This is a genomic window from Microbacterium sp. 4NA327F11 (assembly GCF_005503465.1).
GTDB classification, from domain to species: Bacteria; Actinomycetota; Actinomycetes; order Actinomycetales; family Microbacteriaceae; genus Microbacterium; species Microbacterium ginsengisoli.
Genome location: NZ_SCOB01000004.1, coordinates 1 through 112,280 on the forward strand (window position 1 = coordinate 1; position 112,280 = coordinate 112,280).

At 70.8% G+C, this 112,280-nt stretch carries 110 protein-coding genes, 2 tRNA genes and 1 pseudogene (1 of these 113 running past the window's edge); 45 read left to right on the top strand and 68 right to left on the bottom strand.

The annotated features are described in order from the left end of the window. The 6 genes from FFS51_RS03700 to FFS51_RS03725 all read left to right on the top strand — a co-directional run. Positions 1 to 118: integrase core domain-containing protein (locus FFS51_RS03700; RefSeq protein WP_137877579.1), on the top strand; the 118-nt coding region annotated here is incomplete at its 5' end. 66 nt (positions 119 to 184) lie between these two features. Continuing rightward, positions 185 to 1,171, top strand: a complete 987-nt coding sequence (locus tag FFS51_RS03705) for an AAA family ATPase (protein WP_056519207.1) — start codon at positions 185 to 187, stop codon at positions 1,169 to 1,171. 10 nt (positions 1,172 to 1,181) lie between these two features. Continuing rightward, positions 1,182 to 2,441, top strand: coding sequence for a DUF58 domain-containing protein (locus tag FFS51_RS03710; protein WP_137877580.1), 1,260 nt, complete (start codon positions 1,182 to 1,184; stop codon positions 2,439 to 2,441). Then, positions 2,438 to 4,729, top strand: coding sequence for a transglutaminase TgpA family protein (locus tag FFS51_RS03715; protein ID WP_171006094.1), 2,292 nt, complete (start codon positions 2,438 to 2,440; stop codon positions 4,727 to 4,729). The genes FFS51_RS03710 and FFS51_RS03715 overlap by 4 nt, the downstream gene beginning before the upstream one ends. Before the next feature lie 105 nt (positions 4,730 to 4,834). Further along, positions 4,835 to 5,449 (top strand): hypothetical protein, encoded by a 615-nt coding sequence (locus FFS51_RS03720; RefSeq protein WP_137877582.1) that lies wholly within the window; start codon positions 4,835 to 4,837, stop codon positions 5,447 to 5,449. A gap of 58 nt (positions 5,450 to 5,507) precedes the next feature. Continuing rightward, positions 5,508 to 5,595 (top strand) — tRNA-Ser (locus FFS51_RS03725). A gap of 58 nt (positions 5,596 to 5,653) precedes the next feature. On the opposite strand, the gene FFS51_RS03730 is transcribed toward FFS51_RS03725, so the two are convergent. Continuing rightward, positions 5,654 to 6,358 (bottom strand): cation-transporting ATPase, encoded by a 705-nt coding sequence (locus tag FFS51_RS03730; RefSeq protein WP_137877583.1) that lies wholly within the window; start codon positions 6,356 to 6,358, stop codon positions 5,654 to 5,656. A 326-nt stretch (positions 6,359 to 6,684) separates the two neighbouring features. Here FFS51_RS03730 and FFS51_RS03735 point away from each other — a divergent pair, with 326 nt between their 5' ends. Beyond that, on the top strand, positions 6,685 to 7,185 hold the full coding sequence (locus tag FFS51_RS03735) for a hypothetical protein (RefSeq protein WP_137877584.1): 501 nt from the start codon (positions 6,685 to 6,687) through the stop codon (positions 7,183 to 7,185). On the opposite strand, the gene FFS51_RS03740 is transcribed toward FFS51_RS03735, so the two are convergent. Both FFS51_RS03740 and FFS51_RS03745 read right to left on the bottom strand, forming a co-directional pair. After that, positions 7,182 to 8,897: an ABC1 kinase family protein gene (locus tag FFS51_RS03740; protein WP_137877585.1), complete on the bottom strand. Its 1,716-nt coding sequence runs from the start codon at positions 8,895 to 8,897 to the stop codon at positions 7,182 to 7,184. The two genes, FFS51_RS03735 and FFS51_RS03740, sit on opposite strands and share 4 nt — an antisense overlap. 38 nt (positions 8,898 to 8,935) lie before the next feature. Then, positions 8,936 to 9,511 carry a PadR family transcriptional regulator gene (locus FFS51_RS03745; RefSeq protein ID WP_045247339.1) on the bottom strand — a complete coding sequence of 192 codons (576 nt, stop codon included), beginning with the start codon at positions 9,509 to 9,511 and terminating at the stop codon, positions 8,936 to 8,938. A gap of 139 nt (positions 9,512 to 9,650) precedes the next feature. Here FFS51_RS03745 and FFS51_RS03750 point away from each other — a divergent pair, with 139 nt between their 5' ends. Continuing rightward, entirely contained in the window at positions 9,651 to 10,313 is a 663-nt protein-coding gene (locus tag FFS51_RS03750) for an LON peptidase substrate-binding domain-containing protein (protein WP_056210024.1), read from the top strand. 44 nt (positions 10,314 to 10,357) lie between these two features. On the opposite strand, the gene FFS51_RS03755 is transcribed toward FFS51_RS03750, so the two are convergent. From FFS51_RS03755 to FFS51_RS03770, 4 genes are all read right to left on the bottom strand, one after another. After that, positions 10,358 to 11,446, bottom strand: coding sequence for a DNA glycosylase AlkZ-like family protein (locus FFS51_RS03755; protein ID WP_249352647.1), 1,089 nt, complete (start codon positions 11,444 to 11,446; stop codon positions 10,358 to 10,360). Next, on the bottom strand, positions 11,443 to 11,928 hold the full coding sequence (locus FFS51_RS03760) for a hypothetical protein (protein WP_137877586.1): 486 nt from the start codon (positions 11,926 to 11,928) through the stop codon (positions 11,443 to 11,445). Before FFS51_RS03760 ends, FFS51_RS03755 begins: the two co-directional genes overlap by 4 nt. A gap of 61 nt (positions 11,929 to 11,989) precedes the next feature. Next, positions 11,990 to 12,610 (bottom strand): cation efflux transmembrane domain-containing protein, encoded by a 621-nt coding sequence (locus tag FFS51_RS03765; protein ID WP_249352648.1) that lies wholly within the window; start codon positions 12,608 to 12,610, stop codon positions 11,990 to 11,992. Next, positions 12,607 to 13,503, bottom strand: a complete 897-nt coding sequence (locus FFS51_RS03770; RefSeq protein WP_249352649.1) for a cation diffusion facilitator family transporter — start codon at positions 13,501 to 13,503, stop codon at positions 12,607 to 12,609. Before FFS51_RS03770 ends, FFS51_RS03765 begins: the two co-directional genes overlap by 4 nt. Positions 13,504 to 13,551: 48 nt before the next feature. Between FFS51_RS03770 and FFS51_RS14880 the strand changes: the two genes are divergently transcribed. Further along, positions 13,552 to 13,770, top strand: a complete 219-nt coding sequence (locus FFS51_RS14880; protein ID WP_249352650.1) for a hypothetical protein — start codon at positions 13,552 to 13,554, stop codon at positions 13,768 to 13,770. Here FFS51_RS14880 and FFS51_RS03775 read toward each other — a convergent pair. Both FFS51_RS03775 and FFS51_RS03780 read right to left on the bottom strand, forming a co-directional pair. Continuing rightward, on the bottom strand, positions 13,740 to 14,105 hold the full coding sequence (locus FFS51_RS03775) for an ArsR/SmtB family transcription factor (RefSeq protein WP_045247288.1): 366 nt from the start codon (positions 14,103 to 14,105) through the stop codon (positions 13,740 to 13,742). The two genes, FFS51_RS14880 and FFS51_RS03775, sit on opposite strands and share 31 nt — an antisense overlap. Positions 14,106 to 14,169: 64 nt before the next feature. Continuing rightward, positions 14,170 to 14,553 (bottom strand): DUF3054 domain-containing protein, encoded by a 384-nt coding sequence (locus tag FFS51_RS03780; protein WP_137877588.1) that lies wholly within the window; start codon positions 14,551 to 14,553, stop codon positions 14,170 to 14,172. Between the two features lie 76 nt (positions 14,554 to 14,629). Here FFS51_RS03780 and FFS51_RS14625 point away from each other — a divergent pair, with 76 nt between their 5' ends. Further along, on the top strand, positions 14,630 to 14,788 hold the full coding sequence (locus FFS51_RS14625) for a hypothetical protein (protein ID WP_048809123.1): 159 nt from the start codon (positions 14,630 to 14,632) through the stop codon (positions 14,786 to 14,788). Between the two features lie 48 nt (positions 14,789 to 14,836). Here the strand turns inward: FFS51_RS14625 and FFS51_RS03785 are convergent, their stop codons facing one another. After that, complete coding sequence (locus FFS51_RS03785; RefSeq protein WP_045247290.1) at positions 14,837 to 15,904, bottom strand: 2,3-butanediol dehydrogenase; 1,068 nt, start codon at positions 15,902 to 15,904, stop codon at positions 14,837 to 14,839. A gap of 233 nt (positions 15,905 to 16,137) precedes the next feature. Between FFS51_RS03785 and FFS51_RS03790 the strand changes: the two genes are divergently transcribed. Further along, the gene (locus FFS51_RS03790) at positions 16,138 to 17,595 is read left to right on the top strand and encodes an HNH endonuclease signature motif containing protein (RefSeq protein ID WP_137877589.1); all 1,458 of its coding nucleotides are present in this window, start codon (positions 16,138 to 16,140) and stop codon (positions 17,593 to 17,595) included. Here FFS51_RS03790 and FFS51_RS03795 read toward each other — a convergent pair. From FFS51_RS03795 to FFS51_RS03805, 3 genes are all read right to left on the bottom strand, one after another. Beyond that, positions 17,570 to 19,771 carry an ArnT family glycosyltransferase gene (locus FFS51_RS03795; protein ID WP_137877590.1) on the bottom strand — a complete coding sequence of 734 codons (2,202 nt, stop codon included), beginning with the start codon at positions 19,769 to 19,771 and terminating at the stop codon, positions 17,570 to 17,572. The two genes, FFS51_RS03790 and FFS51_RS03795, sit on opposite strands and share 26 nt — an antisense overlap. A 75-nt stretch (positions 19,772 to 19,846) precedes the next feature. Then, entirely contained in the window at positions 19,847 to 21,259 is a 1,413-nt protein-coding gene (locus FFS51_RS03800; RefSeq protein ID WP_249352651.1) for an MFS transporter, read from the bottom strand. Beyond that, positions 21,256 to 21,693, bottom strand: coding sequence for a MarR family winged helix-turn-helix transcriptional regulator (locus tag FFS51_RS03805; protein ID WP_056207504.1), 438 nt, complete (start codon positions 21,691 to 21,693; stop codon positions 21,256 to 21,258). Before FFS51_RS03805 ends, FFS51_RS03800 begins: the two co-directional genes overlap by 4 nt. Positions 21,694 to 21,753: 60 nt before the next feature. Here FFS51_RS03805 and FFS51_RS03810 point away from each other — a divergent pair, with 60 nt between their 5' ends. Continuing rightward, positions 21,754 to 22,320, top strand: a complete 567-nt coding sequence (locus tag FFS51_RS03810; RefSeq protein WP_056207506.1) for a cysteine hydrolase family protein — start codon at positions 21,754 to 21,756, stop codon at positions 22,318 to 22,320. A 77-nt stretch (positions 22,321 to 22,397) separates the two neighbouring features. On the opposite strand, the gene FFS51_RS03815 is transcribed toward FFS51_RS03810, so the two are convergent. Beyond that, positions 22,398 to 23,324 (bottom strand): diacylglycerol/lipid kinase family protein, encoded by a 927-nt coding sequence (locus FFS51_RS03815; protein WP_056519435.1) that lies wholly within the window; start codon positions 23,322 to 23,324, stop codon positions 22,398 to 22,400. Between the two features lie 51 nt (positions 23,325 to 23,375). Here FFS51_RS03815 and FFS51_RS03820 point away from each other — a divergent pair, with 51 nt between their 5' ends. Continuing rightward, positions 23,376 to 23,978 (top strand): helix-turn-helix transcriptional regulator, encoded by a 603-nt coding sequence (locus FFS51_RS03820; protein WP_056207508.1) that lies wholly within the window; start codon positions 23,376 to 23,378, stop codon positions 23,976 to 23,978. 24 nt (positions 23,979 to 24,002) lie between these two features. On the opposite strand, the gene moaA is transcribed toward FFS51_RS03820, so the two are convergent. Continuing rightward, the gene (moaA, locus tag FFS51_RS03825; RefSeq protein WP_056207510.1) at positions 24,003 to 24,998 is read right to left on the bottom strand and encodes a GTP 3',8-cyclase MoaA; all 996 of its coding nucleotides are present in this window, start codon (positions 24,996 to 24,998) and stop codon (positions 24,003 to 24,005) included. 190 nt (positions 24,999 to 25,188) lie between these two features. Between moaA and FFS51_RS03830 the strand changes: the two genes are divergently transcribed. The 6 genes from FFS51_RS03830 (at position 25,189) to FFS51_RS03855 (ending at position 32,592) form a co-directional block, all read left to right on the top strand. Next, positions 25,189 to 26,634 carry a cytochrome ubiquinol oxidase subunit I gene (locus FFS51_RS03830; RefSeq protein ID WP_056207512.1) on the top strand — a complete coding sequence of 482 codons (1,446 nt, stop codon included), beginning with the start codon at positions 25,189 to 25,191 and terminating at the stop codon, positions 26,632 to 26,634. A gap of 18 nt (positions 26,635 to 26,652) precedes the next feature. Further along, positions 26,653 to 27,684: a cytochrome d ubiquinol oxidase subunit II gene (cydB, locus tag FFS51_RS03835; RefSeq protein WP_045247298.1), complete on the top strand. Its 1,032-nt coding sequence runs from the start codon at positions 26,653 to 26,655 to the stop codon at positions 27,682 to 27,684. Positions 27,685 to 27,811: 127 nt separating this feature from the next. Then, entirely contained in the window at positions 27,812 to 29,476 is a 1,665-nt protein-coding gene (gene cydD, locus FFS51_RS03840; protein WP_082486360.1) for a thiol reductant ABC exporter subunit CydD, read from the top strand. Then, positions 29,473 to 31,185 carry a thiol reductant ABC exporter subunit CydC gene (cydC, locus tag FFS51_RS03845; RefSeq protein WP_056207516.1) on the top strand — a complete coding sequence of 571 codons (1,713 nt, stop codon included), beginning with the start codon at positions 29,473 to 29,475 and terminating at the stop codon, positions 31,183 to 31,185. Before cydD ends, cydC begins: the two co-directional genes overlap by 4 nt. Further along, positions 31,182 to 31,718: a GNAT family N-acetyltransferase gene (locus tag FFS51_RS03850; RefSeq protein WP_056207517.1), complete on the top strand. Its 537-nt coding sequence runs from the start codon at positions 31,182 to 31,184 to the stop codon at positions 31,716 to 31,718. The genes cydC and FFS51_RS03850 overlap by 4 nt, the downstream gene beginning before the upstream one ends. An 88-nt stretch (positions 31,719 to 31,806) precedes the next feature. Then, positions 31,807 to 32,592: a helix-turn-helix domain-containing protein gene (locus tag FFS51_RS03855; protein ID WP_171006095.1), complete on the top strand. Its 786-nt coding sequence runs from the start codon at positions 31,807 to 31,809 to the stop codon at positions 32,590 to 32,592. Positions 32,593 to 32,609: 17 nt separating this feature from the next. On the opposite strand, the gene FFS51_RS03860 is transcribed toward FFS51_RS03855, so the two are convergent. Then, positions 32,610 to 33,209, bottom strand: a complete 600-nt coding sequence (locus tag FFS51_RS03860) for a GNAT family N-acetyltransferase (protein WP_137877592.1) — start codon at positions 33,207 to 33,209, stop codon at positions 32,610 to 32,612. Between the two features lie 179 nt (positions 33,210 to 33,388). Here FFS51_RS03860 and FFS51_RS03865 point away from each other — a divergent pair, with 179 nt between their 5' ends. Continuing rightward, on the top strand, positions 33,389 to 33,811 hold the full coding sequence (locus FFS51_RS03865; RefSeq protein WP_137877593.1) for a helix-turn-helix domain-containing protein: 423 nt from the start codon (positions 33,389 to 33,391) through the stop codon (positions 33,809 to 33,811). On the opposite strand, the gene FFS51_RS03870 is transcribed toward FFS51_RS03865, so the two are convergent. From FFS51_RS03870 to FFS51_RS03885, 4 genes are read right to left on the bottom strand one after another with little or no spacing between them, the layout of a single operon-like run. Continuing rightward, positions 33,812 to 34,558, bottom strand: coding sequence for an ABC transporter ATP-binding protein (locus FFS51_RS03870; protein ID WP_048809127.1), 747 nt, complete (start codon positions 34,556 to 34,558; stop codon positions 33,812 to 33,814). After that, entirely contained in the window at positions 34,555 to 35,373 is an 819-nt protein-coding gene (locus FFS51_RS03875; RefSeq protein ID WP_048809128.1) for an ABC transporter permease, read from the bottom strand. Before FFS51_RS03875 ends, FFS51_RS03870 begins: the two co-directional genes overlap by 4 nt. Next, positions 35,370 to 36,170, bottom strand: coding sequence for a molybdate ABC transporter substrate-binding protein (gene modA, locus FFS51_RS03880; protein WP_045247304.1), 801 nt, complete (start codon positions 36,168 to 36,170; stop codon positions 35,370 to 35,372). Before modA ends, FFS51_RS03875 begins: the two co-directional genes overlap by 4 nt. A 31-nt stretch (positions 36,171 to 36,201) precedes the next feature. Further along, entirely contained in the window at positions 36,202 to 36,594 is a 393-nt protein-coding gene (locus tag FFS51_RS03885) for a TOBE domain-containing protein (RefSeq protein WP_045247305.1), read from the bottom strand. Positions 36,595 to 36,692: 98 nt separating this feature from the next. On the opposite strand from FFS51_RS03885, the gene FFS51_RS03890 reads away from it, so the two are divergent. From FFS51_RS03890 to FFS51_RS03905, 4 genes are read left to right on the top strand one after another with little or no spacing between them, the layout of a single operon-like run. Continuing rightward, positions 36,693 to 37,466, top strand: coding sequence for a HesA/MoeB/ThiF family protein (locus FFS51_RS03890; RefSeq protein ID WP_045247348.1), 774 nt, complete (start codon positions 36,693 to 36,695; stop codon positions 37,464 to 37,466). Further along, entirely contained in the window at positions 37,463 to 38,695 is a 1,233-nt protein-coding gene (locus FFS51_RS03895) for a molybdopterin molybdotransferase MoeA (protein ID WP_045247306.1), read from the top strand. The genes FFS51_RS03890 and FFS51_RS03895 overlap by 4 nt, the downstream gene beginning before the upstream one ends. Positions 38,696 to 38,748: 53 nt before the next feature. Then, a complete protein-coding gene (gene moaC / locus FFS51_RS03900) occupies positions 38,749 to 39,255 on the top strand; it encodes a cyclic pyranopterin monophosphate synthase MoaC (protein WP_045247307.1) in 507 nt (168 codons plus the stop codon). Continuing rightward, positions 39,252 to 39,488, top strand: coding sequence for a MoaD/ThiS family protein (locus FFS51_RS03905; protein ID WP_045247308.1), 237 nt, complete (start codon positions 39,252 to 39,254; stop codon positions 39,486 to 39,488). The genes moaC and FFS51_RS03905 overlap by 4 nt, the downstream gene beginning before the upstream one ends. Positions 39,489 to 39,514: 26 nt before the next feature. On the opposite strand, the gene FFS51_RS03910 is transcribed toward FFS51_RS03905, so the two are convergent. The 12 genes from FFS51_RS03910 to FFS51_RS03965 all read right to left on the bottom strand — a co-directional run bounded on the left by FFS51_RS03910 (position 39,515) and on the right by FFS51_RS03965 (position 53,017). Then, the gene (locus FFS51_RS03910) at positions 39,515 to 39,964 is read right to left on the bottom strand and encodes a molybdenum cofactor biosynthesis protein MoaE (RefSeq protein WP_235557443.1); all 450 of its coding nucleotides are present in this window, start codon (positions 39,962 to 39,964) and stop codon (positions 39,515 to 39,517) included. Further along, the gene (locus tag FFS51_RS03915) at positions 39,961 to 40,437 is read right to left on the bottom strand and encodes a MogA/MoaB family molybdenum cofactor biosynthesis protein (RefSeq protein WP_045247309.1); all 477 of its coding nucleotides are present in this window, start codon (positions 40,435 to 40,437) and stop codon (positions 39,961 to 39,963) included. Before FFS51_RS03915 ends, FFS51_RS03910 begins: the two co-directional genes overlap by 4 nt. Positions 40,438 to 40,457: 20 nt before the next feature. Next, on the bottom strand, positions 40,458 to 42,041 hold the full coding sequence (locus tag FFS51_RS03920; RefSeq protein ID WP_084603832.1) for an SDR family oxidoreductase: 1,584 nt from the start codon (positions 42,039 to 42,041) through the stop codon (positions 40,458 to 40,460). Between the two features lie 53 nt (positions 42,042 to 42,094). Next, positions 42,095 to 43,438 carry a multidrug effflux MFS transporter gene (locus FFS51_RS03925; RefSeq protein WP_431463267.1) on the bottom strand — a complete coding sequence of 448 codons (1,344 nt, stop codon included), beginning with the start codon at positions 43,436 to 43,438 and terminating at the stop codon, positions 42,095 to 42,097. Between the two features lie 205 nt (positions 43,439 to 43,643). Further along, positions 43,644 to 45,167, bottom strand: a complete 1,524-nt coding sequence (locus FFS51_RS03930) for an MFS transporter (RefSeq protein ID WP_137877594.1) — start codon at positions 45,165 to 45,167, stop codon at positions 43,644 to 43,646. Positions 45,168 to 45,201: 34 nt separating this feature from the next. After that, positions 45,202 to 46,938: an amidohydrolase gene (locus FFS51_RS03935; protein ID WP_137877595.1), complete on the bottom strand. Its 1,737-nt coding sequence runs from the start codon at positions 46,936 to 46,938 to the stop codon at positions 45,202 to 45,204. A 44-nt stretch (positions 46,939 to 46,982) separates the two neighbouring features. Further along, on the bottom strand, positions 46,983 to 47,660 hold the full coding sequence (locus FFS51_RS03940; RefSeq protein ID WP_056207530.1) for a GAP family protein: 678 nt from the start codon (positions 47,658 to 47,660) through the stop codon (positions 46,983 to 46,985). Positions 47,661 to 47,841: 181 nt separating this feature from the next. Further along, entirely contained in the window at positions 47,842 to 48,321 is a 480-nt protein-coding gene (locus tag FFS51_RS03945) for a hypothetical protein (RefSeq protein WP_212742774.1), read from the bottom strand. A 323-nt stretch (positions 48,322 to 48,644) separates the two neighbouring features. After that, positions 48,645 to 49,184: a hypothetical protein gene (locus FFS51_RS03950; protein WP_137877597.1), complete on the bottom strand. Its 540-nt coding sequence runs from the start codon at positions 49,182 to 49,184 to the stop codon at positions 48,645 to 48,647. Between the two features lie 124 nt (positions 49,185 to 49,308). Next, positions 49,309 to 50,280: a carbohydrate ABC transporter permease gene (locus FFS51_RS03955; protein WP_045247314.1), complete on the bottom strand. Its 972-nt coding sequence runs from the start codon at positions 50,278 to 50,280 to the stop codon at positions 49,309 to 49,311. Further along, positions 50,280 to 51,596, bottom strand: a complete 1,317-nt coding sequence (locus FFS51_RS03960) for a carbohydrate ABC transporter permease (protein WP_137877598.1) — start codon at positions 51,594 to 51,596, stop codon at positions 50,280 to 50,282. The genes FFS51_RS03955 and FFS51_RS03960 overlap by 1 nt, the downstream gene beginning before the upstream one ends. Before the next feature lie 92 nt (positions 51,597 to 51,688). Further along, complete coding sequence (locus tag FFS51_RS03965) at positions 51,689 to 53,017, bottom strand: ABC transporter substrate-binding protein (RefSeq protein ID WP_045247316.1); 1,329 nt, start codon at positions 53,015 to 53,017, stop codon at positions 51,689 to 51,691. A gap of 304 nt (positions 53,018 to 53,321) precedes the next feature. Between FFS51_RS03965 and FFS51_RS03970 the strand changes: the two genes are divergently transcribed. Further along, positions 53,322 to 54,338 (top strand): LacI family DNA-binding transcriptional regulator, encoded by a 1,017-nt coding sequence (locus FFS51_RS03970; RefSeq protein ID WP_045247317.1) that lies wholly within the window; start codon positions 53,322 to 53,324, stop codon positions 54,336 to 54,338. 60 nt (positions 54,339 to 54,398) lie between these two features. Here FFS51_RS03970 and FFS51_RS03975 read toward each other — a convergent pair whose 3' ends face one another. The 3 genes from FFS51_RS03975 to rplJ all read right to left on the bottom strand — a co-directional run bounded on the left by FFS51_RS03975 (position 54,399) and on the right by rplJ (position 60,520). Further along, positions 54,399 to 59,315: an ExeM/NucH family extracellular endonuclease gene (locus FFS51_RS03975; protein WP_137877653.1), complete on the bottom strand. Its 4,917-nt coding sequence runs from the start codon at positions 59,313 to 59,315 to the stop codon at positions 54,399 to 54,401. 255 nt (positions 59,316 to 59,570) lie between these two features. Next, entirely contained in the window at positions 59,571 to 59,963 is a 393-nt protein-coding gene (rplL, locus tag FFS51_RS03980; RefSeq protein WP_045247318.1) for a 50S ribosomal protein L7/L12, read from the bottom strand. 41 nt (positions 59,964 to 60,004) lie between these two features. Continuing rightward, positions 60,005 to 60,520, bottom strand: coding sequence for a 50S ribosomal protein L10 (gene rplJ, locus FFS51_RS03985; RefSeq protein WP_045247319.1), 516 nt, complete (start codon positions 60,518 to 60,520; stop codon positions 60,005 to 60,007). A gap of 318 nt (positions 60,521 to 60,838) precedes the next feature. Between rplJ and FFS51_RS03990 the strand changes: the two genes are divergently transcribed. From FFS51_RS03990 to FFS51_RS04005, 4 genes are all read left to right on the top strand, one after another. Further along, positions 60,839 to 61,498 carry a YqaJ viral recombinase family protein gene (locus FFS51_RS03990; protein ID WP_137877599.1) on the top strand — a complete coding sequence of 220 codons (660 nt, stop codon included), beginning with the start codon at positions 60,839 to 60,841 and terminating at the stop codon, positions 61,496 to 61,498. A gap of 241 nt (positions 61,499 to 61,739) precedes the next feature. Continuing rightward, positions 61,740 to 63,356: an MDR family MFS transporter gene (locus FFS51_RS03995; protein ID WP_489433925.1), complete on the top strand. Its 1,617-nt coding sequence runs from the start codon at positions 61,740 to 61,742 to the stop codon at positions 63,354 to 63,356. Beyond that, positions 63,353 to 63,844 (top strand): MarR family winged helix-turn-helix transcriptional regulator, encoded by a 492-nt coding sequence (locus FFS51_RS04000; RefSeq protein WP_048809138.1) that lies wholly within the window; start codon positions 63,353 to 63,355, stop codon positions 63,842 to 63,844. Before FFS51_RS03995 ends, FFS51_RS04000 begins: the two co-directional genes overlap by 4 nt. A 196-nt stretch (positions 63,845 to 64,040) precedes the next feature. Continuing rightward, a complete protein-coding gene (locus tag FFS51_RS04005; protein WP_431463268.1) occupies positions 64,041 to 65,072 on the top strand; it encodes an NADP-dependent oxidoreductase in 1,032 nt (343 codons plus the stop codon). Positions 65,073 to 65,090: 18 nt separating this feature from the next. Here the strand turns inward: FFS51_RS04005 and FFS51_RS04010 are convergent, their stop codons facing one another. Then, positions 65,091 to 65,984: a LysR family transcriptional regulator ArgP gene (locus FFS51_RS04010; RefSeq protein WP_137877600.1), complete on the bottom strand. Its 894-nt coding sequence runs from the start codon at positions 65,982 to 65,984 to the stop codon at positions 65,091 to 65,093. Between the two features lie 68 nt (positions 65,985 to 66,052). Between FFS51_RS04010 and FFS51_RS04015 the strand changes: the two genes are divergently transcribed. After that, complete coding sequence (locus FFS51_RS04015) at positions 66,053 to 66,700, top strand: LysE/ArgO family amino acid transporter (RefSeq protein ID WP_137877601.1); 648 nt, start codon at positions 66,053 to 66,055, stop codon at positions 66,698 to 66,700. Between the two features lie 67 nt (positions 66,701 to 66,767). Here FFS51_RS04015 and rplA read toward each other — a convergent pair whose 3' ends face one another. The 6 genes from rplA to FFS51_RS04045 form a co-directional block, all read right to left on the bottom strand. Further along, entirely contained in the window at positions 66,768 to 67,460 is a 693-nt protein-coding gene (gene rplA / locus FFS51_RS04020; protein ID WP_137877602.1) for a 50S ribosomal protein L1, read from the bottom strand. 14 nt (positions 67,461 to 67,474) lie between these two features. Then, entirely contained in the window at positions 67,475 to 67,906 is a 432-nt protein-coding gene (gene rplK / locus FFS51_RS04025; RefSeq protein WP_045247325.1) for a 50S ribosomal protein L11, read from the bottom strand. An 82-nt stretch (positions 67,907 to 67,988) separates the two neighbouring features. Continuing rightward, complete coding sequence (gene nusG, locus FFS51_RS04030) at positions 67,989 to 68,990, bottom strand: transcription termination/antitermination protein NusG (protein ID WP_137877603.1); 1,002 nt, start codon at positions 68,988 to 68,990, stop codon at positions 67,989 to 67,991. Positions 68,991 to 69,028: 38 nt separating this feature from the next. Then, a complete protein-coding gene (secE, locus tag FFS51_RS04035; protein ID WP_045247327.1) occupies positions 69,029 to 69,295 on the bottom strand; it encodes a preprotein translocase subunit SecE in 267 nt (88 codons plus the stop codon). A gap of 45 nt (positions 69,296 to 69,340) precedes the next feature. After that, positions 69,341 to 69,413, bottom strand: a tRNA-Trp gene (locus FFS51_RS04040). A gap of 146 nt (positions 69,414 to 69,559) precedes the next feature. Further along, positions 69,560 to 69,994 carry a pyridoxamine 5'-phosphate oxidase family protein gene (locus FFS51_RS04045; protein WP_045247359.1) on the bottom strand — a complete coding sequence of 145 codons (435 nt, stop codon included), beginning with the start codon at positions 69,992 to 69,994 and terminating at the stop codon, positions 69,560 to 69,562. A gap of 72 nt (positions 69,995 to 70,066) precedes the next feature. Between FFS51_RS04045 and FFS51_RS04050 the strand changes: the two genes are divergently transcribed. Continuing rightward, positions 70,067 to 70,693 (top strand): hypothetical protein, encoded by a 627-nt coding sequence (locus FFS51_RS04050; protein WP_045247360.1) that lies wholly within the window; start codon positions 70,067 to 70,069, stop codon positions 70,691 to 70,693. Positions 70,694 to 70,695: 2 nt separating this feature from the next. Here the strand turns inward: FFS51_RS04050 and FFS51_RS04055 are convergent, their stop codons facing one another. The 3 genes from FFS51_RS04055 to gabT are packed head-to-tail and all read right to left on the bottom strand — an operon-like array spanning position 70,696 to position 74,812. Further along, positions 70,696 to 72,060 (bottom strand): NAD-dependent succinate-semialdehyde dehydrogenase, encoded by a 1,365-nt coding sequence (locus tag FFS51_RS04055; RefSeq protein WP_045247328.1) that lies wholly within the window; start codon positions 72,058 to 72,060, stop codon positions 70,696 to 70,698. Positions 72,061 to 72,079: 19 nt separating this feature from the next. After that, complete coding sequence (locus FFS51_RS04060) at positions 72,080 to 73,450, bottom strand: flavin monoamine oxidase family protein (RefSeq protein WP_045247329.1); 1,371 nt, start codon at positions 73,448 to 73,450, stop codon at positions 72,080 to 72,082. Between the two features lie 6 nt (positions 73,451 to 73,456). After that, positions 73,457 to 74,812, bottom strand: coding sequence for a 4-aminobutyrate--2-oxoglutarate transaminase (gene gabT / locus FFS51_RS04065; protein WP_137877604.1), 1,356 nt, complete (start codon positions 74,810 to 74,812; stop codon positions 73,457 to 73,459). Positions 74,813 to 74,935: 123 nt separating this feature from the next. Between gabT and FFS51_RS04070 the strand changes: the two genes are divergently transcribed. From FFS51_RS04070 to FFS51_RS04080, 3 genes are all read left to right on the top strand, one after another. Continuing rightward, entirely contained in the window at positions 74,936 to 76,501 is a 1,566-nt protein-coding gene (locus tag FFS51_RS04070) for a PucR family transcriptional regulator (protein ID WP_137877605.1), read from the top strand. A gap of 198 nt (positions 76,502 to 76,699) precedes the next feature. Then, positions 76,700 to 78,031 carry an aspartate aminotransferase family protein gene (locus FFS51_RS04075; RefSeq protein WP_235557445.1) on the top strand — a complete coding sequence of 444 codons (1,332 nt, stop codon included), beginning with the start codon at positions 76,700 to 76,702 and terminating at the stop codon, positions 78,029 to 78,031. A 155-nt stretch (positions 78,032 to 78,186) separates the two neighbouring features. After that, positions 78,187 to 79,917 (top strand): APC family permease, encoded by a 1,731-nt coding sequence (locus FFS51_RS04080; protein ID WP_137877606.1) that lies wholly within the window; start codon positions 78,187 to 78,189, stop codon positions 79,915 to 79,917. A gap of 5 nt (positions 79,918 to 79,922) precedes the next feature. On the opposite strand, the gene FFS51_RS04085 is transcribed toward FFS51_RS04080, so the two are convergent. Beyond that, positions 79,923 to 80,672, bottom strand: coding sequence for a DeoR/GlpR family DNA-binding transcription regulator (locus FFS51_RS04085; RefSeq protein ID WP_137877607.1), 750 nt, complete (start codon positions 80,670 to 80,672; stop codon positions 79,923 to 79,925). A gap of 117 nt (positions 80,673 to 80,789) precedes the next feature. After that, the gene (locus FFS51_RS04090; protein WP_137877608.1) at positions 80,790 to 82,256 is read right to left on the bottom strand and encodes a helix-turn-helix transcriptional regulator; all 1,467 of its coding nucleotides are present in this window, start codon (positions 82,254 to 82,256) and stop codon (positions 80,790 to 80,792) included. Positions 82,257 to 82,400: 144 nt separating this feature from the next. On the opposite strand from FFS51_RS04090, the gene aceA reads away from it, so the two are divergent. The 3 genes from aceA (at position 82,401) to FFS51_RS04105 (ending at position 86,973) form a co-directional block, all read left to right on the top strand. Then, a complete protein-coding gene (gene aceA, locus FFS51_RS04095; RefSeq protein ID WP_137877609.1) occupies positions 82,401 to 83,717 on the top strand; it encodes an isocitrate lyase in 1,317 nt (438 codons plus the stop codon). 102 nt (positions 83,718 to 83,819) lie between these two features. Further along, positions 83,820 to 85,481: a malate synthase A gene (gene aceB / locus FFS51_RS04100; protein ID WP_137877610.1), complete on the top strand. Its 1,662-nt coding sequence runs from the start codon at positions 83,820 to 83,822 to the stop codon at positions 85,479 to 85,481. 115 nt (positions 85,482 to 85,596) lie between these two features. Then, positions 85,597 to 86,973, top strand: coding sequence for an NAD(P)/FAD-dependent oxidoreductase (locus tag FFS51_RS04105; RefSeq protein ID WP_137877611.1), 1,377 nt, complete (start codon positions 85,597 to 85,599; stop codon positions 86,971 to 86,973). Positions 86,974 to 87,027: 54 nt separating this feature from the next. On the opposite strand, the gene FFS51_RS04110 is transcribed toward FFS51_RS04105, so the two are convergent. Genes FFS51_RS04110 through FFS51_RS04170 form a run of 14 tightly spaced genes read right to left on the bottom strand, consistent with a single transcriptional unit; the run spans position 87,028 to position 99,147 of the window. Further along, positions 87,028 to 87,762, bottom strand: a complete 735-nt coding sequence (locus FFS51_RS04110; protein WP_137877612.1) for a DUF6390 family protein — start codon at positions 87,760 to 87,762, stop codon at positions 87,028 to 87,030. Beyond that, a complete protein-coding gene (gene hypD, locus FFS51_RS04115) occupies positions 87,759 to 88,889 on the bottom strand; it encodes a hydrogenase formation protein HypD (protein ID WP_056207556.1) in 1,131 nt (376 codons plus the stop codon). The genes FFS51_RS04110 and hypD overlap by 4 nt, the downstream gene beginning before the upstream one ends. Continuing rightward, positions 88,889 to 89,161, bottom strand: coding sequence for a HypC/HybG/HupF family hydrogenase formation chaperone (locus tag FFS51_RS04120; protein WP_045247836.1), 273 nt, complete (start codon positions 89,159 to 89,161; stop codon positions 88,889 to 88,891). The genes hypD and FFS51_RS04120 overlap by 1 nt, the downstream gene beginning before the upstream one ends. Before the next feature lie 28 nt (positions 89,162 to 89,189). Beyond that, on the bottom strand, positions 89,190 to 90,302 hold the full coding sequence (hypE, locus tag FFS51_RS04125) for a hydrogenase expression/formation protein HypE (RefSeq protein WP_137877613.1): 1,113 nt from the start codon (positions 90,300 to 90,302) through the stop codon (positions 89,190 to 89,192). After that, a complete protein-coding gene (locus FFS51_RS04130) occupies positions 90,299 to 90,916 on the bottom strand; it encodes a hypothetical protein (RefSeq protein WP_056519404.1) in 618 nt (205 codons plus the stop codon). The genes hypE and FFS51_RS04130 overlap by 4 nt, the downstream gene beginning before the upstream one ends. After that, a complete protein-coding gene (locus FFS51_RS04135; RefSeq protein ID WP_045247835.1) occupies positions 90,913 to 91,164 on the bottom strand; it encodes a HypC/HybG/HupF family hydrogenase formation chaperone in 252 nt (83 codons plus the stop codon). The genes FFS51_RS04130 and FFS51_RS04135 overlap by 4 nt, the downstream gene beginning before the upstream one ends. Next, complete coding sequence (gene hypF / locus FFS51_RS04140) at positions 91,121 to 93,469, bottom strand: carbamoyltransferase HypF (protein WP_048809027.1); 2,349 nt, start codon at positions 93,467 to 93,469, stop codon at positions 91,121 to 91,123. The genes FFS51_RS04135 and hypF overlap by 44 nt, the downstream gene beginning before the upstream one ends. 7 nt (positions 93,470 to 93,476) lie before the next feature. Continuing rightward, the gene (locus FFS51_RS04145; protein ID WP_137877614.1) at positions 93,477 to 93,911 is read right to left on the bottom strand and encodes a NifU-related iron-sulfur-binding protein; all 435 of its coding nucleotides are present in this window, start codon (positions 93,909 to 93,911) and stop codon (positions 93,477 to 93,479) included. A gap of 16 nt (positions 93,912 to 93,927) precedes the next feature. Beyond that, a complete protein-coding gene (locus FFS51_RS04150; protein ID WP_137877615.1) occupies positions 93,928 to 95,115 on the bottom strand; it encodes a hypothetical protein in 1,188 nt (395 codons plus the stop codon). Further along, complete coding sequence (locus tag FFS51_RS14630) at positions 95,112 to 95,429, bottom strand: hypothetical protein (protein ID WP_048809026.1); 318 nt, start codon at positions 95,427 to 95,429, stop codon at positions 95,112 to 95,114. The genes FFS51_RS04150 and FFS51_RS14630 overlap by 4 nt, the downstream gene beginning before the upstream one ends. After that, on the bottom strand, positions 95,422 to 95,946 hold the full coding sequence (locus FFS51_RS14635; protein WP_212742775.1) for a hydrogenase maturation protease: 525 nt from the start codon (positions 95,944 to 95,946) through the stop codon (positions 95,422 to 95,424). The genes FFS51_RS14630 and FFS51_RS14635 overlap by 8 nt, the downstream gene beginning before the upstream one ends. 1 nt (position 95,947) lies before the next feature. Next, complete coding sequence (locus FFS51_RS04160) at positions 95,948 to 97,558, bottom strand: nickel-dependent hydrogenase large subunit (protein ID WP_137877616.1); 1,611 nt, start codon at positions 97,556 to 97,558, stop codon at positions 95,948 to 95,950. Between the two features lie 24 nt (positions 97,559 to 97,582). After that, positions 97,583 to 98,554, bottom strand: coding sequence for an NADH-quinone oxidoreductase subunit B family protein (locus FFS51_RS04165; protein ID WP_045247832.1), 972 nt, complete (start codon positions 98,552 to 98,554; stop codon positions 97,583 to 97,585). Beyond that, positions 98,551 to 99,147, bottom strand: a complete 597-nt coding sequence (locus tag FFS51_RS04170; RefSeq protein ID WP_045247831.1) for a DUF1641 domain-containing protein — start codon at positions 99,145 to 99,147, stop codon at positions 98,551 to 98,553. Before FFS51_RS04170 ends, FFS51_RS04165 begins: the two co-directional genes overlap by 4 nt. Positions 99,148 to 99,291: 144 nt before the next feature. Between FFS51_RS04170 and FFS51_RS04175 the strand changes: the two genes are divergently transcribed. The 4 genes and pseudogenes from FFS51_RS04175 to FFS51_RS04190 all read left to right on the top strand — a co-directional run. Beyond that, positions 99,292 to 100,287 carry an AraC family transcriptional regulator gene (locus tag FFS51_RS04175; RefSeq protein WP_171006097.1) on the top strand — a complete coding sequence of 332 codons (996 nt, stop codon included), beginning with the start codon at positions 99,292 to 99,294 and terminating at the stop codon, positions 100,285 to 100,287. Positions 100,288 to 100,421: 134 nt separating this feature from the next. Continuing rightward, complete coding sequence (locus tag FFS51_RS04180; RefSeq protein ID WP_045247830.1) at positions 100,422 to 100,787, top strand: hydrogenase maturation nickel metallochaperone HypA; 366 nt, start codon at positions 100,422 to 100,424, stop codon at positions 100,785 to 100,787. Between the two features lie 25 nt (positions 100,788 to 100,812). Then, positions 100,813 to 101,616, top strand: a complete 804-nt coding sequence (hypB, locus tag FFS51_RS04185; protein WP_245610976.1) for a hydrogenase nickel incorporation protein HypB — start codon at positions 100,813 to 100,815, stop codon at positions 101,614 to 101,616. Between the two features lies 1 nt (position 101,617). Then, a pseudogene (locus FFS51_RS04190) lies at positions 101,618 to 101,776 on the top strand (aminotransferase class I/II-fold pyridoxal phosphate-dependent enzyme); the annotation flags it as partial. 97 nt (positions 101,777 to 101,873) lie between these two features. Here FFS51_RS04190 and FFS51_RS04195 read toward each other — a convergent pair. Continuing rightward, positions 101,874 to 102,671 carry a DeoR/GlpR family DNA-binding transcription regulator gene (locus tag FFS51_RS04195; RefSeq protein WP_045247827.1) on the bottom strand — a complete coding sequence of 266 codons (798 nt, stop codon included), beginning with the start codon at positions 102,669 to 102,671 and terminating at the stop codon, positions 101,874 to 101,876. 82 nt (positions 102,672 to 102,753) lie between these two features. Between FFS51_RS04195 and FFS51_RS04200 the strand changes: the two genes are divergently transcribed. From FFS51_RS04200 to FFS51_RS04215, 4 genes are all read left to right on the top strand, one after another. Beyond that, positions 102,754 to 103,401, top strand: coding sequence for a bifunctional 4-hydroxy-2-oxoglutarate aldolase/2-dehydro-3-deoxy-phosphogluconate aldolase (locus tag FFS51_RS04200; protein WP_045247826.1), 648 nt, complete (start codon positions 102,754 to 102,756; stop codon positions 103,399 to 103,401). A gap of 69 nt (positions 103,402 to 103,470) precedes the next feature. Then, complete coding sequence (locus FFS51_RS04205; RefSeq protein WP_045247825.1) at positions 103,471 to 104,763, top strand: MFS transporter; 1,293 nt, start codon at positions 103,471 to 103,473, stop codon at positions 104,761 to 104,763. 51 nt (positions 104,764 to 104,814) lie between these two features. After that, positions 104,815 to 105,393 carry a P-loop nucleotide/nucleoside kinase family protein gene (locus FFS51_RS04210; protein WP_045247824.1) on the top strand — a complete coding sequence of 193 codons (579 nt, stop codon included), beginning with the start codon at positions 104,815 to 104,817 and terminating at the stop codon, positions 105,391 to 105,393. A 28-nt stretch (positions 105,394 to 105,421) separates the two neighbouring features. Further along, positions 105,422 to 106,627, top strand: coding sequence for a pyridoxal phosphate-dependent aminotransferase (locus FFS51_RS04215; protein WP_056207570.1), 1,206 nt, complete (start codon positions 105,422 to 105,424; stop codon positions 106,625 to 106,627). A gap of 70 nt (positions 106,628 to 106,697) precedes the next feature. Here FFS51_RS04215 and FFS51_RS04220 read toward each other — a convergent pair whose 3' ends face one another. The 6 genes from FFS51_RS04220 to FFS51_RS04245 form a co-directional block, all read right to left on the bottom strand. Next, on the bottom strand, positions 106,698 to 108,245 hold the full coding sequence (locus FFS51_RS04220; RefSeq protein WP_137877619.1) for a trypsin-like peptidase domain-containing protein: 1,548 nt from the start codon (positions 108,243 to 108,245) through the stop codon (positions 106,698 to 106,700). Then, on the bottom strand, positions 108,242 to 109,378 hold the full coding sequence (locus FFS51_RS04225; protein WP_137877620.1) for a UDP-N-acetylmuramate dehydrogenase: 1,137 nt from the start codon (positions 109,376 to 109,378) through the stop codon (positions 108,242 to 108,244). The genes FFS51_RS04220 and FFS51_RS04225 overlap by 4 nt, the downstream gene beginning before the upstream one ends. Before the next feature lie 3 nt (positions 109,379 to 109,381). Continuing rightward, a complete protein-coding gene (locus FFS51_RS04230) occupies positions 109,382 to 109,786 on the bottom strand; it encodes a MaoC/PaaZ C-terminal domain-containing protein (RefSeq protein WP_045247820.1) in 405 nt (134 codons plus the stop codon). Continuing rightward, positions 109,783 to 110,229: a MaoC family dehydratase N-terminal domain-containing protein gene (locus tag FFS51_RS04235; RefSeq protein WP_045247819.1), complete on the bottom strand. Its 447-nt coding sequence runs from the start codon at positions 110,227 to 110,229 to the stop codon at positions 109,783 to 109,785. The genes FFS51_RS04230 and FFS51_RS04235 overlap by 4 nt, the downstream gene beginning before the upstream one ends. Positions 110,230 to 110,326: 97 nt before the next feature. After that, complete coding sequence (locus FFS51_RS04240) at positions 110,327 to 111,202, bottom strand: sulfite exporter TauE/SafE family protein (protein ID WP_349303917.1); 876 nt, start codon at positions 111,200 to 111,202, stop codon at positions 110,327 to 110,329. Beyond that, a protein-coding gene (locus tag FFS51_RS04245; protein WP_137877622.1) for a chloride channel protein crosses the window boundary here: on the bottom strand, positions 111,156 to 112,280 show its 3' portion. 171 nt of this gene lie beyond the right edge of the window; 1,125 of the gene's 1,296 nt are visible here — the last part of the coding sequence; its start codon lies beyond the right edge, outside the window; its stop codon occupies positions 111,156 to 111,158. The genes FFS51_RS04240 and FFS51_RS04245 overlap by 47 nt, the downstream gene beginning before the upstream one ends.

Genomic DNA, 112,280 nt, shown 5'->3' on the forward strand with positions numbered 1-112,280 from the left:
GCGAGCCGCGGCATACGAGACCTGGCTGCATCACTACAATCACCACAGACCCCACACCGGGATCGGCGGCCAGACCCCCTCAGCCCGCGTTCACAACGTCACGGGGAAGTACACCTAGACCGCGGCTCCGCCCGGCCTAAGAAGCGGCTCTCCCCCGGGAGCCCCACCGATGTCGGGAGCACGTATGACGGATGTGACCGAGGCGCCCGCGACGCTGGATGCGGCACGATTCGCCGAGCTGACGGGCGCGATCGTGCAGGCCGTGGGGTCGGTCATCGACGGAAAGCCGGATGCCGTGCGAGCAGCGCTGGTGACGCTCCTCGCCGAAGGGCACCTGCTCATCGAGGACGTTCCGGGCGTCGGCAAGACGATGCTCGCCCGCGCGCTGTCGGCCGCGATCGACGCCCGGGTGCGTCGCATCCAGTTCACCCCTGACCTCCTGCCGAGCGATGTGACCGGCGTCTCGGTGTTCAACCCCGCGACCCGGGATTTCGAGTTCACCCCGGGCGCGATCTTCGCCGACGTCGTGATCGCCGACGAGATCAACAGGTCATCGCCGAAGACGCAGTCGGCGCTGCTGGAGGCGATGGCCGAGGGTCAGGTGACGGTCGACGGCCGCACCCATCTCCTGCCCTCGCCGTTCTTCGTCGTGGCGACGCAGAACCCCCTCGACATGGAGGGGACGTACGCCCTCCCCGAGGCGCAGCGCGACCGGTTCATGATGCGCATCTCGATGGGGTACCCCGATGCCGCAGCCGAGGCCGAGATGCTGCGCCAGCGCGACACCGCCAATCCGATCGACCTCGTCACCCCGGTCGTGGGGCTCGCCGAGCTCGACGAGCTGATCCGGTGGGCGCGGCGGGTGCATGTCTCCCCCGCGGTCGAGGAGTACGCCGTGTCGCTCGCTGCGGCGACGCGCTCTCACCCCGAGCTCCGGCTCGGGGCCTCGCCGCGCGCGACGCTCGCTCTCGTCCGGGCCGCGAAGGTGTGGGCAGCGCTGGATACCCGCACATTCGTCATCCCGGACGACGTCGCGACGCTCATCTCCCCCGTGTTCGCGCACCGGCTCATCCCGACACGGGTCTCCGGCGGTGCCGGCGACGACCGGGTGCGGACAGTGATCGACGAGATCGTGCAGACCGTGCGCGTGCCGCTCGGCGTGCGGGTCTGACCACGTCGCCGTGCGATCCTGGCCCTTGACCCTGCGGGGCACCGGTGCCCTCGTCGTCGCGCTCGGATGCCTCATCGCCGCCCCGATGCTCGGACTCGAGGAGCTCGTGTGGTTCGCCGTGCTGCTGATCGCAGCCGTGCTGTGGGGCGCCGTCACCCAGTTCGGCCTGCGTCGTCGCCTCGACGCAACGCGGCAGGTCGTGCCCGCCCTGCCGGCCGTCGGCGAGCAGGCGCGGGTGCGCGTGCACGCCACTGTGCACGGCTCGCTGCCGGTGCCGCCCGGGCAGTGGCGGGACCGCCTCCCCCGAAGCCTCGCCGGGGATGCCCGCGGCGTATTCCCCGCTCTGCGACCCGGGTCGGGGTCGCGCACGATCGAGCTGAGGTACGGCGTGCGCCCGCGGGTGCGCGGCATCCATCGACTCGGCCGCCTGCAGGTGACCTCGACGGATCCGTTCGGCCTGGTGCGGCGCTCGCAGGCCGCCGGTGAGGCGACCGACATCGTGGTGACGCCCGAGCTCGTCGATGTGCCGGCCCTCGCCGCGATGGCGGTGCAGACCGGGGGCGCGTTGCCTGCGGCGACGAGCCGGCTGGGCCAGGGTGCGGACAATCTCATCCCCCGGGCATGGGCACCTGGCGACTCGATGCGTCGCATCCACTGGCGCGCGACCGCCCACCGTGACGAGCTCATGGTGCGTCAGGAGGAGCAGGAGGCCGCTCCCGAGGCGACGGTCGTGATCGACCTGGATGCTGCGCGCTGGCCGGCGCGGGCGAGTGCACCCGGCGGCGACCGGGGCTTCGAGGCAGCGGTCTCGGCGTGCCTGTCGATCACGACCCGTCTGGCGCGAGAGGGCTTCGCGGTGAGCGTCGTCGACGTGCACGGCACCCCCCTCGCGGAACGAATCGACCCCGAGGAGCACAGCGGTCTCGGCGATCTCGCCTTCCTCCTCGCGACCGTGGCGCCGACCGGCACGGGGGGAGGGCTGCATCGGCTCGCCGAACGGTTCACGGGCGGCCTCACGGGCCCCGTGATCCTCCTCGCCGGCAGCCTGGATCTCTCGGATGCCGCGCCTCTCGCGACGATCGCCCCGCACTCCACCCTGCCGATCCTGCTGACCGCGGCGCCCGAGTCCGGCGCGCTGCCCGCGGTCCGCGCACGCGGATGGCGCGCAGCCGCGCTGACGGGCGCCGAACCGCTCGCGACGGTGTGGCAGGAGCTCGAGCGGCGCGCGGCGGCATCCGAGTCGGCGGCGACGGAGGGCGAAAGCGCATGAGCGACGACCCCACCGCACACGACCGGGTGTTCGCGACACGGGACGCATCTGTGGCTCGACGTCCGCGTCGCACCGCGCGGGGCACGTTCCGTCTCACCGTGGGAGCGTTCGTCGCGCTCGTCGCGGCGCTCCTTCCCCTGCTGCGAGTGATCACTCCCGGCTTCTGGCTCGCCGCCGCGCTCGGTCTCGCCGCGCTCGTGCTGACGATCGGGTACCTCCTGCGCGTGCGCGGGGTGCCGGCATGGGCGGTCAGCCTGATCGAGCTCGTCGTGTGGATGCTCGGCGTCACCGGCCTCTTCTTCGCCGGTCAGGCGTGGCTGCTCGTCATCCCCTCGCCGGCGGTCTTCGCCGCCGTGCCCGAGGTGCTCTCGCGCGCGGCGCAGGACATCATCACCGGCTACGCGCCGCTGGATGCCTCGGCCGCGATCGCGTTCCTCCTCGTCTCTTCGGTCGCACTACTCGCGATCGCGCTCGACCACATCGTCGTGACCGCGCGGATGCCGCTTCTCGCCGTGGTCGCGCTGCTGACCGTGGCCCTCATCCCGACGGTGTCGGTGCAGCGGTCGATGCCGACGTGGGAGTTGGTGACGCTCGGGGCGACCTTCCTGCTGCTGTTCCGGTTCGAGACCCGCACCCGCCGGGAGCCGGAGCGACCGGGCGCGGTGCGCACGGCAGCCGGGTTCGTGCTGGGCGCGGCCGCCCTCGTGACCACGCTGATCGTTGCGCCGCTGCTCCCGACGCTGAACCCGGTCGTCCTCGTGCCCGGTTCGGTCTCGGTCGGCGTGGACGCCTCGATCGATCTGGGCCGGAACCTGCGCAATCCCGCCTCCACCGAGATCCTCACGGTGACGACCGACACCGGATCGGCGCCGTACCTGAGACTCGCGACGCTCTCCCTCCTGCAGGGGTCGGGCACCTGGGTGCCCGACGCGCCGTCGACGACGGCGATCGGATCCGACGGCACGTTCCCGGCTCAGGCGCTCGGGAGCACCATCACGACGACCGAGGCGCAGACGCAGATCGACATCAGCCGCCTCGACACCACCTGGCTGCCCGTGCCGTACCCCGCGGCATCCATCAGCGGCCTGACCGGATCGTGGGCGATCGCCGACCAGAACCTCACCGTCGAGTCCCAGGGCGGATCGACCCGCGGCCAGCAGTACACCGTGACGACGACGAGTCCGCAGCCCACCCTCGAGCAGATCGAGGCCGCACCGGCCCGCTCGACGAACTCGATCTACACCGTGCTGCCGCAGAACCTGCCGACGATCATCACCTCCGACGCGCAGCAGGTCACCGCGGGGGCGACGAGCGCCTACGACAAGCTGATCGCGCTGCAGACGTGGTTCCGTGGCGACGAGTTCACCTATTCGCTCAACGCGCCGGTCGAGCAGGGGTTCGACGGATCCAGCGCCGACGCCGTCGCGCGATTCCTGCAGGTCAAGTCGGGCTACTGCGTGCACTACGCCTCGGCGTTCACGCTGATGGCGCGCTCCCTCGGCATCCCCACGCGCATCGTGATCGGCTACCTGCCGGGGACGTATTCGTCGTCGACTCCGGACACGGTGACCTACAAGGTCGTCAGCGACCAGCTGCACGCCTGGCCGGAAGCGTACTTCCAGGGCATCGGGTGGGTGCGCTTCGAGCCGACGAAGAGCCTCGGCGTCTCGACGAGCTTCGCACCGGGGTCGGGTACGTCCGGCACCGTCGACAACTCGGGCTCGACACCGCAGCCGACCGCCTCGAGCGCGCCGACCGCCGCCCCGAGCGACCAGCCGTCGACCGCACCCACCACGGGCACGACGACGTCGACCACCTCGACGAGCGGACCGGCGATCGCTGCCATCGTTCCCTGGGCGCTGGGTGCGGTGCTCGTCATCGCCGTTCTCGCGGTGCCGGGCGTGCTGGGCGCCGCACGCGCGAGACGGCTGCGCGCAGCTGCGGCCCGTGGGGACGCCGTCGCCGCATGGAGTTGGGTGCAGGATGCCGCGCGCGATGTGGGAGTGCCCGTGAGCGCAGCGGCGTCGCCTCGTGAGTTCGGCGCCGCGCTCATCGCGCAGCCCGGCGTGCCGCCCGACGCGGTGTGGAGACTCGTCGACGCGGTCGAGCGGGCGGCATACGCCCCGCCACCCGCGCCGACGGGGCGTCGCGCCCGGCGTGCCGCGAGCGGCGACCCGGCGACGGCGGATGCGGCCGCTGCGGTGCGTTCCGGCGTGCTCGGGTCGGTCGCACCCGCGCGCCGGCTGATCGCCCGAGTCTGGCCCCGGTCGTTGTGGGCGCGGGAGTGAGTGCGACTCTTCCGAGCGGCCGATCCGCTCGGTAGTCTCGGTCGAATCCGAGCGGGGGCGAAGGTGCGGGGGCTCATGGGGGTCGGACGAGCGAGGGTGCCGGGGGTGCCGGTCGATTTCCGTGTGCCGCGGGGATGGCCGACGCCCAACGATCGGTGGGTGCGGGAGAACGCGATGTGGGTGCCACCTCCGGGCTGGACTCCGCTGCCGGGCCTACGGCCTGCGCCCGCCGGATGGCGGTTCTGGCGACCGAATCGGCTGTGGCCGATCGTCGCCCGAACCCACCTCAAGCGCTCGCGCACCTGGTGGGCGGTAGCCGACGGACTGCTGCTGCTCACCTTCGCCTGCGGCGTGTTGACCGCGCGCGTCCACGACGCGGGTCTCACCATCTTGGTGACCCAGGCGCTGGCGGTGGCGACGGTCGTCGTGATGACCGCCGCCGCGAGAATCCGATGGCAGGCGCAGCGCCTGGCGCAGGTGGTCTTCGCCTCGCTGGCGGCAGCGGGCCGGCAGCGGCGGCTCGACGATGCGCGTCAGGCAGCTGCATTCGGCGAGAAGAGCATCGATGACGTCGCCGTGGCTCACGATGCGGCGGCATTCTCGGAAGGCCCCCACACAGCCTTCGCACCTGAGCGGCGTGCGTTCATCGCACGCACGGCGCTCATCGTGTTCGCTGTGCTCGTCTTCGGTGTCGTCATCCTGTCGGCGGTGACGCGGTGAGGCCCTGCGCAGCGCGTGCGGTGAGGCTCGGCTAGGATGATCGAGGCCTTCGGGCCATGGAGGATTCGCCTAGTGGCCTATGGCGCACGCTTGGAAAGCGTGTTGGGTGAAAGCCCTCGGGGGTTCGAATCCCCCATCCTCCGCCATCGAACCGGCTGTCGCGCTTCCGAGCGCGGCAGCCGGTTCGTCGTGGAGTCGGCGCTGTCAGCGACCGAAGATGTCGCCGAGCCCCACATCGCCGAGCTGGTCGCCGATTCCGCCGAGCTGGTCGCCGATGCCGGTGACCTGATCCCCGAGGCCGCCGACGACTCCGTCGGCCCCGGCGGCGATCCCCTCGACGTCGACGCCCTGCGCGAGCTGATCGACGTCGACACCGAGACCCGCAGCGTGCTCGAGGAGGGGCGCGGCGACGGCGCTCAGCATCGCGCCGCCCGCAACCGCGCCGAGCAGGCCCAGAGCGGCCCCGCCGGCGCCGACGGCCGCGGCCCCGCCGCCCGCACGAGCGAGGATGCCCCGCATGCGGCCGGGGCGCTGCGCCTCCGCCCGGCCGGCCGCCCGCGCGAGGTCGCCGGGCGATGAGGAGCGCGGCTGCTCGTGCACGGGCAGCTCGGTGCGCATGCGTCGCTCGATCACTCCGCGCTGGTCGGGTGTGAGCCGGGCGAACGCGTCGCGGTGGATCTGCTCGATGTGCTGCGGGTCGGCGGTCTGCATCAGGTAGTCGTAGCGCGCGATCGCCTGACGATCGGCGGCCGATGCAGTCGTCGCGTCGCGCCCGGGGACCGGCGGCGGGGTGAGCGGATCACGAGCGGATGCCGCGCCCTGCCCTCCGACCGAGCGGCGCACCTCGCGCACCGCGTCGGAGTTCAGGGCGTTCTTGGCGAGGTCGAACAGACGGGAGAAGGAGCTCATCTCGAACCTTTCGTGGCGATGGGTGCGGCCGCGGCATCCATTCGTCGAAGGCGCGAGCGCACGACATCGATCGCCCTGCGGGCGGTGCGGTCGATGAGTGGCAAGGGATGCTCCGGGGACGGCGTGCAACGGACGCCAAGGTCTCCTCCACCCAGGGTGGGCCGGCGCACCGGGTCACGATCGCGTGACCGTAATGACGGCGTCGCCGCAGACGGGAGTACTCCCCTTGCTGGCCTCCACGGTAGGGGGTCGGCCTGGACAACGGCTCCACACCCAGGCCGGAGCCTCGGCACCCATCAACCTTCAGCATGGCTTAAGCTAGCACCATGTCACTCGAACCGATGCTGCGCCGACTCGACCGGATCGCGGGCGGCCGTGCCGCCGATCATCGCGTCGAGCCGTCGACCGACCCCCAGGTGCGGCGCGCCTTCACCGTGATCGCCTGGCTGCTCGTCGTGTGCTTCCTGCTCGGCATCGCGACCGTCGTCACGGGGGTCGTCCTGCTCGCCGTCGGCGCCGAGGTGACGATCGCCGTGTGGATGCGCTGCCTCGTCGTGCTCGGCATCTCCACGACGCTCTTCTACTTCCTCTGGCGCGCCCGCGCCGGCTGGTACTGGGCCTACCGCCGCCTGCAGCTGTTCAGCCGCATCTTTCCCGTCATCGCGCTGGTGCTCGCGGCGATCCCCGGGCTCTATCCGCTGTGGGTGATCACCGAGCAGATCGTGTTCGCGCTGATCCTCATCGGCGTCTCCGACTACCTGCAGACCGACTACATGCGCGCGGCGTTCCCGAAGCCGGCCGGGCGCGAGCCGGGGACTGAGGCCTAGCGCCTCCCGCCGATCAGGGCGCCGAGGAACGGCACGACCGACACGATCATGACGACCGTGCCGAACACCGGATCCTGCAGATGCAGCACAGCGCCGGTGATCAGCAGCGCGGCGAACACGACCGCCGCGATGAGACGGCGCCCCATGCGCTCGAGCCTGCTCACCCGACGCTCGATCCGAGAGGTGTCGAGCGCGACCCTGCCCTGCTCGAACCGCGTCACAAGGCCGTCGACGCGCTGCGGCAGCCGCACGGCCGTCGTGACCCACGAGAGCGCCTGGGTGGCGACATCCTGCACGAGGTTGCCGCGCTCGTCGCGCAGCAGTTTCGACGCATACGGCTCGACGGAGTTCCACAGGTTGAAGTCGGCGACGAGGGAGCTGCACACCCCGGAGGTGAGGGACATCGCGCGGATGATGAGCAGGAAGTTCTCGGGCAGCTGGAACGGCAGCGACCGCACGACATCGCCGAACTCGGTCGCGAAATCACGGAACTCGCGCGGATCGACCTCGCGCAGCTGAGCGAACCCCATGCCGCCGAATCGCGAGAACAGCTGCGTCAGGGCGCGCTCGAGCTCGCCAGTGTCGGCCGATGGCAGCAGCACGCCGACGTCCTGGATCGCGGCGACGAGACCCTTCCCGTCGCGCGATGCGACGGCGATGAGGAGCTTCCGCAGACCCGAGCGGATGCCGCTGGGAACCTCGCCCATCATCCCGAAGTCGATGAACGTGAGCTTCCACGCGGGCGCGGGCGCCGCGGTGCCGGATGCTGCGGGCTCACCCGGAGCCGCGGCATCCGCCGCTCGCACCGGCGTCACGAAGATGTTGCCCGGGTGCGGGTCGGCGTGGAAGAAGCCGTGGGTGAACAGCTGCTCGAACATCACCTCGGCGAACACGGGCGCGACCTCCGCCGGGTCGATGCCGGCGGCGCGCAGAGCGTCCGCGTCGGTGATCTTGATCGCGGTGACGTCGGCGAGGGTCAGCACGCGCCGCGTGGTGCGCTCCCAGACGACCTCGGGGGTCGCGACCCGGGGGTCGTCGGCGAAGTTCTCGGCGAAGCGTTCGGCGCTGGCCGCCTCGTGCAGATAGTCGATCTCCTCGAGGCTCGTCGCCGCGAACTCCTCGACGAGGTGGGGCATGTCGACGCGATCCGAGACGATGCGCACATGGCTGAGCCAGCGGCCCACCCGCCGCAGCGCGGCGAGATCGACGTCGACGATGCGGTCGATACCGGGGCGCTGCACCTTCACGACGACGTCGGTGAGACCGATGTCGTCGGCGACGGCGCCCGCGAGACGGGCACGGTGCGCCTGTCCCAGGGATGCCGCGGCCACCGGCACCTCGTCGACCCACGCGAACGCGGCGTCGAGCGGCACCCCGAGCTCCGCCTCGGCGAGGGCACGGATGTCGACGAACGGCACCGCCGGCACCTCGTCCTGCAGTCCCTCGAGCTCCTTCGTGATCTCGGGCGGCAGCACGTCGAGGCGTGACGACATGAACTGTCCGACCTTGATCATGAGCCCGCCGAGGTCGACGGCGAGGTCGTGGAAGCGACGCGCGAAGCGGCGCATCCGCTCTGCTCGTCCGCGCGCAGCGAGACGCTCGAGACCGACGCGCGGGAGGAAGAGCTCGAACCACCACGTGCGTGCGAGCTGGCGCGCCGCGAACCAGAGGATGCGGCGGTAACGGGCGCGCGTGTCTGCGACGTCAGGCATTGATTCTCCTTGACGCCGACGGGCCGGCGGCACGCCGGTCAGGCCTGGGCGAGGATCGAGTAGAGCTTACGCCGCGCCTCATCGAGCACCGCGGCAGCCTCCTCCGCCTGCTCCTTCGTGCCGCTGCGGGCGACCTGCGCGGCCGCCTGCGCCAGCTCGACCGCGGCCTTGGGCAGCACGCCGAAGCCCGAGGCGTCCTTGATGCTCGGCGCCTCCCAGGGCGCGGACTTCTCGGACGCCTCCTCGGCAGCCTCGCGGCCCGCGTCGGTGAGGGAATAGGTCTTGCGACCGTTCGACTCCTCGGCGCTGATGAGGCCCTCGTCGGCGAGGAGCTGCAGCGTCGGGTAGACCGAGCCGGCGCTCGGCTTCCATGCCCCGCCGGACCGCTCGGCGATCTCGCTGATGATCTGGTAGCCGTGCATGGGCTGCTCGGCGAGGAGCGCCAGCACCGCGGCGCGCACATCGCCGCGACCCATGCGCATGCCGACACGCTTGTCGAAGGCACCGCGCAACTGCTCGAACTGCTCCCACACGTTGCCGCCCGGCCCGCGTCCGCCGAACCCCCGGGGTCCGCCGCCGAACCCGCCGAAGCCGCCACCGAATCCACCGCTCATGATGCCCTCCAGGCCCACTCGACTATCGAACGATGGTTAACGATATATCGAGATGTGTCGAAGCGGAAGGGGGTGATCGGCTGTCTGCGAATCCACCCGCGGCGGCCCGCGGCATCCGTCCCGCTGGTTGACTGAGGCCATGGATGCCGCGGCGATGTTCCCCCTCGGGACCGTGCTGTTCCCGCACACGCCGCTACTGCTGCGCATCTTCGAGCCCCGCTACCTCACGATGCTCGGTCGCCTCCTCGACGACGAGGAGCCGCAGTTCGGCGTCGTGCTGATCGCGCGCGGCCGGGAGGCCGGCGGCGGCGAGGAGCGCGAGGGCATCGCCACGATGGCACGCATCGTGAAGGTCGACCCGAGCGGCACCGATGCCCTGCACGTCATCGCCGTCGGCGGCGAGCGCGTCGTCGTCGACCGCTGGCTCGACGACGACCCGTACCCGCAGGCGGATGCGTCACCCCTTCCCCGGCTCACGTGGGACGAGGCGCTCGCGCCGCTGCGCGCCGAGGCCGAGCGCACCGTGCGGCGCGTGCTCACCCGCGCGGCGGAGTTCCGCGACCTGCAGTGGGACGCCGACACCGAGCTGTCCGACGACCCGGTCGAGTCCGCCTGGCAGCTGGCCGCGATCGCACCGCTCGGCGAGTTCGACCGCTACACGCTGCTGCGCTCGACCACGATGGGCGGGCTGCTGCGCGGCATCCTCGATCTGACCCTCGACGTGGAGCCCGTCGTCACCGCGCCGCCCATCGACATCGAGGACGCCTTCGGCGGCGAACCGGGCGACCCCCGGGGCGACTGAGACGCGGGCACCCCGGAACGGTCGCGACCGCCACACGGGAGCGCTCAGCGCAGGCCGACCACCGGCATCCCGAGCCACTCGCCGAGATCGAACAGCTCGGCCCTCACCATCTCGGTCTCATCCTCGTCGAACGGCACCAGCTCGTGCAGCGCATTCACCCGCAGCACGTTCTCGCTGCGATCGATCTGCGCGTCGAGCAAGCCGATGAACCGGTCGCCCACAAGGATCGGATGCGCGAAGAAGCCGTAGACGCGCTGGTTCTTCGGCTTGAACTGCTCGAGCACGAAGTCGAAGTCGAAGAGCTCCCGCAGCCGGGGCCGGTCGAACAGCGTCGTGTCGTACGGGTTCAGAATCGCCACCCGTCCGCCGGCGTCCTCGTCGAGGGCGGCGAGCGCGGTCGGGTCGACCCGCCATTTCCACGACGAGCCCTCGACCGTCGCCGCGAGCCCCGCGGTACCGGCTCCGCTCCAGGGCGACTTCTGCTTGGCGAGCCCCGCGGCCTGCAGGCGTCGCCCTTCGTAAAGGCGCGCCGCCTCCTCTTCGCCGTACTGCGGCAGGTCAGACGGGAACACCCGCTCGGCGAGATCCCACACCTTCGTGCGCCCCTCGCGCCGCACGACGGCGACCTCGCCCGTGCGCATCAGGAACTCAAGCATGTGCGGCACCTGGTTCGGCCCGTACCACCCGCTGTCGCTGTGGCGGGCGACCTGCGCGGTGTCGGGGATCTCGCTCGCCTTCAGCGGCCCCTCGCCTCGCAGCCGCGCGAGCACCTCGTGCTTGAACGTCGGGTTGGCGGCCAACCACTCCTTGGTGCGGTCCCGCAGCGGCATCGCCCGCATGCGCGGCAGCATGAGCGGCAGCAGGCTCACCGGGCGGAACGTGCCGTCGTACTCGAACAGCAGCCGGTCGATCTCGACCGCCTTCTGCAGCTGACCCGACTCGTACGACCAGCCGATGCGCGACCACATCATGGTGTTCTCGCACGTGGAGATCACGCTCGTCGGGTCGATCTTGATGATCGCCAGCTGCTCGGCGACCTCGACGACGTCGCCCGGACGCTCCGCGTCGAGCAGCGCCGCACGCACGGCGATGCGCCGCGCCTCGTCGTTCGACAGCTGCACCGTGTCGGTCACGCCGCTCCCTCCTCGGGCGCGGAGACCGCGGCATCCAGCCTGTTCAGCTCACCCGCCAGCAGCCCGTAGGTGCGCGTGTGCGCGAGCCGAGCGTGACGGGTCATGTAGCCGACGAGCGGTGCCGGAGCGGTCACCTCGGTGACCTCGCTCACGAGCGTGCCCGCCTCGGTCGGCGTCGCGGACGTCGTCGTGGTGAGCGTGCACCCCGGCGCCGCGCGCACGTCACCGATGAGAAGCGTCGGCGAGACGCGCGTCATGCGCGCCGGGAACCGGATCGAATAAGGGATGCCCCACACCGTCGGCCGCTCGACGATCACCCAGTCGGCCCAGACACCCCGCCCGTCCTGGCCGCGGGCGACGACGTCGGCCGAGTGGAGGTAGGGATGCATGCCGCGGTGCCCGTCGAGTTTCGCGAGGAAGTCGACCGCGCGCTCCGGCACGCCCGGCACGAGGGTGCTCAGCTCGAAGGATCGGATCGCCACGCGTCCAGCATGGCGGCGGCGTGCGACATCCGGAAGCAGGCACTCGGATGCCGCGGCCGTCTCAGCTCTCGCGGAAGATGTGCACGGCCTCGCGGACGGCGTAGAAGACGATGACGACACCGACGACGGCATCCGTCCACCACCAGCCGAGCACCGCATCGAGCAGCAGCCCCGCGAGCACGCTCGCCGCCAGGATCCCGTCGATCAGGGTGACCCTGCCCTCGGTGACCACGACCTCGTTGCCGATGCGGCGCCCGACCGCGCTCTTCCCCGCGGCGAGAGCGAACATCACCGCGGCGGTGACGGCCGTCCAGATGATCCCGCCGAGGCTCGGCGCCGGTCGATGCACTGTCACGAGCGCCACGATCGACTGCACGGCGAGGTAGCCCGCGAGGAGCACGAACGCCAGCCCGATGAGTCGCAGCGCCCGACGACGCCGCACCTCACCCGTGCCGCGCAGCTCCCAGAGCACCACGGCGCTCGCGCCGATCTCGATCAGGCTGTCGAGCCCGAAGCCGGCGAGCGCGACGGAGCTCGCCGACCACGCGAGAACGGCCAGCACGACGACGCCGACCACGTTCCACAGCAACGTCGTCCACTCGAGCGCGACCGCGATACGGATGCCGCGACGATCGCTGCGCTCCGACATCCCGCCGGGCGGGGTGACGCCCGGATGGGTCACGACGACTCCTCGTGGACGTGTCCGGCAGCTGTCGTCATGACGGGCGTGACCATCTCGACCTGGAGGTCGTCGAGGCTCCGGAGTGTCGTGCGCGCCCGCTCTCGGGCGTGCCCGGCGATCGCCTGCGCATCGGCGAGGGAGGCGGCATCCGTCTCGAGTCGCACAGCCCCCTGCAGCCGGTGCCCGACCCAACGCAGCTGCACGCGTGCCACGCCGCGAACCCCGGGTGTCTCGCCGACGGCACGGTGGAGCGAGTCGACGAGCTCGGGCTCGATGCCGTCGAGCAGCCGGCGACCGACGCTGCGCACGGTTCCCCAGAGCAGCACGACGATCGCCGCGGAGATCGCGAGGCCCACGAGCGGGTCGGCGAGCGGGAACCCAGCGAGCACGCCGAGCCCGCCGATCACGACCGCGAGCGAGGTGAAGCCGTCGGTGCGGGCGTGCACGCCGTCGGCGACGAGCGCCGCCGAGCCGATGCGCCTCCCGACACGGATGCGGTAGACGGCCACGACCTCGTTGCCGGCGAACCCGATGAGCCCCGCGGCGATCACCCAGCCGATGTTCTCGAGCGGCTGCGGGTGGATCATGCGATCGATCGACTGCCAGGCCGCGACAACGGCGGACAGGAGCACGACGAACACGATGAACAGTCCCGCGAGGTCCTCGGCCCGCCCGAGCCCGTAGGTGTAGCGGCGCGACGCCGCCCGGCGTCCCAGCACGAACGCCACCCACAGCGGCACGGCGGTGAGCGCGTCGGAGAAGTTGTGCACGGTGTCGGCGAGCAGAGCCACCGACCCGCTGATCGCGACGACAGCCGCCTGCAGCACGGTCGTGGCGAGCAACAGGAACAGGCTCACCTTGAGGGCCCGGATTCCGGCGCTACTCGCCTCCATCGCGTCGTCGATCGAGTCCGCCGCATCGTGGGTGTGCGGGACGAAGAGGTGGGTGATGAAGCCGCGGATGCCACCATGGGGGTGGTCATGATGATGCGGATGGTCATGACCGTGACCGTGCGGGTGGTCATGGTCGTGCGGGTGGTCGTGGTCGCGCGGGTGGTCGTGCGCGTGGCCGCGGTGATGCCCCTGAGGATCCTCGGCGCTGCGACCGTCTGCGGCTCGCCGCGGCGCGGTCACGAGCTGACCCTGTCGGCGTGGTGGTGACGCGGGGTGCCGCCGAGCGAGTGCTCCGCCTGGAAGATCGCGTCGCGCACCAGCTGCGACGCATGTTCGTTCTCCAGCCGGTAGAACACGCGCTGGCCCTCGTGACGGGTGGCGACGATGCGCGCGAGCCGCAGTTTCGCGAGGTGCTGCGATACGGCGGCGGCCGGCTTGTCGAGGATGTCGGCGAGGTGGTTCACCGAGAGCTCTCCCGCATCCGTGAGGGCGAGCACGATGCGCACCCGCGTCGCGTCGGCGAGCATCCCGAACACCTCGACCGCCAGCTCGACGTACGGACTCTCGGTCGAGAAGCCGCATCCTTGCTTATCTGCACTCATACGCAGATACGTTAGTCGACGCATCGGTCGCCCGCGACGCCGCGGCGTCGAGGGGCACGGGACCTCAGCGGGTCGAGCGCCGCCCGCCGCGGATCGCGCGCACGGCGAATCGCCAGCCCACCAGGAACACGAACAACACGATGCTCGCGACGATGATGAACGCGAGCTCGACGCCCTGCGAGGACACGACGCGCAGCAGCATCCCGATCACGACCGTCGTCACCCACAGGCCGACGCCGGTACGCACCGGTGCGAGCGGCGCCCGCCAGCCGCGGGTCACGAGCCAGCCCGCGAAAGCGCCGACCAGGAAAGGCCACGACGTCGTCACGAGCCCCGCGAGGACGTCCTCGTGGTGACTGGCGCGCCCGATCGCGGCGAAGACCACGACCAGCACGAGATCGACGATGAGCGCGACGGTGACGGTGCGCGGGGCGGGACGGGGCGACATGGATACTCCTCGACGGTCGACTCGATCATCTTCCCCGATCCAGCCTCTGGGCGCGACGGAGGTGGGACCATGAAGCATGGACGCACTCGCGCAGTTCGGTCAGGGCCTCGCCCTCACCCTCGCCGCGTTCATCGACGCGGTGCTCACGAACCCCGGCCCCTGGGTCGCCGCCCTCACGACCCTCGGTTCGCTCGCGACCTTCCTGTTCGTCGCGCGCACCGCCCGCCGACACTGACACGGCCCACGACGATCACTCGCCGCGGGCCGAGTCGGCATCACGCGATCAGGCGCGCGGGTCCACCAGGATCTTCACCGCGGTCTCGTTGCGGTTGATGAGGGTATCGAACCCCTGGTCGATCAGGTCGTCGAGGCCGATCTTGCCGGTGATGAACGGCTTCAGGTCGACCTTGCCCTGCTGCACCAGCGCGATGGTCTCGGGGTGGCTGTTGACGTAGGCGATCGTGCCGCGCAGGTCCACCTCCTTGAGCACGAGCTTCTGCATGTCGAGCGTGCCCGGGTGCCCCCAGATCGACACGACGACGATGACGCCGGTCGGCTTGATCGCGTCGAAGAGCGTGTCGAGGGCGGGCTGCACGGATGTCGCCTCGAATGCGACATCCGCTCCGACACCATTCGTGAGGGCCTTCACCTCGGCGACGACGTCGACCTCGCGCGGGTCGAACACGTGCGCGGCGACGCCCGTGTCGAGCGCCTTCTGGCGGCGCAGCGAGCTCGGCTCGGAGATCGCGACCGTGATGCCCTGCGCGCGAAGCACCGCGGCGGTCAGCAGGCCGATGGGGCCGGCGCCGGTGATCAGGGCGAAGTCGCCCGCCTTCGCGCCCGAGCGCTGGTAGGCGTGGTATCCCACCGAGAGGGGCTCGATGAGCGCGGCCTCGTCGAGCGGGATGGTGTCGCCGATGGGGTGCACCCAGCGGCGCTTCACGACGATCTTCTCGGCGAGTCCGCCGCCGCGGCCGGCGAGGCCGATGAAGTTCATGTCGTGCGAGAGGTGGTACGCGTTGTTGGCTGAGCTCGTGTCGACCTCGTCGCCGATGATGTAGGGCTCGACGACGACGTGATCGCCGACAGCGAGATCGTCGACACCCTCGCCGACCGCGTAGACGACGCCGGACATCTCGTGACCGAGCGTCACAGGAGCCGACTCGTGGGAGATCGGGTGCGGGTGACCGTGAGGGGGGACGAAGATCGGCCCGTCGAGGTACTCGTGCAGGTCGGTTCCGCAGATGCCGCAGAACGCGACGTCGATGCCGACGGTTCCGGGTTCGACGACCGGCTCGGGGATGTCCTCGATGCGGATGTCGCCGCGGTCGTAGTAGCGCGCAGCCTTCATGGTCGCTCAGCTCCTTTGCATAGTGGAGCGGTCGATGATCATGCCTCGCGGCCGCCCCCAGTGGCTGACGGGATCCTCCGTCTTCTCCACGCTATCCCCGCGGGCGGGAGCGAGCTCGGGACCGGATGGATGCAAGGTTGCATTCTGTTGCATCGTTTATATATACGTAGATCACACACTGTGGAGCAGCCGCTAGTCGAAGCAATGTCGGAACCCCGTGCAACACTCGAGACATGACCGATCAGCAGCGTGACGCCGAGCAGCGGGCCACCGCGCGGCTCGCCGCGCTGCTCCCCCGACTCGAGCGCACGCGGCGCGAGATCGCCCGTCTGCAGGCGCTCGAGGTTCGCCAGCTCGCCGAGGCCGAGGCCATCGCGGCCGAGTGGACGGATGCCGCGGCCCCCTCCGATGCCGACCTTCCGCATCGTGCGGTGGCCGCGGAGATCGGCGCGGCGTGGCGAGTCTCCGACCGCACCGTGCAACGGCGGCTGGGCGAGGCCCGCACGATCGCGGGCGACTACCCCGCCACACTCGATGCGCTCGCAGAGGGTCGCATCGCGCTGGCCCACGTGCGCGTGATCGTCGACGCGGGCCTGCCGATCACCCACCCCGAGCTGCGCCACGAGTTCGAGAACGCGGTGCTCGACTACGCCGAGAGCACGTCGGCCTCACGCCTCGCCCCGGTGGCCCGACGACGTGCCGAGCGGTTCTGCGACGAGACCGTGTCCGCGCGCCACGCGCGCGCACGTGCCGACCGCTCGGTGCGGGTCACGCCGCTCGATGACGGAATGGCCGAGCTCGTCGCCGTGCTGCCGTCGATGCTCGCGTTCGGCGTACATGATCGCCTCACCCGGCTCGCGCACGCGCAGAGCGAGACCGAGGCTGCCGCGCGTGCTGACGATGCGGCGACCCTGCCCGCACCACGCGCGGTCGATCAGCTCCGCGCAGACATCCTCGCCGACCTGCTGCTGACCGCCGACCCCGCGGCTCACATCGATCGAGTGACGGATGCCGCGGCCATCCGCGCGCACGTGCAGGTCACGGTGCCCGTGCTCACGCTGATGGGCGGCGAGGTCGATGACCCGTTCGAGTGTGCGGTGGGCGCCGGCCTCGTGCCGATCGATGCGCCCACGGCACGGGCGCTGGCCGCAGAAGCACCCGGGTGGGACCGCATCCTGACCCACCCGCTCACGGGCGCAGTGCTCGGCGTCGATCGCTACCGGCCGAGCGACCAGATGCGTCGACATCTCGCCGTGAGAGACCGGCACTGCAGGTTCCCCGGATGTCGCGTCCCCCTCTCAGCCTGCGACATCGATCACACGCTCGATCACCAGTTCGGCGGGGAGACGCGCGCCGACAACCTGGCGCACCTGTGCCGACGACACCACACGCTGAAGCATCACTCGCCCTGGACTGTGGTGCAGCGGGGCGACGGCGTGCTCACCTGGACGAGCCCGACGGGTCGCTGCTACGGCGATGCGCCGGCGAGCCGGGTGTTCTTCGCCCCCGATGTCGACGGTGATCCCGTCGATCTGCCCCTGTGGGATGTGGAGAGTCAGCGGGCCGGGAGTCTACGCACGGAGCGGAGGCCCCACACTCGCACCGTTCCGCCGTGGGTCACCCTCAGCGATCCGGTGGTGGGCGATACCGTCACAGCTGAACCGGTCATGGTCGGCACTGCCACAGCGTGAACGAACGGTCGGGGCGCGTCGTCGCGGACGCGGACGACGCGGCGGACGCGGCATCCGCTTCTGCTGTCAGCCCGTTCAGCACCGGAGACAGGCTCTCGGCGACCGACGACCGGGTGTCGGCGAGAAGCCCGAGGGCTCCCGCCGAGACGGACGCATCGGTGCCCCACGTGCGCACCACGGTGCAGCGCTGCTGCGCGACGAACTGTGCGACCGGGTCCTTCGCGCCGGCACCGGCCTTCACGACGAACCAGCGCACCGAGCCGTTGTCGACGAGATCCTTCAACTGCGCGGTCGTGAAGACCGGCACCGCGCCGGAGTATCCGCCGTCGGTGAGCACCGCCTGCCCCGTGGTGTCGATGATGTCCGCCGAGATCGCCCAGGAATCCGTGACGATCGGAGCCCCCGTGCCGGCGGCGGGAGCGGGTGCACCACTCGCATCGGCGGCGATCACCCGCAGCAGGTCGTCGACCGGCGTGGATGCCGTGGGGGCACCACCCCAGAGGTTCGGCGGCGAGACGTGGAACGACTCGGTCGCACCGGGGTCGACAACCGATGAGTCGGATGCCGCCGCCACAGGGAACCCGTAGACATCGGCCGTCCGCGCGGGGCGCGGTGAGGCAACCCCGGCCACCGCGGCGGGGGGTCGCCAACCGAGGTACGCGTCGATTCCCGAGCCGTCACGACCGGCATCCAGGGCCTGCACGCTCCACAGCGCCGGACCTGCCAGTAGCGCCAGACCGGCGACCGCGGCGACAGCAGTGGAGGCGGCGCGCGGCGACAACACCGCCCCCGACCGCACCTCGTGGGTGAGGACGACCGCGGCGCCACAGATGCTCACCGCCCCCATCGGCACGGCGAGCACCGCCGGCATCGCTCCCCACGACGCCAGCGCGACCGCCCAGACCGTCTGGCCGGCGAGCAACGCGGGAAGCACGAGACGGTCCCTGCGGCGACCTGAGCGCTGCAGCGTCCACGCGCGGGAGAACGCGATCGCGGCAAGGAGGGCCAACTGCACCCCGAGCGCGGCGAGGTACGCCGTGTGCGGCATGACGCTCGCCGTCAGCACCGCCGCCGCGACGGCAAGCCAGAGCGTGACCGCAACCGTCGTGGCGAAAGCTGCCCTCTCGGCCGCGGACCGATGGTCACGACGCGGCCACCACCGGGCGAAGGCGAGCACGATGCCTGCCGCCGCCGCCGGGTAGAGCCACCCGATCTGAGTGAGGTTCTCGGGGGCGAACAGCTTGGGATGGAGGGCGAAGCCACCGGTGCTCCCGAGCATCGAGGAGATCGCGGCCGTCGCACCCCCCGACTGCTCTCCCGGCCCGACCGCCCCGGGCACAAGTCCCGGGAACACCCGGTCGATGCCGTTGTAGCCGAACACCATCGCAAACAGGTTGTCGTTCGTCGAGCCGTCGACGAACGGACGGACACCCGACGGCACCACCTGCACGATCGCCATCCACCCCACCGACGCCGCGACCGCGACCGCGGCGAAGGTGCCCGCGCGCGCGAGGCGGCGGACACGGGACATCCCCCCGAGCACGAGCAGCGCGATCACCAAGCCCGGCAGCACGAACCACGCCTGCATCATCTTGGCTTGGAAGCCCACGCCGACGGCGATGCCCGACCACGCCAACGCCCACCACGAGCCCGTCAGCACCGCCCGCTGCCACCACACCAGCGCCACCGCCAGTGCCATCGTCACCAGGCCGTCCTCCATCGGATGCCCGAACATCGACACGAAGATCGGCATCGACGCCGCCGCCCCCGCCGCCACCAACGCCGCCGGACGACCACCCCACCGCAACCCCACCAGCGCACAGCACCAGATCGTCACGACACCCTCGACCACCTGCGGCAACGCCAACGCCGACGTCGAGAACCCGAACAACGCCGCCGACGCCGCCTGCGGCACCAAGAACCCCGACAACTTGTCCAACGTCACGGTCGCACCCGGATCGAACGCACCGAACACGAACGCCCGCCACGACTCCGACATCGACTTCGCCGCCGACTCATAGAACGCGAAGTTGTCGCCGCGGCCGAGGTTCCACACCATCAACACCGTCGACGCCGCCGTCATCACCAGCACGGCGGCCCACACGGGCCACGGCTCGGTCAGCAGCCGCCGCAGCCGCACCCGCGGAACGCGGTCAGAGGGGGCAGCGGCACGCACGACAACCCAGCCTGCCGGTAGCGTCTGCGCAAGTTCTGCCCGCACCCTATGCGCGAGCCGTGTGCTCGCCGAGGATCACGCGGCACCGCGGGCGAGGCGGTCCACTCTCCCCAGCGAGCGGTCCATAACGGCGCTCGCAAGGAGCACGAGCGCTGCGACGACCATGACCGTCGCGAGCCCGCGCAGCCCCGCGTCATCCGCTCGCACCGGGAAGAAGAGCCCGGATGCCGCAGCCGCGAGGATCGCCCCGAGATACATGAACGTGCGCAGCAGCCCCGAAGATGCTCCAATGCGGACGGGGTCGGCCTGGTGGAACAGGGCGTTCTGCACGGCGAGGTTCACCAGGCCCTGCGGGATGCCGATGATGACGCCGATCGCAGCGAGATACCAGAGCGGGCTCGCGCTCGTCGCGAACAGCAGCATGCCGCACGCGACGAGCTGCGCCGCGGCGCCCACGATCAGCTTCGCGCGCACCTCGGCGCGCCGCCCGGTGAGCGAAGCCACCGCGATGCCGACCACGAACGTCGGCAGCAGCAGCAGACCCGTCGCGGTCGGGTCGAGCCCGCGGTCGTCCTCGAGCCACTGGGTGTACCCGTAGAGGAACGCGTACGACACGACCGCGGCGAGCACCGCGCGCCCGAACGTCACGATGAGCGGCACGTTCCCGGCGAACACCCGCACGTCGATGAACGGTTCGTGTGCGCGCAGCTCGCGCCAGGCGAACAGGCATGCCGCGGCCACCGCGACCCCGAGCAGCCACAGCGTCGAGACCGCCGGCGCCATGAGGAAGAACAGCAGCGTCACGAGGGTGGCCGTGAACAGTGCGATGCCGAGCAGGTCGAACGGGCGGCGCTGCGACGCGGCATCCGCTCTGCGCGGCTCGCGGGGCAGCGTGACGGCTCCGAGCACGAGGCACGCGAGGGAGAGGGGGATGTTGACCGCGAACGTCGCCCGCCACCCGCCGAGGCCGATCAGCAGCCCGCCGAGGGTGGGCCCGATGACGGCGACCGTCTGCGTCGAGACGGAGAGCACCGTCAGCACACCGGCGGGAGAGGCGATGCCGGCGCGGTCGCTCTCGCGTCGAATCAGCGACATCGCCGACGGGTATCCGGCGCAGGTGCCGAATCCGAGGATGACCCGCGCCACGACGAGCACCCAGAGGGCGGGCGCAAGCATGCCGATGATCCCGGCGATGCCGGTGAGCGAGACGCCCACGAGGTAGACCGGCCGGGGGCCGAACCTGTCGACGAGGCGACCGACGACCGGCTGACCGATCGCCGTGGCGACGTAGAGCGCCGAGACGAGCCAGGCTGTCTGGGCCGCGGGGGCGCCGAAGGCCAGCGCGATGGGCACGAGCGCGACGGCGATGATCGACGAGTTGATGGGGTTGAGGATCGCACCGAGCATCATCGACGGCAGCAGCCGACGGTCGAAGCGGTCGGCCGGCGGGCGACGCCGCCCGGCGGGTACGGCGACGGCGCCGGTCACCGGTCGGCGACCCGGTCGAGCACGGCCGCGGCGCGGATCAGCAGCTGGCGTTCCTGCTCGGTGCAGACCTCGTCGAGTCGTCCGACGATCCACTCGCCGCGGGCGGCGCGGTTGCCCTCCTCGACCTCGGCCCCGGCGGCGGTCAAAGTCACGACCTGCCGTCTGCCGTCGGTCGGGTCGGGGGTACGCGAGATGAGTCCGCGCTGCTCGAGCGCCACGAGCGTCGCGGCCATCGACTGCGGACGGATGCCCTCGAGCTGGGCGAGACCGGCGGCGGTCGCGGCCTCCCCCTTGCTGAGCCGCACGATGACGGATGCCTGGCTGGGCGTGATGTCGTCGTCCGTGGCGACCTCCTGCATGCGCCGCCGCAGCCGACCGAACGCGACCCGGATGTCCTGGGCGGCGGTCACGGCGGAGGCGGAGTGCGCAGTCATATTCGACAGTCTAGCCTGATCAGTTTGACCTGACCAGTTTCGCCTGTTTATCGTGTGGTCATGACGACCTCACGCCCCGCCCTCCTGCTGATGGACTTCCAGCCCGCGATCGTCGCCCGCGGCGGGAGCCCCGAGATCTTCGCCGCCGCACGCACCGCCCTCGACGCGGCCCGCAGCCAGGGCATCCCGGTGTTCTTCGTGCGCGTCGCATTCCGGCCCGGCTTCCCCGAGGTGCCGCAGAGCAACGTCGCCTTCACCGCCCTCGCCGCCGCCGCCGGCGACGCGCTCACGGAGCAGAGCCCCGCGACGCAGATCATCGCCGAGCTCGCACCACTGCCGAGCGAGCCCATCGTCACCAAGCGCCGCTACAGCGCCTTCACCGGCAGCGACCTCGACGTGCTGCTGCGTGGGCAGGGCGTCACGCACCTCGTGCTCGCGGGCATCTCGACCAGCGGGGTCGTGCTCTCGACCTTCCGCCAGGCGTTCGACCTCGACTACGGCCTCACCGTACTCTCCGACGCGAGCGGCGACGGCGACCCCGAGCTCTCCGACCTGCTACTCACCCGCGTCTTCCCCCGCCAGGGCACCGTCGTCACCGCAGCCGAATGGGCCGCCGGCCTGGAGTGAGCACGGGCGCGATCAGCGCGCGCGCAGCACACCAGGGTCGATGCGGGCGGCGAAGCGGGTGACGTCGAGGCGCCCTCTCAGCGCACGCGCAACACACCCGCATCGATTCGGGCGGTGAAGCGGGTGACGTCCCCGATCTCCTCACCGTCGATCTCGAAGGCGCGCGGCTCGGCGAGGGTGATCTCGATGCGGGTCGCCTGCACGTGACGCATCGTCTCCGTGCTCACGGCGTCGTCGGAACCCCCGAACACGCGACGCAGACCGTTGTCCCACACCACGGTCTTCAGGTTCGCCGCCCACTCGAGCATGCCGGTCGCGCTGACGGCGAGGAGGTCGAGCGTGCCGTCATCGGGTGCCGCGTCGGGCAACAGGGTGATTCCGCCCTGGATGGTGCCGCAGTTGCCGATCAGCACGGTGTGGGCGGATGCCTCGACCGCCTCCCCACCGTCGACGACCGCCGTCACCCCGACCAGCTCCGTCGCCGAGATCGCACGGCCCATCGCCTCCACGTAGGCGAGCCATCCGGCGCGCTTCTTCAGGTCGTCGCTGGTCTCGGCGAGCATGTGGGCATCGAGTCCGAAGCCCACCATCACGACGAACCCGTGGGTCTCGATCGCTCCGTCACGGTCGATGTCGACCCAGCCGAGGTCGATCTGCCGGGCAGATGCCTCGACGGCCCGGGTGAGCGCAGCCTTCACGCTGCCGAGCGGCACCCCGAGGTTGCGCGCCAGCAGGTTCCCGGTCCCCCGCGGCACGATGGCGAGCTCGGTGTCCGTACCCGCGAGCACCTCCGCGACAGCTCGAACGGTGCCGTCGCCGCCGGCGGCGATCACCAGCGTGCAGCCGTCGGCGAGCGCCGCGCGGGCGGGCCCCTGACCCGGGTCATCCGGAGTCGTCTCGAACCACGAGGCATCCGTCACACCGACCGCGGCGAGCGACTTCTCGAGCTGCTCGCGCTCGATCTTGCTGGGATTGAACACGATTCCGATGCGCGCGGGGGTCACACGCCCATTCTGTCTGGTCAAATCACCGACGGGAGGCGGATAATACGTGCCATGCCCCGCCCCGGATACTCGGCGATCTCCAGCTTTTCGCGCGTGCGCATCCTGCACCTGCTGCAGGAGAGCCCCCAGCGCACCATCAGCGACCTGTGCGAGATCACGGGCCTGCATCCGAACACGGTGCGCGAGCACGTGCAGCGGCTGATCGACGGCGGGTACGTCGTGCCCGAGGTCGAGAAGCGCACGACGCGCGGCCGCCCTCGCGTGCTCTACTCGGCCGCCGATGGCGTGCAGGACTGGAGCCCGATCGCCGCCCGCAAGGCGCGCGACGCTGCCGAGCGCGGCGACCTGATGCGGCGCGTCATGCCCTGGACCGACGATCACGCCCTCGAGAACGACGCCGTGCACCAGCTCGACGCGCTCGTGGAGGACCTCGGCGACGCCGGCTTCGACCCGGTCGTCGACCAGCACCAGCTCACCGTCGACCTGAGCCCGTGCCCACACTCGGGCTCGGAGAGCGGAAACCGCTCCGTGCTGTGCGCCGTGCACCTCAACCTCATGGACGGCGTCCTCGCGCAGGCACGGGGACCGCTGCGGGTCGAGGGCATGGCCCCGTCGTGCAACCCGCACGAGTGCGTCGTGCACCTGACCCGCTGAGGTCGGCGCACCCGCACGCGGCCGTCAGCCGCCGATCGCGTTCATCCCGCGCTGCGGCTGCACGAACCCGGGTTCGTCGATGCCGTGCGAACGCCGCTTTCCCGCGACGCACGCGCGCAGCACCTCGTCGATGTCTCCGACCGCGCCGCCGCGCAGCACGGGCACGAGGTCGTACTCCGACCGCGAGAACAGGCAGTTGCGCAGCTGACCGTCGGCGGTCAGTCGCAGTCGGTCGCACCCCGCGCAGAACGGCGCAGTCACGGAGGCGATGACCCCGACCGATGCCGGACCGCCTTCGAGCAGGAAGCGCTCAGCGGGGGCGTGCTCGCGCTCGCCCGCCGGCACGAGCCGCCAGCGCTCACCGAGCGCGGCGAGGATCTCCTCGCGGGTGACCAGCTGCGCGCGGTCCCACGTGTGCGAGACATCCAGAGGCATCTGCTCGATGAAACGCAGCTCAGCCCGGATCGAGAGCGCGAACTCCACCAGCTCGACCAGCTCGTCGTCGTTGACGCCCCGCATGGCGACGGCGTTCAGCTTCACCGGGGCGAGAGCGGATGCCGCCGCCCCCCGCACGCCCGCGAGCACCTCGTCGAGGCGGTCTCGACGAGTGAGGGCGGCGAAGCGATCGCGGCGAAGGGTGTCGAGCGAGATGTTGACGCGGGCAAGCCCGGCGTCGATGAGCTCGGGGAGACGCCGGTCGAGCCCGATGCCGTTCGTCGTCATCGCGACTTCGACCGGTCCCCCGGGCCCTTCGAGCACCGACAGGCGGGAGACGATCTCCGCGAGGTCGCGGCGCAGCAGCGGCTCCCCGCCCGTCAGGCGCAAGGTGTTCACGCCGGCGGCGACGGCCACCGTCGCCACCTGCACGATCTCGTCCACGGTGAGGATGCTCTCGCGCGCGAGCCACTCGTTGCCCTGTTCCGGCATGCAGTAGGTGCAGCGCAGCGAGCAGCGGTCGGTCAGGGAGATCCGCAGGTCGCTGTGCACCCGGCCGTGGGTGTCGACGAGCGGCGCGATCATGTCTCGAGGCTAATGCCGCGGCATCCACCCGGGACGCGATCGGCCCCGAGCGCGGGCCAAAGGATCAATTATTCACGGCGAAACTCCACGGGCCTCACGGGAGCAAGCTGGGAGACTCCTTAGTGAGCCGAGACACGGCTCCGCCGGCCACGCCGACGCGCTGTGCACCCTCTGTAGGAGGCGACTTTCCATGGATCTTCTCGATCCGCTCGCACTGGCCCGCTGGCAATTCGGGCTCACGACGCTCTACCACTTCCTCTTCGTTCCGCTGACGCTGGGCATGGGCCTGGTCGTCGCCATCTTCCAGACGACCTGGGTGCGCACCGGCAACGTGCGGTGGCTGCAGCTGACCCGACTGTTCGGAAGCCTGTTCCTCATCAACTTCGCGATGGGCGTCGTCACCGGCATCGTGCAGGAGTTCCAGTTCGGCATGAACTGGTCGGACTACTCGCGCTTCGTGGGCGACGTCTTCGGCGCCCCGCTCGCGTTCGAGGGTCTGCTCGCGTTCTTCCTCGAGGCGACGTTCCTCGGGCTCTGGATCTTCGGCTGGGACCGCCTGCCGAAGAAGCTGCACCTCGCGACGATCTGGATCGCGTGGGCGGGCGCCAGCATCTCGGCGTACATCATCCTCGCGGCCAACGCGTGGATGCAGAACCCGGTCGGCTACACGATGTCCGCCGACGGCAAGCGCGCCGAGATGACCGACTTCTTCGCAGTGGTCACCAACAGAGTGGCTCTCGCGACCTTCCCGCACACGATGTTCGCGTCGTTCATGTTCGCGGCCGGCGTCGTGATCGCCGTCGCCGCGTGGCACCTGTCGCGCAAGCAGCACATCGACATCATGCGTCCGGCACTGCGGTTCGGGCTCTGGTTCATGATCGCCTCGTTCGTCGGCGTGTTCATCGCGGGCGATCTGCTGGGCCTCCAGATGGTGGCGACCCAGCCCATGAAGATGGCCTCCGCCGAAGCGCTGTACAACACGGCCTGCGGGGCGAATGCCTCGTTCTCCATCTTCTCGCTCGGCACACCAGACGGCACCCAGGAGATCTGGTCGCTGCGCGTGCCGTACCTGCTCGCGTTCCTCTCCGAGCACGACTTCACAGCGTGCGTGCAGGGCATCAACGACCTGCAGGCCCAGTACACGACGCAGTGGGGCCCCGGCGACTACACGCCCACCATCTGGATCACCTACTGGTCGTTCCGCTGGATGATCGGCTTCGGCGGACTCGCGGCCGTGATCTCGGCTGTCGGCCTCTGGCTCACGCGCAAGAACGCGAAGCGGCCCGTCCCGACGTGGGCGTGGAAGGTCGCGATCTGGAGCGCGCCGCTGCCGCTATTCGGCAGCCTCGTCGGCTGGATCTTCACCGAGATGGGACGGCAGCCCTGGATCGTGTTCGGCCTGATGAGAACCGCGAACGGCGTCTCGCCCAATGTGCCGGGCTGGACGGTACTGATCTCGCTGATCGCCTTCACCGCGATCTATGCCGCGCTCGCGGTCGTCGAGTTCCGCCTCATCGTCAAGACCGCGAAGGCCGGCCCGTTCCCGATCCTCGGGGGCAAGTCCGGTGAGTTCGAGGGCGGCGAGAAGCGCGAGGCCGACGCCGACGACATCCACATCCCCACGACGGTCTACTGAGCGGAAAGGAACATCATCATGGACCTCTCATACCTCTGGTTCTGGATCGTCGGAGTGCTCTTCGTCGGCTACTTCGTGCTCGACGGCTTCGACTTCGGCGTGGGCATGTCCCTGCCCTTCCTCGGCAAGGACGACATCTCCCGTCGCCAGGTGATCAACACGATCGGCCCCGTCTGGGACCTCAACGAGACCTGGCTGATCGTGGCGGGCGCGTGCCTGTTCGCCGCCTTCCCGGAGTGGTACGCCACCCTGTTCAGCGGCTTCTACCTCGCGCTGCTGCTGATCCTGCTCTCGCTGATCCTGCGCGGCGTCTCGTTCGAGTACCGGCACCGCGGGGCATCCGAGAAGTGGAAGCGGCGCTTCGACACCCTCATCGTGATCGGCTCCGTGCTCCCCGCGCTCCTGTGGGGCGTCGCGGTCGCCAACATCGTGCAGGGGGTGCCGCTGGATGCCGACCACAACTTCACCGGGTCGCTTCTGACGCTGCTCAACCCCTACGGGCTGCTCGGCGGGGTCACCCTCGTGCTCGTCTTCTTCACCCACGGTCTCTACTTCGTTGCCCTGAAGACCGACGGTCAGGTGCACACCGACGCGAAGCGCCTCGCCACCAAGGCGGGTGTGGTCACGGTCGTGGTCGCGGCGGCGTTCCTCATCTGGACGATCGTCATGGCCGCCTCGAAGGGTGCCCCGGCGCTCGGGTTCGCGATCGCCGCCGCCGCGATCGCCGCGGTCGCCCTCATCGCGTCGATCCTGGCGAACCTTCGCGACAAGCAGGGCTGGGCCTTCACGTTCGGCGTATTGACCGTCGCGTTCGCGGTGCTGACCCTGTGGTTCTCGCTCTTCCCGAACGTGATGCCTTCCACCACCGACCCGGCGGGCACCCTCACGATCGAGAACGCGTCGAGCACGCCGTACACGTTGACGATCATGACCTGGGCGGCGTTCATCTTCCTGCCGCTCGTGCTGCTCTACCAGGGCTGGACGTACTGGGTCTTCCGCAAGCGCGTCACCCGCAGCTTCATCGAGAAGGCGGCGGCATCGGCACACTGACCGAGACCTCACCCACGCGGATGCCGCGGCCCCTCCCCGGGCCGCGGCATCCGTCGTCGTAGGCGAGGTGGTTTTGCCCGGCGGCGCTCGCAGGTGCCGTCCGGGCGCATGAGGCAGGATCGAAGACGTGACCCCCGACGGCCCGGCCGATCCCCCCGTGCGGCGGGGACCCCTGGATCCGCGTCTGCTGCGGTACGCGCGCGCGACCCGCGGGTTCCTCGCGGTGCAAGCGGCGATCGTGCTGGCGCAGAGCGGTGTGATCGTGGGGTTCGCATGGGTGGTCTCCCGCGCGCTCACCGGCGCGATCGGCGGTGCGCCGATCGGCGAGCTGCTGCCGCTCGTCGCGGCGGGTGCAGCGCTCGTGCTGGTGCGCGGGGCGTTGATCGCGGCGTCGGAGCGGGTGTCGGCGGCAGGGGCCGCGCGCGCGTCGCTCCAGCTGCGCGCCGCCCTCATCGCCGCCGTCGAGAAGCTCGGTCCCACGTGGTTGTCGCAGCGCAGCACCACCGCGTTGGCGGTGACCGCCGGGCACGGACTCGAGGCGCTCGACGCCTACTTCGGGCGCTACCTCCCGCAGCTGGTGGCGACGGCGATCACCATGCCGATCGTCATCGTGGCGATCCTGCTGGCCGACCCGCTGTCGGCGGTGATCGTCGTGCTCACGATGCCGCTCATCCCGATCTTCATGGTGCTCATCGGTCTCGCGACCGGCGCAGTGCAGCGCCGGCAGTTCGACACGCTCACCACCCTCGCGACCCGGTTCGCCGACACCGTGCAGGGACTCGGCACGCTCAAGATCTTCGGCCGTCAGCACCGTGCCGCCGACAGTATCGACGAGGTGACCGGGCGCTACAAGCACGAGACGATGTCGGTCCTGCGGGTGTCGTTCCTCTCGGGTTTCGCGCTCGAGTTCCTCGCATCCATCTCGGTCGCCATCGTCGCGGTGACGATCGGCTTCCGGCTCCTCGACGGTGAGATGGTGCTGCTCGTGGGCCTGTTCGCCCTGCTCCTGGCCCCCGAGGCGTATCTGCCGCTGCGGCAGGTGGGTGCGCAGTTCCACGCTTCCGCCGAGGGGATGGCCGCGACATCCGGCATCTTCGCGGTGCTCGACGCCGCGCGCGCTCAGGGCGGTCGGACGCGCGCCGTCACCGCCCCCACGGCGGAGGGGGGTGCGCTTCTGACGGCGCGCGGGCTGCGGGTTCCGCGCGGCGAGCGGATGATCGGTCCGATCGACCTCGACGTGCGCGCGGGCGAGGTCGTGCTGCTCGAGGGTGCCAGCGGGGCGGGGAAGTCGAGCGTCATCGCGGCACTGCTCGGCTTCGCCCACGCGGAGGGCGAGATCAGCGGCGGCGCGCGCGCGGCCATCGCGTGGATGCCCCAGCGCGCCGGGCTGCTCTCGGGAACCGTGGCGGAGAATGTGGCGCTTGGCGCCGATACCCCCGATGCCGTGCTCGTCGCCCGATGCCTCACCGATGCCGCGGCGGGCGATGTCGACGCGGGCATCGTGCTGGGCGCCGGCGGGGCGGGGCTCTCGGGCGGACAGGCTCAGCGCGTCGCGTTGGCGCGCGCCCTGTACCGGCTGCGTGCGACCGACGCCCGGGTGCTCGTGCTCGACGAGCCCACGAGCGCCCTCGACACGGACACGGAAGCTCAGGTGTGGGCGTCGGTGCGGGCTGCCGCCGATGCCGGCGCCGGCGTGCTGCTGGTCTCCCACCGCCCGAGCGCGCGGGCGATCGCAGACCGCCGTGTGGCCGTGGCATCCGTTCTCGTGCTGCCTGCGGAGGTGCCACAGTGAGCACCGTCAGCGACCCGCGCACCGCCGAGACCGCGCGCATCCTGCGCGACGCGCAACCGTCCGCCCGCCGCTTCTCCCCCGCCGTGCTCACGGGGTTCGGCACCGCCATCAGCTCGATCGCGCTGCTGGCAGCGAGCGGATGGCTCATCACCCGCGCCGCGGAGCAGCCGAGCGTCATCTTCATCTCGGCGGTCGTCGTCGCAGTGCGCGCGTTCGCGATCGGGCGCGGCGTGTTCCGTTACGGCGAGCGCCTCACGAGTCATGACGCGACCCTCGGGCAGCTCGCGCGGGTGCGTGCCGGGCTGGTGCGACGCCTCGTGCCCCTGGCCCCCGACGGCCTCGGCGGCGCCCGCCGCGGCGCCCTGCTGTCGAACCTCGTCGACGATGTCGAGGAGCTGCAGAACCTGCCGCTGCGCGTCGTGCTGCCCCTCGTCGTCGCCGCGACCACGAGCCTCGCGAGTGTCGTGTTCGTGGCGTTCGTCTCCCTTCCGGCCGCGGCCGTGCTGCTCGGATGCCTCGTGCTCGCGTTCGCTCTCGCGGTCTGGGTGGGGGCCGCGCTCGGCGCGCGCGCCGAGCGCTCACTCGCCCCGCTGCGCTCACGACTCTCCGACGCGCTCGTGGACGAGCTCGGGGCGCTCGACGTCCTCCAGGCGTACGGCGCCCAGGCTGCGGCATCCGCTCGGGTGCGCATCGCCGATGAGGCGCTGCGTCGCGCGACAGTGCGCCGCGCGACGGCACAGGGCGCGACGAGCGGAGCGGTGTCGCTGGTGGCGGGCCTCGCCTCGCTGCTGGTGCTGCTGTCGGCGCAGCCCGCATTCGCGGGCGGAAGCCTCGACGGGCCCTGGCTCGCGCTCATCGTGCTCATGCCCATGGCGATCTTCGAGGTGTTCGGTCCCGTGCCGCTCGCCCTCGCGTCCTGGCGGCAGGTGCGCGGCGCGGCCCAGCGCATCGCCGACACCGTGCCGGCAGAGATCCCGGCCGAGCTCGTGCGCGACGAGCCCGCCCCGACCGGCGAGGCGCCGCCGCTCGGCACGGGACTCTCGCTGCGCGGCATGAGCGCGGCCTGGCCGCAGCGCGCGGGTGTCCGCGATGAGGCCGACGACGCGGGCCGACTCGTCGACGTCAGCCTCGATGTCGCGCCCGGCGAGCGGGTTCTCGTGACCGGCCCGAGCGGTGCGGGAAAGACGACCCTCGCCCACGTGCTGGTGCGCTTCCTCGACTACAGCGGCTCGTTCACCATCGGCGGACGCGAAGCGTCCACGCTCTCCGGCGATGACCTGCGACGCACGATCGGCCTCGTCGAGCAGAACCCGTACCTGTTCGACGAGTCGATCCGGCAGAACCTGCTGTTCGCCGACGACGGCGCCTCCGACGCGCATCTGTGGGCGGCGCTCGGTCGGGTCGGCCTCGAGGACTGGGCACGCGACCGCGGCGGCCTCGACTCACGACTGGGCGAACGCGGTGCACTCGCCTCGGGCGGGCAGGCGCAACGTCTCGCGCTGGCACGCGCCCTCCTCGCCGACTTCGCGGTGCTGGTGCTCGACGAGCCCACCGCGGGGGTCGACCCCGCGGCATCCGACGCGCTCCTCGACGACCTGCTCACCGCTGTCGGCGACGACCACGCCGTCGTGCTCGTCTCGCACGTCGCCGTGCCCGCTCACCTCATCGATCGCGAGGTGCGCATCGTCGCGGGCAGGATGACCGCATGAGCGACCTCGTCAGCGTGCGCGAAGCCCGCCGCGAGGACGCCTGGGGCATCGCCCGCGTGCGCGTGGACACCTGGCGCGTCGCCTATGACGGACTCGTCGACGACCGGATCCTCGCGGCGCTCGACCCCGAACGCGAGGGGCACCGGCGCGCCGAGCTCTGGCTCGAGAACACCGCAGCTGCCGGCGCCGCTCAATTCGTCGCAGAGCAGAACGGAGTGATCGTCGGATGGGCGGCCGTCGGCGCCTGCCGCGACGACGACCGACCCGGCACCGGCGAGCTGCACGCGATCTACGTGCACCCCTCGCTCTGGTCGGCCGGCGTCGGGCATGAGCTCCTCACCGCGGCCACGGCATCACTGCGTTCGTCGGGGTTCGCCGAGGCATCCCTGTGGGTGCTCGACCGCAACGAACGCGCGGCCGGCTTCTACGAACGGCACGGGTGGATCGAGGACGGCGCCGTCAAGAGCGAGCAATCTTCTCTCGCCGAGGCCCCGCCGCTCATCGAACGCCGGCGCGTCATCCGCTTCGAGTGAGGATGCCGCGGCCCGACGGACGTCACAGAGTCGCTCGGCCGGGACTGCTATAAACGAAGCTCATCACGAAGCGATCCGGGGGGACATCGTGACAGCGGGTGCGCAGGGGGAACACGATTCGCTCGAGGAGTTCGCGGCGGGCCTGCGGCAGCTGCGGCTCGAGGCGGACAGCCCGACGCTGGAACGCCTGCATCGCGAGACGGGAGTCTCCCGCACCGTGCTCTCCGAGGCCTTCAACGGCAGGAAGCTGCCGTCGGCGCGAACGGTCGATCGGATCGCGGTCGCGTGCGGCGGCGATGCGCGCGCGTGGGCGACGCGGCGCGACCGACTCGCACAGCGCGATGCTCCGCCGCCTGCGGCCAGAACCATCCGGCCCGCGCCCGTCACCGTGGCGCGACGTGTCGCGCTCGTGTGGGCAGCGGCCGCGTTCGTGCTCGGGGCCGTTGTGACGGCGGCCGTCGCTCTCACCGTCACCCACGTGGCTCGAGGCACAGCGCCGCCGCCTTCCGTCGCGGTGCGGGACGGCAGCGACCCGGCATCGACCTCCTGCGCCAACGATGCCCGCGTCGTCACCGGCGACGTGCGGGACAGCGGGCGCGTGGAGATCGAGATCCTGTGGTCCGACGCCTGCTCTGCCGCCTGGGCGCGGGTGAGTCGAGACGATGGCACCGATCCGGGCGCGACCCTCTCCGTCGCGATCTATCCGCAGAGCGCACCCGGCGGACCGCACCGGCAGAGCATCACGGTTCAGGGTGGAACCGCCGCGACCACTCCGCTGCTCGTGCGGGTATCGGCCGACGAGCGACTGTGCGCGACGGGTGCGGTGACGGTGGCGGGCACCCCGGTCGAGCTCGGCACGCCGATCTGCATCTGACCGGCCGCGGAGGCCGCTCAGCCGAGCACGACACCGAACGCCTGCGTGCCCGGTTGCGACGGCAGGCGGGTGAACCCCAGCCGATCGTAGAAGGCGAGGGCAACGGCGTTGTCCGCCGCGGCCACGAGGTGGAGTCCTGGCACGCCGGCATCAGCGAGCGCCGCCCGCTGCGCGTCGATGAGACGGCGCCCCCAGCCGGCACCCTGGGCCGCGGGGAGCAAGTCGATGTGCAGGTGCGCCGGATACGTGTCGGCGAACGGCTCGGCGCCGGCGCGCCGGCCGTCGGCGTAACGCCGCAGTTCCGCCTCGCGGTGCGACAGGCCCGGGGCATCCGGCTCACGACGACGCACCGGCCACCAGTCGGTGCGGAACCACTCCTCGAACGCATCGGTGTCGGGAGCGGCGACGCAGTACCCGACCACGGCATCGTCCGCGTCCGCGATGACGAAGGCAAACTCGGGATGTCGCACCGTGTACGGCAGCGCGAAGACGTCGGCCCACAGCGCGTCATCCGACAGCAGGCCGGTCGCGTCGCCGCCGAGATCGGCGGTACGCAGGCATACGTCCGCGATCCGCGGGCGGTCGTCGGCACGGAGGGCGCGGAGCGTGTGGGGCATCCGCGCAGACTATCGGCCGCCCCGAACTCGTCTCCGCACCCGGAGTTGCCACGTGATGCGCCCGGACGCAACCCCTGCCGCGCAGCGGGATGGGGTGATATACACGGACTGTCGGTACTGGGGAAGAAGTATCGGCGTCATGCGCGAGCAGCTGTCGGAGGGCTGGTGCCATGGAGGGGATGAATCGTGTCGAAGATGATGTCAGTGCTTTCGCTGCCGACCTGAGAAGGCTGCGGCTGCATGCCGACAACCCGACCCTGACGCGTCTGCAGCACACGTCGGGGGTGTCCAAGAGCGTGCTCTCGGAGGCCCTCGCGGGTCGGCATCTGCCGTCGGTGCGCACCGTCGACGCGCTCGTGCGCGCGCTCGGTGACGGCGATCACCGCGACGACTGGATCAGCCGCCGCGACGAGCTTGCGGAGCAGCGGATGCCGACGCTCGAGCATCCGAGCGGGCCGATCCCCAGGGGCGCGGCGCCGATCGCGAACGATCTGCAGCGCAGCGTCACCGCGAAAGCCACGGTCGCGATCGCCGGTGTCGCACTGATCGCGGGCGTGGCGCTCGGGTCGTGGTCGACCGCGTGGATCCTGTCGCTGCGCTGATCAGCGCGGACCGGGCGCCCCGTTGTCACGCAGCCAGCCGGCCTCGCCGGCGAGGGCGGCACTGAACGCGGTCGCGGGGGCCGCGAGCACGTCGGCTGTGGCGGCGAGCTGAACGATATGGCCTGCCTCGAGCACGCACAGCCGCGCCGCGAGCGCGACCGCGTCGGCGACATGGTGCGTGGCGAGCACCGTGGTGGTCGCCGGCAGCGACGCGATGGCGGCGCGTACATCCTGCGCGGTGAGCGGGTCGAGCGAGGTGGACGGCTCGTCGAGCAGCAGCACGTCGGGCTCCGTGACGATCGCGCGGGCGAGGGCGACCCGCTGCCGCTGACCGCCGGACAAGGCGTCGGGACGACGGGATGCCGCGGCCCCCACACCGAGCCGGTCGAGCCAGTCCTGCGCGCGTGCACGCGCGACCGACCGGGGCACCCCGCGCGCCCGTGGCCCGAATGCGACGTTGTCGAGGGCGCTGAGGTGCGGGAACAGGTGGGGGTCCTGCGAGAGAAGCACCATGCGACGCCGCGCCGGGGGCACCGTGCGCGCGGGCGTTGACAGCTCGCGCCCGCCCACCGCGATGCGGCCGTCGTCCAGCGGCACGAGACCGGCGAGGGCGCCCAGCAGGGTCGACTTGCCCGCACCGCTCGGCCCCATGACCGCGATCGTCTCGCCGGGTGCGACGGCGAGGGCCGCGTCGAGGGCGAAGCCGTCGCGGCGCACGACGACCCGGGCGTCGAGCGAGGAGGTCATCGCACGCTCCCGAACCGCCACGCCCGCACGGCGACGAGCACCGCGATCGAGGTGACGAGCAGCAGCAGCGATAGCGCGACGGCCGTGGAGGTGTCGACGCCGGCCCCGTTGAACGCGGTGTAGATCGCGAGCGGCATGGTCTGCGTCACTCCCGGTGCGTTGCCCGCGAACAGCGCCGTCGCACCGAACTCGCCCATCGCCCGCGCGAAGCACAGGACCGTGCCGGCGACCAGCCCCGGGGCGGCGAGCGGAAGGGTGACACGCCGCAGCACGGTCCAAGGTCCGGCGCCGAGCGATGCGGCCGCGACCTCATACCCCGATCCTCGGGCGCGCAGCGCACCCTCGAGGGACAGCACGAGGAACGGCAGCGCGACGAACACCTGCGCGATCACGACAGCGGTCGTCGTGAACGGAAGTCGCACGCCGATGCCCGCGAGCAGGATGCCGCCCCATCCGTTCCGTCCGAACAGATACAGCAGCGCCACGCCGCCCACCATCGGCGGCAGCACGAGCGGCACGGTCACGGCCGCACGCAGCACCGCGGCGAGGCGCGGGCCCGACCGGGCGATGAGCAGTGCGAGCGGAGCACCGAGCACGAGGCATCCGAGGGTCGCGACGACCGCTGTCGACAGCGAGAGCCCCAGCGCCGACAGCGCGTCGGGCGACGTGATGTCCGCCGGGAGCGTCGCCCAGTCCACCCGAGCGACCAGCGCGGCGAGCGGCACGACGAGAAGCGCCAGCCCGAGCACGGCCGGCACCACGAGCACCCGCGGAAGTGTGCGGGTGCCGTGCGCGCCGGCGCGGCGTCGGATCACGGGGCTCCGAAGCCGTAGCTCTGCAGGATCTGCTCACCCGCCGCGCTCGTCACGAACGCCGTGAAGGCGGCCGCCGCGGTCGGATTCGGGGCGCCGGCGAGGGCGGCGATCGGGTACTCGTTGACGACCTGGTCGGCTCCGGCGGGGACGATGGCGGTCACACCGCTCGCCCCGCGCACGTCGGTCGCGTAGACGAGGCCGGCGTCGGCCGCACCGGATGACACCTTCGTGAGCACGGCGGTGACGTTCTGCTCCTGGCTGACAGGGGTCACGGAGACGCCCTGGTTCTTCAGCAGGGTCTGGGACGCCGAGCCGCACGGCACGGCCGGCGCGCACAGCACGACCGGCACCCCCGGGCGCGCGAGGTCGGCGAGGGTCGCGATGCGCGCGGGATTCGCCGAGGGAACCGCGATCACGAGCGTGTTGGTCGCGAAGTTCTGCGGGGAGGAGGCGAGTTTCGCGTCCGTGACCTTCGTCATGTTCTTGGTGTCCGCCGACGCGAACACGTCGACGGGCGCGCCCTCGACGATCTGGGTGGCGAGCGTCGACGAGCCGTCGTAGACGATCGGCTTGACCGTGACCTGCGGATACTCGGCCTCGAACGCCGTCGCGACAGCCTGGAAGGCGTTGCGCAGTGATGCGGCCGCGTAGATCGTGAGGTCACCGCTGGGGGCGGCGGCGACCGACGAGCTCGCCGACGGGGTCGCCGAGCTCGATGCGTCGCTCGCGCACGCCGTGGCGCCGAGCAGGACGGATGCCGCGGCGACCGCGGCAAGGATGAGGCGACGGGCGTTCATGGGCAGCTGCTCCTCGGGTGCGAGTGGGGTCTCAGGGCTTCGGGGTCTCGACGATGACGGTCGTGGCTTTCACGATCGCGACGGCGAGCGAGCCCGGTTCGAGTGCGAGGTCGCGTGCGGCTTCGGCTGACATGAGGGAGACCACGCGGTGCGGTCCCGCCTGAATGTCGACCTGCGCCATGATGCCGTCGATCTCGACGCGCGTGACGAGCCCCGAGAAGCGGTTGCGGGCGCTCGAGAGCCCCTCCGCAGGATCGGCGGGCTGTCGCCGGCGCTCGACGACGAACTCCGCGAGCGCGGCGCCGTCGATCTCGATGGGCGTGGCGTCGGTGGCTGCGAGAAGCCCGTGGTCGATCCAGCGGCGAACCGTGTCGTCGCTCACGCCGAGCAGGCGCGCGGCCTGGGCGATCTTGTAGGAGGGCACGAGAGCGATCGTATCCGCATCTGCGGCGCGATCCGGACGAGGTGATCGCACCTGCGGATTCCAGATCTCCTCTGTCTCCGCGGGGCTAGCCTGTGGACATGCCCTTCGCGCCCCTCGTCGACCCCGTCGAGGACCTTCCCGCCGACGAACGGGTGCGCACAGCCCGCCACCGGGTCATGTTCGACTTCGGGGATGCCGCCCAGCGCCGGCTCGCGGCCGCGCACGTCGCCGTGGTGGGTGCCGGCGGGCTGGGGTCGGCGGTGATCCTCGCGCTGGCCGCGGCCGGCGTCGGCACGCTCACCGTCATCGATGACGACGACGTCGACCTCTCCAACCTGCAGCGCCAGGTGCTGCACCGTCGCGGAGATGTCGGTGCGCCCAAGGTCGACAGCGCGGTGCGTGCCGCCGCCGACCTGTCCGCGACCCGGGTGATCGCCCGGCGCGCACGTCTCGACACGCGCAACGCCGCCGATCTGCTCGCCGGCGCGCACGTGATCGTCGACGGCAGCGACACGTTCGACACGCGACGCGCGGTGGCCGCGGCATCCGAGTCCGCGGGCCTCCCCCTCGTGTGGGGCACCGTGCAGGAATTCGCCGGCCAGGCCACCGTGTTCTGGTCGAGGCCGAGCGCAGGCACGCCGATCGTGCTCGACGACCTGTACCCCGCGGCATCCGTCGGCACACTCCCGTCGTGCGCGGAAGTGGGCGTCTTCGGCCCGCTCTGCCTGCAGATCGGCGCCGTGCTGGCCACCGAGACCGTGAAGCTCGTCACCGGCGTCGGCGAGCCGCTCCTCGGCCGGGTGCTGCTCGTCGACGCGCTGCGCGGCACCCAGCGCGAGGTGCCGCTGCGACCCGCACGGGTGAGCGCATGAGCGGCATGCGTGAGGTCGAGGAGCATCTCGCGGCGATCCTCGCGGCCGTGACCCCCACCGGAGACGAGCGTGTCACTCCCGCCGACGCGCAGGGCCGGGTGCTGCGCGCGGCGGTCGTCGCGCGACTCGACATCCCCGCGTTCGACAACTCGGCGATGGACGGGTTCGCCGTGCGAGCCGACGATGTCGCGTCCCCTCCGGTCACGCTGCGCGTCATCGCCGACCTGCCCGCCGGTTCGGCGCTCGATCCGTCGTTCGGTGCCGGCGAGGCCGTGCGCATCATGACCGGCGCGCCGGTGCCGACGGCGGCCGATGCGATCGTGCCGTTCGAGGACACCGTAGGCGGGCTCGCCGACTCGTTCGGGGAGATCACCGTGACGGCCCCGGCGCGACAGGGCGCATTCGTGCGGCGCCGCGGTGTCGACGTGCGGGTGGGTGACGAGGTCGTTCCCTCGGGAGCCGTGCTCGGCCCCCTGCAGCTGGGCGCCGCGACCGCGGCGGGAGTAACGGACCTCGTGGTCGCGCGACGCCCGCGGGTGGCGATCGTCTCGACCGGCGACGAACTGGTCATGGCGGGTCAGACGCCGGGGCCGGGACGGCTCCCCGACTCGAACGGGGTGCAGCTCGCCGCACTCGCGCTCGAGGCCGGCGCCGAGGTCGCCTTCCGCGCCGTCGTTCCCGATGACGACGCCGCCTTCCTCGCGGCGATAGCCGGCGCGGTGTCGGCGCGCGCCGACCTGATCGTCACGAGCGGCGGCATCAGCGCGGGGGCGTTCGAAGTCGTGAAGACGGCGCTCGCGGCGCCCGACAGCGGCATCGAGTTCGTGCGGGTGCGCATGCAGCCGGGGAAGCCGCAGGCCTTCGGGCGTCTGGCCGCGGGACCGCTGCTGTTCGGGCTGCCGGGCAACCCCGTGTCATCCGCTCTCTCGTTCGAGGTGTTCGTTCGGCCCGCGATCCGGGCGATGGCCGGGGCGCGAGACCTCGCACGGCCGCTGCTGAGGCTCGCGGCGGCGTCCGGGTGGCGAACCCCACCGGGACGCCGCCAGTACCTGCCGGCCGTGATCGACCGCAGCGACCCGGCCGCGTGGACCGTCGCTCCGGCGACGGCGGGCGGGTCGGGATCGCACCTGGCGGGAGGCCTCGCACGCGCCGAGGCGTACGCGATCGTGCCGGCCGACATGGACGAGGTCTCCGCCGGCGACCTGCTCGATGTCATGCTGCTCGGCTGAGCGCTCGACCTCGCCGACGCCGGCCGCCCACGTGGCGGTGCCATGCTGGTGACATGAGCTTCACGCACCTCGACGACGCCGGCCACGCGCGCATGGTCGACGTGACCGCCAAGTCGCCCACCGTGCGCGCGGCGACCGCCCGCGGCTTCGTGCGCTGCGCCCCCGAGGTGGTCGCCGCCCTGCGCGACGGCGCCGTACCCAAGGGCGACGTGCTCGCCGTCGCCCGCATCGCGGGCATCCAGGGCGCGAAGCGCACCCCGGAGCTGCTCCCCCTCGCCCACGTCATCGGTGTGCACGGCGCGGTCGTCGACCTCGACATCGTCGACGGCGGGGTCGAGATCGTCGCCACGGTGCGCACCGCTGATCGCACCGGCGTCGAGATGGAGGCCCTCACCGCCGTCTCGGTCGCCGCCCTCGCGATCGTCGACATGGTGAAGGGGCTCGACAGGGCGACGTCGATCGAGAACGTGCGCATCGTCGCGAAGGAGGGCGGCCGGTCGGGCGCGTGGGTGCGTCCCGGTGAGCTGGACGCGGATGCCGCGGGGAGCCCCCGCGCGTGAGCGTCACCGTGCGCTACTTCGCCGCCGCCGAAGAGATCGCCGGGACTCCGGCCGAGCAGCGCGGCGCCGCGACCGTCGGTGAGCTGCGCGCGCAGCTGCTGGCCGCCCACCCGGGCTTCGACGGCGTCCTCCCGCGGTGCGCGCTGCTCGTCGACGGCGCACGCGTCGATGACGAGCACCTGTTGACGGGCTCCGAGACCATCGACGTGCTGCCGCCGTTCGCGGGCGGCTGAGCGGGAGGCTGCGCCGCGGGCCGGCGTCAGCCCCCGAGCCCCTTCCACAGCGACTCCCCGTCGCTGGTGAGCTGCTTCTTCCATACCGGCAGCTCGAGCTTGATCTGCTCGATCACCTCGCGGCAGACGTCGAACGCCGCCGCCCGGTGCGGCGCCGAGACCGCGATGATGACGGCATCCTCGCCGACCGCGAGCCGACCGATCCGGTGGCTGACCGCGACCCGCGCGACGGTTCCCGCCGCCGCCCGCTCGGCGATCGCGGCGAGTACCGTCTCGGCGTCGGGGTGGGCGGTGTACTCCAGGGCGACGACGGATGCCGCGGCATCCGGATCATGGTCGCGCACCCGACCGATGAAGGTCGTCACGGCGCCACACGCCGGGTCGTCGACGGCGTCGATGTGCTGGGACAGGTCGAGGGACGCGGCGCTGATGCGCGCGAGCACGCACGCGGGCGCGGACGCCGATGCGGCGCTCAATGGTCGCGCCCATCGACCTGGTCGATCACATGACGGGCGATCTCGAGCACGAAGGCGACACCGGCCGAGACGGCGTTCGGAGACCCCGGCAGGTTCACGATGAGCGCACCGCCCGCCAGTCCCGCGACACCCCGCGACAGCGCAGCCGACGGCTTGTCGATCGCCGACCGCCTGCGGATCTCCTCGGCGATGCCGGGAATCTCGGTCTCGAGGATGAACCGCGTCCCCTCGGGGGTCTGGTCGCGCGGACCGATGCCCGTGCCGCCGTTGGTGATGATGAGCCGCACGCCGCTGCCGACCAGGGTGACGAGCGCGCGAGCGACGGAGTCCTTGCCGTCGGCGACGATCATCGCCTCTTCGCACGCCCACCCGGTGCCTCGGAGCGCCTGCACCGCGATGGGACCGGAGGTGTCGGGTCGCTCACCTGAGGCGGAACGGTCCGACACCGTCAGCACGGCCGCCCGGAAGCTCATGGACCCAGGGTACCGCCGCATCATCGAGTGGTCTCGGCCTCGGCGGCGGCAGTGATGCGATTCGCCATGCCCCGGAAGATGGCGCCGTGGAACGGCAGCACCGACAGCCAGTAGAGGCGGCCCGACAGGCCCTGCGGGAAGAACACCGCCCGCTGCGTGTACCGCGCGCCGTCGCCATCGGGAGCGCAGCCGAGCTCGAGCCAGGCGAGCCCCGGCACCCGCATCTCGGCGCGCAGGCGCAGCATCCGCCCGGGCTCGACCTTCTCGACGCGCCAGAAGTCGACGACGTCGCCCTCGACGACCCGGGAGGTGCTGCGGCGGCCCCGCGCGAGGCCGACACCGCCGGCGAGCTTGTCCATCCAGCCGCGCGCCGCCCACAGCAGCGGCGACGAATACCAGCCGTTCGCGCCGCCGATGCCCTCGATCACCGACCACAGCGCCTCCGGTCGCGCCCGTGTCCGGGCCTCGCGACGATCGGTGTAGACGGTGCGACCGGCCCATTCCGGGTCGCTCGGCAGCGGATCGCTCGGCGCACCCAGCACCTCGGCGTCCTGCCAGCTCGTCTCGACGTCGTCGGCGGCGACCCGTCCGAGGGCGAGCCGCACGGCCCGGCGGTACGGCGTCAGTCCGCCGTCGGGACGAGGGATCACCGCATCGACCCGGTGGTCCTTCATGACGCAGTCGTGCTGCAGCGACTCCACGAGTGGCCGCGCGATCGACCGCGGGATCGGGGTGACGAGATTCACCCAGTGCGAGGCGAGGCCGGGGGTCAGCACGGGAAGCGCGGCGATCGCCCGCTGCGGAAGCCCCGCCTCCACCGCGTACCCGTTCATCATCTGGCCATAGCGCAGCACGTCGGGTCCGCCGATGTCGTACGCGCCGGCGGCCGCGGCATCCGCCCGCGCGGCACCCATGAGGTAGTGCAGCACGTCGCGCACCGCGATCGGCTGGATCTGATTGCGCACCCACCGCGGCGCGGGCATGTACGGCAGCACGTCGGTGAGGTGGCGCACCATCTCGAACGACGCCGAGCCCGACCCGATCACGACGCCCGCCTGCAGCGTGAACGTCGGCACCCCACTGTCCGCGAGGATCTCCCCGACCTCGGTGCGTGAGCGCAGGTGCCGCGACAGCCGGCCGTAGGGGTGCAGTCCCCCGAGATAGACGATGCGACCCACGGATGCCGCCGCCCCCGCCGCGGCGATCGTCGCGGCGGCCCGCCGGTCGAGGTCCTCGAAGTGGGTCCCGGCGCTCATGGAGTGGATGAGGTAGAAGAGCACGTCGACATCGCCGGTCGCGGCGGCCGCGGCATCCGCGTCTTCGGCGGAGCCCGGAACGACCTCGACCTGGCCTCCCCACGGGAGTGCCGCGATGCGGGCGGGGTCGCGCGCGAGCACCCGCACCCGATAGCCGGCCGCGAGCAGCCGCGGCACGAGGCGCCCGCCGATGTACCCGGATGCCCCCAGCACGAGCGCGCGCGGCGCCGTGCCGTCCGGACGGGACTCGGCCCGCAGCAGCGGTTCACGCCCGGTCGGGACTGCACGGGGATCGGGCACGCGAGGAGCACCGTCGTCGGGGGCGGCGGACGATCGGGAAGTCGTCATACGCCGACGCTACGCCGGCCGTGCCACCGGAGGTGGGGGCTTGCGCGACGCGGTCAGGGCGTGAGCTGACCGACCGTACGCGGGCGCACGACGAACCAGAGCGCCGCCACACCGATGACGCCGCACACGACCATCACGCCGGCCATCGTCGTCGCCGTGATCGGCGCACCATGCTCGACGAGTCCCGCGAGCGGCGAGATGAGACCGGCGACGCCGAAGTTCGCGGCGCCCAACAGCGATGCCGCCGTGCCGGCGGCGGCACCGTGGCGATCGAGCGCGAGCACCTGCGTGCTCGGGAAGGTGAATCCGGCAGACGTCATGAAGAAGAACAACGGGATCAGCACGCCCCACAGACCCAGCTGCAGCTGGTCGGCGACGATGATCGCGATGCCCGACAGCACCAGAGCCGCGGTGGAGAACGCGAGCACCCACTGCGGACCGAATCGAGCCGCCAGACGCGACGACACCTGCACCCCGACGACCACACCGATCGAGTTCGACGCGAAGACGAGTCCGTACTCCTGGGCGTTCAGACCGAACCCCTGCTGGAACAGGAACGGCGACGACGACAGGTAGGAGAACAGACCCGAGAACGCCATCGCCCCGATGATGAGCACACCGATGACGACGCGGTCTCCGAGCACGCGACGGTAGCGGGCGATGACGGCCCGCCCACCGGGCACGTTGCGGCGCGCGGCCGGCAGCGTCTCGGGGATGATCAGCACCGTGCACACGAGCATCACGAGCCCGTAGGCGGCCAGCACGACGAAGATGCCGCGCCACGGCATCACGGTCAACAGCGCCGAGCCCACGAGCGGGGCGAGCACGGGCGCGGTGCCCGACACCAGCGCAAGTCGGCTCAACATCATGACGAGCCGCTTGCCGCCGAAGAGGTCGCGGACGACCGCCATCGCGACGACGCCACCGGCGGCAGCGCCCATGCCCATGAACACCCGCGAGATGCCGAGCAGGAGCAGATCGGGGGCGATCGCCGCGGCGATGCTCGCAAGCACGTGCAGGGCGGTCACCACGATCAGGGGGATGCGGCGGCCGAACCTGTCGCTCAGCGGGCCGACCAGAAGCTGGCCCAGCCCGAAGCCCAGCATGGTGCCGGTGAGCGTGAGCTGGATGGCTGCCGCCGTCGTCTGGAAGTCGGCCTCGAGCACCGGGAACGCCGGCAGGTAGAGGTCGATCGTGAACGGGCCGAGCGCGGTGAGAGCGCCGAGGATGATGACGTAGAGCGCGCGTCGACGCACCGGGATGGCATCGCCGGGATGCAGCATGATCGGCGCGGTCGCGGGGTTGGCGCCGAGCGTTCGGATGGCGCCGGTGGACGAGGGTACGCGGGGCGTGGACCCGGTGGTGGGGACGACGGGGTTCGGGGCGGTGTTGAGCACGTGGGGATCTTCGTGTTCGCGGGCGGAAGGCCGGGGCCGACGGCGAGGGCCTGCTCGGCCGGACGTCACGCGTCGCGTTCGTCAGGTGGGGAAACCACGATCGAATCGATTCGGCTGAGAGTTCAAGGATAGCAACTCCCCACGTCCCGCAACGGCAGGACGGTGGCGATCCGCTCGGATCGCCCCCGTTTACTGCGTATCTGCCTCAGGCGGCGAGCTCCTTCGCCCGCTGTCCGCGCACGACGAGCGCGTATCCCGTGATGCCGACGATCAGCGCCAGCACGGCGATGCCGAGCATCAGGATGCCGAAGCCGTCCTGATAGGCGCTCACCGCGGCCTGGAACACCGCGGCATCCGGCTTCGCCCCACCCTTGGCGTAGGTGCCGACAGCCGTCAGCGCGTCGGTGATCTGCGAGCTGGACTGACCGCTCGCCCCCAGACGCGAGACGATGCCGCCGATCGTGAGCTGCGTGACGGCGACCGTTGAGATCGCCGTGCCGAGCGAGTAGAACAGCTGCCCGAAGGCGGTGCGCGAGCTCGTGACCGGTCCGTAGAACTCCGCCGGCGCCTCGCCGAGGATCAGCGTTCCGTAAGGCAGCGCCGCCGCGGTGGCTCCCAGCGCGATGAGGATGCCGGCGGGCACGAAGGCGAGCGGGCTCGTCGCGTCGCGCACGAGCGCGGCGGCGATGAATCCGGCGGCCGCGAAGATGCCGCCGAGGAGGATCGACAGCTGGCTGCTCATCCCGCGGGTCATCAGGCGGCCCAGCACGATCGCACCCACGATCGAGGTGAGCGTGATCGGCAGCTGCCAGATCGCCACCTCGCTGGGGGCCATTCCGAGCACGTACTGCCAGAAGTTCGTCAGCTGCAGGAACGATGCGGCGACGCCGAAGTTGAAGATGAAGCCCGCGCACAGGGCGGCGAGGAACAGGGGGCGACGGAAGAGCGAGACCGGGAAGAACGGGTTGCGCACCCGCGACTGCTGGAAGACGAACGACAGCAGCAGCAGCACGCCGAGCGCCATGATCGCCCAGGTGAGCGGACTGGTCAGCGAGGTCGCGAGCTGCGAGACGCCGTACAGGAAGACGACCATGCCTGCCACGATCAGCACCTGACCCCATACGTCGCGCGACTCGGTGACCGACGGGGGCGTGTTCGGCAGCAGTGCGAACGCGGCGATGATGCTCAGCGCCGAGAGCACCGGAACGAGCACGAACGCGAGGCGCCAGTCGATGCCGGCGAGGATGCCGCCGCTGAAGGTGAACAGCACGGCCGAGGCGCCCGAGACCGCCGCGAACGTCGCGACGGCGGCAGGAAGTTTTCCGGGCGCGGCGAGCACCTGGATGAAGGCGAACGCGGCGGCATAGACCGCGCCCAGTCCGATGCCGGTGATGGCCTGGCCGAGGATGTAGACGAGGGCCGTCGGCGCCGCGGCGACGACGAGCTGGCCGATGATGCCGGTCACGAGCGCGATGACGAGCATGCGGCGACGGCCGATGCGGTCGGCGAGCAGTCCGGTGGTGATCACGGATGCCGCGATCGCCAGGGTCTGCACAGAGGCGGCGAGGGCTTGATCGCCGCCGACCATGTCGAGCCCACGGCTCGCTCCGACGAGCGCGGTGCTGGCGATGTTCGGGGCGGATCCCTGTACGGCGGCGAGGACGCCGAGGAAGGGGATCGCGAGGCGCGAGGCGGTGCGGGCGGCCGTGGGAACGGTCGAGGTGGTCATGGGCGGGCTCTTTCTGTGGAGGGGAGGCGCGGGGTCAGGACTGGAAGGCGGGCGTGCCGTCGAGGTAGGTCTCGTGCACGGCGATGTCGGCCCAGCCGGCCGGGTCGCTGGTCCACGGATTGCGGTCGACCACGGCGAAGTCGGCGCGGTTGCCGACGGCGAGCGAGCCGCGGTCGTCGGCGTGGATCTGCCAGGCCGCGTGGGTCGTGATCGCGGCGAGCGCCTGCTCGGGCGTCGCGCATTCCTGGGGCGCGAGCACCGTGCCGTCCGCCTCGAGCTGGCGCAGCACCGCGGTGCGCGAGGCGTGCAGCGGCTGGACGCGGGTCACGTTGTAGTCGGAGTGCAGGCTCGGACGCAGTCCGAAGCGATAGGCGGAGGCGAGCCGATCCAGACGCTCGGCGCGCTCGGGGCCGAGGATCGTGTCGCGGAACGCGGCTCCCCAGTAGTAGACGTGGTCCATCAGGAAGCTCGGCGAGATGCCGGCCGCGGCCATGCGGGCGAGCTGGTCGTTCGTCGTCACCGACGCGTGCTCGAACCGGTGGCGGAGCGTGCGGTCGGTGCCGGGGAACAGCTGCTCGGCGGCGGTGAGCGCGAACTCCACGGCGGCGTCCCCGTTGGTGTGGATCATCAGCTGCCACCCGTCGTCGAGGCCCGCCTTCATGACATCGCGAAGGCTTTCGGGGGTCCAGTTGGCGTGGCCACCGTTGTTCTCGCCGAGGTACGGCTGCAGGAAGTAGCCGGAACGGCCCTGGTTCGACCCGTCCGCGACGAGCTTCCAGGCGTCGGCGCGCACCATGTCGTCGCCGCTGAACGGCGTCACTCCGGCCTCGCGCCACGCGGCCGCGACGGCTGCGGGGGTGTCGTATCCGGCGAGGATGGAGAACTGCGCGGTCGAGACGCGGGTCGGCAGTCGACCCGCGCCGTTGATCTGATGCAGCAGCGCGATCTCGCTGACACCGGCGATCGTGCCGGTCATGGCCTCGCGCATCGAGGTCACGCCCTGGGAGGCGAACTCGGTGAGGATCTGGCGGATGCCGCGTTCGATGCCCGCCGCATCCGGGCGCGGCAGGTTGCCGAGCAGGAGCGCGACCGCTGGAGACTCGCCGACGACGCCGGTGAGGCGCCCGTCGATGTGCTGCAGCGTGCCGCCGACGGGCTCCGGGGTCTGATCGGTGATTCCGGCCGCGGCGAACGCCGCACTGTTGGCGTACGCGAAGTGCATCGACGCGTTGAGCACCACGACGGGCCGGTCGGATGCCACGCGGTCGAGGATGTCCCTGGTCAGCACCGGCTCTCCGGGGTAGAGGCTCGGGTCGAAGAGCTTCGCGAGCAGGTACTCGCCGGGCGCGGTGCGGGCCGCGGCATCCTTCAGCGTCGCGACGACGTCGTCGAACTCGGGGCACGCGACGTGCGAGACGTCGGTCCAGTCGAGCGTCATGAGCGAGGCCCAGATGTGCGCGTGGGGCTCGATCAGGCCGGGGATGACGACTCCCTCGGGGGCGATCGTGCGGGTATCGGGGCCGGTGAGGCCGTCGACCTCGGAGCGGCTGCCGATGCCGATGATGCGCCCGCCCGAGACGGCGATGGCCTCGGCGCGGGGGGCTGTGGGGTCACCCGTGGCGATCTCACCGACGATGAGCAGGTCGGCGACGGAGCCGGCGCGGCGGGCGTCGCCGTAGCCGGCGGGGGTGAGGTTCTGACCGGCGGTCGCGATGGCGGGAGCGAGGTGGGCGCGGGTGGTCGGCGGGGCTGCGCAGCAGGCTTCGGACATGATGTGCCTTTCGATGGTCGACGAACGGATGTCGCGGGTCGGTGTCAGGAGACGAGGTGGTGGACGACCTGGGCTGCTTCGTTCGCGGCCAGGATCGCGAACAGAACGGTCATCATGACGGCGTTGTGCGCGATCATCTCCGTCTTGACGCGCTGCAGGGCGCCGATGACGCGGTCGGAGGTGCTGAGGGCGATCAGGGCGGGGACGATCAGCGCGAGCGAGCCGACGATCGCGACGACGACGCACAGCAGGATCGTGATCGGCAGCGAGCTGTGCGCATCGCCGATGAGCGCGCCGCCCTTGAGCGCGAGCGGGATGTTCTTGGTGTTGGTGATGGCCATCACGAACCCGAGTCCCGCGGCGCTGAGGGGCGTGACGTTGTCGATGGCGGCCAGCCATGAGGGCGCCTTCGCGGTCTGGCCGGGCTTCGGGCGCCCGATCCAGCTGAGCACCGCGAAGAGCGCGAAGCCGATGGTGATGATGATCGCGAAGACGAACGAGACGGTCGAGCTGCTTCCCGACGTGGAGGACGAGGAGCTGTTCGCGGAGAAGACGGCGCCGAGAGCGAGGAACACGAGCGAGACGATCGTGAACGTCGTCGTGTAGATCGGCGCGGCGGCCCGGCCGCGGGGCGCCAGCACGATGGCGACGATCGCCACGATCGGCAGCGGCGAGATCATCATGCCGACAGCGAGGGGGATGAGGTTCTGCAGCTCGTTCACGTGCGGGTTCCGTTCGATTCGCGTCGCCCGGAGGATCTCCCCGGTGCGTCTGCGATGACGGTACGTGCCCGGTTTCGGGCGTCAGGGCGGATGTTCGGCTGACACGACGCACGAAGCGCTCACGCGCGCGCGACGCCCCTTTTCGGGCGACTTTGCACGGTTCTGGGTCGGTCGTGACCGGTCAGCAGCCGGCTGCGCGGGGATTCTCGACGCAGGTCTGGCCGACCAGCGCGGTGCGCGCCTCGAGCACCTGGATCGGCGCGGTCGTTGCCTCCGGAGTCACGAGACCGTCGACCGGGATCCAGGTGACGCCGTCGAAGGATGCCTCGGCCGCGTAAGACGTCTCGAGGGTGATCGTGTACTCGCCGCGGGCGCCGTAGACGTGGCTCGTGGCCGTCGGCGTGAACTGCGGAACGCCGAGGGCCGCCCACGTCGAGCCGGCCGACACGGTGGTGCGGGAGGAACCGTCGCCGTACGTGAACAGGTGCCGGGCCGGTGTGAAACGCACCTGCGCCGGCACGTCGAAAAGTGTGCCCGCGACGACATGGGGACGCGTGCCGGTCAGAATATTCGCGGGGAGCCCGACGATCCCCACCCCGGTCGGCTCACTCGCCAGCTCGCTCGGGTCGGGCCGGAACGACGCGATATCCGCGGCGGTCACCGTCGGCACGCCCGGATCGAGCGGCTGAGCAGGGTCCAGACACATCACCAACCCGCAGTCCACCTGGTTCGAGAGGTCGCCCACTCTCTGCACCGGCGTCGCGTTCGTGTAGTTCACCGGGCCCAGGCCCGACCGATCATCAGACTGCGAGTGGCGAGGCACCCACGTCGACCCCGCATCGCCCGACGGTGCGCGCTGCTCGACGAGGTCGACCTGGGTGCCGGAATTCTTGACCGCGGACGAGCCACGTCCACCTGCCGCACCCTGACCGTCATTTTCACCTTCGCCGGCCGGTAGCGCGAGCGCCACAACAAGAGTTGGAACTACGAGCCAACGCATCCGTCGACCGTCTCCCACGACGTCACGCCGCGTACTTTGAACGTCGCGCTATCAACAAGTTCCAGCGTGGCGAGCCGCGCGGCCACCAGGGGACGGCCCTCGAGTGCGGTCGAATTCCCGGCCGAATCAAGAATGTCGGCCGTCGAGACATCGATGCAGGTACCTAGCCGGACAACGCGCTCGTCGACATATTCGAGCGGCTGGACCGTGACGATTCGGTCCGCGCCCACCAGTCGGTAACGGTCGGCATGAAGCTGCGAGAAGTTCCTTCGATCAATATCGGTGAGCGCTCCAGTCGTCATTGCGAACACAGGCTCGAACGTGGATGGATCGGCGAGGTCGACGCGATTGAACGCGTCGACATACGCCCGATACGTCGCCTCCGCCGCCGCATATGCCTCCGCCTCGCTCAAGGCCGTCGGGGTCATCGTGGGCGTGGGCGCGGGGGCGCCGCATCCGCTCATCACGACCGCGGTGAGCGCGGCGATCAACGCGATAGCGGTGCGACGGGGAGCCTGCGACATGCGCCCCAAGGTAGACGAGTACACCGGCATGACCAGGGGTTATCCACAGTCGGCGACCGTCGACGCGCGAACGACGGGCCGGTGGAGGGACCCCTCCACCGGCCCGTCGTTCCGTGCGGTCGGGTCAGCCCTTCGTCGATCCGGCGAGAAGGCCGCGCACGAAGAAGCGCTGCAGCGCGAAGAACACGATCAGCGGAACGATGATCGAGATGAATGCACCGGCGGACTGCAGGAACCACTTCGAGCCCCACGAGCCGGATAGCGAGTTCAATGTCTGTGTCAATGGCAGCGAACTCGATGGAGCGAAGATCGTCGCGACGAGCAGGTCGTTCCAGACCCAGAGGAACTGGAAGATCGCGAACGAGGCGATCGCCGGCATCGCGAGGGGCAGGATCATCCGGAAGAAGATCTGGCCGTGCCCGGCGCCATCGACGCGCGCCGCCTCGATGAGCTCCGCCGGGATCTCCGCGATGAAGTTGTGCAGCAGGAAGATCGCCAGCGGCAGGCCGAAGATCGCGTGCGCGATCCACACCGTCGCGAAGCTGTGGTCGACATCCCTCAGCTCGAAGCCGGGGAACACCGCCACTCCCCCGATCTCGAGACCCCGTGAGAACAGGCTCAGCAGCGGCACGAGCGCCATCTGGATCGGCACGATCTGTAGCGCGAAGACGAACACGAACAGGATGTTGCGGCCCTTGAAGTCGATCCAGGCGAACGCGTACGCAGCGAGCGAGGCGACCGCGATCGGAATGACCGTGGCGGGGATCGTGATCGCGAGCGAGTTGATGAACGACTGCCCGAGGGTCAGCGCCGTACCGCCCGAGGTGAGCGCCTCGAAGTAGTTGTCGAGGGTGAAGCTCGGGTTGACGAAGACCGTCCACCACCCTGTCGACTGGCTGTCGGCCCCGGGGCGGAACGAGGTGACGAACAGGCCGAACGTCGGGATCGTCCACAGGATCGCGATGAGGATCGCGATCAGAGTGGCCCGCTTCGAGGTCAGCTTCTTCTGCGCCAGGTTCTCGTTGCGGCGGGTCTCTCGCGCCGTACGGCGGGCCGCACGGGCGTCGAATGCGGGCTGGGCGTCGATGACGGCCATCAGCGCACCTCCTTCTGCTTGCGCAGCTGTCGCGCGTTGTAGATGATCAGCGGCAGCACGATGAGGAACAGCACGACGGCGAGCGCCGACGAGTGCCCGTAGCTCTGGAACCGCTGCTGCTGGTTCACCATCTCGAAACCGAGCACCGTCGAGTCCGACCGACCGCCGGTCATCACCGCCACGATGTCGTACACCTTCAGTGCGGCGATCGTCAGGGTCGTGAGCACGACGACCAGCGACGAGCGGATTCCGGGCACCGTCACGTTGATGAACCGCTGCCACGCGTTCGTGCCGTCGAGCTGCGCAGCCTCGAGCTGCTCGGTCGGCACGGCCTTGATGGCGGCGGAGAGCACGACCATGGCGAACCCGGTCTGCGTCCAGATGAACACGATGAGCAGGCAGATCGTGTTGACCAGTGGCGCCGTGTCGAGCCAGGGCACCGGCTGACCCCCGAGCCCGGTGATGATCGCGTTCAGCAGACCGATCTGGTCGCCCTGCCGATAGTCGTAGATGAACTTCCAGATGATGCCGGCACCCACGAACGAGATCGCCATCGGCATGAACACGAGCACCTTGAGGATCTTCTCGCCGCGTGCACGGTCGATGAAGGCGGCGTACGCGAGGCCGAGCGCCGTCGAGACGACCGGTGTGACGAGAGCCCAGATGAGGGTGTTGATGACCGACCAGAAGCCTTCCGGGTTCGTGAAGGTCCAGACGTAGTTGTCGAGCCCGACGAACGACTTGCCCGTCTTGTCGAAGAACGACTGGTAGATGGTGCTGATCGCCGGGTAGATCAGGCCGAGCAGAAGCAGAAGCGCTGCCGGCGTGAGGAAGATGATCAGCTGGAACAGGTAGCCCGCGCCTTCGCGAGCCCGGTAGTCCGCGAAGAACAGGAGGGCGCCGAGGCCGAGGGCGATACCCACGACCCAGAGCACGGCGTTCTGGTACGGACGCAGCAGCATGAAGGCGATCACCGGCAGCACGAAGCACGCGGCCAGTCGCAGCCAGAAGTATCCGCGCCCCGCACGGGGGGCGTACTCGATGAGCAGCAGGATGACGCCGACCACCGCGAGCGCGACGGCGAGCATGATCGGGATCTGCAGCAGCGGATTCAGGTTGCCGATCCACTGGAAGAAGCTGTTGAGCGAGAAGCCGAGCGTCGTCGGTCGGGCGTTCTCGACGTGGGGTCCTGTCACCAGCAGGACGAAAAACGCGACCACCGCCACGGCGGCGATGATCGCGATGATGGTGGCGACGCGACGCGTACCGCCCGCGCGGGGCGTCTGCGTGTTCGCGGTCATCGGATGCGACGACATCGTCTCTCCCTCGATTCAGGGCGGAAACCGCGCCGTGAGGGGATCGCTCCGAAGAGCGACCCCCTCACGGGCGGCCTGCCGCCGTCAGGCGATCAGTTGTTGTAGCCGGCCTGGATGTCGCTGAGCACCTGGTCGGTCGGCTTGCCGTCGATCCAGCTGACCATGCCCTTCCAGAAGGAGCCCGAACCCACCGTGGCGGGCATCAGGTCCGACGCGTCGAAACGCACGACCGTGTTCTGGTCCTGCAGCGTCTTCATGGCGTCGGTGAGGAACGCGCTCGAGGCGAGGCTCGGGTCGGCGCCCTTGTTGGCCGAGATCACGCCGCCGAGCTTGACGCGGGCGTTCGCGAAGTCGGGGCTCGACATGTACTCGAGAACCTTCTGCACGGCCGCCGAGTCGCTGAACGACGCGACGAACTCGCCGCCGGCCTCGACCGACTGCGCACCCTCGGTGATGCCGGGGAGGATGAACGCGTAGACGTCACCGTCGGGGGCGACCTTCGGGGTCTGACCCGAGGCGGTCTTCACGTCGAGGAAGTTCGACGAGAGGAACGACGCCTGGTGCGTCATCGCGCAGCTGCCGTCGGCGACCTTGGCGGCGACGTCGGCGAACGCGGTCGAGTTGATGCTCTTCACATCTCCGAAGCCGGCGTTGACGTACTGGGGGTTCAGGAGGATCTGACCCACCGCGTCGAACGCGCTCTTGATCGGGGCATCCGTGAACTTCACCGTGCCGGCGACCCACTGGTCGTAGACGTCGGGGCCGGACTGACGCAGGACGAGGTCCTCGATCCAGTCGGTGCCGGGCCAGCCCGACGCGTCACCCGAGGCGAAGCCGGCGCACCAGGGAGCCTGGCCGGTCTTCTGCTGGATGGTCTTGGTCAGGGTGAGCAGGTCGTCCCAGGTCTTGGGGACGGAGACGCCCCACTCCTTGAACTTCGCCGGCGAGTACCAGACGTAGCCCTTGACGTTGGCGAGCATGGGCGCGGCGTAGAACGTGCCGTCGACCGTGCCGTACGTCTTCCAGTCCTTCGACCAGTACTTGTCGACGTTGGCAGAGACGGTGTCCGACGCCTTCTTGACGTCGCCCGTGCCGACCAGGGTCTTCAGCAGACCCGGCTGGGGCACGATGGCGATGTCGGGCGCCGAGCCACCGGTCACCTTGGTGACGATGTTTCCCTCGAAGCTCTTGTCGCCGGTGTACTCGACCTTGATGCCGGTGTCGGCGGTGAACTGCGTGAAGGACTGGTTCAGCAGGTCGGCCTCCGACCCGGTGATCCCGCCCGAGATCTTGACGGTCTGACCCGACAGATCGCTGGAGCTGCTGCTGGGGCTGCCCTCGGCGCACCCGACCAGACCGAGCCCGAGGGCTCCGATCAGTGCGACCGGCGCTAGGACGTGGCGCCGCTGCAGTGTTGCCATGTGATTCCTCCTCCTTGAGTGCACGGAATTCTTCCGTCTCACATACCGATTCCCCCGGAACCGGTTCCACAGCACCGTATTCGAAGTTCAAGCGATCCACAACCAGCGCCGGTCACGAATCCATAAACCCCACTATTCGTGCGGTGATTCCAGGTTCTGGTGCTCATATCGCGCCGATTTCCCTTTTGTGAATCGCCGTCCCATGTGGAACCGGTTCCCTAAAGTTTCTGTGATCATCTAGACTGCGACGGAAAGTCCCGCGACCACCGGTCGCACGAACCCGTCGACGATGAAGGGATCGAGAGTGAGCGGCATCGCCGACGTCGCCCGCCTGGCCGGGGTCTCCAAGTCCACTGCGAGCCGCGCGCTCAGCGGGGGCGGCTATGTCTCCGAGGAGACGCGCAAGAAGGTGACGGATGCCGCCACCACTCTGGGCTACGTGGCATCCGCCAACGCCGCCGGCCTCGCAACGGGTCGCACGCGCACGATCGCCGTCATCGTGCCGAGGGTCAACCGGTGGTACTTCGGCTCGATGATCGAGGGCATCACCCGCGCGCTCATCCCGGCCGGCTACGACCTGACGCTCTACGTCGCTGAGCCCGCGTCTCAGGATCGCGAGAGCATGTACCGCTTCTTCCTGGCCCGGAAACGATTCGACGGCGTGCTCGCGGTGGCACTCGAACCCGACGACGACGACATCGAGAAGCTGATCGGCATCGGCAAGCCGACCCTGTGCGTGGGCAACGGGCTCAACGGAATTCCGACGATCGGCATCGACAACATCGCGATCGGGCGGATGATCACGCAGCACCTGATCACGCTCGGCCACCGCGAGATCGCCTTCCTCGGGGTGACGCCCTACGACTCCCCCCGCGCACGCGATGTCGCGGACCGGTGCATCGGCTACGAGCAGGCGATGAGACAGGCCGGGCTCGAGGCATCCATGCGCTCGACGCCCTCGACCCTCACCGTGACGGACGGCTACGCGGCCGCCGTGCCGCTGCTGGCCGACATGGAGTCGCGCCCCACGGCGATCGTCGCGGCGTGCGACGAGATCGCGATCGGTGCGATCATCGCGGCGCGCCGACTGGGCGTGCCCGTGCCGGGCCAGCTGAGCGTCGTCGGCGTCGACGGCCACGACTACGCCGAGATGTTCGGACTCACCACGATCGTGCAGCACCCCGAGGAGCTCGGCGAGCTCGCCGCGCGCACCCTGCTCTCGCTCATCGACGGCGACACGGACGTGCCCGACCGGCTGCAACTGCCGACGCGGCTCGTGGTGCGATCCTCGACGACGGCGCCCGCGACCTCCGGCGCCTGAGCGCAGACGACGCTGCCCGCCCCCGGCGAACCGGGGACGGGCAGCGCGATGGCGGATGCCTCAGCTGCGACGGTTGCGCACCGTCATCCGTGCGGCGGCGCCGGCCCCGAGGAGCAAGACGCCTGCCCACAGCAGCCACTGCAGATCCTGACCGCCGGTGCGCGGCAGAGCCGCGAGCGACGGGTCGGCGATCGTCACGGCCTGCCAGCCGATGACGTTCCCGTCAGCGTCCTGGACGACCAGACTGTGGGCGCCGGAGACCCCCGCGGGGATGGTGACGGTGACGTAACCGCTCGCATCGACGAGGAACCACGTGCCGATGCGCACCGGGGTGGAGTGCACCCACACCGTGACCCACTCGCCGGCGAGCTCGACGCCGACGTAGATCTTCACCGCATCCCCGACGGAGGGAGTGGTGTCGCTCGCGGAGATCTTGCCCTCGAGCGCGGCGGTCAGCGCGGCATCCGGGACGGGGAGCGGGATGATCGACGGCGGAGTGGTGCCGGGGACCTCCGTTCCGGGTCCCGTGCCGGGCAGGCCCGTGCCGTTCGAGACCGTGAGCGGCACGGTGACCTTGGTTCCCGATGCCGGTGAGGTGAGCACCACGGACGTCGACGCCGGAGCATCGAGCGGAACCGTGAACGACACCGTGGCGGTCCCGTTGACGAACGCGACCGGCGTGAACGTCGCCGCGCTGCCGGCGACCGCGTACTCCAGCGTGGTGTTCAGCGGCGAGCCGAGCGACGTCATGTCGATCGCGGACACCGTGAACGACACCTGGTCGCCTGCCGAGACCGCAGTGGTCGGCGCACCGAGAACCTGCGCCGAACGGCTGGCGAAGTCCGGCGAGACCGGCTGATGCGTCTCGAGGTAGCTGATCCACGCGTCACGGTCGATCAGACCCGAGTCGCGCGTGTTCGTGCCCTGCGCGAAGGTGCGGAAGTTGTCGCCGCCCTGCAGCAGGAAGTTGAACGAACCGATGCGGTACGAGGCCGCGAGGTCGATCGGCTTGCCGTCGATCCAGATTCCCGTGATGTGGCTGCCCCGCGCCGCGGTCGCGTCGAACGTGTACGAGACGTTCTTCGACAGCCCGAGCTGGAGGTAGGAACGCGACGGGATCGTGCCGTCGGCGTTGGTCTGCCACTGCTCCTCGAGCACGGCCTTGAACTGCGCGCCAGTGAGGCTCGTCGTCCAGAGGTTGTTCACGAAGGGGAGCACCGCATTCGCCTCGGCGTAGGTGATCGTGCCATCCGGAGCGTAGAAGAGCTCGGCGCGCAGACCGCCGGGGTTGACCACACCGATCTCGGCGCCGCCGCGATCGGCCGAGCCGAGCGAGGCGACGAGAGAGTCGGCCACGAGGTTTCCGATCGTGGACTGGCCGGCACGGTTGTCGCGGGCGGTGGCGCCTGCGTACTTCCCGTCGACGTAGCTGCCACCGGTGTACGACGTCGTGATGTCCGCCGTGACCGATCCCTTCGGCTGGTTGCCGATGGCCGCCGCGCTCGCGAGTGCAGCGTTCGTGATCGCGCTGACCTCGGCCACCCGGGGGTAGGTCGAGATCAGCGTGGCCGCCGGGGTGGTCGAGCGGGCGATGTTGCGTGCCGTGTAGCCGAGCACGTCATGGGACGCGCCGTCGATCGAGAGTACGACCTGTCCGAGGTTCTCGCCGTAGTTGCCGGTCTGAACGATGGGGCGGGTCTTGCCTTCGACACCCGGGACCGGGGCATCCCACACGTACTGCTTGTGGGTGTGGCCGGTGAAGATGACGTCGACGCTGGACGAGGTCTTCGTCACGATGTCCGCGAACGCACCGCCGGCCGCGACCTCCTGGTCAAGCGTCGCCTTCTCCGGGGTTCCCGCGCCCGCTCCCTCGTGGTACTCGGCGACGATCACGTCGACCGTGCCGGCGAGTTCCGCCGCGACGCGGTTCACGGCCGCGACCGGGTCACCGAAGGTGAGTCCGGTGATGCCGCCGGGAGCGACCAGGCTCGGGGTCTCCTGCGTGATGACGCCGATGACCGCGACCTTCAGGCCACCCGCGTCGACGATGGTGTACTCGGGAAGCGCCGGCTCGCTGGTGCCCGCCTTGTAGACGTTGGCGCCGAGATACGGGAAGTCCGCCGCATCCTGCACGCGAGCGGAGAGGTCGGCGTAGCCGCGGTCGAACTCGTGGTTGCCCACAGCCGACGCCGCCAGGTCGAGCGCGTTGAGCACGTCGAGGGTCGGCTTGTCCTCGGCGACCGCGGAGGCGAACAGCGAGGCACCGATGTTGTCACCGGCCGACAGCAGGAGGGTGTTGCCTTCGCCGTAGGCGGCGCGCTGCTCCTCGACGGTTCCCGCGAACGCGACGGTGTTGCCGTCGATGCGCCCGTGGAAGTCGTTGATGTTGAGGAGGTTGAGCTCGATCTTGTGCGACAGCGTCACACCCACCACGAGCGGGTCGTGGTCGCTCGATCGGAATGCGTCGGCACGGTAGAAGTCGGTCGCGTTGTAGTTGTAGCGGCTGTACTCCAGCGCCACGGACTCACCTGCGTTGATGTTCCACACGTGCGCACCCGTGACCGCGGCCTGAGCCGACGGCGACGCGAAGATGTGGTCGAGCGAACCCGACTGGCCGCTGAACGAGTACGTGTACTCCTCGGCGCCCTGCTGGATGTAACCCGCGTCGGTGATGACCTTGATCGGGTCTTCCTGGCTGTAGGAGTTGAAATCGCCCAGCAGGAAGACCTTGTCGGTGCCGACGGACGTCTTCAGCCCATCGGCGAACGCCACGAGCGCGTGCGCCTGAGCCACACGCGATGCGTTGCTCGCACCCTGGCCGTCGCCCTGGTCCGCGTCCGCGCCCGTTCCCGACCCCTTCGACTTGAAGTGGTTCACGATGGCGATGAACTGCGCAGAGGTGCCGTCGGCCGCCGTGAAGGCCTGGGCGAGCGGTTGGCGCGCGTTCGAGAAGGCGCTGTCGTTGAGCACGACGGAGGCGCCGACCGGCTTGACCAGCGATGCCTTGTAGATGAACGCCGTGCGGATGACATCCTGCTGGTCGAGCGGCAGGAGCGCATCGGCTGCCGGCGACGGCACGAACGACCACTGCTCGGATCCGAGGGCGCTGTTCAACGCGTTCACGAGCGTCGAGAGCGCGGAATCCCGGTCCTTACCGAACTTGGACGAGTTCTCGATCTCCTCGAGCGAGACCACGTCGGCGCCCAGCCCGTTGATCGCCGCGACGATCTTGTCCTGCTGACGCTTCAGGTTCGCTGCGTCGGCGGCGCCGCGCGGGCCCGATCCCGAGCAGGTGTTCACCGTCACGTTGTTGCCCGCGCGATCGGTGTAGAACGAGCAGGTGTTGCCGGCGGCGACATAGTCGGCGCCCGTGGTGGTGAAGTAGTTGAGCACGTTGAAGCTGGCGAGCTGGATGTCGCCGCCGACGTTCGGTGCGCTCGTGGGACGCCCGTCCGCGATGGCCACGAACGAGGTGTCTCCCCCCGCCAGGAGCTGCGCGGTGGGCTGGAACTTCCAGGTGCTGTTGCGATAGTCGAGCACGACAGGCTTCGCAAACGTGACCGGAGCGCCGACGGTGATGTCGTGATCGCTCAGGTACGGGAGCGCGATGCTCTTGTTCGCGGAGCTGAGGAAGTTGATGGATGCCCCGTCGTCGAGCGTCACACCGCGGGCGGCGTTGTCCGCCACGGCCTGCGCGTACGCGGCGGTGCCGGGTCGGGCGATCTCCGTCGGCGTGATCAGCGGGGTGGTGCCGGTTGCCAGACCGATCTCGGCGTACTGGTTCGTCGAGTAGGTGTTGGTGACGGTGTAGTCGCCCTGGGGAAGGATCAGCATGCCCTCGAGCGACTCGCGCTGCTGGTCGGTCGCGGGGAAGGCGACAGTCGCAGCCGCGACGGGCGCCGGCGCCGTCTCGGACAAGACCGTCGTGCCATTGGCGGTGCCGTTGATCTCGGTGAGCCCCTGGTACTCGGTCACGCTTCCGGTGACCTCGACGTACTGGCCTACGGAGACCTTCGCCGTCGCGGCCGAGCCGAAGACGAAGACCGCATCGGATGCGGTGTGGGTGCCCAAGTCGATGGCGCCGCCGGTGCCGGGGGTCTGGATGTAGAACCCGTTGAAGCCGCCGGTCGGGTAGGCCGCGGTCACGACTCCGCGGGTGGTGACGGTCTGACCGGAGAGCGGTGAGGTGTCGCCGGTGCCCTGGATCGCGGAGATCGGCGTGATCTCACCCGGCGCCGTGGTGGGCGACATGGTGGGCGTCGGCGTGCTCGATGCGGTCGGCGAGGGCGAGGCGCTGGGAGAGTCGGTCGGGTTCGGCGTGCTGCCCGAGCCGGAGTTCTGGGGGGTGACGGTCGTGGTGACCGTGAAGTCCGTGGAGTTGTCGTCGGTGTCGACGAAGCCCGTGCGCGTCAAGGCGTTGGGCGTGGTGTTGCCGCCGGCGTCGGGGGCGGCCTTGGTCTCGAACGTGTTGCCGCTGCCGTAGCCGAGGAGGTCCACGACGCCCGGGGTGCCGAGCACCGAGCCCGGGGTGAGGGTGAGGGGGGAGGACTGGTCGGAGAGCCAGAGCACGCCGTTCTGTCCACCGGGGTTGAAGCTCGTCACCTGATCGGGCGTGGGCAGCGCGACGCCGTTGGCGCCGTTCGAGGCGGCCTGCACGAGGAAGTACGAACCCGGGTTGATCGTGCCCGAGAGGGTGACCGTCGTCGCCGCGCCGGTGCCGGACGCGGACCGGTACTGGAGCGACCAACCGGTCAGGTTCTGCGCGGTCCCCCCGGCGTTGTAGAGCTCGATGAACTTGTTGGTGAAGGGCGCGCCGGCGCTGCCGCCCTTGAGGTAGGCCTCGTTGATGATGACGTCGGCCGGGGCGGGTTCTGCCGCCGAGGCCGCGAGCGCCGTGCCGGGCGCTGCGATGCCGATGAGGAGAGATGCGCCCGCGATGACGGCGAGCGCTCTCCTGCGTGGCTGGGAAATAGACATGAGTCTCCTAGTTCAGGGCTGAGAGCAACCCTGTGAGGCTAGGAGACGGAATGTTGATGGGGGCGACAGTTGTGTGACGCGCAGGTAAACGCTCCATGAGAATTTTCTCACGGAGGATCCTTCACTTAAACATAAGAAATGTTCAGATAACCGGCGAATTGCGCAGCATGGTCGTTCTCGGAGGGGCATTGCGCGCAGAAATGACGAAGGCCCCCGGCGCAGTGCCGGGGGCCTTCGGAGCTGAGAGCAGCGGGATTACTTGAGGGTAACCGTCGCGCCGGCCTCTTCGAGAGCGGCCTTCGCCTTGTCGGCGGCCTCCTTGTTGGCGCCCTCGATGACGGCCTTGGGGGCGCCATCGACAACAGCCTTGGCCTCGCCGAGGCCGAGCGAGGTGAGCTCGCGGACGACCTTGATGACCTGGATCTTCTTGTCGCCGGCAGCCTCGAGGATGACGTCGAACGAGTCCTTCTCCTCGACCTCCTCGGCGGCACCACCGGCGCCACCGGCGGCCGGAGCGGCCGCGACGGCGACCGGAGCGGCGGCGGTGACCTCGAAGGTCTCCTCGAACTTCTTGACGAACTCGCTGAGCTCGATGAGCGTGAGCTCCTTGAAGGCGTCGAGCAGCTCCTCAGTGCTGAGCTTTGCCATGATGTTTCTCCTTGATTGGGGTTTGTCCACCGCGGGCCGACTCAGGCCGCGGACTCCTGCTTCTCACGCAGCGCGTCGACCGTGCGAACGGCCTTCGACAGCGGGGCGTTGAAGAGATAAGCGGCACCGAACAGCGAGGCCTTCATCGCACCGGCGAGCTTCGCCAGCAGGACTTCACGGCTCTCGAGGTCGGCCAACTTGTTGACCTCGTCCGCACTCAGGGGGGCACCGTCGAAGTAGCCGCCCTTGATCACGAGAAGAGGGTGTGCCTTGGCGAAGGCGCGCAGGCCCTTCGCGACGGCGACCGGGTCACCGTGCACGAAGGCGATGGCCGAAGGACCGGCAAAGTCCTCGTCCAGCTCCGTGATCCCCGCGTTGTTCGCGGCGATCTTGGACAGCGTGTTCTTCACCACGGCGTACTCCGCGTCCTGACGGATGGTGTTGCGGAGCTCCTTGAGCTCGGCAACCGTCAGACCGCGGTACTCGGTGAGCAGTACGGCAGTCGAGTCCTCGAAATTCTTCGTGAGCTCGGCGACCGTCGCTTCCTTCTGCGCCATGGCCACTCCTTGTATCCACGTGACGATCCGCGATGGCGGATCGCCGGCCTCAGACCTTCCCGGCAACGAAAAAAGCTCCGGCGCAAGCGCACGGAGCTTCACATGCCCGATGATCGGGAGTTCGTTCGTACACCTGCGCGGGCCCCTGCGTTGCAGAGCTTCGATCGACCTGCGCTCTCGCGCACGACGATGACCGGCGGTCTTCGGCTTGACATCAGCATACGGGATGCCGCTGCCCCCGCCAAACCGCGCCCCGACGCTCGCGTGCAGGCATGTCGCGACCGACGGCTGTCCCGGCCCGGACGTAGGGTCGAACACGTGACACCCGAACTGGCCGCACGCATCGTCGCGGATTCCCGCGATCGCGTGGCCTGGGTGCGGGCGCGGTCCCGCGGCATCACGGCGACGGATGTCGCGGCCCTGTCATCTGCGGCATCCATCTCGCGAGCTGCCGACGCGAAACTGCAGGGCCAGCGCTTCTCCGGCAACGCCTACACGGACCACGGCCGGCGACGCGAGCCGGAGATCGCCGCCTGGGTGGCGGCGACCCACGGCATCCAGCCCTCGACGGCCCTCTTCCACGCGGTTGTCGAGCCGCGGCACCTCGCGACCCCCGACGGCATCGGCATCGACGACCGCGGCCGCATCACCCTCGCCGAGATCAAGACGACCAATAAGTCGTGGAAGTCGATTCCGCGCACCTACCTGCGTCAGGTGTGGTGGCAGCAGCACGTGCTGGGAGCCGAGCGCACCCTCGTCGCGTGGGAGCAGCACGACGGCTTCGTGCCGGTCGGCGACGAGCCGCGCTGCGCCTGGGTCGAGCGCGACGACATCGAGATCGCGAAGCTCGTGCGGCTGGCGACCTCCCTCATCGACGAGCTCTATCGCCGCACGACGCTGGCGCGCACCGGCTCGGATGCCGCGGCCGCACCCGCGGCTCGTCGCGAGGCGTTCCGGGCGCTCGCGCTCTCGGACTGAGCCCGGCACGCACTCCCCCGCCACGGCGGGGTCTTCAGCGCGCCCGCCCAAAGTAGTTGACACAGCGCAACGAGATTCATATAGTTGCTCTCAGTCAACTTTTGCGCCGACGGTGTCGCACTCCCCACCCGCACAGGAAGGCCCCGTCTTGGCCACCATCACCTCTCCGGTTCCGACCGTCGCAGAGACATCGCGCTCCCCCCGACAGGTCATCGAGGCGCTCATCGGGCTGCTGCTCGGCATGTTCGTCTCGATGCTCGCCTCGACGGTCGTCTCGACCTCGCTGCCGGTCATCGTGCACGACCTCTCGGGCGATCAGGCCGCCTACACCTGGGTGGTCACCGCGACGCTGCTCACCACCGCGATCTCCACGCCGGTGTGGGGCAAGCTCGCCGACCTGATGAACCGCAAGGTGCTCTTCCAGGTGTCGATCCTGATCTTCGTGCTGGCGACCGCCGCCGCCGGCTTCTCGCAGAACCCGGGCATGCTCATCGCCTTCCGTGCCGTGCAGGGTCTCGGCGCCGGCGGCCTCGCCGCCTTGAGCCAGGTCATCATGGCCGACATCATCAGCCCGCGCGAGCGCGGGCGCTACATGGGCCTGTTCGGCGCGGTCATGGCCGTCGCCACGGTCGGCGGCCCGCTCCTCGGCGGCGTCATCACGGACGCCTGGGGCTGGCGCTGGAACTTCTTCGTCGCCCTCCCCTTCGCCGTGGCCGCCCTGTTCATCGTGCAGCGCACGCTGCACCTGCCGGCACGCGAGTCGACGCGCGCACGCATCGATTACCTCGGCATCGCGCTGCTCTCCACGGCCGTCTCGCTGCTGCTGATCTGGGTCACCAATGCCGGCACGTCGTACGACTGGTGGAGCCTGCCGACCCTGCTCATGGTGGGCGGCGCCGTCGTGGCCGCGGTGCTCTTCGTCGTGACCGAACTGCTCGTCGCCGAGCCGCTCGTGCCGCTCACGCTCTTCCGCAACCGCACCTTCTCGCTCGCCGTCGTCGCGTCGATCGCCACCGGCATCGCGATGTTCGGGGCATCCGTCTTCCTCGCCCAGTACATGCAGCTGGCGCGCGGCGCGACCCCGACCGAGGCGGGGCTCATGACGATCCCGCTGATCGCCGGCCTCTTGCTGGCGTCCGTCGGCGTCGGACAGCTCATCAGCCGCTTCGGCCGCTGGAAGCCGTACCTCGTCGTGGGCGGCGTGCTGCTCGTGGCGGGCTCGTACCTGCTGTCGACCATCTCGTACGACACCAACTTCGTCGTGGTCTCGGTCTACATGTTCCTGCTCGGGGCGGGCGTCGGCATGACGATGCAGAACCTCGTGCTGGTCGTGCAGAACACCGCCGACCCGTCGCAGATCGGCGTCTCGAGCTCGGGGGTCACGTTCTTCCGCAGCCTCGGCGGCACGATCGGCGTCTCGGTCATGGGTGCCGCTCTCGCCGCGAAGGTCGCGGAACTGGTCACCGCGCGGGCCGCCGACATCGGCGCCGCCCTGCACGCCCTCGGAGCCCAAGGCACCCAGCTCGCCCAGCAGCTGCAGAGCGGCACGATTCCTCAGGTCTCGACGCTGCCCGACGGCATCCGCCAGATCTTCGAGGACGTCTACGCGCAGGGCATCTCGCACTCGTTCCTGATCGCGGTGCCGTTCGCGATCATCAGCGTGCTGGCGATCGTGTTCCTGCCCAACAAGCCGCTCACCCGCATGACCAACAGTGAGCGGGCCGCGGCATCCGAAGCCGACCTCGCCACGGTCACCGTCGCCGAGGCGATGGATGTGCTGGCGCCCGCGACCAACGATGACGCGGATGCCGCGGCCGCAGCAGACTCACACGCATCGCGCGGTACGGTGTCCCGGTGATCTCCGAGGCGAGTGCTGCACCGGCGCCTGACGAGACGGCCGACCCCGTCCGTCAGGCGGCGGTGCGCGGCCTGGAAGGAGCGTTCGCGGAGCTTGCGAGCGAGTTCCGCCGCTACTACGCCGCACTCGCCGAGGCCGCGAGCCCCGGAATGCTGCCGGGCACGTTCAAGATCCTCTCGGTGATCTCCCGCGGCGGCCCCGTCACCGCCTCGACCCTCGCCGAGCGGCTGGTGGCCGACAAGGGCATGATCAGCCGCCAGGTCGGCGAGCTGGAAGAGCTCGGACTCATCCAGCGCACACCCGATCCGCACGACGGACGGGTGCGGGTGATCTCGGTCACCCCGCTCGGCGCAGAGCGCATCGAGACCGCTCGCGGCCCCCTCGAAGGCCGCCTGTTCTCCGCCCTCAGCGACTGGCCGCTCGAGTCGATCGAGAAGCTGACCGAACTGCTGCACGCCCTCGCCTCGGGCGAGGTCCCCGAGGCCTGAGCCCCGCCGGGCGCGCGGCGCCGGAGGCGTGACGCGCCGGCGGACGGGAGGCCCTGTGACGCACCCAGGAGGGTCCGAGGGCACCTTCTCCACCCGGTAGCACCGCCGTAACACCGATGAGACATTGCCGCGCTTGACTGAAGGCTCCAAGGGCAGTGTGCTGCCGACGATGACACACACGGGGGAAGGAGCGACCTTGAGATTCAGGCCGCTGCGCGCCGCGCACTCCGCGACATCCGTCGCGACGAGTGGATTCACCGCTCCATCGACCATGCGTGCCGTCGTCTTCGACGAGACCGGCGCCCCCGACGTTCTGCATGTCGCCGACGTGCCGGTGCCGAGCCCCGTGCTCAGCGAGGTGCTCGTGCGGGTCGTCGCCGCCGGCATCAACCCCATCGACGCGAAGACCCGCGCCGGCGCGGGTGTCTCTGGCGCCGTGCCGTCCCTGCCCTCGACGCTCGGCTTCGACCTCAGCGGGATCGTGGTCGCGTCTCCGTTCGAGGCGCACCCCTTCCCGCCCGGCACCGAGGTGTTCGGCACCGTCGCCTTCCCGCGCACGGGTGGCTCGTACGCCGAGTACGCGGTCGTGCCGACCCTCTCGCTCGCGCGCAAGCCCACCACGCTGTCGCACGCCGAAGCCGCGGCCGTACCGCTCGCGGCGCTCACCGCGTGGGGGCTCGTGGTCGAGACGGCGCACGCGCACGAGGGGCAGAGCATCCTCATCCATGCCGGCTCCGGAGGAGTCGGCCACTTCGCCGTGCAGCTGGCCGCGTACTTCGGCGCACGGGTGACGACGACGGCGTCTGCCGGCAACGCGCAGTGGCTGCGCGAACTCGGCGCGGCCGAGGTGATCGACTACCGCTCGACCCGCTTCGAAGACGTCCTCACCGAGGTCGACGTCGTGATCGACCTCGTCGGCAACGCCGCGGACGACACCGGCACCCGGTCGCTACAGGTGCTGCGCCCCGGCGGACTGTACGTGCTCGTGCCGACCGGATCGTGGCCGGGCTACGCCGAGGCGGCGCGGGCCGCGGGTGTGCGCGCGACGAGCTACAAGTACATCCCCGACGGCGATGTGCTCGCCACGATCGCCCGCCTGCTCGACTCCCGGTCGATCCAGGTCTACGTCGACAAGGTGTACGAGCTGACCGACGCGGCCGCTGCGCACACCTCGCTCGAGCAGGGTCACACGCGCGGCAAGACCGTGCTGCAGGTCGGCGAGGCCTGACCGCGGCTCGCCCCGGGGTCAGGGCGAGTCGAGGGCTACGGATGCCGCGGCTCGCACCCGTGCCGTGAGCGCGTCGACGAGTGGCGAGCGCAGATTCCAGTGCTGCCAGTACAGCGGCACCCGTGCGGGCGCCCCGCCGAGGGCCACGAGTCGACCATCGGCCAGGGCATCGCCGCTCTGCGACCGGGGCAGGAGCCCCCAGCCCATCCCCGAGGTGATCGCGCGCGCGAACTCCACCGACGCCGGCACGTAGTGCCGGGGCGGGCGTGCCGGGTCCGCCCCGTGCTCCTCGAGCCACCGCGTCTGCAGATCGTCACGCCGGTCGAAGTCGACGACCGGCGCGCGCTCGAGCGTCTCGCGCGTCGCCGCCCCGCCTGCGAACCAGCGCTCCGCGAAGGTACGCTCGGCGACGGCCTCGTAGACCATCGTGCCCAGCGGGAGGGAGCGGCATCCGCTCACCGGCGCCCGTCGCGTGGTGACGGCCGCCAGCACGGCCCCCTCGGCGAGCAGATCGGCCGTGTCGTCCTCGTCAGCGCGTCGCAGGTCGACGACGACAGGATTCGTCGTGGTGAGCTCGACGAGCGCCGGCAGCAGCCAGGTCGCGAGCGAGTCGGCGTTCACCGCGATCGCCACGCTGGTGGTCGCGGCACCGTCGACACCGAGCTCATCGAGCGCGTCGTGCTCGAGCAGCGTGACCTCGCGCGCCCAGCGCACCACGCTCTGACCGGCCGGGGTCGCCCGCGCCGGTCGTCCCCGCACGAGCAGCACCTGCCCGAGCTGGGCCTCGAGCGCCGAGATGCGCTGGCTGACCGCGGACGGGGTGATGCGCAGGCGGCGGGCCGCGGCATCCATCGTCCCCTCCTCGACCACGACGGCCAGGGTCTCGGCGTGCGACAGCGGGAGACGGGCCATCAGTTCTCCTTATGCAGCGACAGATACATGAGCTGGCGTGAAGTCTAGGCGGATCGTACGGTCGAGGTGTGCTCGCCTCCCTGCTCGCCGGTCTCGGCCTCGGCTTCTCGCTCATCGTCGCGATCGGCGCCCAGAACCTGTTCGTGCTGCGGCAGGGCATCCGCCGTGAGCACGTGCTCGCCGTCGTCGCCGTCTGCACGCTCAGCGACCTCGCACTCATCGCGCTCGGTGTCAGCGGCATCGGACTCGTGCTGCACGGCGTGCCCTGGCTCGCGATCGTGGTGCGCGTCGCCGGCACCCTGTTCCTGATCGGCTACGGGCTGCTCGCCGCCCGCCGGGCGCTGCGACCCGCGCGCGAGACGCTGGCCGTGACCGGTCCGGCGACGGATGCCGCCACCTCCGCCTCGTCCGGAACGCTCACCGCGACCCGACGTCGCGCCGTCGTCGGCACCGCCCTCGCCCTCACCTGGCTGAACCCGCACGTCTACCTCGACACGGTGTTCCTGCTCGGCTCGGTCGCGTCTTCGCAGGGCGACGGTCGCTGGTGGTTCGCGCTCGGCGCCGGCGTCGCGAGTGTCGTCTGGTTCGCCGCACTCGGCTGCGGCGCTCGCCTCCTCGCGCCCGTGCTCGCGACCCCGCGCGCCTGGCGGGTGCTGGACGCCGTCATCGCCGTGGTCATGGTGACGCTCGGTGTCGTCCTCGCCGTCGGCGGGTGAGCCGCGGCATCCCGAGACGACGAAAGGCCCCCTCCGCGACGGAGGGGGCCTTTCGGAAGCGGTCCGATCAGACCAGCGAGTTGACGTCCAGCGGGATGCCGGGGCCGAACGTGGTCGACACGGCGCCCTTCTGGATGTAGCGGCCCTTCGAGCTCGACGGCTTCAGACGCACGATCTCGTCGACCGCGGCGGTGAAGTTCTCGCCCAGCTGCTCGGCCGTGAACGAGGCCTTGCCGACGACGAAGTGCACGTTGGCGTGCTTGTCGACGCGGAACTCGATCTTGCCGCCCTTGATCTCCTCGACGGCCTTGGCCGGGTTGGGGGTCACGGTGCCGGTCTTCGGGTTCGGCATGAGGCCACGGGGACCCAGCACCTTGCCGAGACGACCGACCTGGCCCATGAGCTCGGGGGTCGAGACCGCCGCGTCGAACGCGATGTAGCCGCCGGCCACCTTCTCGATGAGCTCGGCGCCGCCGACCTCGTCCGCACCCGCGGCGATGGCGGCCTCCGCGGCCGGACCCGTCGCGAACACGATCACGCGCGCCGTCTTGCCGGTGCCGTGGGGAAGGATGACAGTGCCGCGCACCATCTGGTCGGCCTTGCGCGGGTCGACCGAGAGCTTCAGCGCGACCTCGACGGTCGAGTCGAACTTCGCCGAACCGGTCTCCTTCGCGAGCGCGACGGCCTCAGCGGCGGTGTAGAACTTGTCGGCGTCGATCTTGGCCTTCGCGGCCTCGTACGCCTTGGACTTCTGTGCCATGGTGACGCTCCCCCTCAGTCCTCGACCGTGATGCCCATGGAACGGGCGGTGCCGGCGATGATCTTCGATGCGGCCTCAATGTCGTTCGCGTTGAGGTCGGGCTGCTTGGTCTCGGCGATCTGGCGCACCTGCTCCTTGGTGAGCTTGGCGACCTTCACCGTGTGCGGGGTCTTGGACCCCTTCTGCACGCCAGCGGCCTTCTTGATGAGCTCCGCCGCCGGCGGGGTCTTCAGGATGAACGTGAAGCTGCGGTCTTCGTAGACGGTGATCTCGACCGGGATGACGTTGCCGCGCTGCGACTCGGTCGCGGCGTTGTACGCCTTGCAGAACTCCATGATGTTGACGCCATGCTGACCGAGCGCGGGGCCGATCGGCGGCGCCGGGTTGGCGGCGCCGGCGTTGATCTGGAGCTTGATCAGGCCGGTCACCTTCTTCTTCGGTGCCATTTCCTTTTCCTTTCAACGAGCGGATGCCTCGCGGCATCCCTCTCTCCCGCAGCCCGGCCATTCCGGGGAGCGGTGGTCTGTGTCAGAGCTTGGTGACCTGGTCGAACGACAGCTCGACGGGGGTCTCGCGCTCGAACAGCGAGACGAGCACGGTGAGCTTGCCGCTCTCGGGCTTGATCTCGCTGATGGTGCCCGGGAGACCCGCGAACGAGCCCTCCTTGATCGTGATGGTCTCGCCGATCTCGTAGTCGACCTCGGCGGGGATGACGCGGGCCGCGGCCGGAGCGCCCTTGACGGGGGCGCCGCCCTTGGCGGGGGCCGCCTCCTTCACCTCGACGAGCGACTGCAGCATCGTGAAGGCCTCTTCGAAGCGCAGCGGGGTCGGGTTGTGCGCGTTGCCGACGAAGCCGGTGACGCCGGGCGTGTGGCGAACGACCGACCAGGTGTCCTCGTTGAGCTCCATGCGCACGAGCACGTAGCCCGGGATGCGCACGCGGGTGACCATCTTGCGCTGGCCGTTCTTGATCTCGACGACGTCCTCCATGGGGACCTCGACCTGGTAGATGTCCTCCTCGACCTCGAGCGTCGACTTGCGCTGCTCGATGTTGGCCTTCACCTTGCGCTCGAAACCGGCGTAGGAGTGGATGACGTACCACTTGCCCGGCAGCGAGCGCAGCTCGGTGCGGAACGCCTCGACCGGGTCGAGATCGGCGTCGACGTCGAGGTCGTCGCCGAGCTCGGGGCCGTCGTAGGGGGCGACCTCGTCGGCGGCCTCCTGGGCGAGCTCCGCGGCCTCCTCGGCAGCGGCGTCGGTGAGCACCTCTGCGGCGGCCTCGGCCTCCGCGGTCTCGTCGATCTCGAGAGCGTCGTTCACGATCGCATCAGCCTCCGGGTCGTCGATCTCGACGACGTCGTCGTCGAAATCCGCGTCATCCTCGTCCTCGACGTGGAGCGCGACCTGCTCGGCGGCGGTCACCGACTCCTCTTCCGCGGCGAGCGTGTTGCCATCCTGCGCGGCGTCGTCCTCGCTGGACTGCTCGGCGGCCGTCGCCCAATCGGCGTCGTCGACATACTTTTCAGACACGTGCGTTCTTCCTCAGTTCTCCGGTGCGGATCCGGCGCTCAGGCGCCCGGGGTTCCGAACACCACGGTCGTCAGCCACACGAACAGAAGGTCTAGTCCGTAGACCACCGCCATCATGACGATGACGAAGCCCAGCACGACGGCTGTGAACTTGACGAGCTCCTGCCGGGTCGGGGTGACGACCTTGCGCAGTTCCGCGATGACCTGACGGATGAACAGGACGATGCGAGCGAAGATGTTGGGCTTCTTCTCGCGGCGTGCATCGCTCTTCGCGACGACGTCGTTCTTCGCCTCGTCCTGGACCATTGACTCCACCTGGATCATCGTTGTGTCAGCTGTTGCGCTGACGCGCAGGGCGGACAGGAATCGAACCTGCAACCTGCGGTTTTGGAGACCGCTGCTCTGCCAATTGAGCTACCGCCCTAGAGACCCGGGGGTCTCGGCGCCCGCACTTCTGCCGCAACCGGAGGGAGGGGGTCTCGCACCCGATCTTCGGGCACGGCAAAAGAATGCAGACTTCTACTGCACGTTCCAGTGTACGTCATGCCTCCGGCGCGCTGCGACCCGGGGTCAGAACACGTGCACCCCGGAGCGGTCCGGTTCGGGGGCGAATCCGAAGGCGCGACCGGTGATCTCGGCCGCCGTGACGCGCACGTAGTTGCGCTTCAGAGTCGGCACCCACGGCTGAAGGCCGAGCTGTTCGGCGGTCTCGATCTCGGCCTCCGTCTCGAGCCGCCGGGCGTGTCCGCGCACGACCACGCTCCATGCGCCGGCGTCCGTGTGGTCGTCGACCTCGAACAGCACCTCGTCGTTCACGGTCAGCTCGAACAGCTTGCTGCCCTCGGCCGTGCGGAACACGATGTCGCCGCCGGTGACGACGTAGTTGACCGGGAACACGTCGAGCACGTTCCCGATATGCGTGACGAGCCGTCCGAGCTGCTGCGTCGCCAGGCGCCGCAGGCACTCCGACTCGTCGAGACTGTCCACCACCCCGATCTCGTCCATGCCCCGATTCTCCTCCCGATCGCGCCGCCGCACGAGGGGGATTCGTCGCGTTCCGCGGCCTACGATTCCGGGATGACCCTCGCGCCGCTGCAGCTCGACGAACTGTGGGACTTCGGGGATGCCGCGGCATCCGAGGGGCGCCTCGTCGCCGCTGCCGCAGCGGCGACGGACGACGACGAGCGGGCCGAGCTGGAGACGCAGATCGCCCGCGCGCTCGGCCTGCAGGCGAGGTACGCGCGTGCGCACGCCGTGCTCGACACGGTCACCGGGCAGGCGCCGGCCGCCGCGGTGCGGGTCGCGCTCGAGCGCGGAAGACTGCACAACTCGGCCGGCGACGCTCAGGGCGCGATCGTGCACTTCCGGCGGGCAGCGGATGCCGCGGCATCCGCCGGTCTCGTCTTCCTGTACGTCGATGCCCTGCACATGCTCGCGATCGCCGACCCGTCGAACGGCGATCGGCACACCGCGGCAGCATTCGCCGCGCTCGAGGACGTCACCGATGCGCGAACACAGCGCTGGCGCGTCTCCCTGCACAACAACGCCGGCTGGGCGGCGATGGCGGCGGGTCGCCACGGCGACGCCCTCGTGTCGTTCCACGCCGCGCGCGCCGACGCCGCACGGTGGGGGACCGCGCAGCAGATCGAGTGGGCCGACGAGTCCCTCGCCGAGTGCCGTGCAGCCCTCGGCGATGAGGCGTGAGGTCAGCCGGCGACGCGGACGAGCTTCTTGTTGACGAACTCGTCGGCGGCGAGCAGACCCATCTCGCGGGAGGTGCCGCTGCGCTTGACGCCGCCGAAGGGCAGCTCGGGGCTGTCGGCGAGCACGAGGTTCACGTAGACCATGCCGGCATCGATGGCGTCGGCGACGCGCTCGGCCTGCGCCGGGTCGGTCGTGAAGACGTAGGAGCCGAGGCCGAACGACGTGTCGTTCGCGATCGCGACGGCCTCGTCCTCGCCGGCGACGCGGTAGACGACGCCGACGGGGCCGAAGAGCTCCTCGCGGTAGACGTCCATGTCGCTGGTGACATCGGTGAGCACGGTCGGCGCGTAGAAGGCGCCGTCGCGCGTGCCGCCGGCCACCAGCGTCGCACCCTGGGCGACCGCGTGGTCGACCTGGGCGGCCAGGCGCTCCGCCGCGGCGAGCGACGAGAGCGGGCCCAGCACGGTGTCCTCGGCGAACGGATCGCCGACCGTCGCCGCGGTCATCGCAGCCGTGAACTTCTCGACGAACGCGTCGTAGAGACCGTCGACCACGATGAAACGCTTGGCCGCGTTGCACGACTGCCCGGTGTTGTCCAGGCGCGCCTCGACCGCGGCGCTCACGGCACCGTCGAGGTCGTCGGTCGAGAGCAGGATGAACGGATCGGAGCCGCCGAGCTCGAGCGCGACCTTCTTGAGGTTCCGTCCGGCGATCTCCGCCACCGCGGCACCCGCCCGCTCGGATCCCGTGACCGAGACGCCCTGCACCCGCGGGTCGGCGATGACGGTCGCCGCCTGGTCGTTGGTGATGTAGAGGTTGGTGTATCCGCCGACCGGCACGCCGGCGTCGTGGTAGATGCGCTCGATCGCGGCCGACGACTCGGGGCACTGCGGAGCGTGCTTGAGCAGGATGGTGTTTCCGAGCACCAGGTTCGGTGCGGCGAAGCGCGCGACCTGATAGGCCGGGAAGTTCCACGGCATGATGCCCAGCAGCACGCCGATCGGCGCCTTGCGGATCACCGCGGTGCCCTCGCCGAGGATGTCGATCGGCTGGTCGGCGGTGATCCGCCCGGCATTGTCGGCGTAGAACTCGGTGATGTCGGCGGCGAAGTCGACCTCGCCCTCCGCCGCGGCGAGAGGCTTGCCCATCTCGCGCACGATCAGCGCCGACAGCTCGTCGCGACGCTCACGGTGAAGCTCGGCCACCCGCCGGATCGCGGCCGCCCGCTCCGCCACGGGCGCGAGGCGCCAGGCGCGGTAGGCGGCATCCGCGGCGGCGACCTTCGCGGCCAGCTCGGTGTCGGTGAGGGTGTCGTAGGTGGCCAGGGTCTCGCCGGTGGCGGGGTTGACGACGGCGTACTCGCTCATGGGCTCTCCTCGGTGGTGGTCAGTCGGCGGCGGCCCGGCGGGCCGCGGTCAGGATGTCGGCGGCGGCGGCGCGACCCATGCGGATCGCCCCGTCGACGTGCTGGTAGCCGGCGCCCGCCATGTCGCTGCACGCGAGGTGGACGGGTCCGATCGGCGCACGCAGGTGCGGACCGTAGCGGTGCAGGCCGCCGAGGTCGAAGCTCGCCGCGTAGGCACCGCGCGTCCACTCCTCGCTCCCCCAGTCGCTCTCGAAGTAGACGACGGGATGCCGCGCCTCGTCGCCGTAGTAACGGGCGAGGGCGTCGAGGATACGGGTGCGCCGCTCGTCGGCGTCGAGGGTGAACACGTCGTCGGCGCGCTGGTCGGACACGAACCCGACGAGGGTGCCGCGGCTCTCACCGTGGGTGGTGTTGTCGTAGGCCTCGTGCACGAGCTCGTACGGGCTGAACGCCGTGCCCGACAGGCCCGCCTCGCGCCAGAACGGCCGGTCGTAGACCGCGTGCACCTTGATCACGAACCCCATGGAGAGGTGCTGGTGCAGCTGCTGCTGCAGCCGGGGCAGCGGCGGCTCGAAGCCGATGCGCTCGAACAGCGTGGGAGCGAGGGCAAGCACCGCGAACCGTGCGTGCACCTCGAGGTCCGGGGCGGATGCCACCACCCCGCCGTCACTCCATGCCAGACGGTGCACCGGGGCACCCAGGTGCACATCTGCGCCGAGGCGCTCGGCGAGCAGCAGCGGCACCTGCTGGAGTCCGCCGATCACGCGGCGGTCGAGGATGTAGTCCGCGTCGACGAGGTGCGAGAAGCTCCCGGCGCTCGCAGCCATGAGCAGCGCCTGCAGGGCGGAGAACGCATGGGCGGGCTTGGTGAGCATCGCCGCCGCGACGTAGAGGGCGATGTTGTCGACCGCCTCGGCATCAGAGGACTGTGCGCGCAGCCACGCCTCGAACGAGATCGTGTCGAGCGCGACCGCGTCGGGGTGCGCCCACGGGGCGTCCGGGTCGATCTCGGCGGTGAGCGCATCGAGGCGTGCGATGAGCGCGGTCATCGCCGCCGCCGTCTCCTCGGAGACCGGGAACAGCTCGCCGGTGAACCGGCGCAGCTCGCCGTCGCGGCCGCGATAGAGGCTGTCGCCCTCTCGGTAGCGCGGATAGGTCTCGAGCCCCAGCTCGTCGAGCGTCTCGAGCAGCGCGGTCTGATCGGGCGATACCCACTGGCCGCCGATCTCGAGCACCGCGCCGTCGACCGTGTCGGTCCACAGCCGCCCGCCGACGCGGTCGCGGGCCTCGAGCACCGCCACCGACAGCCCCTGGCGGCGCAGCTCATGGGCGGCGGTGAGACCCGCCGCGCCCGCGCCGATGACGACGACGTCCTTCGTGATCGAGGTCATCGGCGCTCAGTTCGCCGCGAGGGCCGCGCCGATGACGTCGAACGCCTCGTGCACGAGGGTGTCCGGGATCGACAGCGGCGGGAGGAAGCGGATGACATTGCCGTAGGTGCCGCACGTGAGCACGATGACGCCTTCGGCGATCGACGCTTTCGCGACGGCGGCGGCGAGCGTCGCATCGGGCGCGCCGGTCGCGGGGTCGACGAACTCGGCCGCGATCATCGCGCCACGTCCGCGCACGTCGCCGATGCGGGCATCGGCCGCCCGCAGCGCCTCGAGGCGGGCCACGAGCACCTCACCCAGATCACGGGCACGGCCGGCGAGGTCGTCGCTCTCGTACACGTCGATCGCGGCGAGTGCCGCGGCGCAGGCGATCGGGTTGCCGCCGTAGGTGCCGCCCAGGCCCCCGGCGTGCGAGGCATCCATGATCTCGGCGCGCCCCGTGACGGCGGCGAGCGGGAGGCCCGCGGCGATGCCCTTGGCGGTCGTCACGAGATCGGGGACGACATCGAACAGCTCGCTCGCGAACATCGAGCCGGTGCGGGCGAAGCCGGTCTGCACCTCGTCGGCGATGAAGACGACGCCGTTCTGGCGGCACCAGTCGGCGAGCGCGGGCAGGAAGCCGTCGGCGGGAACGATGAACCCGCCCTCTCCCTGGATCGGCTCGATCAGCACGGCAGCGACCTGCGACGCGCCGATCTGCTTCTCGATCATCGCGATCGCGCGGGCCGCGGCATCCGGACCCGACAGTCCGTCGCGGAAGGGGTACGACAGCGGCGCCCGGTAGATCTCGCCCGCGAACGGGCCGAAGCCGAGCTTGTACGGCATGGCCTTCGCGGTGAGGGCCATGGTGAGGTTCGTGCGCCCGTGGTACGCGTGGTCGAATGCGACGACGGCCGGCCGCCCGGTGAACTTGCGCGCGATCTTGACCGCGTTCTCGACCGCCTCGGCGCCGGAGTTGAACAGCGCGGTCTTCTTCTCGTGATCGCCGGGCGTCAGCCGGTTGAGCGCCTCGGCGACGGCGACGTAGGAGTCGTACGGCGAGATCATGAAGCAGGTGTGGGTGAACTGCGCGGCCTGCTGCGCGACGGCGGCGACCACCGCCGGGTGGCTGTTGCCGACCGTGGTGACCGCGATGCCCGAACCGAGGTCGATGAGGGAGTTGCCGTCGGCGTCGACCACGACGCCGCCGCCGGCGGCGACCGCGTGGATGGGGGCGGTGTGCCCGACGCCCGCCGGCACGGCTGCGGCCTTGCGCTCGAGGAGCTGCTGCGACCGCGGGCCCGGGATCGCGGTGACGAGGCGGCGCTCCTGCGGAAGCGCGGGGCCGCCCAGCGGGACGGTGAGGGTGTCGGCGGTGCTCATGTCGGCGACGCTAGCCGCCGACACTGACGACCACCACTCGACGGCGTGTATAACGGGAACGATCACGGCATCCATCCCGTACAGACCGGATGCCGCCACCGCCGCCCGAACGCCGAGGACCCCATGGCCGAGCCGCACGTCCCGACCCTGCGCGCGCTGCTGGCGCGCACCGAGCTGCGCCTGCGGCTCGAGACGCCCGAAGAGGCGCTGCCGGCGGGCGCGCTCGATGCGGAGCTGCGATGGGTGCACAGCTCGGACCTGCTCGACCCCACACCCTTCCTGTCCGAGGGGCTCGCGCTGCTGACGACCGGCACGCAGTTCCTCGCGACGGCCGCGGAGCCCGACGAGTACGTGGCGTACGTCGAACGACTCTCCTCCCGCGGCGTCGTCGCCGTCGGCTTCGGCACCGAGGTCGTGCGCGCCGGCATCCCGCCCGAGCTCGCGGCGGCCTGTCGCGAGGCAGGACTCCCGCTCGTCGAAGTGCCCTACCGCACCCCCTTCATCGCGGTCGCCCGCGCGAACGCCGAGGCGATCGCCGCCCAGGCATACGCCCGTCGCAGCTGGGCTCTCGCCGCGCAGCGGGCGATCTCCCTCGCGGCACTGCGGCCCGGCGGACTCGGCGCGATCGTGGACGAGCTGGCCAAGCAGCTCGGCACCTGGGTCGGCCTGTTCGACGCCTCCGGCGCGCTCACCCACGCCCACCCGGTCGACGCTCTCACGTCCGAGGCCGCCGAGGCACTGACCGACGAGGTGCAGACGCTCCTGCGGCGCGGCGCCAACACGGGATCGGCCCTGCACGCGGCATCCGGCTCCTTCAGCCTGCAGACCCTCGGTCGCACCGGACGCCTCCGCGGCGCACTCGTGATCGCCGCGACGCACCTCGACCAGGAAGAACGCGGACTCGTGACCGCCGTCGTGGCGCTGGCCGGCCTCGCACTCGAGCAACGCCAGCGTCTGGACCGCGGCTACGGCGCGCTGCGGCGCGGCGTGCTGCAGGCTCTTCTCGCGGGAGATCTCACCCTCGCCCGCCGCATCGCGCGCGACGTCTGGGGCGCGCTGCCGGGCGGCGATCGCACCGTGGCCGTGACGGATGCCGCCTCCTCCCGTCGCGCCGCGATCTTCGACTGGCTCGACGTGCGGGCCGACGAACCGGGGGTCGAGGTGTTCTATGGGCGCGACGACGACCAGATCGTCGTGCTCGCGGGAACCGGCGGCGAGCGCGTGGCCGCCGACCTCGCGGAGGCCTTCGACCTCCGGGTGGGTGTCGCCGCCGTACCGGACGACGACCTTGCGACCGCCCTGTCCCGCGCGCGCCTCGCCCTGGAGCGCGGCACGGGACGCGTGCGCCGGTTCGAGATCGTCGCGGACGTGGGACTGCTCCCGCACCTCGCGACGCCCGATGCGCGGCGCCTCGCCGACGCCACGCTGGCGCCGCTCGTCGCCCACGACGCGGCCCACGGCACCGAGCTGGTCACGACGTTGCGGGTGTGGCTCGCGCATGACGGGGGGCACGAGGCATCCGCCCGCCTGCTGGGCGTGCACCGCCACACGGTGCGCGCGCGGGTGGCCCTGGCCGAGCACGTGCTCGGGCGGGATCTGTCGGGGTTCGCCGCGCGCAGCGAGCTGTGGGTCGCCATGGAGCTGACGGGCGCGCCATCGATCTCGAATACTTCGCTATCCGCTGAATAGAACTACTCAGACAACCGAAACCGTCGCGAAATACATCCGCAACGACGTTTTTCCTTGTCATGCGGGGTCGCACCCGTTAGCGTCTCCGGCATGACCGGTCAGCATTCGGCACCCCCCACCCTGGCGTCCCGCGGGTACTCACCGTCGGGCCCGTTCGACAACGACGACCTGCAACGCAAGAGCCGCGACCACCTGTGGATGCACTTCGCCCGCCACGGCGCCAACCAGGCAGGCGCGCCGGTGCCGATCATGGTGCGCGGCGAGGGCCACCGCGTGTGGGACAGCCACGGCCGCGAGTACATCGACGGACTCGCCGGACTCTTCGTCGTCGCCGCCGGGCACGGCCGTCGTCGCCTCGCCGAGATCGGCGCCCAGCAGGCCGAATCGCTCGCCTTCTTCCCGCTGTGGTCCTACGCCCACCCGGCCGCGATCGAGCTCGCGGCCCGACTCGCCGACTACGCCCCGGGCGACCTCAATCGCGTGTTCTTCTCCTCCGGCGGCGGCGAGGCCGTCGAGACGGCGTTCAAGCTCGCGAAGCAGTACTGGAAGCTGCAGGGCAAGCCCGGCAAGCACAAGGTCATCTCCCGCGCCATCGCCTACCACGGCACCCCGCAGGGCGCCCTCGCCATCACCGGCATTCCCGCCATGAAGGCGCCGTTCGAACCTCTCACCCCCGGCGGATTCCGCGTGCCCAACACCAACTGGTACCGCGCCGGCGAGATGGGCTTCACCGGACCCGACGAGGCCGCGTTCGGCATCTGGGCCGCCGAGCGCATCCGCGAGGCCATCCTCTTCGAGGGGCCGGAGACGGTCGCGGCCGTCTTCCTCGAGCCGGTGCAGAATGCGGGCGGATGCTTCACTCCCCCGCCCGGCTACTTCCAGCGGGTGCGAGAGATCTGCGACGAACTCGACGTGCTCCTGGTCTCGGACGAAGTGATCTGCGCGTTCGGGCGCATCGGCACGATGTTCGCCTGCGAGCACTACGGCTACGAGCCCGACATGATCACGTGCGCCAAGGCGCTGACCAGCGGCTACGCGCCGCTCGGAGCCACGATCGTCAGCGACCGCGTCTTCGAGCCCTTCGCCCACGGCGACACGACGTTCCTGCACGGCTACACCTTCGGCGGACACCCGGTCTCGTGCGCGGTCGCGCTCGAGAACCTCGACATCTTCGAGGAGGAGGGGCTGCTGCAGAACGTGCAGACCCACGCGCCGCTGTTCCGCGCCGAGCTCGAGACGCTGCACGACCTTCCGATCGTGGGCGACGTGCGCGGCGACGGCTACTTCTACGGCATCGAGCTCGTAAAGGACAAGACCACCAAAGAGACCTTCGACGAGGCCGAGTCCGAGCGCCTGCTGCGCGGATTCCTCTCGTCGGCGCTGTTCGACGCGGGCCTGTACTGCCGCGCCGACGACCGGGGCGACCCGGTCATCCAGCTCGCCCCGCCGCTGACCATCGGCCCGAGCGAGTTCCGCGAGATCACCGGCATCCTCCGTGACGTGCTCACGGAGGCCGGCAACCTCATCTGATCCACCGGGGCCACAAGGCCCCACCGCACCGACAGATCCACCGAGGCCGCCGGCCTCAACAGAGAAACGACACACCGACCCGGTCGGCGGCCGCTGGGGGCCTGCGTCCGACCGAGTCTCCGCATCCATCCATCACACCTCGCGCGGAGGCGAACATGACCGTCACAGCCCCCACATCCGGATCAGAAGACAAAGGCCTGCGAAAGGGGGCTGTCGGTCTCGTCGGAAGCGTCGTGATCGGCATGTCCTCCACGGCGCCGGCGTACAGCCTGGCGGCGAGCCTCGGCTTCGTGGTCGCCAGCGGCGGCGCCGTGCTCGCCGGCGTCAAGGCGCCCGCGATCATGCTGCTCGCGTTCATCCCCATGTGGATGATCGCCGTCGCGTACGGCGAGCTGAACAAGGCCGAGCCCGACTGCGGCACCACCTTCACGTGGGCGGCGCGCGCCTTCGGCTCCGTCGCCGGGTGGCTCGGCGGCTGGGGCATCATCGCGGCCGACGTGATCGTGATGGCCAACCTCGCGCAGGTGGCGGGCTCGTACGGATTCACGTTCGTCGGCACCATCACCCAGGACGGCGACATCACGGCGCTCTCGAGCGACACGCTCTGGTCGACCGTCGCGGGCGTCGCCTGGATCGTCATCATGACCGGCATCTGCTACCTCGGCGTCGAGGTCTCGGCGCGTCTGCAGTACGCCCTGCTCAGCATCGAGCTCGTGGTGCTGGTGCTCTTCTCCGTCGTCGCCCTCACCCGCGTCTACAGCGGCAACGGCGTCGACGGCTCCCTCACCCCCTCGCTCAGCTGGCTGTGGCCCGGCGGTCTCGACTTCGGCACCGTCGTCGCGCCGGCCATGCTCACGGCGATCTTCATCTACTGGGGCTGGGACACCGCGGTCTCCCTCAACGAGGAGACCGCCAACCCGAAGAAGACCCCCGGTCGCTCGGCGATCATCTCGACCCTCCTCCTGCTCGTCACCTACGCCCTCGTCTCGGTCGCGGCGATCGCGTTCGCGGGCGTCGGCACCGACGGGATCGGCCTCGGCGTGGAGTCGAACGCGGCGGACGTCTTCTCGGCCATCGCGCCGACCCTGTTCGGCAACAGCTTCTGGGGCCAGGCGGCGGTCGCGCTCCTCGCGTTCTCGATCCTCACCTCGGCCTCCGCCTCCACGCAGACGACGATCCTGCCGACAGCCCGCACCGCGCTGTCGATGGCGGCGTTCAAGGCGATCCCGACGCGCTTCGCACGCATCCACCCGAAGTTCCTCACGCCGACCTGGGCGACCATCGGGATGGGCGTGGCATCCATCGCCTTCTACGTGCTGTTCACCGTGATCTCGCCGAACCTGCTCACCGCCCTCATCGGCTCGGTCGGCCTCATGATCGCCTTCTACTACGGACTCACCGGCTTCGCATGCGTCTGGTTCTACCGCCGCACCCTGTTCTCGAGCGTGCGGAACTTCGTCATGCGCGGGCTCGTTCCCCTCGCGGGCGGCGGGATCCTCGCGGTCGCGTTCGTCTACGGCCTCATCCAGTTCGCCCAGCCCGACTGGCTCCAGGACGCCGACGGCAACAACGTTGAGTTCTTCGGGATCGGTATGGTGGCCGTCGTCGGTGTGGGCGCGATCCTGGTGGGCGTCGTGCTCATGATCGTCTGGTGGATCGTGTCGCCCGACTACTTCGTCGGACGCACCCTCGGCCGCGCGCAGGCCGTGCTGGTGCTCGAAGGCGTCGACGAGGGACACACGTTCGGCCTGCCGGACTCGGGCCGCGAGCCCACCGTCATCTCGCCCGACCTGTCGAACCTGCCGACCGGTCGCATCGCGATCGACGAGACCACCGGCATCGAGTACCGACGGTCCAAGTCACGCAAGGGCGACCCGACCGTCTGAGGCGCTCACCCGAGGGCGACGACCTCGATGCCCGATGCGGCGAGGGCGTCGACCTCGGGATGCTGCGCGCCGGCGTCGGTGACGACGAGGGCGAGGTTCTCGGGCGCCGTCACATTGAGCTGGTTGACGACCCCGAGACTCGCGGCGCTCGCGCCGACGACGACCCGTCGCGCGATGTCGATGCCGGCGCGCAGGATCTCGGCGACGTCCGCATCGGCGGCCGTGACACCTCGGACGGCGTCGAGTCCCTCGGCGTCGATCACCGCCGTGTCGTAGTTGTAGCGGCGAACGACACGCTCGGCGTCGGCTCCGACCGCGATGCCGGCCCCGCCGCGCAGCAGACCCCCCGCGATGACCACGGTGGTGTCCGGGTCGGCGGCGAGCACCAGCGCGACGTCGGGCGACGGGGTGACGATCGTGAGCCCGAGGCCCCGCCCGATGAGGGTGCGCGCCACGCCGTGGCCGATGACGCCCCCCGCGATCATGACGGTGGATCCGGGTTCGAGCACGTCGACCACCGCCTCGGCGAGCGGGGCGGCATGATCGAGGTGCACTCCGGGAACGTCGGCGGTGCGACCCTCGGGCCGTGGGGCGGACGCGCGGCGCGGAATGGCCCCTGCGCTGCGCAGCGCCTCGATGTCGCGCCGCAGCGTCATCGCACTCACACCCAGCTCCGCCGCCAGACCGGCGAGTTCGACGTCGCCGGTCGATGCGACGCGCGACACGATCGCCGAACGGCGCTCCGCGACATCCATCGTCGTCCTCCATCCCGCCGCGGATCGGGTTCCGGGCGAGTGTGAGAAGACTGTCACACCCGGCGCCCGTGCGCCTATCGGCCGGCCGTGCGAATGCTCAACGTCGACGCGGCGATGTCAGTCGCGCGGCGCGTGGGTCGCGAGGAACTCGTAGACCTCCGTCGTGTCGACCCCGGGGAAGGCTCCGGTCGGGAGGGTGGCGAGCAGGGTGCGCGGGGTGCGCACGTTCGGCCACGCGTTCTCGCGCCATTGGGCTTCGAGCTCGACCGGTGCGCGGCGGCAGCACACCTCGACCGAGTGCTTCGAGACGCCCCGGTTGGGGGTGTCCCGTCCGAGGAACCACTTGGTGTCGTCGAAGCGCACCCCGACGCTCACCGAGTGCTGCCCCTCGCTGGAGTTCTCGACGCGGGCCGTGCACCAGTAGGTGCCGTTGCCGGTGTCGGTGTACTGGTAGTACGGGTTGAAGCGGTCGTCGACGTCGAAGACGACCCGGCTCGTCCAGCGACGGCAGCACATCTGGCCCTCGGTGGCCCCCAGCCGGTCGGTCGGGAAGTTCACGTCGTCGTTCTCGTAGGACTTCGTGATCGTGCCCGACTCGTGCACCTTGAGGAAGTGCACCGGGATGCCGAGGTGCACCGTGGCGAGGTTGGTGAACCGGTGCGCGGCGGTCTCGTACGAGACCGAGTAGGCATCGCGGAGGTCCTCGATCGAGATGGCCTTGCGCGTCTTCGCCTCGCCGAGGAACGGCACGGCGTGGGCCTCGGGAATGAGCAGTGCGCCGGTGAGGTAGTTCGTCTCGACCCGCTGACGCAGGAAGTCCGCGTAGCTGGCGGGTTCGGTGTGCCCGAGGATGCGGCTCGAGAGCGCCTGCAGCACCGCGGTGCGCGAGTCGCCCTTCTGCGTGAGCTTGCTGGAGAGGTAGAGCCGCCCGTTCTTGAGGTCGGCGACGCTGCGGGTGGTCTGCGGCAGGTCGGGCACGTAGTGCAGAGTGAACCCGAGGTGGGCGGCGATGTCGCTCGTGGTGCGCTGGGTGAGGGGGCCGCCCGGGTGGTGCACGGCATCGAGAATGTCGCGGGCCTGCCGTTCGAGCTCGGGGAAGTAGTTGTTCTGCCCGCGCATGAGATGGCGCAGCTCCACGTTCGCGCGCCGGGCCTCCTCGGGGGTGGCGGCGCGCTCGTCGCGCAGCCGCTCGATCTCGTGCTGGAGGGCGAGCATGGCCTTCAGCGCCTCGTCGGGCACGGTCTTGCCGATGCGGAAGGGCGAGATACCGAGGGCCTGGAAGGTCTGCCCCTTCATGGCGCGCTCGAGGGAGACCTCGAGGGTGGCGCGCTCGTCGAGCGTCTCGGCCTCGAGCAGCGCGTCGATGGAGGTGCCGAGCGCCTTCGCGATCGCGCGCAGCAGGGTGAGCTTCGGCTCGCGTTTGCCGGTCTCGATCATGGACAGCTGGCTGGGGGCGCGTTCGACCGCCTCGGCGAGCGCCTCGAGGGTGAGCCCCTGCTTCGTGCGCAGCTGACGGATGCGTCGGCCGATCGTCAGCGCGTCGGCCTCGACGTCAGTTTCGGTGGGAGTTTCCGCGAGCGTCATGCCGCGCAGTCTGTCACGAAGAGTGAATTTTTTGCAATCTTCACTCCGAGAATCGCAGGGTTCGCTCTTGAACTTCACGGATAGTGGTCTCACGACGACCTGCCGGTCCACCGACGGACCCGGCATCCGATGAAGGAGACCGCCATGACGATTCAGGCCACGCCCGGACAGCCGCCGCTTCGCGCCGGCGACCAGACGCAGACCGCAGCCGAGCTGCAGGAGATCTGGGACACCGACCCCCGCTGGGACGGCATCGAGCGCACGTACACCGCCGAGGACGTCGTCCGTCTGCGCGGCTCGCTGCGCGAGGAGAGCACCCTCGCCCGCCGCGGCGCCGAGAACCTGTGGAACCTGCTCCACACCGAGGACTACATCCGCGCCCTCGGCGCGTACACCGGCGGCCAGGCCGTGCAGCAGGTGCGCGCGGGCCTGAAGGCCATCTACCTCTCCGGGTGGCAGGTCGCCGCCGACGGCAACCTCGCCGGCCAGACCTACCCCGACCAGAGCCTCTACCCCGCCAACTCGGTTCCGTCGGTCGTGCGCCGCATCAACAACGCGCTGCTGCGTCAGGACCAGATCGAGCACGCCGAGGGCACGATCACCCAGGACTGGCTCGCCCCCATCGTCGCCGACGCCGAGGCCGGCTTCGGCGGCCCGCTGAACGCGTACGAGCTCGCCCAGTCGCTCATCCAGGCCGGCGCCGCCGGCATCCACTGGGAGGACCAGCTGGCCAGCGAGAAGAAGTGCGGCCACCTCGGCGGCAAGGTGCTCGTGCCGATCCAGCAGCACATCCGCACCCTCAACGCGGCCCGCCTCGCGGCCGACGTCTCGGGCGTGCCGACCGTGATCATCGCGCGCACCGACTCGCTCGCCGCCGACCTGCTCACGAGCGACGTCGACCCCCGCGACCAGGAGTTCACGACCGGCGAGCGCACCACCGAGGGCTTCTACCGCGTCCGCGCCGGCATCGAGCCGGTCATCGCCCGCGGCCTCGCCTTCGCCCCGTACGCCGACCTGATCTGGGTCGAGACCGGCGAGCCCGACATCGAACTGGCGCGCGAGTTCGCGGCCGCGATCCACGCAGAGTTCCCGGGCAAGATGCTCGCGTACAACTGCTCGCCGAGCTTCAACTGGAAGCGTCACCTGAACGACGAGCAGATCGCGACCTTCCAGCAGGAGCTCGCCGACCTCGGCTACAAGTTCCAGTTCATCACCCTCGCCGGCTTCCACGCCCTCAACTACTCGATGTTCGACCTCGCCCGCGGCTACGCCGAGCGCGCGATGAGCGCCTACGTCGAGCTGCAGGAGCGCGAGTTCGCCGCCGAGGACGACGGCTACACCGCCACCAAGCACCAGCGCGAGGCCGGCACCGGCTACTTCGACTTCGTGTCGACCGCGCTGAACCCCGACAGCGCCACCCTCGCGCTGGTCGGTTCGACCGAGTCCGAGCAGTTCCACTGATCCGCGACAGCGTCATCGGATGCCTCGGGGCCGGGGCACACCTCGCGCCCCGGGGCATCCCCCACACCCCCTGACAGAACATCTCCTAGGAAGAACGGGCCAATGACTCCCACCGCCACGGGCATCGCGCCCACGACGAACTCCACCCCCACGACCCACGCGGGTCCCGCGATCGAGATCACGGGCCGCCTCGGCGAGCGCTACGACGAGATCCTCACCCCGGACGCCGTCGCCTTCCTCACCGAGCTCCACCACCGCTTCTCGGGACGCCGCCACGACCGGCTCGCCGACCGCATGCGCCGCCGTTTCGAGATCGGCAACGGCCGCGACCCGCGCTTCCGCGACGACACCGCCGCCGTGCGCGCGAACCTCGACTGGAAGGTCGCCGGTGCCGGACCCGGCCTCGAGGACCGCCGCGTCGAGATCACGGGTCCGACCGACCCCAAGATGACCATCAACGCACTCAACTCGGGCGCCCGCGTGTGGCTCGCCGACCAGGAGGACGCCACCTCGCCGACGTGGAAGAACGTCGTCGAGGGCCAGCTGTCGCTGTTCGACGCGATCCGCGGCCAGTTGTCGTTCACCAGCCCCGAGGGCAAGGAGTACCGCGTCACCGCCGAGCGCACCCCGACGATCGTGATGCGTCCGCGCGGCTGGCACCTGGTCGAGAAGCACATCCGCTTCATCGACCGAACGGGCCGCGGGATGGCGGCGTCCGGGTCGCTCGTCGACTTCGGGCTGTACTTCTTCCACAACGCGCAGCAGCTGATCGCGAACGGCTCGGGTCCGTACTTCTACATCGCCAAGCTCGAGTCGAGCGAGGAGGCGAAGCTGTGGGACGACATCTTCACCTTCAGCGAGGAGTACCTCGGCATCGCGCACGGCACCATCCGTGCCACGGTTCTGATCGAGACGCTGCCGGCCGCGTTCGAGATGGAGGAGATCCTCTACGAGCTGCGCGACCACTGCGCGGGCCTGAACGCGGGCCGCTGGGACTACATCTTCTCGATCATCAAGAACTACCGCGGCCGCGGCGCCCGCTTCGTGCTCCCCGACCGCAGCGACGTGACGATGACGGTGCCGTTCATGCGGGCCTACACCGAACTGCTCGTGAAGACCTGCCACAAGCGCGGCGCCTTCGCGATCGGCGGCATGAGCGCGTTCATCCCGAACCGTCGTGACCCCGAGGTGACGCAGCGCGCGTTCGAGAAGGTCGCGGCCGACAAGAAGCGCGAGGCCGGCGACGGCTTCGACGGCACCTGGGTCGCCCACCCCGACCTGATCCCGGTGGCGCAGGCCGAGTTCGACGCCGTGCTGGGCGAGAACCCCAACCAGGTGTCGCGCCAGCGCGACGACGTGGAGGTCACCCCGGCGCAGCTGCTCGACGTGCACATCGGCCTGCCGATCACCGCGGCGGGCGTCCACGGCAACGTGTCGGTGGCGATCCGCTACATCGAGGCGTGGCTGCGGGGCCTGGGCGCGGTGGCGCTCGACAACCTCATGGAGGATGCGGCGACCGCCGAGATCAGCCGCTCGCAGGTGTGGCAGTGGATCCACCAGGACCGTGAGACCGAGGACGGCACCGCCATCACGGTGGCCTACATCGAGGAGCTCATCGCGCAGGTGCTGGGCGAGGTCGACCGCCGCGACGGCGACCGGTTCGACGACGCGGCAGAGGTGTTCCGCGAGGTCGCGCTGCGAGAGGAGTTCCCGACGTTCCTGACGATCGTGGCCTACTCGCGGTTCCTCGTCGACACCGAGTGAGACGGCGCCGCGGGGGGACGCGGCGCGAAAATCGGATGCCCCGGGGCCCCGCACCCCGGGGCATCCGTCTGTCTGCCGGCAGGATGCCTAGGATCGCGGGTATGGGAGCGCAGGCATGACCCGCAACGGTGAGGTGTCGTTCTGGTGGGCGCGTCGGGGCGGGGCGCCCGCGCCGCGCGCGGCGCTTGCAGGGTCGATCGAGGCGGACGTGTGCATCGTCGGCGCCGGCTACACCGGACTCTGGACGGCGTACTCGCTCGCGGGCCTCGATCCGTCGCTGCGGATCGCGGTGATCGAGCAGCGCTTCGCGGGCTACGGCGCCTCGGGCCGCAACGGCGGCTGGCTCACCAACTCGGTGACGGGCGGCCGCGAGCGCTACGTCCGCAGCCACGGCCGCGAGGCCGCGATCGCCCAGCAGCGCGCGCTCAACGACACGGTCGACGAGGTGCTCGCGGTCGCCGCCCGTGAGGGCATCGACATCGGCGCGCACAAGGGCGGCGAACTGACCGTCGCGCGCACGCCCGCCGAGCTCGCGCGGCTGCGCGCGTTCGCCGATGCCGAGGCGGCCTGGCCCCACACCGACCTCGAGTGGGCGGATGCCGCGGCCACCGCCGAGCGCGTGCGGGTCGCCGGGGCGCTCGGGTCCCTGTGGCATCCGCACTGCGCGCGCATCGACCCGGCCGCGCTCGCCGCGGGGCTGGCCGCGGCGGTCGAGCGGCGGGGCGTGACGATCTACGAGCAGACCCGGGTCGAGGAGATCGTGCCGGGCCGCGCGCGCACCGCGCACGGCGACGTCAGGGCGCCGATCGTGATCCGCGCGACGGAGGGCTTCACGGCGGGCCTTCCCGCGACCCACCGCACCTGGCTGCCGATGAACTCGTCGATGATCGTCACCGAGCCGCTGCCGGCGGACGCGTGGGACGAGATCGGGTGGGACGGGCGGGCGACCCTCGGCGACATGGCGCACGTCTACATGTACGCGCAGCGCACCGCCGACGATCGCATCGCGTTCGGCGGCCGCGGGGTGCCGTACCGCTACGGCTCGCGGGTCGATGCCGACGGCTCCACCGCGCCGGGCACCGTGCGCCAGCTCACGGCACTGCTGCGCACCTTCTTCCCCGCGGCCGTGCGCGTGCCGATCGCGCACGCGTGGTCGGGCGTGCTCGGGGTGCCGCGCGACTGGGCGGCGACCGTCGGGTTCGACCGCGCTACCGGCCTCGGCTGGGCGGGCGGGTACGTCGGCACCGGGGTGACCGCCACGAACCTCGCCGGCCGCACCCTCGCCGACCTGGTGCTCGGTCGCGACACCGCACTCACCCGCCTGCCGTGGGTGAACCACCGCGCCCACCGCTGGGAGGTCGAGCCGCTGCGGTGGCTGGCCGTCCGCGGGCTCTACGCCGCCTACCGCGCGGCCGACCGCGTCGAGGCGGCGACGGGCACGGCGCGCACCTCGGTCGTCGCCCGCATCGCGGACGCCATCTCCGGCCACTGAGGGCGGCGGCGCGTCGGCGCGGCGCCGTCAGCGCAGCAGCGCGGCGGAGTGCCGTCACCGGGGCAGCGCGGCGGCGAGACGGGCGTTGACCCGCTCGAGCTGCGACGCGAGGCGCGCGGCGAGGGCCGCGGCATCCGCGTCGTCGATGCGCTCGCACACGGCGTCCCAGTGCACCGTGACCGCATCTCCTCCCGCAAGCAGGTCGCCGTACGGCACCGACACCCGGCGTGGGGCGGCCTCGCCCCACGAGAGCCGGCCGTCGGCGTAGTACAGCGCCGGGGCGTCGACGAGGCATCCGTCGTCGACGACCTCGCGCACACGCGCCGGCACCACGCTGCAGTCGGCGAGCACCTGCACGGGCTCGGGAAGCCCCGTGTCGAGCAGGCGCGTCCACGGGTAGACGCCGAACACGTGGAACGCGTGGTGCGGTGCCGCCTCGGCGGCGAGCCGGTCGTCGAGGTGTGTCCAGTACGAGCCCGCCTGCGGCCCGATGATCGCGACCAGCCGTCGCCACACCTCGTCGGCGTCGAGCGCGTCACCCTCGGCCGAGCCCGTCCAGTAGGCCCGCACCGCCCGCTCGTCGAGCGGGTCGACGCCCAGCAGACCGCCCACGACCGTGAGGTAGGGCCAGGCGCCCGAGAAGCGCCGGGCGACGTCGGGCACCGAGACGGATGCCGCCTCCACCCGCGCGACCGCGGCGAGGCCGTCGGCACCCTCGGGGCCGCAGTACCCGCGTTCGTTCGGCTGATGCGCGTAGCGCGCGAACAGCCGCTCGCCGGCGGCGGTCACGCCCGCGCCACCGCCTGCGCGGCCTCGCGGTGCAGGCGCCCGAAGTTGTAGTACGCGGCGCACGCACCCTCGGGCGAGACCATGCAGGTGCCGATCGGCGTCTCCGGGGTGCAGGCCGTGCCGAACACCTTGCACTGCCAGGGCTTGATGACCCCGCGCAGCACGCTGCCGCACTCGCAGGCCGGCGGGTCGGCGACCCGCACGCCCGGCATCGCGAACTTCTGCTCCGCGTCGAAGCGGGCGTAGTCGGGGTGGATGCCGTAGCCCGAGCGCGGGATGTAGCCGAGCCCGCGCCACTCGAAGGTCTCGCGCACCGCGAACACCTGTCGCATGAGGGCGAGGGCGGCGGGATTGCCCTCGGGCCGCACGACGCGGGCGTACTGGTTCTCGACCTCGCAGCGCCCGCTCTCGTACTGGGCCAGCAGCATCTCGATCGACTGCAGGATGTCGAGCGGCTCGAAGCCGGTCACCACGATCGGCAGGCCGTACTCCTCGGGGATGAACCGGAAGATCTCGGTGCCGACGACGGTCGAGACGTGCCCGGGGCCGATGAAGCCGTCGAGCTCGAGGTCGGCCGAGTCGAGGATGGCGCGCAGCGGCGGCTCGATGAGCACGTGGTTGCAGAAGATCGAGAAGTTCCGCACGTCGAGGGCCGCCGCCCGCGCGATCGTCACCGCGGTGGAGGGGGCCGTCGTCTCGAAGCCCACGGCGAAGAACACGACCTCCTTGTCGGGGTTGTCGATCGCGATCTTCAGCGCGTCGAGCGGCGAGTAGACGAACCGCACGTCCGCGCCCGAGGCCTGCGCCTGCAGCAGGCTCCCCTCGGTGCCAGGCACCCGCATCATGTCGCCGAAGGTCGTGAAGATCACGCCGGGACGGTGCGCGAGCCAGACCGCGTCGTCGACGCGACCCATCGGGATGACGCACACCGGGCAGCCGGGACCGTGCACGAGCTGGATCGACTCCGGCAGCAGGTGCTCGAGGCCGTGCCGGTAGATGGTGTGCGTGTGACCGCCGCACACCTCCATGAACGACAGCGGGCGACCGAGGCGCTCGGCCTGGCCCTCGATGACCGTCAGCAGCGACCGGGCAGCCGCCGGGTCGCGGAACTCATCGACGAAACGCATCAGACGATCTCCGTCTCCATGAAGGCCTCGAGCTCCTCGTCGTAGGTGCGACCGAGCTTCCGGATCTGATCGAGGGTGAGGTCGGCCTCGCGCTCGTCGATCTTGCTCATCGCGAACCCCACGTGCACCAGCACCCAGTCCCCCACCCTCACCCCCTCATCGGCGAGGAGGCGGGTCGAGATGGTGCGGCGCACGCCGCTCACCTCGACGGACGCGAGGTCGTCGGCGTCGTCGACGATGGCGACGATCTCGCCGGGGATGCCCAGACACATGGGGGATTCCTTCTTTCCGTGCGGCCGGTCAGCAGATCCGCGGGAGCGGATCGCCGACGAGCATGTCGACGATGCGGGTGCCGCCGAACGCATTGCGCACGGCGACGATGTCGGACGGCGAGGCGACGATCTCGCCGATGCGGGCGGCCTGCGCGCCGCCGGGTAGCGACCGCAGGGCGGCGAGCGCGGCATCCGTCTGCGCCGCCGGCACGATCGCGGCGAACATGCCCTCGTTCGCGACGTAGAGCGGGTCGATGCCGAGCATGTCGCACGCGCCGCGCGCGGCGGGTTCCACCGGCACCGCGTCGTCGTCGACGATCACGCCGAGACCGGCCGCCTGCACGAGCTCGTTGAGCACCGTGCCGAGGCCGCCACGGGTGGCGTCGCGCATCCACCTGGTGCCGGGCGCGGCATCCATCATCGCCTCGACCAGAGCGGACACCGCTCGTGAGTCGCTCGCGACCGGCGCATCGATCGCCAGGGTGCCGCGGGCGAGCATGACCGCCATGCCGTGGGAGCCGATGGGTCCGGACACGAGGATCGCGTCGCCGGGCTCGACGAGGCGCGCGCCCAGCTCACGGCCCTCGGGGATGACACCGACCCCCGCGGTGGTGATGAAGACCTTGTCGGCGGCTCCCCGCGGCACCACCTTCGTGTCGCCCGCGACGATCGCGACGCCCGCCGCGTCGGCGGCGCGCCGCATGTCGGCGGCGACCTCCCGCAGCACATCGATCGACAGGCCCTCCTCGATCACGAACGCGGCTGTGATCCACCGCGGCACGGCGCCGGTGACCGCGAGGTCGTTGACGGTGCCGTTGACGGCGAGGTCGCCGATCGAGCCGCCCGGGAAGCGGATCGGGTTGACGACGTACGAGTCGGTCGTGAACGCGAGACGCCCGGCGGGCACCTCGAGCACGGCCGCATCGCCCGGATCGGACGGTGTCGGCGAGCCGAACGCCTCGAAGAACACCGCGTCGACGAGCGCCGCGGACGCCTTGCCGCCGGCGCCGTGGGCGAGGGTCACGAACTCGTCGATGAGACGGGGCCGTCGACGGCGGAACGCCTCGATGCGGGCGAGGACGTCGTCCTCGCTGTCGTTGAGCCGGTTCTTGGAGCGCGGGGGCGCAGCCTGGTCGGTCATCGGGGGTCTCCGATCGGGGGAAGGGATGCGGGCTCGGCGACCAGGGCGATCGCGGTGCCCGCGTGGATGACGAGGAGGTCGCCGGGCAGCACCTGCCCGACGATCGTCACGTCGACGTCTTCAAGGCCATCGGCCGTGCGCACCCGCGCCGGCTCGAACAGCCCCTCGGGGGCGGCGACCACCTCGCCGAGGCGGCCCTCGTCGCTGCAGGTGATGCACACCTCGTCGGTGCACTCCACGATCGCCGGGGCGATCGCGAGCGGGTCGGCCGCCAGGCGCGGCGCCGACTCGGCCCAGTCGGCGAGGAGTTCCCGCGGGTCGCCCGGCACGCACACCGTCGCGAGCCCGTCGTCGGGGCGGGACGACTCCCCCACCCAGATCGCGTTCGCGCCCCACGCCGACGCACGGCGCAGGATGCGGTCGCGCCCCGGGAAGTCCGCCACGGCCACGACGCTGTCCCCGGCCCGCACCCGGGCGCGCAGCACCGCCTCGGCGCCCGCCGTCGGCACCGCGACGAACGGCGCGGGAGCCGCGGCATCCGTCACGACATACAGGGCGCCGTCGATCGCGCGACTGCGAGCGAGGTGCACCGCCGCGACCCGCCCGTCACTCACGACGCCACCGCCGGGAACTCGTCGAGCAGGCCCGCATCGCGCATCGCGGACATGACCTGCGCGACCTGCTCCTCGGGCACTCTGGTGAGCGCGAAGCCGGCGTGCACGATGACGTGGTCGCCGACCTCGAGGTCGGGCAGGAAGTTCAGCTTCACCCGGCGCAGCTCGCCCGCGAAGTCGACCTCCGCGAGCAGCGCGCCGCCCTCATCCCACCGTCGCAGGATGCGACCCGGAATCGCGAGACACATGTGCGTCCTCCCCTCTCTCCAGCAGCAGGGTGCCGGCCCAGGCCTGCCCCAGACTGAGACCTCCGTCGCCGGCCGGCACGCGCTCGTGCACGAGCACCGGCACCTGCAGTGCGGTGAGCGTGGCACGCACCGCCGTGCGCAGGGCGAGGTTCTGCCAGGTGCCGCCCGAGAGCCCCACCAGACGCGCGCCGCGGGCGGCGGCGACGTGCGCGAGGGTCTGGGCGGTCCACATGGCGATGCCGTCGTGGAACCGCCGCGCAAGGCACGCGACGGCGTCGCCGGCGCGCAGCCGGTCGGCGAGCTCGCGCACGAGCGTCTCGGGCGTGACGTCGGGTGCGGCGCCGTGGCCGCCGTGTCGGCAGGCGGATGCCGCGGCCTCCAGCTCCATCGCGGCCTGCGCCTCGTACGTCACCCGGTGGCGCACACCGAGCAGTGACGCGACGGCGTCGAACAGGCGACCGACGCTGGAGGTCGTCGGGCACGCGATGCCCGCGGCGAGCTGCGAGCGCACGACGGCGAGCTCGGCGGGCGGGGCGGCGTCGAGGCAGGGCAGGCCGGTGTCGTCGATGCCCCAGTCGGCGAGCACGGCGACGGCGGTCTTCCACGGGTTGCGGGTCGCGCTGTCGCCGCCGGGCAGCCGGAACGGGCGCAGGTGGGCGGCGCGCTCCCACCGCAGCGGCCGGGCGTCGAGCGCGAGGAACTCGCCGCCCCAGCTCGTGCCGTCGTCGCCGAACCCGGTGCCGTCGAAGGTCGCGACGACGACGGGCTCACCGCCGGCCTGGTGCTCGGCGACGAGGCTCAGCGCATGCGCGTGGTGGTGCTGCACCTGCAGCAGGGGGATGCCGCGGGCCTCGGCGTGCCGCTCGGCCCACCGGGTGGTCGCGTAGTCGGGGTGCCGGTCGGCGACGAGCAGGTCGGGCTCGCGGCGGTGCAGGGCCGCGAGCTGGGCGACGCTGCGCTCGAACGCGCGCTGGCAGGCCAGCGACCCCATGTCACCGATGTGGGGCGAGAGGAACGCCATGCCGTCACGGGTGAGGGCGAACGTGCTCTTCAGCTCACCGCCGACGGCGAGCACCGCGCCGGCGCCCGAGGCGAGCCGCACCGGCAGGGGCGCGTAGCCGCGGCTGCGCCGCAGCGGCACGAGCTCGTCGCGGTCGGGGTCGGCGAGCACCACGGAGTCCTCGACGGGCACGTGGATCCGCCGGTCGTTCGACACGAACGCGTCGGCGATGCCCGCGAGCCCCGCCCGCGCCTCGTCGTCGTCGAAGAACAGCGGATCGCCCGACACGTTGCCGCTCGTCGCCACCCACACGTCGCCGTCGCCGAGCAGCAGCTCGTGCACCGCGGCGCTCGCGAGCATCACGCCCACCCGATCGAGCCCGGGGGCCACCGACGGTGCCAGATCGGATGCCGCGGCCTGCCCGGCGATCACGATGGGGCGCGCCGGTCCCGCCAGCTCCCGTCCCGCGCGCGGGTCGAGGTCGATGAGCTGGGCGGCGAGCGCGACCGATCCCGCCATCACTGCGAACGGCTTGTCGGGGCGGTGCTTGCGCTCCCGCAGGCGCGACACGGCGTGCTCGTCGCGCGCGTCGCACATGAGGGTGTACCCGCCGAGCCCCTTCACCGCGAGGATGCCCCCGGAGCGCACCAGCTCACGGGCGGCGTCGATCGCGTCGAGCCCGGTGGCCGCGGCATCCGGTTCGGCGTCCTCGTCGTAGCGGAGCGTGGGGCCGCACTCCCAGCAGCTGATCGGCTGGGCGTGGAAGCGCCGGTCGAGCGGGTCGTCGTACTCGGCACGGCACGCGTCGCACATCGGGAACACCGACATGGTCGTCAGCGGGCGATCGTAGGGCAGGTCGCGGATGATGCTGAGCCGCGGACCGCAGTTCGTGCAGGTGATGAACGGGTACCGGTAGCGGCGGTCGGTCGGGTCGTGCAGCTCGCGGCGGCAGTCGTCGCACAGCCCCGCGTCGGCGGGGATCAGGGTGCGCGCCCCCTCGGCCCGCCGCGAGGGCACGATGCGGAAGCCGCTCTCGTCGGGGATGGTCGCGACCGCGCGCACCTCGACGTCGTCGACCACGGCGAGCGCCGGCGCATCGGCCCGCACCGCGGCGATGAACGCGCCGAGAGCGCCCCGCGTGGCCTGCGCCTCGATGAAGACGCTCTCGTCGTCGTTGCCGCACCAGCCGGTCACCCCGTAGGCGGCCGCCACCCGGGCGACGTGCGGCCGGAAGCCGACACCCTGCACCACGCCGCGCACGGTGAGTGCGTGGCGTTCGAGCGAGGGGGATGTCGGGGAGAGCACGTCGACCTCAGTGCGCGCCGCAGCCGCAGCCCTCGGGTCCGCAGGCGTGCGCGCCGACCCCGCAGGCGCCGGTCGGCACGGCCCGGGGGCCGCGCAGCATCGCCTCGAGGCTCACGAACGCGGGTCGCCGCTCGACGGGAGCGGCGATCCCGGCCGGGTCGGGCATGCGGATGATGCCGTGCATGCCGAGCAGCATGCGCACGGCCGGGTCGTCGACGAGCTCGAACAGCAGCTCCTTGCCGCGCGGGTCGGCGCGGAGAGTGCGCACGATCGTGGTCAGCGCGTCCTTCGCGAGCGCGTCGGCGGCGAGCGCGAACTCGTCCGCGACCGCGCGGCTCTCGGGAGACAGCTCGGCGAGGGCCGCGACGGCCCGGTCGAGCCGCGTGGCGGCGGCGTCGAGGTCGACGGTCTCGTCGGCGGGGGTGGGGGCGATGGTGGTCATGCGGGGCATCCTCTTCTCAGTCGTCGGCGCCCACGGCGATCAGGCTGCCGCGCAGATCGCGCACGATCGCGGCGGAGCTCTCATCGCCCTTCGACGCGAACAGGAACTCGGCCTCATCGAAGCGCTCGCGCGCATCGCCGAGCAGACCCAGGTGCGCGAGCGCGTTGCCCTGGTTCGACAGCACCCGCGCGCGCCCGAGGGCGTCCTTCTTCGGCGAGCGGGTGCGCAGCACCACCTCGTACAGGTCGACGGCCTCCATGAGGTGGTCGCGCTGCTTCGCGGACGGAGCGTAGACGAGCGCGTTCGCGAGGTTCAGACGGGCGCTCGCCCATTCCTCGGCGTCGCGCTCCTCGTCGAGCAGCCGCACCGCGGTGCGCAGCGACTGCAGGGCGATGCCGACCCGCAGGTGATCGGCGTCCGAGACGATCGGGGCCGCGAGGTAGGCGGTGCCGAGGTTCAGATGGATGCGCGCGAACAGCGACCGCTGCCCGACCTCGTCGATCCGGCGCAGCGCCTCCGTGTAGCCCGCGATCGCGTCGCCGAGCGAGCGGCGTCCCTCGATCGCGAGGCCGTGCACGAGCCCGGCACGGTGGAAGAAGGCCTCCGCGGCCGCCGCCGGCAGGTCGGTGCCGCGCAGCAGCGCGACCGCCTCCTCGGCGTCGGCCAGATCGTGGCCGCGGCCGGCGAGCTCGCTCAGCACCACGCCGGCGAGCGCCGGGGCGACGTCGCGGGCGGCGTCGGCGGCGAGCCGCAGGTGGGCGAGAGCCACGGGCTCGTCGCCGTCGGCGAGGGCGGCGGCGGCCTCCGCGGTGCCGACGAGCGCGGCCAGTTCGCCGTCGAGCCCCTCCGACGTCGGCGGCACGCTCGTCAGCCCCACCGTGTAGGCGACGTGATCGACGAGCGGGCGCCAGTCGTCGCCGACGGCAGCCGCGGCCTCCGACCGGCTCACACGCTCGGGGTCGAGCACGAACAGGTTGTAGCTGTCGACCGGGTCGTCGGAGTCCGCGAACCAGGCGGCGGCCTCGTCGAGGCGGCCCTCGTGCACGAGACGCACACCGTCGAGGCGGGCCGGCCACGTCTCCGGCAGGATGCCGCGCACGAGGGCGGTGCGCGCGGCATCCGTCTCCTCACCCCCGGCGATCAGCAGAAGACCCGCGGGGAACGGGAACGCGCCCAGTGCCTGGGGACGGGCGATGCCGGTCACGACGTCGCCCCCGCGGGAATGGTGAGCCGGCGGCGCTTCGCCGACCACTCGGCGTCGACGGGGCCGACGGGGAACTCGTCCGAGAGGGCCTCGCGCAGCAGCGCGCTGCGGTCGCCGAGCAGGTTGCGCTGCTTCATCATGATGCCGTTCGGGGCGGCGACCCCGACCGGCATGATGACGATGTGCGCCGGGTCGGTGCGCAGCGCCGCCAGTCGGTCGTCGGGGAAATGGGCGCGCGCGAACGCCGCCGGCAACCGCAGATGCCCCTCGGCGGTGAACTCGACCGTCACGGTCTCGACGGCGACGTCAGGCATACTCGGCGATCCTCTCGGTGACCAGCGCCACGGCCCGCTCGACACCGCGCTCGACCGCGGGGCTGAGCGCGTCGCCGTAGCCGAACGAGGCGCCCTCGATCAGCACCACGTCGACCTCGGCGGGGAAGTACGGACCCAGCAGCCACCGCGCGAACGCGATGGCGTGGTCCCAGCGGAAGTCGTGGCTGCCCAGCGTGCCGGCAGCCGGAAGCCCCGCAACCACGTCGCCCGGCACCGCGTACAGCGTGCCGGGCTCGGCGCCCGTGCTCGCGGCATCCACGATCAGCACCCGGTCGGCGCGCTGCATCTGGAAGGCGACATCCATCCCGCTCGTGCCGCCGTCGGCGAGCCGCACGCTCTCGGGGAGGGCGCCCGCCTCCCACAGCCGCCGCACCACCACGGGTCCGGCGGCGTCGTCGCCGCGCAGCACGTTGCCGCAGCCGATCACCAGGAGGTCGAGCCGCGGCCCCACCACCTCATCGAGCAGCTCGTACGGAGCCGATCCCGCGCCGGTCACATCACACCATGCTGTTGATCACGAACGACGACAGCTCGCGACCGGTCTTGCCGTCGTACGCGTGCACGGTGCACACGATGCAGGCGTCGAAGCTGCGGGTGACGTGCCCGAGCTCGATCGGATCCTCGGGGTTGTGGATCGGCGTGCCGATGAGGGCCTTCTCGACCGGGCCGACGTTGGCGTCCTTGTCGCGGGGCCCCAGGTTCCACGCGCTCGGGGTGATCACGTTGTAGTTCGCGATCTTGCCGTCCTCGATGACGATCCAGTCCTGCAGCGCGCCGCGCGCGGCCTCCGTGCCGCCGTAGCCGCGGGCCGACACCGGGTCGACCGGGGTCTGGTAGAACGACCCGTGCAGGTCGATCTCGCCGAGCCACTGCAGCACCTTCTCGTAGTACTTCGGCGCCTCGTGCATACGGGCGAGCTGCCGCACCAGCACCGACGGGCCCTTCTTGGCGAGCACGTCGGTGAACAGCGGGTCGTAGTCCTGGAAGTCGGATGTCGCGGGCTTGCCGGCGACGATCTGGCGGGCGAGGGGCCCCGCCTCCAGCGGCAGGCGTCCGATGCCGGGCACGTCGTAGCGGGGCGACTTGGCGAAGGAGTACTTGTCCTCCTTCGCACCGATGAACGGGTCGATCGCGTTCTGCTCGCCGTCGAACGGGTGCACGTTGTCGGATCCGCGGTAGAACGAGTGAGCGACATCCTCGGACACCCGTGCCTGGTCGTACTCGAAGTGCTGGCCGCCCGCGTAGACACCGGAGCGCACGATGAGTCCCGCGTTGCGGCCCTCGATCGTCGGACGGTCGTAGGACGCCGGGTCGAAGTAGGTGCCCGAGGCGATGTAGTTGCCCCAGCCCTGCCCGTAGGTGTCGAGGCCGATGTCGAGCGCGAACCGGATGAAGAAACCGCAGTCGGAGTTGCGCTGCGCGTCGTTCTCGTCGACCCAGGCCAGCACGTCCTCCCAGGTGCGGTTTTCGAGCCAGCGCTCGACCGACGACCCGAGCCACTGCTTCTCGAGCCAGTTGTCCTTCCAGTTCTTCAGGATCGCGACCGAGCGCGTCACGTCGCTCAGCGTCGGGGCGCCCATGATGCCGCCCGGCACCATGAACGACGAGTGCGGCCACTGCCCGCCGAAGATCGCGTAGATCTCGACCGGCTTCTGGCTGAGCACGACGCCCGGCTGGTAGCTCGTGCCGACGTACGGCGCGAACCGGCGCACGGCCTCCTCGTACAGCGGCGAGCTCTTGTACTTCTCGTTGACGAGGTCGATCGCGAAGATCGCGTAGAAGTAGCGCGGGATCGACTGCAGCGTCTCCACCGCCTGGGCGATGTTGCGCACGAGCGTCGCGTTGTGCGGCACGAAGGTCTGGAACGCGGTGTCGAGCGCGTAGCACGCCTTGTAGAGGTGGCTGCCGCCGCAGATGCCGCAGATGCGCGGCGTCATGATGAGGCCGGCGCGCATGTCCTTGCCCCGCAGGATCGTCTCGAACCCGCGGAACATCTGACACTGCGTCCAGGCGTCGGTGACGACGCCGTCCTCGATCGTGACGCGCACGTCCAGGTCACCTTCGACGCGGCCGAGGGGGCTGACGTGGAGATCGATGGTCGAACTCATGATCCGGATGCCTCTTCCTGCCCGTCAGACGACGAACATGTCTTCCTTCGACCACTTCGGGGCAGAGATGCGTGCCGCCGCAGCCATCGCGAGATAGGTGACGTGGTCCTCCCCGGGCGGGAGGTCCTTCGGGATCGCCCCGGCGATGAGCTGGGTGGCGAACACGGTGCCGGGCGCGAGGTCCGCGTGGGGGAACTCGGGCTCGGTGCAACCGAGGCAGGGCATGCCGGCGCGGGTCTTGGACGACTGTCGGTTCCACAGGATGCGGTTGCAGGGCGCGTGGGTCATCGGGCCGCGGCATCCGAACTCGTAGAACAGACAGCCCGTTCGGGTGCCTTCGCCGAAGGCCAGGGTGGACTGCTTGAACTCGAAGAACGTGTTGCGCGTGCAGCCGTTGTGCACGAACTGGGTGAAGAAGGTCTGCGGGCGACCGAGGTCGTCGAGGGCGATGTCGCCGGCGCGGCCGGTGGCGAGGGCGACGATGATCTGCGTGATCCAGTCGGGGTGCGCGGGGCAGCCGGGGATGTTCACGACCGGCAGGCCCGACTTCGACACCCAGTCGGCGCCGAGGTAGCCGCCGCGGGCCTTGCGGTGGAACTGCAGGCCGGTCGATCCGCTCGGGTTCGGGGCGACCGCCGGGAGACCTCCGAACGCCGCACAGTCGCCGATGGCGACGACGATGGATGCCGCGGCCGCGAGCTCGGTGACCCAGTCCTTCATCGGACGGTCGGCGAACAGGTCGAAGCGGCCGGTGCCGTCGGGGCCCTCGATGACGCTTCCCTCGAAGACGAAGATGTCGAGGGGGCGGGTGCCGTCGACGCAGTCGGTGAAGATCTTCTTCGCCGCCGCGCCCGCCTCGACGCCGAGCGAGGGATGCCACAGCACCTCGAGCCCGAAGTCGACGATGAGGTCGACGACGCTGGGCTCGTCGGCATTGAGGAACGACATGGTGTTCCCCGAACAGGCTCCGCCTTGGAGCCACAGCACACTGGTCACGCGGTCTTCCCCTCTTCCTGGGCATCATCGGCGGCGCCCTCTGCGCGCAGCGACCGGCCGAGTTCCTTCACGATGCGCAGCGCGAACACGAGTCCGCGGCGCACATCGGGGTCGTTCGCCATCCCGGCGATCTTCATGAGTCCCGCCGGCTTCTGGTCGGCCTCCTCGGTCGCCTGCCGCTGTGCCCGGTGCACACCCTCGGCGACCCGCCAGGTGAGATCGAGCAGGGCGGGATCGAGCAGTCCGGAGCGGTTCAGCCGTTCGACGAGGTCGACGTCGGCGATGTGCTCGACGAGCGGCAGGGTCTGGTCGGCGAGCTTCACGAACTTCGGCAGCGCGTCGACGACGCGCTTGCCGGCAGGGCTCGCGGTGACCATCGCGACGGCCTCGTGGTAGCTGCCGGCCACGTTGTCGATGATGTTGTCGGAGTGGGCGAAGAACCCGGCGACGACGTCGAGCAGACCCGCGACCATCTCGGCGTTGTCGAGCAGGTGGTTCAGCGTCGCGACGGTGCCCGGATCGCTGAGGCGCTGCTGCAGGCGGATCGCATCGGCGTCCGACGCGGCGACGACGTCGAGGACGGGTGCGCTCATGGCCTCTCTCCTTCGCTGGGGCGAGCCGGTTCGGTCGCAGCCGACGCCCTGGCGGGCTGCGCATTGGGGTCAATGTAGGCCGGTGCCTCACGGCGGCGTATCCGGATAGCGCCGTGAATATCCGCGGAGCGCACAATGGGTGTCGTGACGAGCGACCGCGCCCTCCGCGTGCCCCCTGCGCTGACGGGTGCGCCGCTGGTGCGCACCGACGATGCGGGCGTCGCCGCCGACGCCCTGCACGACCTGCTCGGCCGGGGCGTCGTCGCCCCCCACGATGCCCGGGAACGCCTCGACCTGGTCGTCGCCGCGCGCCGCTTCGGCACGGTGACCCTCGCCCACCTCGATGTGGGAGCGGCCGCGACCGTCGATGTGCCCGCGAGCGCCGACGCGGTGACCGTGCACATGAACCAGGCGCGCACCTCGACGACCCGTGTCGCCGGGAGCGAGCTCACGACGTCGTCGGTGCAGGCGGTCGTCGTGTCCCCCGGCATGCCGGTGCGCCTCGAGCTCGCACCCGAGTCGCCGCGGCTGCTGGTGCGCGTGGAGCGCCGCGCGGTCGAGGATGCGCTGGCCCGCATGCTCGGCCGCCGCCTCGACGAGCCGGTGCGCTTCGCGCCGCTGTTCGATCTCGCCGGGCCCGAGACCATCCGGTGGAGCATCGCTGTGCAGCTGCTCAGCACCGAGTCGATGATGGATGCCTCGCTGCTGCAGGCGCCGCTCGGCCGCCAGAGCATCGAGGACCTGCTCGTCTCGTCGCTCCTGCTGCTGCAGCCCTCGAACCACTCGCCCCTGCTGCAGGCTCCCACCTCCGGCACGGCGCTCATGCAGGACGCCCTCGACCACATCGAGCGGCATCTCGCCGAGCCGTTCTCGATCGACGATCTCGCCGCTGCGGTGCACGCGTCCGCTCGCCACGTTCAGCAGACCTTCCGGGCGCGACTGGGCACGACACCCGGCGCCTACGTGCGGCGGCAGCGCCTGCTGCGGGTGCGCGCCGACCTGCTCGCGGGCGACGCACGCCGCGGTACGAGCGTCGCCGGCGTCGCCGAGCGGTGGGGCTTCGGTCACGGCGGCCGCTTCGCCGGCTGGTACCGCGAGGAGTTCGGCGAGACGCCCGCCGAGACACTGCACCGGGGCTGAGCGGGCTCGGCGACCGCCCCGGCGCCCGTGTCGCCCTGGGGATTCTCACGGCGATCGCCTCTCCCGCTGCCGCGGTGGGCGTCCTAGGGTGACCAGCACGCGGCATCCGCCGCGCACCCGAGGGAGGGCTGCCGATGCACGAGCTGTCGCTGTGCCGGTCGATCGCCGGCATCGCCACGCGCGCCGCCGGCGGGAGGCGGGTCGAACGCGTACAGCTCGACGTCGGTCACCTTCGTCAGGTCGTGCCCGAGACACTCGTCTACTGCTGGGGAGTCGTCTGCGAGCAGACCCCTCAGCTGGCGGGCTCGCGGCTGGATGTGACATCCATCCCCGCCGTGCTCGACTGCCGGCGCTGTGGGGCCGAGACGACGCTCACGGGCCTCCCGATCATCGTGTGCAGCGCGTGCGGCACGAACGATGTGGCCGTGCGCTCGGGTGAGGAGTTCCTGGTGCGATCGATGGATGTCGCCACGACAGAGGGGTACGACCGAGATGGGTAGATTCCACCGCCACGACGATGGCACCGTGCACAGCCACGACCACGAGCACACGCATGGCGACGTGCATGACCACGCGCACGGCGACCACGACCACGACCACATCGGCGACCACTCCGGCTACGAGACCGGCAGCGAGCGCATCGAGGTGCTCGAGCGCATCTTCGACGAGAACGACGCCGCCGCCGCCCGCAACCGCGCCGCCCTCGACGGCGCGGGCGTCGTCGCCGTCAACGTGATGTCCTCCCCCGGCGCGGGCAAGACCGCGCTGCTCGAGCGCACCCTCGCCGACCTCGGCGCGCACGTGCGGTTCGGCATCGTCGAGGGCGACATCGAGACCTCGCTCGACGCCGACCGCCTCGACGGCCACGGCGCCCAGATCTCGCTGCTGAACACCGGCAACGGCTTCGGCGGGGAATGCCACCTCGACGCCCCCATGGTGCACCGGGCGCTGCACGGCCTCGACCTCGACGCCCTCGACGTGGTGCTGATCGAGAACGTCGGCAACCTCGTCTGCCCCGCGGAGTTCGACACCGGCGCACACCATCGCGCCATGGTCGCGAGCGTGACCGAGGGTGAGGACAAGCCGCTGAAGTACCCCGTCATGTTCCGCTCGGTCGACGTCGTGGTCGTCAACAAGATCGATCTGCTCCCCCACCTCGACTTCGACCTCGACCTGTTCCTCGCGAACGTGCGCGCCGTCAACCCGACGGCCCGCATCATCCTCACGAGCGCGCGCACCGGCGAAGGACTCGACGAGTGGGAGGGATGGCTGAGCTCGCTCGCTCCGAGCGCCGCCGGCGACCGTCTTACCCGCGGTGCGGCTGGGTGAGGTGCCCGGGGTCGCCGGTCAGACGATCCTCGTGAACGGCGTCGCGAAGACCTACGCCATCACCGGATGGCGCGTGGGCTGGATGGTCGGCCCGAAGGACGCCATCACGCTCGCAGCCAACCTGCACTCGCACCTGTCGAGCAACGTCACCAACATCGCGCCCTACTCGCGGTTGCCCGTAGACACCGAATGAGACAGCGCCGCAGGGGATGCGGCGCTGATCGGAAGCCCCCTGTCGTTCGGTGCGCGCGGCGGGCTCATCCCGCGGCGTGCACCGAACGAAGATCCACGCCGCGATCGCGCAGGTCCGCCGCCGCGATCTCATCGAGGCCGTCGTCGGTGACAACGACGTCGAACGCATCCAGCGGGGCGACCTTGAACCGCTCGCTCGCGCCGTACTTCGTGCTGTCGGCGACCAGGACGCAGACGGATGCCGCATCCATCGCGGCCCGTTTGAGGGTGAGCTTGTCGAGTTCCGGCGTGGTGACGCCGTGCGCACGGTCCCATGCGCCGGTGCTGAGGAAGGCAACGTCGATGGCGAGAGCCCCGAGCGTCGCGGCGGCGAGCGGACCGGTGGCCGAGCCGCTCGCCGCATCTACCGCTCCGCCTGTATGGATTGTCTGGATTGACGGGTACCCGCGCAGCGTCGCAACGGCGAAGAAGTCGTTCGTCACGATAGTGACGTCCCGGCGGAGCGCGATGTGCGGCACGAGAGCCTCGCACGTGGTGCCCGCGTCGAGGAAGACCACGCTGTCGTCACCGACGAGTTGGGCGGCGGCGGCGGCGATCGCCTGCTTTCGCGGCAGCTCCAGCAGTGCGCGCGACGCCCGCTCGCGCGGGGGCTCGACGCCTGCCCGCTCAGTGAGGCTCACCCCGCCCTGCACGGAGACCACCCGTCCGTCCGCCTCCAGGGCGGCGATGTCACGTCGCACAGTCATGTGAGAGACACCGAGGTGGTCGGCCAGATGACGAATACCGAGAGCACCCGCTCCACGCAGCAGGCGCAGGAGCTCGCGCTGGCGCTGTTCGGGGATGAGGGGCGGATCGCTGGCCATGGGGCCCGAGTCTAGTTCACACGCACCATCATTCGTTCAAAGTTGTGACTTCATGTGAAGGTATGTGCTAGGATGTGCGGTGATGTTACGCAAACACGAGGTTCTTCAGGCCATCACCGGCCCAGGGGCGCTATTGATCATCCGACTCGACTCGGCTGACGAGGCGATCGCCGTCGCGCGCGCTGCAGTAGCGGGAGGCATCCGCGCGCTCGAGGTGACGCTCTCCGTTCCGGACGCGTTCGATGTGATCCACACGCTGTCCACCGAGTTCGCCGACGACGGCGTCGCGGTCGGGGCCGGCACCGTCCTCGACGAGCAGGCCGCGTTCACCGCGATCAGCGCCGGTGCGCGGCTGCTGGTCAGCCCCAACCTGAACCCGAACATGATCCGCCTTGCGAACCGCTACCAGGTCGCCACGATCAGCGGCGCCTTTACGCCGACCGAGTTCGTGCAGACACTCGAGGCAGGGGCTGACATCGTCAAGCTCTTCCCGACCGAGATCGCCGGCCCCGACTATCTGCGCACAGTCCTCGCTCCACTGCCGCAAACACCGGTGCTCCCGGCAGGCGGGGCGACGATCACGAACGTCGGCGACTGGTTCGCCGCGGGCGCCATCGCCGTGGGCGTGGGATCGGCGATCACGAGGGCCGCACGCCCGACGGGAGACGTCGCTCTCGTCACGCGAGCCGCCGCCGACCTCCTCGCCGCGATCAGCGCGGCACGGAGCTGACAACCTTCCATTCCTCAATCCCGACGCCCTGCGCGTCACCCCGACCCGATACACAAAGGAGTGCATACGATGAGCGACACCCTGGCGGAGACCCCACTGCTGACGACGGTGCAGAAGAAGACCGTGCGAATCAGGTGGTTCCTGATCGGATTCCTGATCCTCGGCGGCGTAGTGAACTACCTCGATCGCTCCACGCTCAGCGTGGCGAACACGACGATCGCCGGCGAGTTCGGCCTGAACGCCCTCGAGATGGGTCTGCTGCTGTCGGCCTTCTCTTGGCCCTACGCCATCGCGAACCTGCCCGCGGGCTACCTCGTCGACAAGTTCGGCCCGAAGCACGTGTTCGCTTTCGCCGCCGGCGCCTGGTCGCTCGTCTCGATGGTGACCGCCGCGGCGAACTCCTTCGGTGTGCTCTACGCCCTGCGGGTCGCGCTCGGCATCGCCGAGTCGCCGTTCTTCACGGCATCCCTGAAGGTCAGCGAGCGATGGTTCAACAAGCGCGAGCGCGCCCTGCCGGTCGCGCTGATCAACACCGGCTCGCAGATCGCCAACGCGATCGCGCCGCCGCTGCTGACCTTCCTGCTGCTCACGATGAGCTGGCGGGGCATGTTCATCGTTGTCGGAGCCCTCGGCGTCGTGGTGGCGCTGGTCTGGCTGCGGATCTACCGCGACCCGACGCTGCAGGAGCAGGCGATGATCAAGGGAGCTCAAGCTCAGGAGGCGATCGCGTCTACGGAGCCGAAGGTGGGCTGGGGACAGCTGCTGCGACAGCGCAACACCTGGTTCATGGTGCTCGGCGCATTCGGCATCTTCTACACGGTGTGGGTCTACCTCACGTGGCTGCCGAGCTATCTGCAGACCGCGCGCGGCTTCAGCCTGAGCCAGAGCGGCTGGCTCGCCTCGCTACCCTTCCTGTGCGGCATCATTGGCGTCATCTTCGGCGGCTGGCTCTCGAACCGCCTCGTCGCCCGCGGGACGAGCACCGTCCGCGCCCGCAAGATCCCCATCGTGGGCGGTGCCGTCCTCGCCGCGGCCGCCGTGCTTCCGGTCGCGTACGTCGACAACACGGCACTCGCGATCGTCCTCCTCTCACTCGGATACTTCGCCTCCCAAATCCCGATCGGCTGCCTGTGGACGCTGGCATCCGACGTCGCCCCCACGAACCAGGTCGCGTCGCTGGGCGCCATCCAGAACTTCGGCGGGTTCGTCGGGGCGGCCATCGCGCCAGCGGCCACCGGCGCGATCCTCACCGCGACGGCGGGCAACTACACCCTGGTGTTCCTCATCGGCGGCGTGCTGCTGCTGGTCGGCGCACTGTCCTACGGTTTCTTCGTAAAGGACCGCTCCGGCCGCACCGCCTGAGACCCGTGGCGAGGGGCGTCGCCGCCCCTCGCCACCACCCTGGAGCATCACATGGCGTCCCACCTCTTCTTCGTGATCGGTCCGGCCGGCAGCGGCAAGTCGACCGTCAGCACTCTGATCGCCCGCCAACTCGGAGCGGCCTATCTCGACAAGGACAGCGTCGCAACCCTGTTCACCGAAGCCCTGCTGAGCGCCCACGGGAGCGATCCGCACGAGCGCGACCACAACGAGTACTACCAGCGGGTCGTGATGGACCTGGAGTATCAGACGCTGCTGCGCCTGGCGGGGGACAACCTGCGCATCGGAACGACCGTCGTGCTCGATGCCCCGTTCGTACGCTACTTTCCGCAGGAGGACTTCCTTGAGCAGGCCGCTCTGACACACGACTGGCCCGCCGACACGCGCATCACCGTCGTGCACGTGACGGTGGACGGTGAGCGGGTCCGCGACCGGGTAGAAGGCCGCGGGTACAAACGAGACAACTGGAAGCTCGCCCACTGGGACGAGTTCTGGGCGACCGCGCAGGCATCCGAATGTCGCTGGCGCGGGGCGCATCACGCCCTATACGACAACAGCGCGGACGGACGCGACGACGACGACGTGCGCGCCGCGATCGATGCCCTCGTGTGACCGATGCGAGCAGACTACGCTCGAGAGCGTGTCTGAACGCGCTCCGCTGTCCCGCAAGCTCTCCGCCATCGCCGAGTCCGCCACGCTGAAGGTCGACGCCAAGGCCAAGGCCCTTCAGGCCGCCGGTCGCCCGGTGATCTCCTACGCGGCCGGAGAGCCCGACTTCGCGACGCCGTCGTTCATCGTGGATGCCGCGGCCCACGCGCTCGAAGACCCCGCGAACTTCCGCTACACCCCCGCGGTCGGCCTCCCGGTGCTCCGCGAGGCGATCGCCGCGAAGACCCTGCGCGACTCCGGTCTCGAGGTGGACCCGTCGCAGATCATCGTCACCAACGGCGGCAAGCAATCGGTCTACCAGGCCTTCCAGGCGGTCGTGAACCCCGGCGACGAGGTGCTGCTGCCGGCGCCCTACTGGACCACCTACCCCGAAGCCATCCGTCTCGCCGACGGGATCCCCGTCGAGGTGTTCGCCGGCGCCGACCAGGACTACAAGGTGACCGTCGAGCAGCTCGAGGCGGCCCGCACCGCGCGCACCACCGTGCTCGTCTTCGTGTCGCCGTCGAACCCCACCGGCTCCGTGTACACCCCCGACGAGACCCGCGCGATCGCCGAGTGGGCCCTCGAGCACGGCATCTGGATCATCTCCGACGAGATCTACCAGAACCTCGTCTACGAGGGCGCGCGCGCGGCATCCGTCGTCGAGGTGGTTCCCGAGGTCGCCGGCCAGACCATCCTCGTCAACGGCGTCGCGAAGACCTACGCCATGACCGGATGGCGCGTGGGCTGGATGGTCGGCCCGAAGGACGCCATCACGCTCGCCGCCAACCTGCAGTCGCATCTGTCGAGCAACGTCAACAACATCGCCCAGCGGGCGGCGCTCGCCGCGCTGACCGGCCCCCAGACCGAGGCCGAGGAGTTCCGGCAGGCCTTCGACCGACGCCGGCGCCTCATGGTCGCCGAGCTCGCGAAGATCCCGGGCGTCACGGTGCCGAACCCGCTCGGCGCGTTCTACGTCTACCCGGATGTCACGGGGCTGCTCGGCCGCGAGTGGGGCGGCGTCACGCCCACCTCATCGCTCGAGCTCGCCGACCTCATCCTCGAGCAGGCCGAGGTCGCCGTGGTCCCCGGTGAGGCGTTCGGCCCGAGCGGCTACCTGCGGCTGTCGTACGCGCTCGGCGACGACGCGCTGCTCGAGGGCGTGCACCGCCTGCAGCGCCTTTTCGGCGCCGCCTGACCGGGGTCGCGGCCTGACCGACCGCGGCAGAACCGAGGTCGCGGCCTGACCGCGGTCGTTGCGGGGCGCGTCAGCGGATCGTCGCGCCCGGCGTCGGCGTCGGCGTCGCCGGATCGATGATGTGGTCGACGACGGGCGACTTGTTGCCCGCCACGTCGAAGCCGTAGGCACAGAACCGCAGCGGCAGCGCGCCGCGCTCGTACAGGAACGGCTGACGGTAGGCCTCGGAGTAGCCGGTCGGATCCGCGCAGACCGTCTCGGACGGGTCGCCGAACTTCACCCAGACGCTCGACATGTCGGGCAGGTCGAAGACCGGCTCCACGAGCACCCCGCCATCGGCGAAGCGCTGCACCGTGAGCTCGGGGCCGTCGGTGGGGGCGACGGTGTCGATCGAGAACACGATGCGGGCGGCGTTCGCCTCATTCCCCGGCACCGCGATGCACGCCACCACGAACGAGTTGGTCGTCGGCAGTGCCACCGGCACGACGCGCTCATCGCCGGGATCGAGGATGTAGCGCCGCCCGGCGTCGTACGTCGATGCATCGGTGCACGTCGCGGCATCCGCGATCGGCACGTTCAGCTGCACCTCGAGTCCTGCCGTCGTCGCGGCCTGGAGGGTGAGGGACGGGGTTCGTCCGGTGCCGTCCTGCCCGTCGCCGCCGAAGATGCCGCCGCCGTCGATGCTCCACTGCGCGTCGGAGAGACCGCACCCCGAGCCGAGCGCGAACCGCCCGGTCGCGAAGCAGCCGGACACGGATGCCACGGGCATGCTGTAGCTGGAGTCGACGACGAACGTGGCACCGTCGGAGCCGACCTCGCAGGGTCGCCCGACGTAGCAGGAGGATCCGCGGCCGGTCGGCACGCCCACGTTCGTCGTGCCGATCATGCCGACCACCTGGCCGTCGGCGATGAGCGGGGCGCCGGCGGTTCCGCCGATCACGCCGGGACACGGCGTCGAGAGCGCACCGAACCACAGCCACTTGTACTCGAGCACGGTGCGCGTCGCACCGATCGTGCACTCGCCCTTGCGCATCACGCGATCCGCCTCGGGGAGGTCCTCCGTGGGCACCGCCACGTTCGTGACGGCGATGCCCTGGTCGGGCACTGTCGAGGAGACGGTGAGGGGTGTCACACCCTTCGCGGCCAGATCGGCCAGCGAGGCGTCGAGGCGGAGCACGGCGATGTCGTCACCTCGGCGCGTGGCGTACTCGACGCGCGCGATGTTCGACGTCACGATCGCATCGCTCGAGGCGCCGGTGATGTCGAGGAAGCGGGCCGTGCCGCGACCGGGCTGGTCGACGATCGTCTCGTTCGCCTCGCTCTGGGCGTCGAGGCCCGCGCAGCGACCGGTGGTCAGCACGTATGCCGGAGCGGATGCGGCATCCGTCGCCGATGTCGGGATCGAGATCAGGGTTCCGGTGCAGTCCAGGGCGCCACTGAGCCGCGCGACCGCCGTGTACGACGGCAGCTCGGCAGCGGTCACCGGCGTCGCGGGCTGGGCGGGCGGCGTCGCCGACGGCGAGGGAGTCGCGGGTCCGAGCGCATCGCCGGTGCACCCCGACAGCACGATCGCGAGGGCGAGGGTCGCGATCGCCGCGGCACGGCGCCGCGCGCTCACAGCTCCACCCCGACGAGCACGGGCTCGGGCTGCAGCTCGATGCCGAAGTCGGCCGCGACCCGCTGCTGCACGAACCGGGCCAGCTCGGCGACCTCGGCGGCCGTGCCGTCCTCGCGGTTCGTCAGGGCGAGGGCGTGCTTCGACGAGACGAAGGCGCGGGAGCGGCCCAGCCGCATCCCCTTGCGGATGCCGGCGTTCTCGATCAGCCACGCGGCGCTCAGCTTGTACTGCACGTTGCGGGGCGCCGCGCGGGGGACGTACCCGTCGTATGCCGCCAACGGAATGACGATGACGGGCTCGCGGGTCGACTCCATCGGCCACCGCGGGCAGGCATCGGGAAGGCTGCGGGCGAACTGCTCGGACACGATCGGGTTCTGGAAGAACGACCCGGCGCTGCGCGTGTCGGGGTCGGCCTCATCGAGCACCATGCCCTTCGCACGCCGGGTCTGCAGCACCAGATCGCGCACCTCCGCGAGCGAGAGCTCGGCGCCCGCCGCGACCGGCAGCGCCTGGCGCAGCCGGTCGGAGGTCAGCCGGCGCGGGGCGGTGCCGATGTCCGCGAGGTCGAGGGTGACGGTGAGGATGACGGCACGCCGGGCGGGCACCGATCCGTAGTGGTGCTTGAGCACCGACGTGCGGAAGCCGAGGCCCAGCTCGCCCGCGGGCACCTCCACGACCTGGCCGGTCGTCTCGTCGATCAGCTCGACGGCGACGAGCGTGTCGGCGATCTCCTGCCCGTACGCGCCGACGTTCTGCACCGGCGCGGCGCCCACGGTTCCCGGGATGCCCGACATGCCCTCGATGCCCGACAGCCCCCACGCGACGCTCTGTGCGACCAGATCGTCCCAGGCGTGACCCGCCTGCACCCGCAGTCGTGCGATGCCGGGTTCCGGGGCTGCGAGCCGCTCGACGCCCGCTGAGCGCACCCGCACGACCGTTCCCTCGAATGGCTCGTCCCCGACGAGCAGGTTCGAGCCGCCGCCCAGCACGAGCCAGTCGTCGCCGCTCGCCCAGACGTCGCGCAGCACCGTCACGAGCTCGTCGCGGGTGAGCGCGTCGATCATGCGCTCGGGGGCGCCGCCGGTGCGGAGGGTCGTGAGCTGCGCGAGCGGCAGCGGGTCGATCTCGGGCATGGGTCAGGCGGTGCGCACCCGCACCTGGGCCTTGCCCAGCACGGTCGTCTCGCCGAAGGTCACGGTGAGGTCGATGCGGGCCTCCCCGTCGCTGACGGCGCCGACGGCCGCCACGACGTGCACATCGGCACCGTCCTCCGCGTCGACCAGCACGGGCCGGGTGAAACGCACCCCATACTCGAGGATGCGTCCGGCGTCACCGAGCCACGGCACGACGGTCTCGACAGCGAGGCCCATCGTGAGCATGCCGTGTGCGAGGACGCCGGGAAGACCCACGCGCTGGGCGATGTCGTCGCGATAGTGGATGGGGTTGAAATCTCCCGACGCGCCCGCGTAGCGCACGAGCGCCTCGCGGGTCAGGTGCACGTCGCGCTCCGCGACGACGTCGCCGATCTGCAGGTCGGTCATTCGTCGCCTCCCACGAGAAGGATGGATGTCGCGGTCACGACGTGTGCGCCCGAGGCATCCGTGATCTCGGCCTCGCTGGTCACCATCGCACCCTTGCCGACGGCGCGGACGCCCGTGACCGAGAGCGTGCCGACGAGCTCGTCGCCGGCGACGATAGGCCGTGTGTAGCGGAAGCGCTGCTCGGCGTGGATGAGGCGCTCGAGCACGATGCCCGAGTCGGGCTCGGCGAGCAGCTGCTGCAGGGTGAGGTCCTGGATGACCATCGCGAAGGTCGGCGGGGCGACCACGTCGGCGTAGCCGAGCGCCTGGGCGGCAGCCGGGTCGACGTGCTGGGGGTCGGTGGCGAAGACGGCGCGCGCGAACTCGCGCACCTTCTCACGGCCGACGAGGTACGGGGCGGTCGGCGGGAAGACGCGGCCGACGAGCTCGGTGTTCACGGGCACCCGATCATCCTACCGAGGGGGCCCGGCCGCGCCCGGGAGGACGCTGGAGGTGCGCACCGGGCGGACGTCGGGGCGCGTCGGGGGTGCGCCTCCGGCGTCAGCGTGCCCGGCGCGCCGTGAGCGCCTTGCGCGCCATCTGCACCGCGATGAAGACGAGGTAGGCGGCGAGCAGCACGTTGCCGACGAAGGGATCGACGATCGTCGCGACCCACGCCCCGAGGGCGGTGGTGGCGCACGCGGCGATGCCGATGATCAGGCCTGCGGCGAGGTCGACGTTGTGGCGGCGGAGGTTGCCGACGGTGCCCGAGATCGCCGTCGGGATCATCATGAGCAGCGACGTGCCCTTGGCGATCAGGTCGCTCGCGCCGAACGCGAGCATGAGCACCGGGGTGACGACGATACCGCCGCCGACCCCGATGAGGCCCGAGACGACGCCGGTGACGACGCCCAGGGCGACGAGGGCGATCGCGGTGTACCACGCGACGTCGAAGGGCTCGCCGCGGGAGGGGATGACGATGAAGAGGCTCACGACGACGACCGCGAGGAACGCCACGAAACCCCAGCGCAACGCGTTCTGCGACACCTTCGGCAGCAGCCAGGTGCCGATCTGGGCGCCCACGACAGCGCCCGCGGCGAGCAGCAGCGCGGGGATCCACGCGACCGATCCGTGCACCGCGTAGGAGATCACCCCGACGGCAGAGGTCGGCACGATGGCCGCGAGCGAGGTGCCTGCGGCGCGCCGCTGGTCGAAGCCGAGCAGCAGCACGAGCAGGGGCACGATGACCGTGCCGCCGCCGACGCCGAACAGGCCCGAGAGGAAGCCCGAGAGGAGCCCGATGCCGATGCACGCGAGCACGAGGCGGCGCGAGCGGGAGGCGGGGGCGGCGGGGAGCGACATCCTTCGGAGCCTAACCGCCCCGCCGGCGCTACTCGCGGCCGGGGTCGATCGGCGCGAAGCGGCCGAGGGCGCCACGGCCGACGAGACGGGATGCCGCGAGCGAGCCGGCGACCGCGAGGAAGATCGGCACGAGCAGGTCGAACCCGGTTCCGGTGAAGCCGACGATCAGCGCGATCGCCGTGAAGGGGGCCCGCATGTTGGAGGCGAGGAAGGCGGCCGCCGCGACGATCGCGAGCGCCGTGCCGTCGGCGCCCGGCCAGATGAACGCCCATCCGGCCGCGGCCGCCGCTCCGAGCGCCGCACCGATCGCGACGGAGGGCTGCAGGGTGCCGCCGATCGCGCCCGAGCCCAGCGAGATCGAGGTGGCGACGTACTTGAGCACGGCGAGCACGAGCAGCAGCAGTGCGGGCTGCGACAGGTCGAAGCCGGCGGTCGCGAGCGCACGCCCGTTGCCGAGTATCAGCGGGAACACGATGCCGACGGCACCGACGGCGGCGAAGACGACCGGAAGCGCGACGAGCAGCCTCCAACCGGTGGGCCGCAGCCCGGAGAGCCGCTTGGTGGTCGCCGCGAACCCGGTGGCACCGAGACCCATGAGGGGGCCGATGATGATCGCGGCGACGATGAGGGACGCATTCACCTCGACGGATGCCACGTGGTAGAGCGACTCGTCGGGCACGAGCGGGCGCGCGACGAGCGTCGCGATGGCGCTGACCGAGAGCGCCGTCACCGCCGCACCGATGCTGAACTGGGCCAGCAGGATCTCGACCGCGAACAGCGCCCCGCCGAGCGGCACGTTGTAGACGGCGGCGAGGCCCGCGCCGGCGGCTGAGGCGATGAGGATGCGGCGCCAGCGGGCATCGAGTCCGAACCACCGCACGATCTTCGAGCCCGCCATGGCCGAGAGCTCGCGCGGGGCGACCTCCTTGCCGATGGAGGCACCGAGACCCACGGATGCCACCTGCAGCACCGTGTCGACGAGCGTCTCCCACCACGGCATGGGCGTGCCGGCGACGCCCTCCTCGACGCTGGCGATGCGGCGACCGAAACGTCGCACCAGGTACCAGCCGGTGCCGGCGATCACGCCCGCGGCGGTGACGCTGACGAGCGGCAGCCACCACACGGCCGGATATGCGAGTCCGTCGAGGAACGG

Excerpts from the sequence above, each read along its gene's own strand:
- FFS51_RS03705 (WP_056519207.1), top strand. The coding sequence starts at position 185 with ATGACGGATGTGACCGAGGCGCCCGCGACGCTGGATGCGGCACGATTC.
- FFS51_RS03715 (WP_171006094.1), top strand. The coding sequence starts at position 2,438 with ATGAGCGACGACCCCACCGCACACGACCGGGTGTTCGCGACACGGGAC.
- FFS51_RS03730 (WP_137877583.1), bottom strand. The coding sequence starts at position 6,358 with ATGAGCTCCTTCTCCCGTCTGTTCGACCTCGCCAAGAACGCCCTGAAC.
- FFS51_RS03735 (WP_137877584.1), top strand. The coding sequence starts at position 6,685 with ATGTCACTCGAACCGATGCTGCGCCGACTCGACCGGATCGCGGGCGGC.
- FFS51_RS03740 (WP_137877585.1), bottom strand. The coding sequence starts at position 8,897 with ATGCCTGACGTCGCAGACACGCGCGCCCGTTACCGCCGCATCCTCTGG.
- FFS51_RS03745 (WP_045247339.1), bottom strand. The coding sequence starts at position 9,511 with ATGAGCGGTGGATTCGGTGGCGGCTTCGGCGGGTTCGGCGGCGGACCC.
- FFS51_RS03750 (WP_056210024.1), top strand. The coding sequence starts at position 9,651 with ATGGATGCCGCGGCGATGTTCCCCCTCGGGACCGTGCTGTTCCCGCAC.
- FFS51_RS03770 (WP_249352649.1), bottom strand. The coding sequence starts at position 13,503 with ATGGAGGCGAGTAGCGCCGGAATCCGGGCCCTCAAGGTGAGCCTGTTC.
- FFS51_RS03775 (WP_045247288.1), bottom strand. The coding sequence starts at position 14,105 with ATGAGTGCAGATAAGCAAGGATGCGGCTTCTCGACCGAGAGTCCGTAC.
- FFS51_RS03780 (WP_137877588.1), bottom strand. The coding sequence starts at position 14,553 with ATGTCGCCCCGTCCCGCCCCGCGCACCGTCACCGTCGCGCTCATCGTC.
- FFS51_RS14625 (WP_048809123.1), top strand. The coding sequence starts at position 14,630 with ATGGACGCACTCGCGCAGTTCGGTCAGGGCCTCGCCCTCACCCTCGCC.
- FFS51_RS03785 (WP_045247290.1), bottom strand. The coding sequence starts at position 15,904 with ATGAAGGCTGCGCGCTACTACGACCGCGGCGACATCCGCATCGAGGAC.
- FFS51_RS03790 (WP_137877589.1), top strand. The coding sequence starts at position 16,138 with ATGACCGATCAGCAGCGTGACGCCGAGCAGCGGGCCACCGCGCGGCTC.
- FFS51_RS03805 (WP_056207504.1), bottom strand. The coding sequence starts at position 21,693 with ATGACTGCGCACTCCGCCTCCGCCGTGACCGCCGCCCAGGACATCCGG.
- FFS51_RS03810 (WP_056207506.1), top strand. The coding sequence starts at position 21,754 with ATGACGACCTCACGCCCCGCCCTCCTGCTGATGGACTTCCAGCCCGCG.
- FFS51_RS03820 (WP_056207508.1), top strand. The coding sequence starts at position 23,376 with ATGCCCCGCCCCGGATACTCGGCGATCTCCAGCTTTTCGCGCGTGCGC.
- moaA (WP_056207510.1), bottom strand. The coding sequence starts at position 24,998 with ATGATCGCGCCGCTCGTCGACACCCACGGCCGGGTGCACAGCGACCTG.
- FFS51_RS03830 (WP_056207512.1), top strand. The coding sequence starts at position 25,189 with ATGGATCTTCTCGATCCGCTCGCACTGGCCCGCTGGCAATTCGGGCTC.
- cydB (WP_045247298.1), top strand. The coding sequence starts at position 26,653 with ATGGACCTCTCATACCTCTGGTTCTGGATCGTCGGAGTGCTCTTCGTC.
- FFS51_RS03850 (WP_056207517.1), top strand. The coding sequence starts at position 31,182 with ATGAGCGACCTCGTCAGCGTGCGCGAAGCCCGCCGCGAGGACGCCTGG.
- FFS51_RS03860 (WP_137877592.1), bottom strand. The coding sequence starts at position 33,209 with ATGCCCCACACGCTCCGCGCCCTCCGTGCCGACGACCGCCCGCGGATC.
- FFS51_RS03865 (WP_137877593.1), top strand. The coding sequence starts at position 33,389 with ATGAATCGTGTCGAAGATGATGTCAGTGCTTTCGCTGCCGACCTGAGA.
- FFS51_RS03870 (WP_048809127.1), bottom strand. The coding sequence starts at position 34,558 with ATGACCTCCTCGCTCGACGCCCGGGTCGTCGTGCGCCGCGACGGCTTC.
- modA (WP_045247304.1), bottom strand. The coding sequence starts at position 36,170 with ATGAACGCCCGTCGCCTCATCCTTGCCGCGGTCGCCGCGGCATCCGTC.
- FFS51_RS03890 (WP_045247348.1), top strand. The coding sequence starts at position 36,693 with ATGCCCTTCGCGCCCCTCGTCGACCCCGTCGAGGACCTTCCCGCCGAC.
- FFS51_RS03895 (WP_045247306.1), top strand. The coding sequence starts at position 37,463 with ATGAGCGGCATGCGTGAGGTCGAGGAGCATCTCGCGGCGATCCTCGCG.
- moaC (WP_045247307.1), top strand. The coding sequence starts at position 38,749 with ATGAGCTTCACGCACCTCGACGACGCCGGCCACGCGCGCATGGTCGAC.
- FFS51_RS03915 (WP_045247309.1), bottom strand. The coding sequence starts at position 40,437 with ATGAGCTTCCGGGCGGCCGTGCTGACGGTGTCGGACCGTTCCGCCTCA.
- FFS51_RS03920 (WP_084603832.1), bottom strand. The coding sequence starts at position 42,041 with ATGACGACTTCCCGATCGTCCGCCGCCCCCGACGACGGTGCTCCTCGC.
- FFS51_RS03930 (WP_137877594.1), bottom strand. The coding sequence starts at position 45,167 with ATGACCACCTCGACCGTTCCCACGGCCGCCCGCACCGCCTCGCGCCTC.
- FFS51_RS03935 (WP_137877595.1), bottom strand. The coding sequence starts at position 46,938 with ATGTCCGAAGCCTGCTGCGCAGCCCCGCCGACCACCCGCGCCCACCTC.
- FFS51_RS03950 (WP_137877597.1), bottom strand. The coding sequence starts at position 49,184 with ATGTCGCAGGCTCCCCGTCGCACCGCTATCGCGTTGATCGCCGCGCTC.
- FFS51_RS03955 (WP_045247314.1), bottom strand. The coding sequence starts at position 50,280 with ATGGCCGTCATCGACGCCCAGCCCGCATTCGACGCCCGTGCGGCCCGC.
- FFS51_RS03960 (WP_137877598.1), bottom strand. The coding sequence starts at position 51,596 with ATGTCGTCGCATCCGATGACCGCGAACACGCAGACGCCCCGCGCGGGC.
- FFS51_RS03965 (WP_045247316.1), bottom strand. The coding sequence starts at position 53,017 with ATGGCAACACTGCAGCGGCGCCACGTCCTAGCGCCGGTCGCACTGATC.
- FFS51_RS03975 (WP_137877653.1), bottom strand. The coding sequence starts at position 59,315 with ATGTCTATTTCCCAGCCACGCAGGAGAGCGCTCGCCGTCATCGCGGGC.
- rplL (WP_045247318.1), bottom strand. The coding sequence starts at position 59,963 with ATGGCAAAGCTCAGCACTGAGGAGCTGCTCGACGCCTTCAAGGAGCTC.
- rplJ (WP_045247319.1), bottom strand. The coding sequence starts at position 60,520 with ATGGCGCAGAAGGAAGCGACGGTCGCCGAGCTCACGAAGAATTTCGAG.
- FFS51_RS03995 (WP_489433925.1), top strand. The coding sequence starts at position 61,740 with ATGTTCGTCTCGATGCTCGCCTCGACGGTCGTCTCGACCTCGCTGCCG.
- FFS51_RS04010 (WP_137877600.1), bottom strand. The coding sequence starts at position 65,984 with ATGGCCCGTCTCCCGCTGTCGCACGCCGAGACCCTGGCCGTCGTGGTC.
- rplA (WP_137877602.1), bottom strand. The coding sequence starts at position 67,460 with ATGGCACAGAAGTCCAAGGCGTACGAGGCCGCGAAGGCCAAGATCGAC.
- rplK (WP_045247325.1), bottom strand. The coding sequence starts at position 67,906 with ATGGCACCGAAGAAGAAGGTGACCGGCCTGATCAAGCTCCAGATCAAC.
- secE (WP_045247327.1), bottom strand. The coding sequence starts at position 69,295 with ATGGTCCAGGACGAGGCGAAGAACGACGTCGTCGCGAAGAGCGATGCA.
- FFS51_RS04045 (WP_045247359.1), bottom strand. The coding sequence starts at position 69,994 with ATGGACGAGATCGGGGTGGTGGACAGTCTCGACGAGTCGGAGTGCCTG.
- FFS51_RS04050 (WP_045247360.1), top strand. The coding sequence starts at position 70,067 with ATGACCCTCGCGCCGCTGCAGCTCGACGAACTGTGGGACTTCGGGGAT.
- FFS51_RS04055 (WP_045247328.1), bottom strand. The coding sequence starts at position 72,060 with ATGAGCGAGTACGCCGTCGTCAACCCCGCCACCGGCGAGACCCTGGCC.
- FFS51_RS04060 (WP_045247329.1), bottom strand. The coding sequence starts at position 73,450 with ATGACCTCGATCACGAAGGACGTCGTCGTCATCGGCGCGGGCGCGGCG.
- gabT (WP_137877604.1), bottom strand. The coding sequence starts at position 74,812 with ATGAGCACCGCCGACACCCTCACCGTCCCGCTGGGCGGCCCCGCGCTT.
- FFS51_RS04070 (WP_137877605.1), top strand. The coding sequence starts at position 74,936 with ATGGCCGAGCCGCACGTCCCGACCCTGCGCGCGCTGCTGGCGCGCACC.
- FFS51_RS04075 (WP_235557445.1), top strand. The coding sequence starts at position 76,700 with ATGCACTTCGCCCGCCACGGCGCCAACCAGGCAGGCGCGCCGGTGCCG.
- FFS51_RS04080 (WP_137877606.1), top strand. The coding sequence starts at position 78,187 with ATGACCGTCACAGCCCCCACATCCGGATCAGAAGACAAAGGCCTGCGA.
- FFS51_RS04085 (WP_137877607.1), bottom strand. The coding sequence starts at position 80,672 with ATGGATGTCGCGGAGCGCCGTTCGGCGATCGTGTCGCGCGTCGCATCG.
- FFS51_RS04090 (WP_137877608.1), bottom strand. The coding sequence starts at position 82,256 with ATGACGCTCGCGGAAACTCCCACCGAAACTGACGTCGAGGCCGACGCG.
- aceA (WP_137877609.1), top strand. The coding sequence starts at position 82,401 with ATGACGATTCAGGCCACGCCCGGACAGCCGCCGCTTCGCGCCGGCGAC.
- aceB (WP_137877610.1), top strand. The coding sequence starts at position 83,820 with ATGACTCCCACCGCCACGGGCATCGCGCCCACGACGAACTCCACCCCC.
- FFS51_RS04105 (WP_137877611.1), top strand. The coding sequence starts at position 85,597 with ATGACCCGCAACGGTGAGGTGTCGTTCTGGTGGGCGCGTCGGGGCGGG.
- hypD (WP_056207556.1), bottom strand. The coding sequence starts at position 88,889 with ATGCGTTTCGTCGATGAGTTCCGCGACCCGGCGGCTGCCCGGTCGCTG.
- FFS51_RS04120 (WP_045247836.1), bottom strand. The coding sequence starts at position 89,161 with ATGTGTCTGGGCATCCCCGGCGAGATCGTCGCCATCGTCGACGACGCC.
- hypE (WP_137877613.1), bottom strand. The coding sequence starts at position 90,302 with ATGACCGACCAGGCTGCGCCCCCGCGCTCCAAGAACCGGCTCAACGAC.
- FFS51_RS04135 (WP_045247835.1), bottom strand. The coding sequence starts at position 91,164 with ATGTGTCTCGCGATTCCGGGTCGCATCCTGCGACGGTGGGATGAGGGC.
- FFS51_RS04145 (WP_137877614.1), bottom strand. The coding sequence starts at position 93,911 with ATGACCACCATCGCCCCCACCCCCGCCGACGAGACCGTCGACCTCGAC.
- FFS51_RS14630 (WP_048809026.1), bottom strand. The coding sequence starts at position 95,429 with ATGCCTGACGTCGCCGTCGAGACCGTGACGGTCGAGTTCACCGCCGAG.
- FFS51_RS04160 (WP_137877616.1), bottom strand. The coding sequence starts at position 97,558 with ATGAGTTCGACCATCGATCTCCACGTCAGCCCCCTCGGCCGCGTCGAA.
- FFS51_RS04170 (WP_045247831.1), bottom strand. The coding sequence starts at position 99,147 with ATGAGCGCACCCGTCCTCGACGTCGTCGCCGCGTCGGACGCCGATGCG.
- FFS51_RS04180 (WP_045247830.1), top strand. The coding sequence starts at position 100,422 with ATGCACGAGCTGTCGCTGTGCCGGTCGATCGCCGGCATCGCCACGCGC.
- FFS51_RS04195 (WP_045247827.1), bottom strand. The coding sequence starts at position 102,671 with ATGGCCAGCGATCCGCCCCTCATCCCCGAACAGCGCCAGCGCGAGCTC.
- FFS51_RS04200 (WP_045247826.1), top strand. The coding sequence starts at position 102,754 with ATGTTACGCAAACACGAGGTTCTTCAGGCCATCACCGGCCCAGGGGCG.
- FFS51_RS04205 (WP_045247825.1), top strand. The coding sequence starts at position 103,471 with ATGAGCGACACCCTGGCGGAGACCCCACTGCTGACGACGGTGCAGAAG.
- FFS51_RS04210 (WP_045247824.1), top strand. The coding sequence starts at position 104,815 with ATGGCGTCCCACCTCTTCTTCGTGATCGGTCCGGCCGGCAGCGGCAAG.
- FFS51_RS04225 (WP_137877620.1), bottom strand. The coding sequence starts at position 109,378 with ATGCCCGAGATCGACCCGCTGCCGCTCGCGCAGCTCACGACCCTCCGC.
- FFS51_RS04230 (WP_045247820.1), bottom strand. The coding sequence starts at position 109,786 with ATGACCGACCTGCAGATCGGCGACGTCGTCGCGGAGCGCGACGTGCAC.